This is a genomic window from Nocardia alni (assembly GCF_019038435.1).
Taxonomy (GTDB): domain Bacteria; phylum Actinomycetota; class Actinomycetes; order Mycobacteriales; family Mycobacteriaceae; genus Nocardia; species Nocardia alni.
Window position 1 is genome coordinate 1 of sequence record NZ_JAGPOX010000019.1, and the last position, 86,700, is coordinate 86,700.

General features: G+C 66.9%; 78 protein-coding genes, 1 tRNA gene and 2 pseudogenes. 45 read left to right on the top strand and 36 right to left on the bottom strand.

Annotated features, from left to right (window positions below):
* The 4 genes and pseudogenes from JZ791_RS10090 to JZ791_RS10105 form a co-directional block, all read left to right on the top strand.
* A pseudogene (locus JZ791_RS10090) lies at positions 1–415 on the top strand (DNA polymerase III subunit gamma/tau); the annotation flags it as partial.
* A 256-nt stretch (positions 416–671) separates the two neighbouring features.
* Entirely contained in the window at positions 672–1,883 is a 1,212-nt protein-coding gene (locus tag JZ791_RS10095) for an acetyl-CoA C-acetyltransferase (protein WP_216893959.1), read from the top strand.
* Positions 1,884–1,919: 36 nt separating this feature from the next.
* Positions 1,920–4,070, top strand: coding sequence for a 3-hydroxyacyl-CoA dehydrogenase NAD-binding domain-containing protein (locus JZ791_RS10100; RefSeq protein WP_216893960.1), 2,151 nt, complete (start codon positions 1,920–1,922; stop codon positions 4,068–4,070).
* Positions 4,071–4,269: 199 nt separating this feature from the next.
* A complete protein-coding gene (locus JZ791_RS10105) occupies positions 4,270–7,872 on the top strand; it encodes a serine/threonine-protein kinase (RefSeq protein WP_216893961.1) in 3,603 nt (1,200 codons plus the stop codon).
* Between the two features lie 23 nt (positions 7,873–7,895).
* Here JZ791_RS10105 and JZ791_RS10110 read toward each other — a convergent pair whose 3' ends face one another.
* The 3 genes from JZ791_RS10110 to JZ791_RS10120 form a co-directional block, all read right to left on the bottom strand.
* Positions 7,896–9,212 carry a class I SAM-dependent methyltransferase gene (locus tag JZ791_RS10110; RefSeq protein ID WP_216893962.1) on the bottom strand — a complete coding sequence of 439 codons (1,317 nt, stop codon included), beginning with the start codon at positions 9,210–9,212 and terminating at the stop codon, positions 7,896–7,898.
* Positions 9,209–10,648 (bottom strand): FAD-binding oxidoreductase, encoded by a 1,440-nt coding sequence (locus tag JZ791_RS10115; protein WP_308162877.1) that lies wholly within the window; start codon positions 10,646–10,648, stop codon positions 9,209–9,211. Before JZ791_RS10115 ends, JZ791_RS10110 begins: the two co-directional genes overlap by 4 nt.
* A 366-nt stretch (positions 10,649–11,014) precedes the next feature.
* Positions 11,015–11,623 carry a hypothetical protein gene (locus JZ791_RS10120; protein WP_216893964.1) on the bottom strand — a complete coding sequence of 203 codons (609 nt, stop codon included), beginning with the start codon at positions 11,621–11,623 and terminating at the stop codon, positions 11,015–11,017.
* Between the two features lie 113 nt (positions 11,624–11,736).
* On the opposite strand from JZ791_RS10120, the gene JZ791_RS10125 reads away from it, so the two are divergent.
* Positions 11,737–12,171 carry an SRPBCC family protein gene (locus JZ791_RS10125; RefSeq protein WP_216893965.1) on the top strand — a complete coding sequence of 145 codons (435 nt, stop codon included), beginning with the start codon at positions 11,737–11,739 and terminating at the stop codon, positions 12,169–12,171.
* Positions 12,172–12,186: 15 nt separating this feature from the next.
* Here JZ791_RS10125 and JZ791_RS10130 read toward each other — a convergent pair whose 3' ends face one another.
* Complete coding sequence (locus tag JZ791_RS10130; protein ID WP_216893966.1) at positions 12,187–12,774, bottom strand: hypothetical protein; 588 nt, start codon at positions 12,772–12,774, stop codon at positions 12,187–12,189.
* A gap of 143 nt (positions 12,775–12,917) precedes the next feature.
* On the opposite strand from JZ791_RS10130, the gene JZ791_RS10135 reads away from it, so the two are divergent.
* The 3 genes from JZ791_RS10135 to JZ791_RS10145 all read left to right on the top strand — a co-directional run bounded on the left by JZ791_RS10135 (position 12,918) and on the right by JZ791_RS10145 (position 14,845).
* Complete coding sequence (locus JZ791_RS10135; protein ID WP_216893967.1) at positions 12,918–13,262, top strand: YbaB/EbfC family nucleoid-associated protein; 345 nt, start codon at positions 12,918–12,920, stop codon at positions 13,260–13,262.
* Positions 13,263–13,277: 15 nt separating this feature from the next.
* The gene (gene recR / locus JZ791_RS10140; RefSeq protein ID WP_216893968.1) at positions 13,278–13,886 is read left to right on the top strand and encodes a recombination mediator RecR; all 609 of its coding nucleotides are present in this window, start codon (positions 13,278–13,280) and stop codon (positions 13,884–13,886) included.
* 317 nt (positions 13,887–14,203) lie between these two features.
* Positions 14,204–14,845 carry a hypothetical protein gene (locus tag JZ791_RS10145; protein WP_216893969.1) on the top strand — a complete coding sequence of 214 codons (642 nt, stop codon included), beginning with the start codon at positions 14,204–14,206 and terminating at the stop codon, positions 14,843–14,845.
* Positions 14,846–14,895: 50 nt separating this feature from the next.
* Here the strand turns inward: JZ791_RS10145 and JZ791_RS10150 are convergent, their stop codons facing one another.
* Positions 14,896–16,029 (bottom strand): DUF5685 family protein, encoded by a 1,134-nt coding sequence (locus JZ791_RS10150; RefSeq protein WP_216893970.1) that lies wholly within the window; start codon positions 16,027–16,029, stop codon positions 14,896–14,898.
* Positions 16,030–16,175: 146 nt separating this feature from the next.
* Between JZ791_RS10150 and JZ791_RS10155 the strand changes: the two genes are divergently transcribed.
* From JZ791_RS10155 to JZ791_RS10165, 3 genes and pseudogenes are all read left to right on the top strand, one after another.
* A complete protein-coding gene (locus tag JZ791_RS10155; protein ID WP_438804497.1) occupies positions 16,176–17,291 on the top strand; it encodes a PLP-dependent cysteine synthase family protein in 1,116 nt (371 codons plus the stop codon).
* Between the two features lie 177 nt (positions 17,292–17,468).
* Positions 17,469–19,259 (top strand): 2-isopropylmalate synthase, encoded by a 1,791-nt coding sequence (gene leuA / locus JZ791_RS10160; protein ID WP_216893971.1) that lies wholly within the window; start codon positions 17,469–17,471, stop codon positions 19,257–19,259.
* Between the two features lie 658 nt (positions 19,260–19,917).
* Positions 19,918–21,351, top strand: a pseudogene (locus JZ791_RS10165) (MinD/ParA family ATP-binding protein); the annotation flags it as partial.
* Positions 21,352–21,568: 217 nt separating this feature from the next.
* Here JZ791_RS10165 and JZ791_RS10170 read toward each other — a convergent pair.
* A complete protein-coding gene (locus JZ791_RS10170) occupies positions 21,569–22,462 on the bottom strand; it encodes a LysR family transcriptional regulator (protein WP_216894029.1) in 894 nt (297 codons plus the stop codon).
* 171 nt (positions 22,463–22,633) lie between these two features.
* On the opposite strand from JZ791_RS10170, the gene JZ791_RS10175 reads away from it, so the two are divergent.
* From JZ791_RS10175 to JZ791_RS10205, 7 genes are all read left to right on the top strand, one after another.
* Positions 22,634–23,575, top strand: coding sequence for an EamA family transporter (locus JZ791_RS10175; RefSeq protein WP_216893973.1), 942 nt, complete (start codon positions 22,634–22,636; stop codon positions 23,573–23,575).
* Between the two features lie 149 nt (positions 23,576–23,724).
* Entirely contained in the window at positions 23,725–25,479 is a 1,755-nt protein-coding gene (locus JZ791_RS10180) for a hydroxysqualene dehydroxylase (protein ID WP_216893974.1), read from the top strand.
* 117 nt (positions 25,480–25,596) lie between these two features.
* A complete protein-coding gene (locus JZ791_RS44900) occupies positions 25,597–25,893 on the top strand; it encodes a PNPOx family protein (RefSeq protein ID WP_254205486.1) in 297 nt (98 codons plus the stop codon).
* Entirely contained in the window at positions 25,823–27,043 is a 1,221-nt protein-coding gene (locus tag JZ791_RS10190; protein WP_216894030.1) for a Mur ligase family protein, read from the top strand. Before JZ791_RS44900 ends, JZ791_RS10190 begins: the two co-directional genes overlap by 71 nt.
* Positions 27,040–27,750, top strand: coding sequence for a type 1 glutamine amidotransferase (locus JZ791_RS10195; protein ID WP_216893975.1), 711 nt, complete (start codon positions 27,040–27,042; stop codon positions 27,748–27,750). Before JZ791_RS10190 ends, JZ791_RS10195 begins: the two co-directional genes overlap by 4 nt.
* A 107-nt stretch (positions 27,751–27,857) precedes the next feature.
* Positions 27,858–29,477: a GMC oxidoreductase gene (locus JZ791_RS10200; protein WP_308162872.1), complete on the top strand. Its 1,620-nt coding sequence runs from the start codon at positions 27,858–27,860 to the stop codon at positions 29,475–29,477.
* 58 nt (positions 29,478–29,535) lie between these two features.
* Positions 29,536–30,324: an ion transporter gene (locus JZ791_RS10205; protein WP_216893976.1), complete on the top strand. Its 789-nt coding sequence runs from the start codon at positions 29,536–29,538 to the stop codon at positions 30,322–30,324.
* Positions 30,325–30,343: 19 nt separating this feature from the next.
* Here JZ791_RS10205 and JZ791_RS10210 read toward each other — a convergent pair whose 3' ends face one another.
* The 3 genes from JZ791_RS10210 to JZ791_RS10220 all read right to left on the bottom strand — a co-directional run bounded on the left by JZ791_RS10210 (position 30,344) and on the right by JZ791_RS10220 (position 32,487).
* On the bottom strand, positions 30,344–31,561 hold the full coding sequence (locus JZ791_RS10210) for a low temperature requirement protein A (RefSeq protein WP_216893977.1): 1,218 nt from the start codon (positions 31,559–31,561) through the stop codon (positions 30,344–30,346).
* Positions 31,562–31,632: 71 nt separating this feature from the next.
* A complete protein-coding gene (locus JZ791_RS10215; RefSeq protein WP_216893978.1) occupies positions 31,633–32,091 on the bottom strand; it encodes an SRPBCC family protein in 459 nt (152 codons plus the stop codon).
* 204 nt (positions 32,092–32,295) lie between these two features.
* Positions 32,296–32,487 (bottom strand): DUF1918 domain-containing protein, encoded by a 192-nt coding sequence (locus JZ791_RS10220; protein WP_308162873.1) that lies wholly within the window; start codon positions 32,485–32,487, stop codon positions 32,296–32,298.
* Positions 32,488–32,682: 195 nt separating this feature from the next.
* Between JZ791_RS10220 and JZ791_RS10225 the strand changes: the two genes are divergently transcribed.
* The 3 genes from JZ791_RS10225 to JZ791_RS10235 all read left to right on the top strand — a co-directional run bounded on the left by JZ791_RS10225 (position 32,683) and on the right by JZ791_RS10235 (position 35,891).
* Positions 32,683–33,948: an aspartate kinase gene (locus tag JZ791_RS10225; RefSeq protein WP_216893980.1), complete on the top strand. Its 1,266-nt coding sequence runs from the start codon at positions 32,683–32,685 to the stop codon at positions 33,946–33,948.
* 2 nt (positions 33,949–33,950) lie between these two features.
* Positions 33,951–34,985: an aspartate-semialdehyde dehydrogenase gene (locus tag JZ791_RS10230; protein ID WP_216893981.1), complete on the top strand. Its 1,035-nt coding sequence runs from the start codon at positions 33,951–33,953 to the stop codon at positions 34,983–34,985.
* A 75-nt stretch (positions 34,986–35,060) separates the two neighbouring features.
* Positions 35,061–35,891, top strand: coding sequence for a carboxymuconolactone decarboxylase family protein (locus JZ791_RS10235; RefSeq protein WP_308162874.1), 831 nt, complete (start codon positions 35,061–35,063; stop codon positions 35,889–35,891).
* 18 nt (positions 35,892–35,909) lie between these two features.
* On the opposite strand, the gene JZ791_RS10240 is transcribed toward JZ791_RS10235, so the two are convergent.
* Positions 35,910–36,494 (bottom strand): TetR/AcrR family transcriptional regulator, encoded by a 585-nt coding sequence (locus JZ791_RS10240; RefSeq protein ID WP_216893982.1) that lies wholly within the window; start codon positions 36,492–36,494, stop codon positions 35,910–35,912.
* 90 nt (positions 36,495–36,584) lie between these two features.
* Here JZ791_RS10240 and JZ791_RS10245 point away from each other — a divergent pair, with 90 nt between their 5' ends.
* Positions 36,585–36,995, top strand: coding sequence for a nuclear transport factor 2 family protein (locus JZ791_RS10245; RefSeq protein ID WP_216893983.1), 411 nt, complete (start codon positions 36,585–36,587; stop codon positions 36,993–36,995).
* Between the two features lie 6 nt (positions 36,996–37,001).
* Here JZ791_RS10245 and JZ791_RS10250 read toward each other — a convergent pair whose 3' ends face one another.
* Complete coding sequence (locus tag JZ791_RS10250; protein WP_216893984.1) at positions 37,002–38,336, bottom strand: serine hydrolase domain-containing protein; 1,335 nt, start codon at positions 38,334–38,336, stop codon at positions 37,002–37,004.
* A gap of 428 nt (positions 38,337–38,764) precedes the next feature.
* Between JZ791_RS10250 and JZ791_RS10255 the strand changes: the two genes are divergently transcribed.
* From JZ791_RS10255 to JZ791_RS10270, 4 genes are all read left to right on the top strand, one after another.
* Positions 38,765–40,093, top strand: coding sequence for an ATP-binding protein (locus tag JZ791_RS10255; RefSeq protein WP_216893985.1), 1,329 nt, complete (start codon positions 38,765–38,767; stop codon positions 40,091–40,093).
* Positions 40,094–40,112: 19 nt separating this feature from the next.
* Positions 40,113–41,165, top strand: a complete 1,053-nt coding sequence (locus JZ791_RS10260) for a tetratricopeptide repeat protein (protein WP_216893986.1) — start codon at positions 40,113–40,115, stop codon at positions 41,163–41,165.
* 192 nt (positions 41,166–41,357) lie between these two features.
* Positions 41,358–41,801, top strand: a complete 444-nt coding sequence (locus JZ791_RS10265; protein WP_216893987.1) for a Fur family transcriptional regulator — start codon at positions 41,358–41,360, stop codon at positions 41,799–41,801.
* Positions 41,798–43,279, top strand: coding sequence for a catalase (locus JZ791_RS10270; protein WP_216893988.1), 1,482 nt, complete (start codon positions 41,798–41,800; stop codon positions 43,277–43,279). Before JZ791_RS10265 ends, JZ791_RS10270 begins: the two co-directional genes overlap by 4 nt.
* A gap of 61 nt (positions 43,280–43,340) precedes the next feature.
* Here JZ791_RS10270 and JZ791_RS10275 read toward each other — a convergent pair whose 3' ends face one another.
* The 3 genes from JZ791_RS10275 to JZ791_RS10285 all read right to left on the bottom strand — a co-directional run bounded on the left by JZ791_RS10275 (position 43,341) and on the right by JZ791_RS10285 (position 45,570).
* Positions 43,341–43,826: a MarR family winged helix-turn-helix transcriptional regulator gene (locus JZ791_RS10275; RefSeq protein WP_216893989.1), complete on the bottom strand. Its 486-nt coding sequence runs from the start codon at positions 43,824–43,826 to the stop codon at positions 43,341–43,343.
* 55 nt (positions 43,827–43,881) lie between these two features.
* Positions 43,882–44,721 (bottom strand): alpha/beta fold hydrolase, encoded by an 840-nt coding sequence (locus tag JZ791_RS10280; RefSeq protein WP_216893990.1) that lies wholly within the window; start codon positions 44,719–44,721, stop codon positions 43,882–43,884.
* Between the two features lie 63 nt (positions 44,722–44,784).
* A complete protein-coding gene (locus JZ791_RS10285; RefSeq protein WP_216893991.1) occupies positions 44,785–45,570 on the bottom strand; it encodes an alpha/beta fold hydrolase in 786 nt (261 codons plus the stop codon).
* An 85-nt stretch (positions 45,571–45,655) separates the two neighbouring features.
* Here JZ791_RS10285 and JZ791_RS10290 point away from each other — a divergent pair, with 85 nt between their 5' ends.
* Positions 45,656–46,543 carry a LysR family transcriptional regulator gene (locus JZ791_RS10290; RefSeq protein ID WP_216893992.1) on the top strand — a complete coding sequence of 296 codons (888 nt, stop codon included), beginning with the start codon at positions 45,656–45,658 and terminating at the stop codon, positions 46,541–46,543.
* Positions 46,544–46,888: 345 nt separating this feature from the next.
* Here the strand turns inward: JZ791_RS10290 and JZ791_RS10295 are convergent, their stop codons facing one another.
* The 4 genes from JZ791_RS10295 to JZ791_RS10310 all read right to left on the bottom strand — a co-directional run bounded on the left by JZ791_RS10295 (position 46,889) and on the right by JZ791_RS10310 (position 51,771).
* Entirely contained in the window at positions 46,889–47,542 is a 654-nt protein-coding gene (locus JZ791_RS10295) for a LutC/YkgG family protein (RefSeq protein ID WP_216893993.1), read from the bottom strand.
* A 297-nt stretch (positions 47,543–47,839) separates the two neighbouring features.
* Positions 47,840–49,012, bottom strand: coding sequence for a transcription termination factor Rho, short form (locus tag JZ791_RS10300; RefSeq protein ID WP_216893994.1), 1,173 nt, complete (start codon positions 49,010–49,012; stop codon positions 47,840–47,842).
* A gap of 417 nt (positions 49,013–49,429) precedes the next feature.
* Positions 49,430–51,271 (bottom strand): chloride channel protein, encoded by a 1,842-nt coding sequence (locus JZ791_RS10305; protein WP_216893995.1) that lies wholly within the window; start codon positions 51,269–51,271, stop codon positions 49,430–49,432.
* Between the two features lie 35 nt (positions 51,272–51,306).
* The gene (locus tag JZ791_RS10310; protein ID WP_308162875.1) at positions 51,307–51,771 is read right to left on the bottom strand and encodes a MarR family winged helix-turn-helix transcriptional regulator; all 465 of its coding nucleotides are present in this window, start codon (positions 51,769–51,771) and stop codon (positions 51,307–51,309) included.
* Positions 51,772–52,027: 256 nt separating this feature from the next.
* Between JZ791_RS10310 and JZ791_RS10315 the strand changes: the two genes are divergently transcribed.
* The 5 genes from JZ791_RS10315 to JZ791_RS10335 all read left to right on the top strand — a co-directional run bounded on the left by JZ791_RS10315 (position 52,028) and on the right by JZ791_RS10335 (position 54,542).
* On the top strand, positions 52,028–52,375 hold the full coding sequence (locus tag JZ791_RS10315) for a WXG100 family type VII secretion target (RefSeq protein WP_216893997.1): 348 nt from the start codon (positions 52,028–52,030) through the stop codon (positions 52,373–52,375).
* Complete coding sequence (locus JZ791_RS10320; RefSeq protein ID WP_216893998.1) at positions 52,372–52,668, top strand: WXG100 family type VII secretion target; 297 nt, start codon at positions 52,372–52,374, stop codon at positions 52,666–52,668. The genes JZ791_RS10315 and JZ791_RS10320 overlap by 4 nt, the downstream gene beginning before the upstream one ends.
* Positions 52,653–53,114, top strand: coding sequence for a hypothetical protein (locus JZ791_RS10325; protein WP_216893999.1), 462 nt, complete (start codon positions 52,653–52,655; stop codon positions 53,112–53,114). The genes JZ791_RS10320 and JZ791_RS10325 overlap by 16 nt, the downstream gene beginning before the upstream one ends.
* Before the next feature lie 84 nt (positions 53,115–53,198).
* Positions 53,199–53,957, top strand: a complete 759-nt coding sequence (locus JZ791_RS10330; RefSeq protein ID WP_216894000.1) for a hypothetical protein — start codon at positions 53,199–53,201, stop codon at positions 53,955–53,957.
* A 27-nt stretch (positions 53,958–53,984) separates the two neighbouring features.
* Positions 53,985–54,542: a hypothetical protein gene (locus JZ791_RS10335; protein WP_216894001.1), complete on the top strand. Its 558-nt coding sequence runs from the start codon at positions 53,985–53,987 to the stop codon at positions 54,540–54,542.
* Between the two features lie 63 nt (positions 54,543–54,605).
* Here the strand turns inward: JZ791_RS10335 and JZ791_RS10340 are convergent, their stop codons facing one another.
* The gene (locus JZ791_RS10340; RefSeq protein WP_216894002.1) at positions 54,606–56,234 is read right to left on the bottom strand and encodes a GMC family oxidoreductase; all 1,629 of its coding nucleotides are present in this window, start codon (positions 56,232–56,234) and stop codon (positions 54,606–54,608) included.
* A 255-nt stretch (positions 56,235–56,489) separates the two neighbouring features.
* On the opposite strand from JZ791_RS10340, the gene JZ791_RS10345 reads away from it, so the two are divergent.
* The gene (locus tag JZ791_RS10345; protein WP_216894003.1) at positions 56,490–57,728 is read left to right on the top strand and encodes a cytochrome P450; all 1,239 of its coding nucleotides are present in this window, start codon (positions 56,490–56,492) and stop codon (positions 57,726–57,728) included.
* Between the two features lie 97 nt (positions 57,729–57,825).
* Complete coding sequence (locus JZ791_RS10350; protein WP_216894004.1) at positions 57,826–58,341, top strand: glutathione peroxidase; 516 nt, start codon at positions 57,826–57,828, stop codon at positions 58,339–58,341.
* Between the two features lie 4 nt (positions 58,342–58,345).
* Here JZ791_RS10350 and cyp51 read toward each other — a convergent pair whose 3' ends face one another.
* A complete protein-coding gene (gene cyp51, locus JZ791_RS10355) occupies positions 58,346–59,698 on the bottom strand; it encodes a lanosterol 14-alpha demethylase (protein ID WP_216894033.1) in 1,353 nt (450 codons plus the stop codon).
* 196 nt (positions 59,699–59,894) lie between these two features.
* On the opposite strand from cyp51, the gene JZ791_RS10360 reads away from it, so the two are divergent.
* Both JZ791_RS10360 and JZ791_RS10365 read left to right on the top strand, forming a co-directional pair.
* Positions 59,895–60,404, top strand: a complete 510-nt coding sequence (locus tag JZ791_RS10360) for a DUF6194 family protein (protein WP_216894005.1) — start codon at positions 59,895–59,897, stop codon at positions 60,402–60,404.
* 92 nt (positions 60,405–60,496) lie between these two features.
* Positions 60,497–61,366, top strand: a complete 870-nt coding sequence (locus tag JZ791_RS10365) for an alpha/beta fold hydrolase (protein WP_216894006.1) — start codon at positions 60,497–60,499, stop codon at positions 61,364–61,366.
* A gap of 9 nt (positions 61,367–61,375) precedes the next feature.
* Here JZ791_RS10365 and JZ791_RS10370 read toward each other — a convergent pair whose 3' ends face one another.
* Positions 61,376–61,948: a TetR/AcrR family transcriptional regulator gene (locus tag JZ791_RS10370; protein WP_216894007.1), complete on the bottom strand. Its 573-nt coding sequence runs from the start codon at positions 61,946–61,948 to the stop codon at positions 61,376–61,378.
* A gap of 127 nt (positions 61,949–62,075) precedes the next feature.
* Between JZ791_RS10370 and JZ791_RS10375 the strand changes: the two genes are divergently transcribed.
* On the top strand, positions 62,076–62,741 hold the full coding sequence (locus tag JZ791_RS10375; RefSeq protein WP_216894008.1) for a class I SAM-dependent methyltransferase: 666 nt from the start codon (positions 62,076–62,078) through the stop codon (positions 62,739–62,741).
* Positions 62,742–62,974: 233 nt separating this feature from the next.
* Positions 62,975–63,547, top strand: coding sequence for a DUF8020 domain-containing protein (locus JZ791_RS10380; protein WP_216894009.1), 573 nt, complete (start codon positions 62,975–62,977; stop codon positions 63,545–63,547).
* 92 nt (positions 63,548–63,639) lie between these two features.
* On the opposite strand, the gene JZ791_RS10385 is transcribed toward JZ791_RS10380, so the two are convergent.
* The 6 genes from JZ791_RS10385 to JZ791_RS10410 all read right to left on the bottom strand — a co-directional run bounded on the left by JZ791_RS10385 (position 63,640) and on the right by JZ791_RS10410 (position 69,520).
* On the bottom strand, positions 63,640–64,713 hold the full coding sequence (locus tag JZ791_RS10385; protein ID WP_216894010.1) for a glucosidase family protein: 1,074 nt from the start codon (positions 64,711–64,713) through the stop codon (positions 63,640–63,642).
* Entirely contained in the window at positions 64,700–65,431 is a 732-nt protein-coding gene (locus tag JZ791_RS10390; RefSeq protein ID WP_216894011.1) for a class I SAM-dependent methyltransferase, read from the bottom strand. Before JZ791_RS10390 ends, JZ791_RS10385 begins: the two co-directional genes overlap by 14 nt.
* Before the next feature lie 33 nt (positions 65,432–65,464).
* Positions 65,465–66,688 carry a glycosyltransferase family 4 protein gene (locus JZ791_RS10395; protein WP_216894012.1) on the bottom strand — a complete coding sequence of 408 codons (1,224 nt, stop codon included), beginning with the start codon at positions 66,686–66,688 and terminating at the stop codon, positions 65,465–65,467.
* Positions 66,689–66,738: 50 nt separating this feature from the next.
* Positions 66,739–67,590: an LLM class F420-dependent oxidoreductase gene (locus tag JZ791_RS10400; protein ID WP_216894013.1), complete on the bottom strand. Its 852-nt coding sequence runs from the start codon at positions 67,588–67,590 to the stop codon at positions 66,739–66,741.
* Positions 67,591–67,605: 15 nt separating this feature from the next.
* Positions 67,606–69,093 carry an FAD-dependent oxidoreductase gene (locus tag JZ791_RS10405; protein ID WP_216894014.1) on the bottom strand — a complete coding sequence of 496 codons (1,488 nt, stop codon included), beginning with the start codon at positions 69,091–69,093 and terminating at the stop codon, positions 67,606–67,608.
* Positions 69,094–69,169: 76 nt separating this feature from the next.
* Complete coding sequence (locus tag JZ791_RS10410) at positions 69,170–69,520, bottom strand: carboxymuconolactone decarboxylase family protein (protein ID WP_216894034.1); 351 nt, start codon at positions 69,518–69,520, stop codon at positions 69,170–69,172.
* 458 nt (positions 69,521–69,978) lie between these two features.
* Here JZ791_RS10410 and JZ791_RS10415 point away from each other — a divergent pair, with 458 nt between their 5' ends.
* The 5 genes from JZ791_RS10415 to JZ791_RS10435 all read left to right on the top strand — a co-directional run bounded on the left by JZ791_RS10415 (position 69,979) and on the right by JZ791_RS10435 (position 73,799).
* Positions 69,979–71,184, top strand: coding sequence for a cytochrome P450 (locus JZ791_RS10415; protein ID WP_216894015.1), 1,206 nt, complete (start codon positions 69,979–69,981; stop codon positions 71,182–71,184).
* A gap of 24 nt (positions 71,185–71,208) precedes the next feature.
* The gene (locus JZ791_RS10420) at positions 71,209–72,015 is read left to right on the top strand and encodes an SDR family oxidoreductase (RefSeq protein WP_216894016.1); all 807 of its coding nucleotides are present in this window, start codon (positions 71,209–71,211) and stop codon (positions 72,013–72,015) included.
* Complete coding sequence (locus tag JZ791_RS10425) at positions 72,015–72,209, top strand: ferredoxin (RefSeq protein ID WP_216894017.1); 195 nt, start codon at positions 72,015–72,017, stop codon at positions 72,207–72,209. The genes JZ791_RS10420 and JZ791_RS10425 overlap by 1 nt, the downstream gene beginning before the upstream one ends.
* Positions 72,210–72,350: 141 nt before the next feature.
* The gene (locus tag JZ791_RS10430; protein WP_216894018.1) at positions 72,351–73,031 is read left to right on the top strand and encodes an acetoacetate decarboxylase family protein; all 681 of its coding nucleotides are present in this window, start codon (positions 72,351–72,353) and stop codon (positions 73,029–73,031) included.
* Complete coding sequence (locus JZ791_RS10435) at positions 73,032–73,799, top strand: SDR family NAD(P)-dependent oxidoreductase (RefSeq protein ID WP_216894019.1); 768 nt, start codon at positions 73,032–73,034, stop codon at positions 73,797–73,799.
* Between the two features lie 54 nt (positions 73,800–73,853).
* On the opposite strand, the gene JZ791_RS10440 is transcribed toward JZ791_RS10435, so the two are convergent.
* On the bottom strand, positions 73,854–74,675 hold the full coding sequence (locus JZ791_RS10440; protein ID WP_216894020.1) for a crotonase/enoyl-CoA hydratase family protein: 822 nt from the start codon (positions 74,673–74,675) through the stop codon (positions 73,854–73,856).
* 133 nt (positions 74,676–74,808) lie between these two features.
* Here JZ791_RS10440 and JZ791_RS10445 point away from each other — a divergent pair, with 133 nt between their 5' ends.
* A complete protein-coding gene (locus JZ791_RS10445) occupies positions 74,809–76,404 on the top strand; it encodes a succinic semialdehyde dehydrogenase (RefSeq protein ID WP_216894021.1) in 1,596 nt (531 codons plus the stop codon).
* Between the two features lie 124 nt (positions 76,405–76,528).
* On the top strand, positions 76,529–77,446 hold the full coding sequence (locus JZ791_RS10450; protein WP_254205487.1) for an SAM-dependent methyltransferase: 918 nt from the start codon (positions 76,529–76,531) through the stop codon (positions 77,444–77,446).
* A gap of 45 nt (positions 77,447–77,491) precedes the next feature.
* Here JZ791_RS10450 and JZ791_RS10455 read toward each other — a convergent pair whose 3' ends face one another.
* The 8 genes from JZ791_RS10455 to JZ791_RS10490 all read right to left on the bottom strand — a co-directional run.
* Positions 77,492–78,403: an alpha/beta hydrolase gene (locus tag JZ791_RS10455; RefSeq protein WP_216894022.1), complete on the bottom strand. Its 912-nt coding sequence runs from the start codon at positions 78,401–78,403 to the stop codon at positions 77,492–77,494.
* A gap of 128 nt (positions 78,404–78,531) precedes the next feature.
* Positions 78,532–79,824 (bottom strand): cytochrome P450 family protein, encoded by a 1,293-nt coding sequence (locus JZ791_RS10460; protein WP_254205488.1) that lies wholly within the window; start codon positions 79,822–79,824, stop codon positions 78,532–78,534.
* Between the two features lie 482 nt (positions 79,825–80,306).
* Positions 80,307–81,581 carry a cation:proton antiporter gene (locus tag JZ791_RS10465; protein WP_216894023.1) on the bottom strand — a complete coding sequence of 425 codons (1,275 nt, stop codon included), beginning with the start codon at positions 81,579–81,581 and terminating at the stop codon, positions 80,307–80,309.
* A 73-nt stretch (positions 81,582–81,654) separates the two neighbouring features.
* Complete coding sequence (locus JZ791_RS10470; RefSeq protein WP_216894024.1) at positions 81,655–82,311, bottom strand: hypothetical protein; 657 nt, start codon at positions 82,309–82,311, stop codon at positions 81,655–81,657.
* Between the two features lie 51 nt (positions 82,312–82,362).
* Complete coding sequence (locus JZ791_RS10475; protein ID WP_216894025.1) at positions 82,363–83,859, bottom strand: NAD(P)/FAD-dependent oxidoreductase; 1,497 nt, start codon at positions 83,857–83,859, stop codon at positions 82,363–82,365.
* 587 nt (positions 83,860–84,446) lie between these two features.
* The gene (locus JZ791_RS10480) at positions 84,447–85,541 is read right to left on the bottom strand and encodes a hypothetical protein (protein ID WP_216894026.1); all 1,095 of its coding nucleotides are present in this window, start codon (positions 85,539–85,541) and stop codon (positions 84,447–84,449) included.
* Between the two features lie 439 nt (positions 85,542–85,980).
* Positions 85,981–86,054: transfer RNA gene (locus JZ791_RS10485), tRNA-Pro, on the bottom strand.
* Positions 86,055–86,110: 56 nt separating this feature from the next.
* The coding region (locus tag JZ791_RS10490; RefSeq protein WP_216894027.1) for a DUF8017 domain-containing protein at positions 86,111–86,700 on the bottom strand (590 nt) is incomplete at its 5' end.

The window sequence follows — 86,700 nt, forward strand, 5'->3', positions numbered from 1 at the left end:
CCCGCAGGATGCGTCGAATCGCGCCGCCGCGCCGCGCCAGGCCGAGCCGCCGAAATTCACCCGGCCCAGCCGGGCCAGGGACGCGGAGGCCGGCTCCGGCGGGCAGTCGGCACAGGGCGATAGGGGTGGTGACTCCGGGTCCGGCCCGCGCGCGGTGAATCGCACCACACCGCCCGAGGACGATATCCCGCTGCCGGATGGTCCCGACCTGCCCGACGATCCCGGCCCCGCGGACCGATCCGACTACTCGTCAGTAGGTTATGACGGTGTCCCACCTGCGCCTACGCCGGAGGAAGAGCGGGAGATGCTCGCCGAATCGGCCATCCCGGTCCCGCCGGAAGACCGCCGCGACCCTGATGAGGTGGCCTTGGAGCTGCTGAGTTCGGAGCTGGGCGCCACCAGGCTGCAGGCTTGACAGATCCGGGTCCGACGACCTTAAGTTAACCGGAGTTCGCATACCGCTGTACTATGAGTAGGTGGCCGTGAGCATCGGTGCGACGAGATTCTGTGGTCTGCCCGGATTTCCGGCTGCCCGGAATATCGGCAGCGCCCCTGCGTACCGGTATTTGTACAGCGTTATAACGACGTGTCACCGGGCTCGACGCTTTTGCGCAACTCACGGCATCGCCGAGCGGCGCCGGACGATGCACCCCTAGGAAGGAAACTCCGTTATGACCACAGAGGCCTACATTTTCGAGGCCATCCGCACTCCGCGCGGCCGCAACAAGAAGGGCTCGCTGCACTCGGTCAAGCCGATCGATCTCACGACCGGTCTGGTGAAGGAGTTGCGCAACCGCTTCCCGAACCTCGATGAGGATCGCATCTCGGACATCATCCTGGGCGTCGTGTCGCCGATCGGTGATCAGGGCGCCGACATCGCCCGCACTACCGTGCTGACCGCCGGCCTGCCCGACACCGTCGGTGGCATCCAGATCAACCGCTTCTGCGCCTCGGGCCTCGAGGCCGTCAACCTGGCCGCACAGAAGGTCCGCTCCGGCTTCGACGACATCGTGATCGCCGGCGGCGTCGAGTCGATGTCCCGCGTGCCGATGGGTTCGGACGGCGGCGCGCTGTTCACCGACCCCGTCACCGCGTACGACAACTACATCGCCCCGCAGGGCATCGGCGCCGACCTGATCGCCACCATCGAGGGCTTCTCCCGCGAGGACGTGGACCGCTACGCGGTGCGCTCGCAGGAGCGCGCGGCCGCGGCCTGGACCGGCGGCTACTTCGCCAAGTCCGTTGTGCCGGTGACGGATATCAACGGCCTGACCATCCTGGACCGGGACGAGCACATGCGTCCGGGCACCACCGTCGAGGATCTGGCCAAGCTGAACCCGTCGTTCGCCGCGGTCGGTGAGATGGGCGGCTTCGACGCGGTGGCCCTGCAGCGGTACCACTACGTCGAGAAGATCAACCACGTGCACCACGGCGGCAACAGCTCGGGCATCGTGGACGGCGCCGCTGTGGTGCTGATCGGTTCCGAGGAGGCCGGTAAGGCTTCCGGTTTGACCCCGCGTGCGCGTGTCGTCGCGACGGCTACTTCGGGCGCCGACCCGACGATCATGCTGACCGGTCCGACCCCGGCCGCCAAGAAGGTCCTGGCCAAGGCGGGCCTGTCCGTCAACGACATCGACCTGTACGAGCTCAACGAGGCCTTCGCCTCGGTCGTGCTGAAGTTCCAGAAGGATCTGCAGATCCCGGACGAGAAGCTGAACGTCAACGGTGGCGCCATCGCCATGGGCCACCCGCTGGGCGCCACCGGCGCGATGATCACCGGCACCATGGTCGACGAGCTGGAGCGCCGTAACGCCCGCTACGCCCTGGTAACCCTGTGCATCGGCGGCGGCATGGGCGTCGCGACCATCATCGAGCGCGTCTAACCGACACCAGACTTCCTTCAGGAGACCAAAAAAACTATGACCGACAACATGATTGCCTGGGAGAAGGACGCCGACGGCATCGTCGTGCTGACCATGGACGACCCCAACCAGGGCGCCAACACGATGAATCAGCTGTACAAGGACTCGATGCAGGCGACCGTCGATCGCCTCGAGGCCGAGAAGGACGACATCTCCGGCGTCGTGATCACCTCCGCGAAGAAGACCTTCTTCGCCGGCGGCGATCTGAAGAACATGATGCAGACCACCCCGGACGACGCTGCCTCGATCATGGCCGAGGTCACCGAGATCAAGGCGGCCCTGCGCCGGCTCGAGCAGCTGGGCAAGCCGGTCGTCGCGGCCATCAACGGCGCGGCGCTGGGCGGCGGCCTCGAGATCACCCTGGCCACCCATCACCGCATCGCCGCCGATGTGAAGGGCCTCAAGGTCGGCTTTCCCGAGGTGAAGCTGGGCCTGCTCCCGGCCGGTGGCGGCGTGACCCGCACCGTGCGGATGTTCGGCCTGCAGACCGCGCTGCTGCAGATGCTCCTGCAGGGCAACGAGTACGACGCCCAGAAGGCCAAGGGCATCGGCCTGGTGGACGAGATCGTCGGCACGGTCGAGGAACTGGTCCCCGCCGCGAAGGCGTGGATCAAGGCCAACCCGGACAAGGCTGTGCAGCCCTGGGATGTCAAGGGCTACAAGATGCCCGGCGGCACCCCGGCCAGCCCCGGCCTGGCCGCCAACCTCCCGGCCTTCCCGGCCAACCTGCGCAAGCAGCTCAAGGGCGCGAACATGCCCGCGCCGAAGAACATCCTGGCCGCCGCGGTCGAGGGCGCCCAGGTCGACTTCGACAACGCCTCGCTGATCGAGTCGCGCTACTTCGTCAACCTGCTCACCGGCACGGTCGCGAAGAACATGATCCAGGCTTTCTTCTTCGACCTGCAGACCATCAACAACGGTGGTTCGCGTCCGAAGGACGTGCCGCGCAAGGAGATCAAGAAGGTCGGTGTGCTCGGCGCCGGCATGATGGGCGCGGGCATCGCCTACGTCTCGGCCAAGGCCGGGTACGAGGTCGTGCTGAAGGACGTCTCACAGGAGGCGGCCGACCGCGGCAAGAACTACTCCGAGAAGCTCGAGGCCAAGGCCCTCTCGCGCGGTAAGACCACCGAGGAGAAGTCCAAGGAGCTGCTGGGCCGAATCCACCCGACCTCCAAGGCCGAGGATCTGGCGGGCGTGGACTTCATCGTCGAGGCCGTTTTCGAGAACACCGAGCTCAAGCACAAGGTGTTCCAGGAGATCCAGGACGTCGTCGCCCCCGACGCGCTGCTGGGTTCCAACACCTCCACGCTGCCGATCACCGAGCTCGCGACCGGCGTGAAGCGCTCCGAGGACTTCATCGGCATCCACTTCTTCTCCCCGGTCGACAAGATGCCGCTGGTGGAGATCATCCGGGGCGAGAAGACCTCCGACGAGGCGCTGGCCCGCGCGTTCGACTACACCCTGGCGATCCGCAAGACCCCGATCGTGGTCAACGACAGCCGCGGCTTCTTCACCTCGCGCGTGATCGGCACGTTCGTCAACGAGGCGATCGCGATGCTGCTCGAGGGTATCGAGCCGCAGACCATCGAGCAGGCGGGCCTGCAGGCGGGCTACCCGGCCGCGCCGCTGCAGCTGTCGGACGAGCTGAATCTGAAGCTCATGCAGAAGATCGCCAAGGAGACCCTGGAGGCCGCGCAGTCCGGTGACACCACCCTGGGTGGCGGCGCCCGGCATCCGGCGCAGGACGTGGTCGACTACATGGTCGAGCAGGGTCGCCCGGGCCGTCTGGAGAAGGCGGGCTTCTACGAGTACGACGAGGACGGCAAGCGCCTGGGCCTGTGGAACGGCCTGCGTGAGCACTTCAAGACCAGCACCGAGGACCAGGCTCCCTTCCAGGATCTGATCGACAGGATGCTGTTCGCCGAGGCCATCGAGACGCAGAAGTGTTTCGACGAGGGCGTGCTGACCTCGACGGCGGATGCCAACATCGGCTCGATCTTCGGCATCGGCTTCCCGGCCTGGACCGGTGGCGTGCACCAGTTCATCGTCGGCTACCCGGGTGGACAGCAGGCGTTCGTGGCTCGCGCGGACGATCTGGCCGCCAAGTACGGCGCCCGCTTCGAGGTCCCGGCCTCGCTGCGCAAGTAGGGATATCCAGGGATATCTACCGGAACGGTCCGGATCGCGATTCGTCGCGGTCCGGACCGTTGTCGTTCGCGGTGAACAAGTCGTGGACCGCGACCGAACACGGACTGGTCGGTCCTCAGGGGCGTGGCCGGAAATGCGGACGGTTGGCGGGTACGCGAGTTACGTTTGATGCGAGCGGAGATATATCGAGGGTGGTGCGATGGACTCACGTAGGGGTAAGGCCCGCGGCACCGACACTCCCTCCGAATCGGACACCCAGAGCTATGTTCCGGTCACCGTCGGCCGGGAGGACATCGCCCGGGATCTCGAGGCGATGGGGTTGTTCGATGCCGAGGAGATCGGGCGCGGTGGTTTCGGGGTGGTCTATCGCTGTGCCCAGCGCGCCCTGGGGCGGACCGTCGCGGTGAAGGTGCTGTCCTCGGAGATCGACGAGGAGAGCCGCGAACGCTTCCTGCGCGAGGAACACGCGATGGGCCGGCTGTCCGGCCATCCCAATATCGTGGACATCCTGCAGGTGGATGTCACCGGCAGCGGTCTGCCCTACATCGTCATGTCCTATGCCGCCCATGGTTCGCTGGAGCGTCTCGTACGCGAGCGCGGGCCGCTGAGCTGGTTCGATACGCTGCGTGTCGGGGTCAAGCTGGCCGGGGCGATCGAGAGCGCGCACCGCGTCGAGATCTTGCACCGCGATGTGAAACCGGCCAATGTGCTGCTGAGCAGGTACGGGGAGCCGCAGCTGACCGATTTCGGCATCGCGAGGATTCCGGGCGGGTTCCGCACCTCCGCCAATATGATCACCGGATCCCCCGCCTTCACCGCCCCGGAGGTGCTCGAGGGGAGCGAGGCCACCGTGCGCTCGGATGTCTACGGCCTCGGCGCGACACTGTTCGCGTTGCTCACCGGCCATGCGGCCTATGAGAGGCAGTCCGGGGAGAAGGTCGTGGCGCAGTTCCTGCGGATCACCACCCAGCCGCTGCCGAATCTGCGTGAGCAGGACATTCCCGCGGACGTGGCCGCCGCCATCGAACACGCGATGGCGCCGGATCCGGATGCGCGCCCGGGCTCGGCCCGGGAGCTGGGCGAGCTGTTGCGCACCGCGCAGCACGAGCACGGCCAGTCACCCGACGAGATGGCGCTGCTGGACCCGGGGCCGGGCCGGGACGAGCACGACGGACCGGGAGCGCGGGACGATTCGCCGGTCAGTGGTCCGCGCAGCGCGCTGACCCTGCGGCCGAGTTCCACCACCGCGTTACCGCCCACGGCAACAACGAAATTCCGCCCGCACACCCCCGCGTCCGAACCGGTGCCGCGGCCGCGGCTGCTGGAGATCCTGCGGGCCGCGGGCCGTCGACGGCTGGCGCTCATTCATGGGCCGGCCGGATTCGGCAAGAGCACCCTGGCCGCGCAGTGGCAGGCCGAGCTGGCCGAGCGGGGATACGCGGTGGCCTGGATCGGCATCGATCACGACGACGACAACGAGGTCTGGCTGCTCGCCCATCTGGTGCGGGCTATCCGCCGGGTCCTGCCGGATATCGGGACCGGGCTGGAACAGGTCCTCGAGGAGCGCTCGACCGAGGCGGTGCCCTACGCGATCTCGACCCTGATCGACGAGATCCACGCCAGCGGCCGGACGGTGGTGATGGTGCTCGAGGACTGGTACCGGATCACCGATCCGAGTGCGCAGCGCGCCATGGATGCGTTGCTGGACAACGGATGTCATCATCTACGCTTCGTGATCACCACCCGCGAGCCGGCCGGGCTGCCGCTGAGCCGGCTGCGGGTGGCCGACGAACTGGTCGAGATCGGCGCGCGGGAACTGCGCCTGACACCGGCGGAGATGCGGCAGATCCTGGTGGAGCGCAACGGATTCGAGCTCACCGACGCACAGCTGGAGCGGCTGTACACCGCCACCGAGGGCTGGCCCGCCGCTGTGCAGCTGATGAGTCTGTCGCTGCGCGCGCGGACCGGGGGCGGCGCGAACGACGATGCGCCGCAGGATGAGTCGATCTCCGCGGTGGATCCCGAGGAGCTGATCGGGCGCCTGTCCGGCGGATACGAGGCGATCGGTGAATATTTGGCCGAGAACGTGCTGGACACTCTCGAACCACGAATGCTGCGATTTCTCATGTCGATCTCGGCGACCGGGCCCGTCTGCGCGTCGCTGGCCGGTGCGCTCAGCGACGAACCCGATGCCGGACAGCTGCTCGAGACCGCGCGCCGGCGCGAGCTGTTCCTGCGCCCGATCGCGCACGATTCCGGGTGGTTCCGGGTGCAGCCGCTGTTCGCCGACCAACTGCGAACCCGGCTCGAACGCGAAAGGCCCGGTGCGTCGAAAGCGTTGCACCTCGAGGCGGCTCGCTGGTACGCCGAACATCAGCAGCTGCGCAAATCGGTCGAGCACGCCGTGGCGGCCACGGATCTGAAGATGGCGCTGGATCTGCTCGAGAACGGCGGCATGGATCTGATCGACACCTCGAAGCTGGCCACGCTGCTGGGTACGGTGTCGAAACTGCCGGTGCAGCAGGTGGCTACGCGCTCGAAGCTCCTGCTGGCGCTGGCCCGGGCCAATATCAACCTGCAGCAGTCCAGCGCCGCGCGCACCGCGCTGAGCCGGGTGAGCAGCCTGCTGGCTCGCAACTCGTCGGCCGACGCCGACACGGTGAGTCAGCGCGCCGAGGCCGCGGTGCTGGCCGCCGCCGAGCTGGTCGCGCGTGACCGCACCGACGGTGTGGCCGAGCGGGTTTCGGAGCCGCTGGCGGTGCCCGACGAGCTGCCGCCGTGGACGGTGTCCACGGCGGCCAACCTGGTGTCCTATGTGCGACTGTGCGAGTTCGACTTCGACGGCGCCCGGGCCATGCAGGACTGGGCGCGGCCGTATCACGACCGGTCCAAGGATCCGCTGGGCCGGGTGCTGGGATTGCTGAACCAGGGCGCCGCGGCCTATGAGCAGCTCGATATCGCCGAGTCCACGCTGTGCTACGAGCGGGCCTGGCAGATCGCGCGGGATCGTTCGGGGCCACGCTCGCACGCGGTGCGGGCGGCCGCCGCGCTGCTCGGCGAGGTGCACTACCGGCGTGGAGATCTGGATGTCGCCGAACGGTTCCTCGAACAGAGCCATCAGCTGGTGGCCCGGGTGGGGCCGGTGGACTTCATGATCACCACGTTCGTGGTCGGCGCGCGGGTGAAGGCCGCGCGCGGCGACCTGGATGCCGCCGCGGCGCTGCTGGCCGAGGGCGGGCGTATCGCGGCCGACCGCAGGCTGGCTCGGCTGGCCGCCCATATCCGCGCCGAACAGCTCCGGCTCACCCCGAGCTCCGACCCGATCGGCCTCGTAGGGGATTCGGGACCACGCTCGATGCGGCACGTCACCGGGACCGCGGCCCTGACCGCGGAGGCCGAGGAGGTCGCCGCGATACGCGGGCTGCTGGCCCGGCATTACACCAGCCGAGGCTACGACCCGCTGTACGGCGCCGAGGCCGCGCCGCTGGGCCTGCACGACTCGGCGGTCAAGCGCGCCCGTGTCCTCCACGGCCGCATGGTCGAGCAGCGCCGTCCCCGTGCGCAATTGGACACCGCGCTGCTACTGGCCGAATGTCTGTGCGCGGCGGGCTGGACCGGAGAGTCCGTCGCCACGCTCGCGCCCGCGATCGTTCGCTGCGCCGAATTGGGCTGGCGCAGACCGCTGGTGGACGCCGGTCCGGGTGTGCAGTCGCTGCTGCACACCATGCGCACCGACATGCTCTTGGGGACAGAGCATTCCGAGATGACCGACGAGACCCAGCGGTTCCTGGACGCGCTGTAACATGCGCTTCGCTCCGCGGTGAACTATGCCTTCCACCACGGGCGCAGCGGCACGTCCCAGGTCTCGTTCGGGCCCAGCTTCATGCCGAGCACCTGGTGCAGCTGAACCACGTTGCGCTGGAAGCCCAGACGGCTGCCGGCCATGTACAGGCCCCACACCTTGGCGGTGCCCTCGCCGGCCTCGGCGACGCAGGCGTCCCAGTTCTCGACCAGGTTCTTGCACCATTCGGCGAGAGTCAGCGCGTAGTGCGGGCGCAGATTCTCCTCGTGCAGCACCTCGAGGCCGGTGTTCTGGACTTCGGAGATGATGCGGCCCGAGCCGATCAGCTCGCCGTCCGGGAAGACGTAGCGGTCGATGAAATCGCCCGCCTTGGTGGTGCGGGTGTTGTCCGGCCGGGTGATGCAGTGGTTGAGGAACAGGCCGCCGTCGCGCAGCTTGCCCTTGATGAAGCCGAAGTACGACGGGTAGTTCTGCACCCCGATGTGCTCGGTGAGGCCGATCGAGGAGACGGCGTCGAAGTTCGATTCGCGCACGTCGCGGTAGTCGGAGTGGCGGACCTCGGCCAGATCGGCCAGACCCTCCTCCACGACCTTCTTCTGTCCCCATTCCGCCTGCTCGGCGGACAGGGTCGCGCCGATCACCTGCACCCCGCGCTTGGCCGCGTAGCGGACCATGCCGCCCCAGCCACAGCCGATGTCGAGCAGCCGGTCGCCCGCCTTCAGGTTCAGCTTCTCGAAGACCAGGCGGTACTTGTTCTCCTGGGCCTGCTCGAGCGTCTGGCCCTCGTCCTCGTAGCAGGCGCACGTGTAGGTCATGGACGGGCCGAGCACGTACTCGTAGAACTTGTTGGAGACGTCGTAGTGGTGGTGGATCGCCTCGGCGTCGCGGGTCTTGGAATGCCGCAGCCCCTCCAGGGCGATGCGCCGCCAGCGCGGCAGCGTCTCCTGCGGCGGCGGCGCGATCGGCTTGAGCGCATCCCAGCCCAGAGAGCGGGCGATGGTCACCAGCGCCAGCGCCGACGGGCGCCGGAACCGCATCTCGCCCATCGCCGCGAGGATCTCGTACGGGTCGCCGGGATGGATGCCATCGGCCTTCATGTCGCCGGAGATGTAGGCGCGGGCCATGCCGAGGTCGCCGGGCGCGGTGGCGATGTAGTTGATGCCGCGCGGATTGAGGATCTCGAGCGAGTACTTCGAGTCGGCGGGGCCGGTACTGCTGCCGTCGTGCGCGGACAGGCTGATCGGCACCGGACCATCGAGCAGGGTCTCGAAGATCTCGGCGATGGTGAGCTTGGTCCCCAGCTCCGCGAATACGTCGGAACGGTCTCTGAACGTGGTCATTTGCGTTGCACCGCCTTCGAATACAGGTCCAGCAGACGATGATCGGGGTCGTACCGGTTCTTCAGTTCGGTATAGCCGTCTCCGCCGTAGAGCTGGGCGAATTCATCTTTGTCGTAATAGGAATCCGAATACAGCGACTTGTGGCCGTCCAGCTCGGAGACTTTGTGCTCGATGGCCCGATTGGCCGCGCCCTCGGGCTGGCCGGGCCTGGTCGGCACTGCCGACCAGAAGCCGATATTGACGTAGGTGCGGCCGGGTTCGAGCGGGTACAGCGGCCACGGCCGGGAGTCGGCCGCGGAGGTCGGGTCGTCGCGCAAACGCAGGGGGCACAGCCAGATCGGTTCGATCGGGATCTCATCGAGGAACCACTGGACGAATTCGGCGGTGCGTTCGATCGGCACCTCGATATCCTGCACCACTCGTTCCTGCGGCGGATTGCCTTTGCGCGCCTCGAGTCTGTCGGCGATGTCGTATTTGTGGTCCAGGGCGATCAGCTTCCAGTAGAAGCTGGAGCGGCGATACTGCTTGGGCCACAGGCGGCGGACGGCCGGGTTCTGGGTGCCGAATGCCCGCGAGCACCAGAACCAGTCGGTGTCCCAGCGCCAGATGTAGTCGTGGATGGTCAGCCGGTCGCGCTTGGGCTCCGCCGAATCGTGCTGGATGGAGCGGTAGAAGACGTCCATCCCCGTGTAGTCGCTGACCGGGCCCGGTTCGTCGGTCTGGCGGCCGAGGATGAGATAGCTTTCCGCGGCCGTGAATACCACGCCGTCCAGATAATCGACCTTCTCGCCCGCATAGGACCGGTCGGCGATGATCTGCGCCATTGTGACCTGCAGTTGGCGCAGATCGTGAAACCGCACGTGGCGCAGGGCCACGTAGGGCTGCACGGTCTCCAGTTCGATCTTCAGCCGGGTCGAATAGCCGAGCGTGCCGTAGGAGTTGGGGAAACCCCGGAACAAATCGGAGTGTTCGCCATCTCTTGTGGCGGTGATGATCTCTCCGGCGCCGGTCAGCACGTCGATCTCCAGGACCGATTCGTGCGGCAGGCCGCTGCGGAACGAGGTCGACTCGATGCCCAGTCCGGTGACCGCGCCACCCAGGGTGATCGTCTTGAGCTGCGGCACCACCAGTGGGACCAGACCGTAGGGCAACGTCGCGGCCACCAGGTCCTCATAGGTGGTCATGCCGGCGACATCGGCCGTCCGGGCCTGGGGATCGACCGTGATGACCCGGGTCAGGCCGGAGACGTCGAGCCCGGGCGCGGGGTTCTTGGCCCTGGCCCGGAACAGGTTCGAGGTCTTCTTGGCCAGCCGGACATTCGCAGCACGAGGGATCGCGCGATAGCTGGCCAGTAGACGATCCACTCCGGCCCGATGCGCGGCAAACCCAGACTCGTGCTCGGCCGGTGCACGTCCGGCCTTCCCCAACAGACTCACTGCCACACCGGAGACGCTATCGCGCGGGTGTAGAGGGGGCCACCGCGAGGGTACCCGGACAGCCCAATTTTCACAGAGCTGTTGCATAGCGTTGATGTTGCCGGGCGGGATTTCGCGCGCCTTGGAAAGCCCTGGTCGCCAGGGGTGGTTCCGGGTGGAATCGTCCGATTGTCCGCTTGCGTCGCCGCCCGCCGCCCGGGCGCCGATGATCGGTTCGAGTGGATTGGGACAGTAGTCATGCTCGCGAGGGGAATGCCGAGTTCAGGGCAGTATTCGGGGCCTGCGTTCCGTATCGTTTCGATCGCGACCGGCGGTGATTCGGTCACCGCCGACCCTCCAGCAAACAGGTGGTTCGTCACGAGGGATTCAGTACTGCTGCCGGCCGGGAGGAGGACTCTGCGATGGGTATCCGGACTGTTGCTGTGGATAACCGCCCTGCTGTGGATACGCCTGCTGCTGTGGAAAACCCTGGCCGTACGGCGCTTGTGGATAACTCGGTGAGCCGCCGTGGGGTTGTTGTGGATAACCCTGAGCAGGGGCGTAGGGCTGCGGCGCGTAGACCGCCTGGGGTGTGTACCCCGCCGGAATGGCGTGCGGATTCGGTCCGGATGGGTACTGCCCGGGCGCACCGCCCGAGCCCATCGCCGGGATGCGCAGGCCGGGTGCGCCGGCCGGACGACGGCGCAGCTCATTGCGAAGCAGGAATCCCGCGCCGATGGTGATCAGCGGTCCCAGGACGACCAGGACCCAGCCGGTGCGGGTGTTGTCGGACTTCTGCTGATCGACGGTCCGGACCGTCTGATGGCCATACTTGTCGGTCTCGACGCACTGGTCGCTCGACTGCATCTGCTGGCCGCCGCAGTCGACCGTGCCGTGTGCGTTCAGTTCGGTGACACCGCCGAAAACCATGCCGATGCCGAGGACAATGCCGATTGTCCAGTAGATGATGTTCTTGACGCGGCGCGCAGTGCGCATGACTCCCCCGGGGGTCAGATTGATAATGCTGTTGATCCGGCCCCGCCGGATCGCGGCGTAGCATAGCGCGGCGGAAGTCGTCGTGCACTTGCAGACTCAACAAGGAGTTCATCGTGGGACAGGTCAGCGCATCCAGTTCGATCGTCGTTCCGGCCGATCCGCAGCGCACGCTCGAGGCGATCGCGGACTACGAGACGGTGCGCCCGCGCATCCTCACTTCCCACTACCGCGACTACAAGGTGGTCGAGGGTGGCAGGGGGGCGGGCACGGTCGCCGATTGGACCCTGCAGGCCACCGAGAAGCGTTCGCGCAACGTGCATGCCACGGTCTCGGTCTCGGATTCGATGGTGACCGAACGCGATTCCAATTCGACGATGGTGACGACCTGGACGGTGACCCCGTCCGGTTCCGGCTCCCTGGTCACCGTCCGCACCAGCTGGAAGGGTGCGGGCGGTGTTCCCGGATTCTTCGAGGGCATCTTCGCGCCGCTGGGCCTGAAGAAGATTCAGGCCCAGGTGCTCGAGAACCTCAAGGGTGCGCTCAACTAGTCTCCGCGGGCCGGCTCAGTGCTCGACGAGCACGAAGTTCAGCAGTTGAGGGGTCTGGAAGAACCCGCGCCACCAGGAGTATCCGAGCCACACCCCGGGAGAGACCTCGCGGATCTCGTCGAGGATCTGCGGGGTGATGGACGGGGCGTAGTCGATCAGCCATGCCGGGTGGCCGTCCATGCGTCCGGGGCCCACATACACATTGGCGGGCCAGCCGGGGATGCTCTGCGGGGTAATCCGATTCGTCAGCGTGCCGCCCTTCGGGCCGGTGTAGAAGGTCTTGCCCACCCAGAAGGCCGGCGCGATCGCCTGTATGAACGGTGGTCGCGCTACCCAGCCGTCGGTCAGGCCGCTCGGCACGTTGCCGGGTCTGGCGCCGTTGTAGATCTGATCCTGCTGCGCATCCGTGCAGTGATGCCGTATCGAATCCACCGTCGCGAGGGGATTGTTCGAGTAAAGTACGCAGCCGCCGCCGTAGTTCGTGTCGGCGTGTGCAGCCCCTGCGCCGACCGTGGTCGGCGCCACGGTCAGCAGGGCCATCAGCGCTGCGGGTACGCCGAAGCGCACGAGGGATGTACGGACTAACCAACCGTTTGCAGGCATGTTGTCTCCATCAGGTATCTGGTCCCGTAACGATCGTAAAGGCCCATGGCGCCGCCGCTGGGTGATGGAGACCGAACCGGTGGGTGGTGGAGACCGAACCGTGACTACCCTGGGAGACGACACTCCCGCAGAGAGGACATTCGTTGCAGCCCGGTGGACAGTTCGATATGCAGGCGCTGCTCGCCCAGGCGCAGCAGATGCAAGAGGCCGTGATGGCCGCGCAGGAGGAAATCGCCGAGGCCGAGGTTCCGGGTGAGGCCGGCGGCGGCCTGGTCAAAGTCACGATCAAGGCGACGGGTGAGGTGGTCTCGCTGCTGATCGATCCGAAGGTCGTGGACCCCGAGGACGTGGAAACCTTGCAGGACTTGGTCGTCGGCGCGATCAACGCGGCCATGGCCAATGCGCAGGAGTTGGCTGCGGAGAAACTGGGCCCGCTGGCCGGCGGCATGGGTGGGATGGGCGGCGGTATGCCCGGCCTGCCCTTCTGATCGGGGCCGGCACACGTGTACGAGGGTCCGGTTCAGGATCTGATCGACGAACTGGGCAAGCTGCCCGGGGTCGGTCCGAAGAGTGCGCAGCGCATAGCCTTTCATCTGCTGTCGGTGGAGCCGCCGGAGATCGACCGCCTGCAGGCGGCCCTGCAGAAGGTGCGCGACGGCGTGCGCTTCTGCGCGGTCTGCGGCACCGTCTCCGACGGCGAGTTGTGCCGCATCTGCTCCGATCCGCGCCGCGATCGGACGATGATCTGTGTTGTCGAGGAACCCAAGGATGTGCAGGCCATCGAGCGCACCCGGGAGTTCCGCGGCCGCTACCACGTACTGGGCGGGGCCCTGGATCCGTTGTCCGGCGTCGGTCCCGATCAGCTGCGGATTCGGGAGCTGTTGGCGCGGATCGGAAATCAGGTGGACGGCGTCGACGTCACCGAGGTGATCATCGCGACCGACCCCAATACCGAGGGTGAGGCGACCGCCACCTACCTCGTGCGCATGATGCGCGATTTCCCGGGGCTGTCCGTGACCCGCCTGGCCTCGGGCCTGCCGATGGGCGGTGATCTCGAGTTCGCCGACGAGCTGACCCTGGGGCGCGCGCTGTCCGGGCGCCGCGCGTTGTAAGAAACTCTGGGGCGACACGCTGGAGAAACTCCGGGCGGGCGGTCGGAGTGGTACACCGGATGGGGACGTTCTCCAACGGGAGGTCTTATGGGAGCGGGTCTTGGCGCAGGAGCACGCTGCTCGTCCTGCGATGCGGCACTGGATCATTGCCACGGGACGGTGATCGTGCATCTCGACCGGTCGGAGGAATGTACGGAGATGGACTGCTATGACAGCGACCATTCCCGGCATGCCTTCGTCGTCGACTGTTTCGTCATCGCCGGTGGGTGCGGGTGTGCGGTAAAGGAGACCTGCAGGGGTCCGCGTAGCCTGGCCGGGTGAGTTACGACCACATACTGCTGCCGTCCGGCGTCGCGGCGACACCCGCCGCGGTCGAGACATATCTGAGTGGTCAGCACGGCGCACCGGAGGCCGAGGCGGTGGCCGCGATAGCGGCCGAGGTGAACCGGCGTAATCAGGCCCTGCCCGAGGCCGACAGTTTTCTGTCCATCGAGGTCGGCGGGGCGGATACCGGTGCCGTGCTGCATGTCGCGAGCCCTTACGACGCGATCGGGCACGTGCGCTCGCTGCTGTTCGAACTCGCCACGCCGCGCGACTACGCGGTCTTCGATCCGCAGCTGAGCTGGCTGATCGATCCGGCCGGACGCGTCGAAGTCCTGGTGACCCATGGTGGCGCGGGTGAATTTCCCTATCTGACACGCGATCTGGTCGATCAGTGGATTCCCGGGCTGGCCGAGCCGGGTCCGTACCTGATCGTCGAGCGCGAACCCGAGACCTACATCCAGACCTACCGCAACGACCTGGACGACTACACCCTCGAATACCGCGACGGCGCGGCCGATCGGCATTTCGGCGCCCGGGTGGCCGACTCGCAGCAGGTCGCCGACCTCATCTGGGACTGGGCCGTCGGTGAGCGTGCCCGTCTCGGCGCCCTGGACTGGACGCAGGTCGAGCTGTAATCCGTTGGGCCGGTGATGGTTCCGGAATTCCTGATCTAGCGAGGCGCGATCTAGCAGTCGCAGCAGGCGTCACCGCAACATTCGCAGCCCTCGCAGGCGCAGCAGCAATCTTCCCCGCACCGGCAGCATTCGCAGCAGGCGATGCCCTCGCAGAACGGCAGGCAGAACCCGCCGCTGCGGCGGGGCGGGCGGCCGTAGTCGTATCCGGGCGGCGGATAGCCGTAACCCTGTGGGGGATAGTTGTATCCGGGCGGCGGACCGTATCCACGGCGACGCCCGAACCGGTTGGTGATCCGCTGATCGGTCCGGCAGCTCTCATGTCCGGTCTCGTGTCCGGAATGCTTGAATACGCGCTGCACCGAGCGGCCCAATTCCTTGGTCAGCAGCCGGTGCACCAGGCGCCCGTCGGTGAATTCGACCTCGGCCAAAGCCAATTCGATGCCGAGGAGCGCGTCGGTGCACAGCCGGTGTGTCTCGTCGGCCGCAGTCGCGGTGGTGACCAACGGATTCCATTTACCCTGCGCCACATCTTCGTGCAGATCCTCGGCCGCGTCGACCAGATGCGCGATACGCCCGAACAATCGGCCGACCTCGGTGAGGGCGGCCTGGTTACCGGGCCGCCCGGACAGGAGCGCGGTGTGCCCGAACGCCGCGGCGGTGGCAGCCTCGGTCGGCTCGGTGAGATCGAGCAGCGCCGTACCCGGCCCGGCCGCGTTCTCGACGGCGAGCTGGCGGTCCACCGCGTCCAGCAGCACCGCGGTGTCGAAGCCCAGGCCGGCACCGGTTTCGGTGCCCTGGCGGGCCCAGCGCTGGGCGATCCGCCGCGCGGCGGGCCGGACTCCGGCCGTGCCCGCGAGGCCGTCGCCGTCCTCGACGTGGTCGCGCATCTTGGCCGCGGCCAGGACCAGCGAGACCGTGGCGGCCAGGCGCACGCTGTCGCCGGTGGCGACGTCCGCGGTGCGCATACCCCGCAGCGCGCACGGTCCGGCCGCGCGCCGCGTCGCGCTCGGCGACTGCGCGTCGACCAGCGCGGAGATGATCAGGCCGTCGTAATTGGTGGCTATGCGCGCCGCATGGCCGTGGTCGTCGCGCAGGGCCAGGCACAGCCCGCACAGCTGTGCGATCCACGCGGAACTCAACTCTGCGCCCAGCCGATGCTTACACGGGCGAATGATGCCGAACACGAATTCGACGGTAATGGAGATCAGCTCGCGACGCGCGGTGTAGGACCTGTGAATCCGTTAAGTACCACGACCGGCGTGTTCCGGTTCGCTGTGTATCGTCGCAGCAGGTCAGCAACCGGCTTGTTATCGATCTTCGGAGGTGCCCCATGACAGCGTCCACAGACCTGGGGATGGTCGATATCAACCGATACGACCCGGACCATAGGAGGTGGCTGGCCGAGGCGATCGCCAAGGTGCGCGCGGATTCGCGCCGCTCCTCGGATACCCACCTGCTGCGGGTGCCGCTGGCGGCCCTGCCGGGGGTGGATCTGTATCTGAAGGACGAGTCCACGCACCCGACCGGCTCGCTCAAGCATCGCCTGGCCCGCTCGCTGTTCCTGCACGCGCTGTGCAGCGGCTGGATCCGCCCGGACTGTCCGGTGATCGAGGCGTCCAGCGGATCGACCGCCGTATCCGAGGCGTATTTCGCGCGGCTGATCGGTGTGCCGTTCATCGCCGTGATGGCCCGCAGCACCAGTCGGGAGAAGGTGCGGCTGATCGAATTCCACGGCGGCCGATGCCATTTCGTCGACAATGCGACCGAGGTGTACGAGGTCGCCGCACGGCTGGCGCGTGAGGGTGGTGGCCACTACATGGATCAGTTCACCTTCGCCGAGCGAGCCACCGACTGGCGCGGCAACAACAACATCGCCGAATCCATCTTCGATCAGATGTCGCAGGAGCGTTTCCCGGATCCGGCGTGGGTGGTGGCGACCGCGGGCACCGGCGGCACCTCGGCGACCATCGCCAGGTATATCCGCTACACCGGCCGCTCGACCGGCCTGTGCGTGGCCGATCCGGATAATTCGGCCTTCTTCCCGGGCTGGCGGGACGGCGATACCGGCACGACCACCGAGGTGTGTTCGCGCATCGAGGGTATCGGCCGCCAGCGGGTCGAGCCCAGCTTCGTCGCCTCGGCGATCGACCGGATGATCCACGTGCCCGATGCCGCCGCGATCGCCGCGGTGCACGTGCTGGACGAGGTGATCGGCCGCAAGGCGGGCGCGTCCACCGGGACCGGGCTGTGGGCGGCGTTCCACATCATGTCCGAGATGGCGCGCGCGGGCCGCGAGGGCAGCGTCGTCGGGCTGATCTGCGATCCCGGCGACCGATATATCGACAAGTACTACTCCGCCGAGTGGCTGCGCGCCGAGGGCATCGATGTCGAACCGTATCGTGAGCGGCTGCGGGAGTTTCTGACCTCCGGGCAACTGCCCGTCTGATCACCTGCCTTCCGCCGCCGGACGGCCGAGCTGTAGACTCGCCAACATCATGCAGCGGGCACTCCTCCTCGGCCGCCGCGACGGGGTCTGATACGGACCGGCTCCCGTCGCGGGGTTCAGCTGTGCCGGTCGACCCATTACTTGGGACACACAAACCCACATCCTGGGAGAATTAGCATGTCACCCGCTGACGTATTCGTATCGCGCACGATTACCGCCCCGTCCAAGCCTGCTCCGGCCGATCAGCCCGCGTGGAACCATCAGAGGAACTCCTCGATGCCCACATTCCGGTATCGGCCGTTCGCCGAGGAGGTCGAGCCCATTTCGGTGCCCGACCGCACCTGGCCGGACAAGATCATCGACCGGGCTCCGGGCTGGTGCGCGGTGGATCTGCGCGATGGCAACCAGGCCCTGATCGACCCGATGAGCCCGGCCCGCAAGCGCCGGATGTTCGACCTGCTGGTGCGGATGGGTTACAAGGAGATCGAGGTCGGTTTCCCCTCGGCCAGCCAGACCGATTTCGATTTCGTGCGCGAGATCATCGAGGACGGCGCGATTCCGGACGATGTGAGTATCCAGGTGCTCACACAGTGTCGTCCCGAGTTGATCGAGCGGACCTATGAGGCGTGCGTGGGCGCGGCGAACGTGATCGTGCACTTCTACAACTCGACCTCGGTGCTGCAGCGCCGGGTGGTCTTCCGCGCGGACCGCGCGGCGGTGAAGAAGATCGCGACCGACGCCGCTGTGCTGTGCAAACAGATCGAGCAGCGCTACCCGGACACCAACTGGCGCTACGAGTACAGCCCGGAGTCCTACACCGGCACCGAGCTGGAATACGCCAAGGACGTCTGCGACGCGGTCAGCGAGATCATCGCCCCGACCACGGACGTGCCGATGATCATCAACCTGCCCGCGACCGTCGAGATGGCCACCCCGAACGTGTACGCCGACTCGATCGAGTGGATGAGCCGCAACCTGGCCCGCCGCGAGTCGATCGTGCTGTCGCTGCATCCGCACAACGACCGCGGCACCGGTGTCGCGGCCGCGGAGCTGGGCTACATGGCCGGCGCGGATCGCATCGAGGGCTGCCTGTTCGGCAACGGCGAGCGCACCGGCAACGTCTGCCTGGTGACCCTGGGGATGAACCTGTTCTCCCGCGGTGTGGATCCGCAGATCGACTTCTCCAACATCGATGAGATCCGCCGCACTGTGGAGTACTGCAACCAGCTGCCCGTGCACGAGCGCCACCCGTACGGCGGCGACCTGGTATACACCGCGTTCTCCGGCAGCCACCAGGACGCGATCAACAAGGGCCTGGACCAGATGAAGGTCGATGCCGACGCCGCCGACTCCGATGTCGACGACCTGACCTGGGCGGTGCCGTATCTGCCGATCGACCCGAAGGATGTGGGCCGTACCTACGAGGCCGTGATCCGGGTCAACTCGCAGTCCGGCAAGGGCGGCGTGGCGTACATCATGAAGGCCGATCACGGTCTGGCCCTGCCGCGGCGGTTGCAGATCGAATTCTCCCAGGCCATCCAGAAAATCACCGACGGCGAGGGCGGCGAGGTCAGTCCCAAGGACATGTGGGACGTGTTCGCCGAGGAGTACCTGAACCCGATCCAGCCGCTGGAGCGCATGCGCCAGAAGGTGAGCGCCTCGGAGGTCGACGGCGGGGTGGACCACATCGAGGCCGTGGTCAAGCTGGACGGCGTCGAGCAGGAGATCTCCGGAGAGGGCAACGGTCCGCTCGCGGCATTCGTCGACGCGGTCGCGACCATCGGCTACGACGTGCGGGTGCTGGACTACTCCGAGCACGCCATGTCCTCGGGTGATGACGCGCAGGCCGCCGCCTACGTCGAATGCGCCATCGGCGACAAGGTCAGCTGGGGCGTCGGTATCGCCACCTCCATCACGACCGCATCCCTGCGCGCGGTCGTCTCGGCAGTCAACCGGGCGCAACGCTGAGTCGACCCACCCCGCCGGCTCCGTAATCTCCGTCGGTTCAGGTCACTCGATTCCGGGTATGCAGATTGCGGCCGCGCCGAATACGGCGCGGCCGCAACGCTATTGCGACGACCGTCGGCACCGTGCGGACCGGGCGATAACGCGGTGATGCAACTTGTGGATAACTCCTAGTAGCACCGCCCGCCCGGGCTCTCTGTGCCCACCACGCGCATTCGCGCAGCGTGCTAGCGTTGAACAGCATCAGCGCCGAGCTCACTGCTCGAATCACTCCCGAGCAGATGGGGGATACGTGACTAACGACAACTCGACCTCACCACCGTGGCTGGCCGGCCCCGGCGGAACGGATACGACAAGCGAGCACGACGAATCGACCGCGGCACCGACGCACGACAACGCACAGGCGGATGAGCCCGCCGCGGAGACCAATCCCGAATCCAACGGCCACGATTCGGCAGTCGAGCACGAGCAGGCATCCGGGATCTTCCCGCCGGTGCCCGATTCGATCGAACAGGGTTCCTTCCCGCCCGGACCCCCGTTCGCCCCGGACAACCAGTTCGGTCCCGAGGGGCAGCAGTTCCTGCCGCCGGAGCAGTTCGGGCAGGAGCAGTTCGGACAAGAGCAGTTCGGGCAGGAACACAACGGGCCGTTCGCGCCGCCGATGGGCGGCTTCCCGCCGCCTTACCCCCCGCAGGGGCCCGGCGCGTTCGCACCCAATCCCGGTTTCGCACCGCCCGGCGGTTTTTCGATGCCGGAACACGGCGGCTCGTTCCCGCCGCCGCCCGGCTTCGCCGAGATGCCACCTCAGCAAAATTTCGGTGAACCACCCCTGAATTATGGTGAGGCCCGGCAGGAGACGCCCTACGGCGAGATCCGTCAGGAGATCGGCAGCGACGGCATGGTCCGGCGCGTGTTCCCCGACGAGCCGCAGGGGGGCCCCGTCCAATCGGCTCCCGAGACACAGCAGTTCGGCCAGGAGCCGACCAGCTGGGCCCCGCCGCCTCCGCCCATGCCTCCGCAACCGTCCTACCAGCCGCCGCAGCCTCCCGGGCCGGGCTGGCACAACGCCCCGCCCAATGCGCCGATGCCCCACCCGGACGGACCGCCGCGGCAACCACCGCCGCAGCAACCGCCGCCACCGCCCCAGGGCGGATTCCAGCCGCAGCACGGCACGCAACCGGGCCTGAACGATCTGAACCTGCTCAAGCGGGCCAAGCGTTCCCCGCGCAGCGGCTGGCGGCGCGCGGTGCACAAGATATCCGGCGGCTCCATCAACCCGGGCGAGTCCGCGGCCGATGTGGTGCTCCGCGAGCTCACCGAGCGGGTGAACCAGCCCGTCCGCGGCGACTACCGGATCGCGATCCTGTCGCTCAAGGGCGGCGTCGGCAAGACCACCACCACGGTCGGTCTGGGTTCGACGTTCGCGTCGGTGCGCGGTGACCGCGTGATCGCGATCGACGCCAACCCGGACCTGGGCACCCTGGCGCACCGGGTACCGCGCCAGACCCGGTCGACGGTGCGCAACCTGCTGGAAGATCAGCACATCAGCCGCTACTCGGACGTGCGGGCGCATACCTCGCAGGCCCCGAGCCGGTTGGAAGTGCTTGCCAGCGAACAGGATCCGGCGGTGTCGGAGGCGTTCAGCGAGGCCGACTACCGGCGGGCCATCAGCATCCTGCAGCAGTTCTACAACATCATCCTCACCGACTGCGGCACCGGTCTGATGCACTCGGCGATGTCCGGTGTGCTGGACATGGCCAGCTCGCTCATCCTGGTGACCTCCCCGGCGATCGACGGCGCACGCAGCGCCTCGGCCACGCTGGACTGGCTCGAGCACCACGGATACAACAAGCTGGTCGAGCGAACGGTGGTGGTGGTCAACGCTTCTCGGCGCGGCGCCTCCACAGTCGACCTGGATCAGCTGCGCAAGCTGTTCCTGGACCGCACCCGCGCGGTGCAGGTGGTGCCGTTCGACGATCACCTCGCCGAGGGCGCGGAGATCGACCTGGAACTGGTGAGCAAGCCCACCAGCACCGCCCTGCTGGAACTGGCCGCGATGGTCGCCGACGACTTCGGCTACAACATCCCCGAACCCCCGTTCCCGAGCCCGCAGACCCAGTACCCCGGTCCTCCGCAGGGGTTTCCGGGCCAGCAGTACGGGCACGGTCCGCAGGGGCCGAATCCCGGCTGGGGCGACCAGTATTCGGGTCCACCAGACCGCTACGGTCAGTAAACATAAGGCCCGCACAGCGTTACGAGACGGCTTGTGAACCATTTTGGTTCACAAGCCGTTTCGCATTCGCAGGGGCGATTCACGCGGTGACGGTGCGGGCCGCGGTGTGGAATGCGGTCAGCACCGTCGCTATCGCGGGGCGCTGCTCGGCGTGCGGCCGGGTGGCCAGGTCGTACCGGCGGGCGGCGCGGACGCCGGACAGGCGCAATATCGCCAGGTCCGGGTGGCGTACGGCGTAGCGCGGCATGAGGGCGACGCCGTAGCCGGCCGCGACGAGTACCTCGATGAGGCTGAAATCGTTGAGCCGCTGCGTGATTCGCGGTTGTACGCCAGTGACGGTGGCGATCGAGCGCAGTACGTCGTCGACGGGGAAGCCGCCGCGCACGCTGAGCCAGGACTCCTGGGCCAGTTCCTCGGGGGCGACCGTATCCCGTCCGGCCAGCCGATGCCCCGGGGGGACGACGACGTCGATCGGCTCGCGCATCACCTGCCGCACTGTCACGCGGGGCCCGGACAGCGGGTCCGCGCGTTCGTCGCGGTGGGTCAGTACGACGTCGTAGTCGGCCAGCAGCCGCGGCACCGCGGTCGGCGGCACATCCTCGTCGCTGGCGATCAGTTCGACCCCGCTGTCGGTCAGCGCCCGCAGGACGTGCGGAAGCAGTAGCGCGCCGCCGGAGGGGAACATCGCCACGCGCACCTGCCCGCGCGGTGAGGCGCGATACATCGCCATCTCGGTGGTCGCGCGATCCATCGCGGCCAGTACCTCGTCGGCCCGGATGACCAGCGCCTGCCCGGCATCGGTCAGTCGCACCCGCCGCCCGTCGGGTTCCAGCAGCGCCACCCCGGCCTCCCGGGCGAGCACCTTCAGTTGCTGCGATACGGCCGAGGGCGTCATCGACAGCGCGTGCGCGACTGCCGACACCGTCCCGCGATCGGCGAACGCACGCAGGATCCGCAATCGTTCGACGGACAGGAAACCCGCACTGCCGCCGAGGGATTCGCCGCCCTGACCGCGGCCGGGCGAATCATCGAGGCCGTCCGTTCCCGGGCCTTCGCCGTCGTCTCGCATTAGTAAGTTCTACTACAATATTAATGCAGATATATTCGATTGTCCTTACCGATTACTGATCTCATCATTGGCGATGTGAGTAATCGTGATCGCCTGTTCGGACTGACCGTCGTCCTGCTCTGGGGGCTGAATTTCCTCGCGTTGCACATCGGGGTCGAGCATTTCCCGCCGCTGTTCTTCGCCGGTCTGCGCTTCGCGGTGCTCGCCGTTCCGGTGGTTGTGCTGGTACCGCGCCCGCGAGTGCCGCTGCGCTGGCTGCTGCTCTACGGGTTCGGCTTCGGGGTGGCGCAGTTCGCATTCCTGTTCATCGCGATGCGCGAGGGGATGCCGACCGGGCTGGCCTCACTGGTGCTGCAATCCTCGGCGCCGTTCACGGTCCTGCTGGGTGCCGTGTTTCTGCGCGAAAGGCTCGGGGCGACAAAGGTTCTCGGCCTGGCGGCGGCGGTGCTGGGCATGATGCTCATCGGCTGGGACAGGGCGCAGCACGCCGCGCTGCTGCCGGTCCTGCTGACCCTGGCCGGGGGCCTGGGCTGGGCGTTCGGCAATGTCGGGTCGCGGCTGGCCGCGGCGCGGCCCGAGGGGGAGAAGGTCGATCCGCTGCACCTGACCCTGTGGATGGCGGTGGTGCCGCCGCTGCCGCTGTTCGCGCTGTCGCTGGCGGTCGAGGGGCCGAGTGCGGGTGCACACGCACTCGTCGCGTCGTTCTCGCGCTCCGGCTGGCCCGCGCTGGCGGCCCTGTCCTACACCGCCGTGCTGGCGACGGTCGTGGGTTCGGGCCTGTGGACCTACCTGATGAGTCGCTATCCGGCGAGTGCGGTCGCGCCCCTGTCGCTGTTGGTGCCGGTCGTCGGCATCGCCGCCTCCTGGGGCTTTCTCGGCGAACGGCCGACCGTGTTGTCGCTGGTGGGCGGGGTGATCGTGATCGTGGGCGCCTTCGCTGCGACGTCCGGGGGGCGGCGGCGGGTGACCGCGCCGACACCGGAACGCAGTTCGCTGGCGGCCGAACTGACTGTGTGAACGCGGCGACCCGCCGGTATCGGCGAACCGAGGAAATGTTCAGCTATTCCCGGACAAATGCAACCGTGAGTTACGGATTTCTACCCCCGAGAGACTAGAGGTTGGGATCGACCGCTTACAGTATTGCGCGGCGTGGAGGTCCCGAGCAGATGGCAGAACGATACGGGGCGGTGTCGCGGAGAACAGTCCTTCGCGGTGCGGCCGTCGCGGGTGCATTGGCAGCAGGTCCGTTGAGTTCGGCAACCCCGGCGACGGCCGCGTCGCCCGGTCGCCGGGTCGCGGTATTCGGCGGCGGCGTTGCCGGTCTGACGGCGGCGCACGAGCTGGCCGAGCGAGGTTTCCAGGTCACCGTCTACGAGCGCCGGGCACTGGGTGGCAAAGCCCGCAGCATCGCGGTTCCCGGCACGGCCCGTGACGGCCGCCCGGATCTGCCCGGCGAGCACGGATTCCGCTTCTTTCCCGGCTTCTATCACCACATTCCGGACACGATGCGGCGGATTCCCTTCCCCGGCAACGACAATGGCGTGTGGGACAACCTGGTCGCCGCGGCCGAGACGCGGTTCTCCCGGGTCGGCAGTCCGGACACCATCGCGCCGATGGGCCGCGGCACACTCTGGACCAGTGCGAGCGATTTCCGGCAGACCGTGGCCTCGGCCGTCGCCACCTCGACGCGGATGCCGATGAGCGACGCCGCCTACTTCGCCGAGCGGCTGCTGGTGTTCTGCACCAGTAGTGACGCCCGCCGGATCGGGGAGTGGGAGAACGTGTCGTGGCGCGATTTCGTCGGCGCCCGCGCGCACTCCGCGGAGTTCAGGATCCTGTTGTCGCGCACCCTGACCACCCTGCTGGTCGCCGCCAAGGACGACCGCGCCAGCACGCGCACCATCGGCACGATGGGTGAACAGTTCCTGGCCAATCCGCTGCAGACCGATGACGACGGTCCGCTGGATCGGCTACTCGACGGCCCGACCTCACGGATGTGGATAGATCCCTGGGCGCGGCACCTCAGCGCGCTCGGCGTGCGATTCGTGACCGCGGAGCTGCGCGGCCTGACGGTGCGTGACCGCCGGATCTCCGCGGCGCGGGTGAGCGCGTCCGGCCGCGAAACTCCGGTGGACGCCGACTATTTCGTGCTGGCCGTGCCGGTGGAGGTGGCGCGCCGGATGTGGACGCCCGAAATCCTGGCGGTCCAACCGGAATTGGCCGCGATGAACCGGCTGGATGTGGACTGGATGACCGGCATCCAGTTCTATCTGCGCCGCCCGACCGCCATAGCGCGCGGGCACACCGCCTACATCGATTCGCCGTGGTCGCTGACCTCGATCGCGCAGAACCAATTCTGGCCGCACACACCGCTGCCGGGCTTCGGCGACGGCTCGGTCCGGGACTGCCTGTCGGTGGACGTGTCGGACTGGGAGCAGCCCGGGATCCTGTTCGGCAAGCCCGCCAAGGAGTGCACGCACGAACAGATCGCGCGTGAGGTCTGGGCGCAGATTCAGGCCCACCTGAAGGGCAAGGTCGACTTACACGACGCCGACCTGCATTCGTGGTTCCTGGACCCCGGCGTGAGCTGGGATGCCGGGCAGGGCCACAACGTGAACGTCGATCCACTGCTGATCAATACCGTGGGGGCCTGGTCCGCGCGGCCGCAGGCGCACGGTGCGCTGGAGAATCTGTTCCTCGCGGGTGATTACGTGCGCACCATGATCGATCTGGCCACCATGGAGGGTGCGTGCGAGTCCGCGCGCACGGCGGTCAACGCCCTGTTGGACACGGCGGGTTCGAATGCGCCGCGCTGCAGGCTCTTCCCGCTGTTCCGGGCGCCGCAATTCGAGCCGATGCGGCAGGCGGACGCCGCCCGGTACGCGGCGGGTCGGTCGAACGTGTTCGACACGCCCGTATAGGGCGCTACACGCCACACGCTGCGGTGGATCGGGTCATGAGCCAACTCCACTACGGCCGAGCTTCGTGAACTCCTCGGGGAGCCCACACACCGTGTCGCGACGAAGGAACGCTTCGCGTTGCATCCGCGCGATCGGCAATGGATCGCGACCTCGCCGTTCGTGGTGCCGGCCACCTCCGACGCGGACGGCAACCGCGACGCCTCGCCGAAGGGGGATCCCGCGGGATTCGTCCAGGTGCTCGACGACCGCACGCTCACCGTCCCGTGGGTGAGCAACGTCCCAGCCGCCCTCGACGGCGGCGTCGCGCGTCGCGGAATAGGATTCCCGCGTGGCAGACATCTCGATGCGCGGACGGCTCGCGCTGCGGGCGGCGGCGGGCGCGGCATGGGCCTCGCAGCGGGCCGGGCGCGGTAAGGGCTCGATGATCGGCGGGCTGATCGCAGTGCGAATCGATCCGACGATCATGACGCAGCTGGGCCGTGGACGGCGCACGGTGCTGGTGACCGGCACCAACGGCAAGTCCACCACCACGCGGATGACAGCGGCCGCCCTGGGCGCGCTGGGGCCGGTGGCCACCCAGGCCGACGGTGCGAATATGGACGCCGGGATCGTGGCCGCGCTCAACGCGCATCGCACCGCGCCGCTGGCCGCGATCGAGGTCGACGAGCTGCATCTGCCGCATGTGGCCGACGCGCTCGATCCGGACGCGGTGGTGCTGCTGAATCTGAGCCGTGACCAGCTCGACCGGGTCGGTGAGATCAACATGATCGAGCGCAAGCTGCGCGCGGGCATGGCCGGGCACCCCGAGGCCGTACTGATCGCCAACTGCGACGACGTGCTGATCACCTCCATCGCCTACGACCATCCGAATGTGGTGTGGGTGGCCGCGGGCAGTGGCTGGGCGGTGGACGCCAGCAGCTGCCCGCGCAGCGGTGAGCCGATAGTCTGGGAGGGCGAGCACTGGCGTAGTACCGGTGCGGATTTCGAGCGGCCCGAGCCCGACTGGTGGGTCGACGAGGAGCATCTGCACGGCCCCGACGGGGTGAAAATACCACTGCACCTTGCCCTTCCGGGGCGGGCCAACCGCGGCAACGCCGCGCAGACCGTGGCCGCGGCGGTTGCGCTCGGCGTGCGGCCCGAGACGGCGGCCGAGGCGACCGCGACCGTCCGCGAGATCGCCGGTCGCTACCGCAGCGTGCGGGTCGGCGAGCACACCGCGCGGCTGCTGCTGGCCAAGAACCCCGCCGGATGGCAGGAGGCGTTGTCGATGATCGACCCTGCCGCAACCGGTTTGGTGATCGCGGTGAACGGCCAGGTGCCCGACGGCGAGGATCTGTCCTGGCTGTGGGATGTGCGCTTCGAGCATTTCGAGGGTACCCAGGTCGTAGCCTCCGGTGAGCGGGCCACCGACCTCGCGGTGCGCCTCACCTACGCCGGGGTCGACCATACGACGGTGGCGGATCCGTTGCGCGCCATAGCATCCTGTCCACCCGGACAGGTGGAGGTACTGGCCAACTACACCGCGTTCCGCGATCTGAACCGTGCGCTGGAGGCCCGGCCATGACTGAGTCGACCGTTCGGATCGGGCTGGTACTGCCGGATGTCATGGGCACCTACGGCGACGGCGGCAACGCCGTCGTGCTGCGCCAGCGGCTGCGGATGCGTGGCCACGCCGCCGAGATCGTCGAAATCACCTTGAACGACCCGGTTCCCGACTCGCTGGACGTCTATCTCCTGGGCGGAGCCGAGGATTCGGCGCAGCGCCTGGCCACCCGGCATCTGCAACGGTATCCGGGTATGCAGCGCGCGGCCGCGGGCGGCGTTCCGGTGCTGGCGATCTGCGCGGCCATCCAGGTGCTGGGCCACTGGTACGAGACCTCGGGCGGCGAACGGGTCGAGGGCGTCGCGATGTTCGACGTCACCACCTCGCCGCAGGCCGAGCGGGCCATCGGAGAGGTGGCGACAACCCCCCTGCTCGAAGGCCTGTCCGCCCCCCTGACCGGATTCGAGAACCATCGCGGCGGCACGAGCCTGGGCCCCGATGCCACGGGCCTGGCCCGCGTCACCCGCGGTGTCGGCAACGGCGTCGGCGACGGCCTCGAGGGCGTCGTCCAGGGTTCGGTAATCGGCACCTACATGCATGGCCCCGCCCTGGCTCGTAACCCCGAACTGGCCGACCACCTGCTGAAACAGGCCCTCGGTGTCAACGAGCTGCCCCCCTTGGACCTGCCCGAGGTCGACCGACTGCGTCGCGAACGCCTGCGCGCCTAGGCATTTACGCCGGCAGCACCCACGAGTGGAAATCCCGATTCGGTTGAGTTGACCGCCCCAACCCGGTAATCTCGCGCGCGGCCATGCGCGATGAGGGAGGTGGCCGGGTGCACAGACGCGCCTTGATGAAGGTTGCTGGGGCAGCGGTGTTGCTGGGTGCGGCGACGAGTGTGACCGGTGGCGGCCGCGCTTCCGCGGATCCGGTGTGGGACGACCTGTTCCGGCACTGGGTTCCGGAAATCTTTGCGCCCCTTCCCGATCCGGCGGAGCACTCCGAGGCGATAGTCATCGGGTCCGGGTTCGGAGCCGCGGTGACGGCGTTGCGGCTGGCGCAGGCGGGTGTGGCGACCACCGTGCTGGAGCGCGGATCGCGCTGGCCCAACGATCCGTGGCGGGAGATCTTCACCGGTGATGACATGCCCGACGGGCGCGGGTTCTGGCATCGCACCGAATTCACCGGTGTGACCAAGGTGCCCATGCGATTCGCCGATTTCGGCGGGGTGCTGGACGTGACGCCGCTCGACGGAATCGATGTCTGGCACGGCGCCGCGGTGGGTGGCGGCTCGGTGGTGTTCACCGGGTGCATGCTCGAGCCGCCGCGCCGGTTTTTCGAGCAGATATTCGGCGGCACAGTCGATTACGATGAAATGGACCGGGTCTACTACCCTCGGGTGCGGCAGATGCTGCGGCTGAGCACGATGCCCGCCGATATCTACAATTCGACGCCGTTCACTCATTCACGGGCCTGGGACGATCAGGCTCGCAAGGCCGGCTACACCCCGCAGCCCAGTGACTCCATCTTCAACTGGAACGTCGTTCGCGCTGAATTGTCCGGAGCTACCAGGCCTTCGGCCACCGCCGCGCGAAGCGACCTGGGCAATTCCAACGGCGCGAAATTCGATCTCAATCAGAATTACCTGAAATACGCTCAGAGTTCCGGCAAGTCGGCGATCTTCCCGGGCCATCGGGTCGATGCGATCGCCCAGGATTCCGGCGGCCGTTACGCGGTGACGGTGACCAAACTCGATCCGAACGGCGCGGTCCTGCGCAAGCGCACTCTCACTTGTGATCGGCTGTTCCTGGGCGCGGGTTCGGTCGGCACCTCCCAGCTGCTGGTGCGTGCCCAGGGCACCGGAGCGCTGCCACACCTCAACGAGCACGTCGGCGACGGCTGGGGCACCAATGGCGATGTGGTGCTCGCGCGCGGTGAGAGCTCGCTGCGCGGGCTGGGGCAGGGTGTGCCGAGTGCGAGCCGCATCTTCGACGAGTCCGGTATGCCGCTGACGCTGGAAAGCTGGTACATCCCAGGCATGCCCATGGAGACCGGTGCGCTGGCCTCGCTCGGCCTGGCCTTCGATACGACCCGCGCCCGCTTCGGCTACGACGCGCGGCACGACACGGTCGGCCTGCGCTGGCCCCGGCGGGCACAGGACCGGATCACGGACGCCTGTCGTGCCGTCCAGCACCGCATCGCCGAGCGAAGCGGCGCCATGGTCGAATACAACGCCCTGGGCTACGACGCCAACGCGCTGTTCACCGCGCATCCGCTCGGCGGCGCGGTGCTGGGCCTGGCCACCGACACCTACGGCCGCGTGATCGGGCATCCGGGGCTGTATGTGATGGACGGTGCTGCGGTTCCGGGCAGCACCGGCACGGTGAATCCGTCGCTGACGATCGCCGCGCTGGCGGAACGCAATATCGAGGCCATCATTCGCGCAGGTCACTGACGCCGTCATGGTTGCGGGTTACTCTCGGCTGGATCATTCATCGCAGAAGGGATCCACTGTGTCGCAGCACCGCACCGTGTCGGCGCCGGAGTATCCGCGCAAACCGCCGGTCCTGTGGACCGATTTCCTCATGCTGGCGGTGGCCGTGGTGTCCGCGGCGCTGATCTGCTGGGTGGTGATGCTGCGGGTGCCGCGCGAGGCGGTCGACTGGGTCGCGATCGCCGACTACGTGACCTGTGGAATCTTCGCGCTGGAATTCCTGTGGCGCTGGCGGCGGGCGGACTGGTCGTGGAATTTCCCCTTCGTCTACTGGTACGAGGTCTTGTGCCTGGTCCCGGTGACCGCCCCGTACTTCCACGAATCCCACGTCCTGCGCGTGGTCGTGCTGCTGGCCCGGCTGCTGCGCGTGGCCGACCGCGCGTTCGGTGACCGGGTCACCGTGGCGGTGGTCAACCGGTCGATGGGCACGATCGTGGACGTGATCAAGCGGCCGGTCACGATGGCGGTGCTGGAGGAGGTCTCGGAGGTGCTGCGGGTGGGTGAGTACACCCGCAATATCGCCTCGGCGCTGGAGGAGAACCGCGAGGAACTCGATGCGATGATCCTGGAGGTGATCCAGAGCGATCCGCAGATCGGCCGGGTTCGCTACCTGCCCTTCCACGAGGACATCATCCGCGGCATCGCGAATACCGCCTTCCGCGTCATCTTCCAGGTGCTGGCCGATCCGCGCATCGATGAGCTGGTGGGGGATGTGTTGCGGGAGAACGTGCATCAGATGCGGCGCGCGGTGCGCGAGGGTGAGCGGGCGCCGGAGACCGTGGACAACAAGGTGATCCCGACGGCCTGAGCTCGCCCACCCCGCCGGCTTACCGCCCCTCGCGAGCCTCCGCGTGCCGCACAGCCTCTCGCGGCTGCGCGTATCGCAGTGTCTCCCAGGCGATCAGGATTCCCAGCGCCGCGCACAGTATGCCCAGGGCGACGATCGCGGGCACCACCGCGGCGAGCGGGATCAGCGCGAGCAGCACCACCGCCGCGGCGATTCGGGGCCACAGCGCCACTTTCGTGGCGTAGTGCCGGAATCCGACGAGTGCGATCAGGTACAGCACCACCCCGCCGTACAGCGCGTACAGCGGAATCCCGTGCAGCTCATCGCGAAGCGTGTGACCGGCTGCGCCGCCGACAAGTTCGAGCACCTTCTTCAATCCCAGCGACAGCGCGATGATCCCGACGACCATCGGGAAATGCCAATAGGTGTAGCAGTTTCGCGCGATCTGGATCTGCCGCGCACCGCTCGCCTCGGCCATCTGCCGCTCCACCACCGCCGCGCCGACATCGAAGTACGCCCACCACAGCAGCCCGGCGACGGCGAGCCCGAGCAGCGAGCCCACCGCGATCGGCCACGAGATCGGCAGGCCCGCCACGCCGACGCCGATGGAGACGACCGATTCGCCCAGCGCCACGATGATGATCAGGCCGTGCCGCTCGGCGAAGTGGCCGGCCGAATTGATCCGCCAGTCGTTGCCCGAGAACAGCGTCCACACCATGTCGCCCGCGACGGCCGCGATCCACAGCCAGATCTGCACGGCGCCGTGCTCGGCCGCGGCGATGATCAGCAGCACGGTGCCGATCGTGATCGATCCCAACGCCCACCGGGTCACCTGGCCGCGCAACTGCCGGTCCTGCGCGCTGGCACACCAGAACACCCACAGGTGGATCAGCCGGATCGCCAGGTAACCCACAGCGAACACCAGCGGGCCGTACCAGCCCCCGGGCAGATCGTGGAATGCCTCCGGGATTGCCAGCGCGACGATCAGCGCCGCGCCCATGGCCACGAACAGTGCCACCCGGGCGATGCCCTCGTCGGCCTTGATCAAGTTGCCCAGCCAGGCATAGGCGATCCACACCCACCACAGCACCGCCAGCACCAGGAAGGCGCGCAGCATGTTCACCGCGGTGGTCTCGTGTGCGGCCAGGTCGGTGACCTGGGTGAAGGCGAACACCAGCACCAGGTCGAAGAACAGTTCCAGCTGCGTCACCGAGGCATGTTCGGTGAGTGCCTGTATCCGAGATCGCTTGCCGGTCATGCGGATATCGTCGCAGGTGTTCGGCTATTCCGGCAGTATTGCGTCGGGTCTGCAATTTCTGCGGCGGCTGCTCACTCGGCGCTGTAGTTTTCCCCGTACTGGAACTTCTCGATGAACTCGATCAGGTTTTGCACCGCTTCTTCATTTGCCCTGGCGATGCCGCGTTTATAGAGGATTCCGGGAATCGGAATCGGCGTTGATATTTCCGAGTGGTACCACACCTCGGTGCCCTCGGTGGACTGTTCGATCTCGAACCAGCCCTGACCTCCGCTACCCGCGCCGCTTTCCACGACGCGCCACGCGATTCGATCCGCGGTGCAGTCGTATTCGAGGACCTGGCGGTCGGAGTGTCCCACAGGGCTGACCGTCGCGTAGACGCGTTTGGGGCGCCCATATTCGTCGCAGGTCGCCAAGCGAACGTCCCTGTGCCAGGGGGACCAATCCGGAATTCGCTCGACCGCGAGCAGTGCCTCCATCACTTGTTCGGGGCCGATGTCGATGATGAATCGGTGGTCGGTCTTCGTACGCATAGCCTTTTGCCCTCCACCCCCCGACTTCTGGCAAGATTGTCCCCAGGGGTCCCACTCGGAGTCAACCGTTCGGTCGGTTCCGCGTGGAACACAGACCGTCCAGTCTGCAAATGTGGCGCGAACTCGAAACAGATTCGGGCTCCGATGGATTCGATCGCGGGCGGTTGGCTGTGCGGGCGAATGGGTCGTGGCGCCGCATCGGCCTCAGCGGGGGCGCACGACGCAGTCGGGACCGGGGAACAGCAGGGTCTCATGGCCGTCGTCGAATCGTACGATGTATGGTGGCATGCCATCTGCGCCGCGAACTTCCATGATTTCACCGGTTCGCTCCGGGATGCCGACCGCGCGGCTGTGGACCAATATTCGATCGCCGATCTGTGCCCGCATGGTCCGCATTATCCGTTTGCAGTGATTAATGTCACAAGTTACTCACGGTTCTTCAAGCTGCCCGGTAGGGGTGTTTTGCGCGAGGCGTCCCCCGATCTTCGGCGCGGACAGCTCGCCCGGTAGAGGTAGCCCGAGGACGACTGGACTCGGGTAGGTACTCTTGGGTGCTGGTAACAGCAGCTAGTCGATTGTGGAGGATCCCTCGTGGCTCTCGTCGTTCAGAAGTACGGAGGATCCTCGGTGGCTACCGCCGAGCGTATCCGGCGCGTGGCTGAGCGGATCGTCGAGACGAAGAAGCAGGGTCACGACGTCGTCGTCGTGTGCTCGGCAATGGGCGATACGACCGATGAACTCCTGGATCTGGCCCAGCAGGTGGCGCCCGCCGCCCCGCCGCGTGAGATGGACATGCTCCTGACCTCCGGTGAGCGCATCTCGAACGCGCTCGTGGCCATGGCGATCCATTCGCTGGGCGCGGAGGCGCGCTCGTTCACCGGCTCGCAGGCCGGTGTCATCACCACCGGCGCGCACGGCAAGGCCAAGATCATCGATGTGACTCCGGGGCGGCTGACCGACGCTCTCGCCGAGGGGCAGATCGTGCTGGTCGCCGGTTTCCAGGGCGTCGCGCAGGACAGCAAGGACGTGACCACGCTGGGGCGCGGTGGGTCCGACACCACCGCCGTGGCCCTGGCCGCCGCGCTCGAGGCCGACGTGTGCGAGATCTATACCGACGTGGACGGCGTGTTCACCGCCGACCCGCGGATCGTCTCGGATGCGCAGAAGCTCGAGCAGGTCTCCTACGAGGAGATGCTGGAGATGGCCGCGACCGGTTCCAAAGTGCTCATGCTGCGCTGCGTGGAATACGCGCGCCGCTACAACGTGCCCGTACATGTGCGCTCGTCCTACACCGACAAGCCGGGCACCTACGTTTACGGATCGATGGAGGACATCCCCTTGGAGAAAGCAATCCTCACCGGCGTCGCGCACGACCGCAGCGAGGCCAAGGTGACGGTCGTCGCGCTACCGGACGAGCCGGGCTATGCCGCCAAGGTGTTCCGCGCCATCGCCGACGCCGAGATCAACATCGATATGGTGCTGCAGAACATCTCCAAGGTGGAGACCGGCAAGACCGACATCACCTTCACCCTGCCCAAGACCGACGGCGCCCGCGCGGTGGAGATGCTCACCAAGCGGCAGGGCGAGATCGGCTTCTCGCAGGTGCTCTACGACGATCACATCGGCAAGGTGTCGCTCGTCGGCGCGGGGATGAAGAGCCACCCCGGCGTCACCGCCACCTTCTGTGAGGCGCTGGCCGACGCGGGCATCAACATCGACCTGATCTCCACCTCGGAGATCCGCATCTCGGTGCTGGTCCGCGACAACGAGCTGGATGAGGCCGTGAAGATCCTGCACCGGGCGTTCGACCTGGGCGGCGACGAGGTCGCGGTCGTGCACGCCGGATCGGGGCGATAACCGTGGGCGTACGGGTAGGCGTCGTCGGCGCGACCGGGCAGGTCGGCGCGGTGATGCGGAAACTCCTGGAAGAGCGCGACTTTCCCGCCGACGAGGTGCGTTTCTTCGCCTCGTCCCGCTCGGCCGGTAAGACGCTGCCGTGGCGCGGCGGCGAGATCGTGGTGGAGGACGCCGAGACGGCCGATCCCGCAGGTCTGGACATCGCGCTGTTCTCTGCCGGTGCGACCATGTCGCGGGTGCAGGCGCCGCGGTTCGCCGCCGCCGGGGTCACCGTCATCGACAACTCCTCGGCCTGGCGCAAGGACCCCGAGGTGCCGCTGGTGGTCAGCGAGGTCAACCCGGAGCAGACCCGCAATCTGGTCAAGGGCATCATCGCCAACCCCAACTGCACCACGATGGCCGCGATGCCGGTGCTCAAGCCGCTGCACGACGCGGCGGGCCTGCAGCGCCTGATCGTGTCGAGCTACCAGGCGGTGTCCGGTAGCGGGCTGGCCGGCGTGGAGGAACTGGCCACCCAGGCCCGTGCGGTGATCGGCGACGCGGAGAAGCTGACCCACGACGGTTCGGCCGTGCCGTTCCCCGCACCGAACAAGTACGTCGCGCCGATCGCGTTCAACGTGCTGCCCTTGGCCGGCGCCCTGGTCGACGACGGCTCCGGCGAGACCGACGAGGACCAGAAGCTGCGCAACGAGAGCCGCAAGATCCTGGGCCTGCCCGACCTGCTGGTAAGCGGCACCTGCGTGCGTGTCCCGGTCTTCACCGGCCACTCGTTGTCGATCAACGCCGAATTCACCCAGCCGCTTTCGGTCGAACAGGCCCGCAAGATCCTCGGCGATGCCCCCGGCGTGAAACTGGTCGACGTGCCGACCCCCCTCCAGGCCGCCGGCGCCGACGATTCCCTGGTCGGCCGCATCCGCCAGGACCCGGGCGTCCCCGGCGGCCGCGGCCTGGCCCTGTTCGTCTCCGGCGACAACCTCCGCAAGGGCGCGGCCCTCAACACGATCCAGATCGCCGAGGTCCTGCTCGCCGACCGCTGAGCAGCCATCCGCTGATGACACGGCCGTCCGCTCGCACAGAGTGGGCGGCCGTATCGGTTCCGAAAGGATCATTCAGTGACCGATACCGATTCCTCCTCGACCAGCCGGTTCGATCGGGGCTTTGCCATGCTCGCGCAGATCGGCGGGAGCGACCCCAGACGGGTGCTGGACAGCATGGCCGATATCGCGCCGGATCTGGCTCGATTGACGATCGAGTTCGGGTATGCCGACATCTACGGGCGGCCGGGGCTCACGTTGCGGCAGCGGCAGATCGCCAACGTCGCCTCGCTGACCGCGCTCGGTTATGCGGCGCCGCAGCTGCGTTTCCACATCGATGGGGCGCTCGAGGTCGGGGTGTCGCCGGCTGAAATCGTCGAGGTGATCATGCATATGAGCGTGTATGCCGGATTTCCGGCCGCGCTGAACGGGCTCGCGGTGGCCAAGGCCGCGTTCGCGGACCGGCCCGAGGCGGGAAACCCCGTGGGGGAGAGTGCTGTTCGCCCGAACGAGTCCGCGCAGGAGCGGTATGAGCGTGGATCCGGCCTGATCGAGCGCATTTTCGGCGAGCGGGGGACGCGGTCGATCGCGTCGCTGGACGGCATCGCCCCCGACCTCGGTCGCTACATCGCCGAATTCGCCTACGGCGATGTCTGGTCCCGCCCGGGCCTCGATCTGCAGACCCGCGAGTTTGCCACAGTCGCCGCGTTGACCACACTGGGCACCGCGGCAGCCGAACTCCGGATCCATCTGCACGGATTCCTCCAGGTCGGCGGTACTCGCCAGGAGGCCGTCGAGGTGATCATCCAGATGGCGGGGTACGCCGGATTTCCCGCCGCCTTGAACGGGATGGCAGCTGCCCGTGATGTTTTCAGCGAACGCGATGCCGCGGAGCGGTCCGATAGCTGAGTATCGTCCGAAATCGGCTCAGCGCGTGCGTAATCCGTCGAAGACCACCGCGAAGGTGCGGCGGCGTTGTTCGGCGTCGGCGCCGGTGGTGTGGGCAGCCACGAAGGCGCCCTTGAGGATTCGCATGAGATCGGCGATGTCGATGTCGGAGCGCACGGCGCCCGATGATTGGGCCCGGCGCAGCAGGACGTCGATCGCCGATCTCAATTCCAACGTGGGCCCCGAGGATTCGAGGCCCTCGCGGCCGCCGACAGCCTCGGCCAGATCGCGTTTGACCCCGCCCTCGACGACCATGTGGTCGAGGTAGTCGAAGAATGCCCGGCCGGGATCCACGGCCGAACTCAGGGAGCGGGCGTGCTCGAGCATTCGCTCGACGCGGTCCAGCATCGCGGCGTGGAACAGCGCCTCCTTGGTGGGGAAATGGCGATAGACGGTGCCGGGGCCGACCCCGGCGCGCCGGGCGATCTCGTCCAGGGGCACCGAAATGCCCTCGGCGGCGAAGGCCTCCTGGGCCGCGGCCAGAACGCGCTCACGATTGCGGCGCGCGTCGGCGCGGAGCGCGCGGCCGGGGGTGGGCGACGTCTTCGCCTGAGTCTCGGTCACAGCGTGAGTCTACCGGCGACCCATTGACAAACGGGGCGTGCGTTCCGGATTATAAGCGGGGTAATCGTTCCGTTTATTGAAAGGGTAGATATGACCGAGAGTTCGGCACAATCATCGCGCGCGGTCGTCGAGCAGTTGTTCACCCAGTTGGGCACACCCGACGCCACCGCGTTCGCCGACTACATGGCTCAGGACGCGGTATTCGAGATTCCGTTCGGCATACCCGGCGCCCCCCAGCGCATCGAGGGGCGCGAGGCGATCCGCGAACATCTCGCCGAGCGCTGGTCGAGGATCTCCGGCATCCGGATACACGGGGTCTATCCCGAGGTGCACGCCACCGACGATCCGGAGTTGTTCTTCGTGGAGAACGAGGTCGACATGACCCGGCCGGACGGCGTCCGCTCGCGCAGTCGTACCTCGGTCAACACGGTCCGCGTCCGCGACGGCAAGGTCACGCTGTTCCGCGACTACATGAATACCGGGCGCCAGGCCCGGGACTGAGCCCGATCATCGGATGCCGGGGGTGCGCGGGTCGGTCCCCAGACAGGCCAGGATCACGCAGCCCGGCGGCGTATCCGCGAACGGCGCCTTCAGCGGAATGTTCAGGCAGGACAGCACCGTGCAGTTCGGATAGGCGTCGGGTCCGACGCCGAACAGGGCCAGGGTGATGTTCGGATCGATGTAGCTCTTCGGGTCCAGTTGCAGTGGCGGCTCCACCCACGGCCCCGGGTCCGGAATCGGGGGCCGCTCGAACGCCGCGTACAACCGGCGGAAGAATTCGTGCGACAGTTCGGCCATGTTCTGCAGCACCCCGGCCGCGCCCTCGGTGGTGCGATCGCCGAACACGCCCGTCCACACCACCGTCAGCCCCAGATCGGGGACGATGAACACATCCTGCAGGCCGACTCCCGACATCTGATAGCTGTCCTTGGGCAGGAACGCCGGCAGCTCCGCGCATCCGGCGCCCACCCAGAACAGATACCCGTAGCAGCGGTTGGTGGCCGAGGGTTGTGTCGCCCTGCGCAGGTACGCCTGCGAGACGATCTGCCGGTTGCCCCAGCGGCCGTCGTTGCTCATCAGCAGGCCGAGTTTGGCCAGATCGTCGGGCGGGATCAGCAGGTGCGCATAGCCGTAGGTGTGACCGGACCGGTCGCTGGCCCAGTAGTAGTCGCCGCGTTCGATGCCCAGTGGGTCGAACAGCTCGCGCTGCGCGAAACGCTGCAGCGGCTCGTGGATCGCCAGTTCGATGACGTAGGACAGCAGGTCGACGTTGCGCTGGCTGTAGGAGAACGCGGTGCCGGGCGGATTGTCGAAGGGGACGGCCAGCGCCTGCACCGCGCTGTTCGGATCCAGCGGGATGACACCGGTGAGGCCCTCGTTCACCGCGCCGATGTGCAGGCCGGAGGTCTCGGTGAGCAGATCGGTGACGGTGATCGAACGATGGCGCGCATCACCCAGGCCCGCCGGCAGGTAGTGGCCCACGGGCGCGGTGAGATCGAGTTCGCCTCGGTCCGAGGCGATTCCGGCCAGCAGCGATACCACGCTCTTGGTGACGCTCCAGACGTTCCACGGGATCGTGCCGGTGACGTTGTTCCGCGGGCCCGTGCCGACCAGGCAGTTGTTCCGGAATACCTGGACGTTCACCCGGTTGCGGTCGGCGGCGAAGGTGAGGGCGGCCTGGAGGTGTGCCGGATCGAATCCGGCCTGTTCGGGGGTGACCCGCGGAAACGTTCGTCCGGAGGTGACCGAGCATCGAGCCGGCTCGCCGGTCGCCGCATGGGCGAACGCGGGCGTCACACCGAGCATCGCCAGAATGAGGATCGCCCCCATGATGCGGCACATGGGGTGTAGGTTATCGCGTGCTCCCCGGACAGAATCGAATACGAAACGCGCGCAATCACAATCGATATCGAATGCGTACCCGCTGGTCCGAAACGGATAACGCCGCCGGACCGAGGTCCGGCGGCATTCCACCTGCAGCACTACTGCACAGGGTCGCACGGCCACGCCTGGCGTGCGGCCCCTGGGTGTCGATGCCCAACATGCGCCTCTCGGCGAGTGGTCGCTCGTAGCGACAAAAGTTGCGGCCCGGGGCTGTCCCGGCATCGACAACTGACTCAACCCACCGTCGCGGAGTTCTATTCCCCCGGGACCGATGTGAGCTGGGCCATAGTGAAGTTACGGCGAGTCAGTTGTGAAAGTGAGATATAACGCCTGGTCGAGCGCCCATGTCACGGGCTAGCATTCGAAGAAGCCGCGAAGGGGGCCCGATGACCGATCCGGTACTGACCGAAATGCTGACCATGCTCGAGGCCAACCCGGACCTGCTGCCGGTGCGCGTGCGGGTGATCGAATTGCTGGTCGACCACGCCCGTCACCCCGAGGCTCTCACTCATTGCGCGACCGCTCTGGCGCAGGACCCCGGCAATGTCGTGGTGCTGGGGCTGTTGCAACGCTGTACGGCTGCACTGGCGGCCCAGCCGCCGGATCCGGTTGCCGCAGCGCCCGATTCATCCCTTTCCGCCGCTGACGATCCGGCCGATACCGCCTCCGGCGAGATCTCCGACGACGCGGCGGCGGACGACGCTGTGCCGGACGCGCCCGCCCACTTCGACTGGGCCGCCGCCGAACGCGAGGTCGGCGACATCATCGCGCCCGCATTTGTCGGCGACGCCGAGGCCAAGGATGGCGAATCGGCCGTCTACGCCGAGGGCGATGTGGGCAGGATCGAGCGCCCGAGCGTGGCCCTGGCCGACGTGGGCGGCATGGAGAACGTCAAGCGGCAGCTCGAGCTCTCACTGCTGGGGCCGCTACGAAATCCCGACCTGGCCAAGGCGTTCGGCACCAGCGCGCGGGGCGGACTGCTGCTGTACGGCCCGCCCGGCTGCGGGAAGACGTTCATCGCCGCCGCCGTCGCGGGCGAGCTCGGCGCCAACTTCTATCCGATCGAGATCGCCGACATCCTGGACATCTACACCGGTTCCAGCGAGCGCAATCTGCATCAGGTGTTCGAGGTCGCCCGCCGCAACGCCCCGTGCGTGCTGTTCATCGACGAGGTCGATGCGCTGGGGCACAAGCGAAGTCAGATGAGCGGATCGGCGACCATGCGCACGGTGGTGAATCAGCTGCTCACCGAGATGGACTCGGCCACCGCCGACAATTCGGGGGTCTACCTGCTCGGTGCGACCAACCACCCGTGGGATATCGACGTCGCGCTGCGCCGCCCCGGCCGCTTCGACCGGATGATCCTGGTGACGCTGCCGGATCGCGAGGCGCGCAAGGCGATTCTGCGCCATCACCTGAAGGGCCGCCCGGTGACAGGGATCGATCTGGCCGCGATCGCCAAGCGCACCGACGGCTTCTCCGGCGCCGACCTCGCGCATGTGTGCACCTCGGCCACCCAGCTGGCGATGGCCGAGTCGATCCGTTCGGGTGTCGTGCGCCCGGTCGGCATGCGCGATATCGAGTCCGCGCTCGCGCAGGTGCGGCCCAGCGCGGCGGCCTGGTTCGAATCCGCCCGCAACGTCGTGGAATTCGCGAACAACGACGGCACCTACGATGAACTGGCCAAATATATGCGCGAGAAGAAGTTCCGGTAGGAGCGCTGCGGGACGCGTGATGGCCGATATCGAGCGGGCGAAGGTCCTGATCGAGCTGCGCCGCTTGGACGAGGCCCGGGCGCAGTTGGCCGCGGTGCTGGCCGTCCAGCCCGACAATGCCGAGGCCACAACGTATCTCGCTCAGGCGGCCTACCTGGATCGGAACTTCGCCGAGGCCGCCGTGCAGAGCGCGGCGGCCCTGCGTATCCAGCCGCGCAACCAGTTCGCGATGCGGATCCACGCGCTGGCGCTGCTGAATCTGGGCCCGGACGCGCGCAGGCAGGCGCAGGAGGTCGCGCGCCGAGCGGTCGCCCTCGCGCCCGAGTTCGCCGAGAATCACCGGATTTTGGCGATCGTGCTGCGGGAACGCAACAACCTGCCCGAGGCGCTGGCCGTCATCGATCGGGCCGTGCAACTCGATCCCGACGAGGCCGACATTCATCTGGTGCGCGGCTCGATCCTGCGCCGGCTGGGCCGGTGCGGCGACCGGCTGCGGCCCGGTCCGGCCGCCGAGGCATATCGCACCGCGCTGCGCCTGGAACCCGAAAACGCCCATGCCGTGCACGATCTCGCGGTCGTCGATCTCAACGGCCGCCGTCTGCGCTCGGCCCTGCGGGGCATCCTGACCGCGGCGACGATGGATCCGCGTCTGGTTCCGCTGGTGCGCACCAATACCGCGACGGTGCTGCGCCTGGCGATGCGACGGGTGCACTGGGCCCTGGTGATCATCGCGTGGCTGACCGTGGTGATCGGATTCCAGCAGGCCGGCGACGATCCCGCGCGCGACTCGTCGTATCTGAACACCCCGGGACGGATCGCCGGCGCGATCGGGCTGGGCGGGCTCGCCGTGCTGTCGGCGTGGTGGGTGCGTGTCGTGCCGCGGCGGCGTTTGCGTTTCGTACTCGCCGCGTCGTGGTCGAATCCGGCTACCGCTCTACGGATGGTCGTACTGGCGGTGGGGCTGCTGCTGTGCCTGGTGGGGGTCGCGGCGGGTATCCGGGCGTCGGTGGAACTCGCGCTGCCGCTGCTGTTGGTTTCCGGCGTGATTCTGCGTCTGCGGCGCGTCTCCTGATCGACCGCGTCGCTCCGACGGACTAGGGCGTTCCGTGGCGGTCGTCCGCATCGCCGCGAATTCGTAGGAAGCTCCAGTTGTCCAGATGTGGGACGACCCACTGAAATAGCCGGGACGGGCTCGCGTGCGATCTCCTCTCTCTGGATTAAATCTATATCTTGACTAATTCCAGAAAAGAGGCAGACTGGGTTCATGCACACCGACCACTTCGACCCGCGCAGACAGTTGCGCGCCGCGGGCCTGCGGGTTACGGCCCCGCGGGTGGCGGTGCTGGATGTGGTTGTCGCGCAACCGCATTCGGATGCCGATCGGGTGACGGCCGCGGTTCGCGAGCGGCTGGGTTCGGTCTCGACGCAGGCCGTCTACGACGTTCTGCGGGCGTGCGTGGGCGCCGGTCTGCTGCGGCGGATCGAGCCCGCCGGATCCGCCGCGCGGTACGAGACCCGGACTGGTGATAACCACCACCACCTGGTGTGCAGGAGTTGCGGCACGGTCGTGGACGTGGACTGTGTCGTGGGCAGCGCACCCTGCCTCGAACCGTCGGATGCGCACGGTTTCGCGATCGACGAGGCCGAGGTCGTGTTCTGGGGCCTGTGCCCCGATTGTTCCCCATCAGCCCGAGGAGGCGTCGAATGACCGAGCAGGCCAAGCAATCTGCCAACACCAAGCCGACAACCACCAACACCGGCGTGCCGGTGGTCAGTGACGACGAGTCGCTGACCGCGGGCGCGCAGGGCCCGATCGTGCTGCACGACCACTACCTGATCGAGAAGCTCGCCCAGTTCAACCGGGAACGGGTGCCGGAGCGGATCGTGCACGCCAAGGGCGCCGGCGCGTACGGCGAGCTGGTGGTGACCAACGACGTCAGCCGGTTCACCAAGGCGGATCTGTTCCAGCCGGGCAGGCGCACCGAATCGCTGGCGCGCTTCTCCACCGTCGCCGGTGAGCAGGGCAGCCCGGACACCTGGCGCGATCCGCGCGGTTTCGCGGTGAAGTTCTACACCCGTGAGGGCAACTACGACCTCGTCGGCAACGACACCCCGGTCTTCTTCATCAAGGACCCGATCAAATTCCCCGACTTCATCCGCTCACAGAAGCGCCTGCCCGGCAGTGGCCTGCGGGACCACAACATGCAGTGGGACTTCTGGACCCTGCGCCCGGAGACCGCGCACCAGGTGACCTGGCTGATGGGCGACCGCGGCGTCCCGGCCACCTACCGCCACATGAACGGCTACGGCTCGCACACCTACCAGTGGGTCAACGCCGAGGGGGAGCGTTTCTGGGTCAAGTACCACTTCAAGACCGATCAGGGCGTGCAGAACCTGACCCAGGCCGACGCCGATCGCCTGGCCGGTACCGATCCGGACTTCCATCGCCAGGACCTGTACGAGGCCATCGAGCGCGGCGAGTTCCCGAGCTGGACCCTGCATGTGCAGGTGATGCCGGAGAACGAGGCCGAGTCCTACCGATTCAATCCGTTCGACTTGACCAAGGTGTGGTCGCACAAGGATTACCCGCTGATCGAGGTGGGTCGCTGGACGCTGAACCGCAACCCGCAGAACTACTTCGTGGATATCGAGCAGGCCGCGTTCGAGCCGTCGAATCTCGTTCCGGGCATCGGCTATTCGCCCGACAAGATGCTGCTGGGCCGCGTATTCGCCTACGCCGACGCGCATCGCTACCGGATCGGCACGAATTACGCTCAGCTGCCCTCGAACCGGCCCCGCGCCGCGGAGGTGAACACCTACTCCAAGGAGGGGGCGATGCGATATGAGTTCAACGCTCCCGATGTGCCGGTGTACGCGCCGAACTCGTTCGGCGGCCCGCACGCCGATCCCGCCCGCGCCGGTGATGAGGGCATCTGGGAGTTCGGCCGGCAGGCCGTGCGCGCCGGATACGTCCAGCACCGCGAGGACGGCGACTTCACCCAGGCCGGAACCCTGGTTCGCGAGGTCTACAACGACCAGGAGCGAGACCGGTTGGTGAGCAACGTCGTCGGCCACGTTCTGGGCGGTGTGCGGGAGCCGGTCCTGAGCCGGGTCTTCGACTACTGGAAGAGCGTCGACCCGGAGATCGGCAAGCGGATCGAGGAGGGCGTGCGCAGCGCCGGCTGATCGATCGTCACGAAGTCCCGCACCGGAATCCGGTGCGGGACTTCGTATTGTATCGACGGGGTCAGGTGACGGATCGGAGGCCGGGCTGGACTCCGGGAATCAGGCCCTGGTCGGTGGCGATTCGGGTCAGCAGCGCGGTGAGCAGCGCGCGTTCGTCCTGGGTGAGCGCCCGGCACAGGTCGTCCTCGTTGTCGCGGGCGGCGACGCTCAACTTGCTCAGGAGTTTTCGGCCCGCGGGGGTGAGGTGCAGGGCGTGCAGGCGGCGGTCGTGCGGGTTGCGACGACGTTCGATCAGGCCGCGGTCCTCCAGTGTGTCGGCGAAGGGGACGAAGCGGCTCGGTGGCATGCCCAACTCGTCGGCTAGTTCGCGCTGGCTGCGACCTGGCTGCGCGACCAGCAGTCGTAGTAAGCCGGCCTGGGGCGGGGTGAGATCCAGGGTGGCGATGCCATCCGCGAAATGCGCTGCCGCATGGGCTCCTACCTGCGCCAGCAGGAAGCCGACGCCGCCCGATGGGCGGTTGGCGCCCGGCTCTTGCCTCGTGTCCATACGGGCATGGTAGAGATAAAAAATCGTGCTTATATATAATTATTATATACTGTAATCATTGTATGTCCGGGGTTTTCCGCGGCTCAGCGGATTGGGCGCCCAGGAAGCCGATGATCTTGGCGTGGAAGTCTTCCGGGGCCTCGGCGGGTGCGCCGTGGCCCGCGTCGATCTCCGCGTAGCGCGCGTCGGGGATGGCCGCCACCAACTGCTGTTGCTGTTCGGCGGGGATGATCCGATCGTGCGCGCTGGCCAGGACCAAGGTCGGCGCGGTGATTCGATCGAGCAGGCCGGACAGGTCCACGGTGCGATCGACCTCGGTCTGCCGGTCCGTGCCGGGCGCGATCATCTCGACGAACTGCTTGACCACGGCCGCGTGTTCCTCGGCGCTGATCCGGGACCAGTAGCCCGGGCCGAATGCGGCCAGCGTGAGATGCTGTGCCAGCAGGGTGGTTCCGTGCTCGGCGTCGGCGCGGAAAAGGCCGATCCAGTACCGGAATTCGGCGTCCATCCGGGTGTCGGTGCGTACCCATCCGGCATGCAGCAGCAGCGAGCGCACCCGCTGGGGATCGGTCGCGGCCAGATGTGCGGCGATTGCCGAGCCGAGGGAATGGCCGACCAGATGGAAGCGGTCGAGCCCGGCGTGATCGGCCGCCGCCCGCACCTCGGCGGCGAGATCGCCCAGGGTGAGCGGTCCACCGTGGTCGACGGTATCGCCCGAACCGGAATAGTCCAGGGCGAGAACGGTATAGCGGTCGGCGATCTCGGCGGTCAGCGGCGCCCACTGCGCGCGGCCGGCCGAGGTCCCGTGCACCAGAACGACTCCCGGGCCGGTGCCGGTGATTTCGTAGGCCACGGTGGCGTTTCCGCCGCTGAGTTGAACGGTCGTAGTAGGCATGTGATGTCCTGTTCCAGCGATATTGTGCCGTTGTAATGGTTTCTGGCGGTGACGTATTCCGGTTCAGGCCGCTGTGGCGGCCGTGAACGCCCTCGCGGCGGCGCGTACCGCCGCATTGAACCGGGCCGGTCGTTCCTGATGCGGCATATGTCCCGCGCCCTCGATAACGGTGACGCCTGCGCCGGGCGTCAGTGCGGCGCATACCCGCGCCACCTCGACCGGGATTTCCGCGTCCAGTTCGCCGTGGACGTAGTGGATCGGAGTGCGCAGCCCCGGCAGGCGCGGTCGCGGGTCGTATTCGGCGAATGTGTGGAAGTGCTCGTCGATGAACACCCCCGAGTCCAAGATCTGCCGGATGGTCCAGTCGGCGAGTCCGGGAGTGGTACGGGGTGCGAACCAGTTCGGTATCCACTGGCTCACGAAATTCACGCGGTCATACCGCATATCGTCGATGATCTGCCGCAGCGGCATACCCTGCGCGGGCCAGTACGCGGGACCGTCCGCCGCGATCACCCCGCCGACCAGTTCGGGATGGGCCAGGGCCAGTTCGGTGGCGAAACTCGCACCGATCGAATTGCCGACCACGACCGGCCGCACGAGCGCCAATTCCCGGATGAGTTCGGCCAGGTCGGCGACGACGCCGGCGAGGGTGTTACCGGCCATCGGCCGGTCCGAGCGCCCGCAACCCCGCCAGTCCAGGGTGATCACCCGGAACTCGTTCACGAATTCGGCCTGCTGCGCACCCCAGACCCGTCCGCTGGTTCCCCAGCCGTGCAGGAACAGCAGCGGCTGTCCGGTGCCGTGATCCTCGTAGTAGAGCTGAACGTCATTGATCGTGATGTAAGGCATGCGATAAGGAAACCGCGATCGGCGGCGGCGAAAAATAGGCGGAACGAGCTGGCACTGATCACCGAAACTGATTAATCTCGCGGCGGTGGAGTTGCGTCAGTTGCAGTACTTCCTCGTCGTCGCCGAGGAGTTGCACTTCGGCCGGGCCGCCGAGCGACTGCATATCGTGCAGTCCGCGGTCAGCCAGCAGGTGCACCGGCTCGAGCGGGAACTGGGCGTCGCGCTGTTCGAGCGCACCACGCGCACGGTGCGGCTGACCGAGGCCGGTCAGCGGCTGCGCCCGCACGCCGAACGGGTGCTGGGCGCGGTGGCCGACGCCCGTGAGGCCATCGACGAGCTGCGCACCGAGCGCACCGGGACGATCCGCCTCGGCACCAGTACGGGCCTGGGTACACGGCTGGACGCGATACTGCTGGAATACGCGCGCCTGGCCCCCGACGCGTATCTGGAACTCGTCCATGTGGATGCCCAGGAGCGGACCAAGCGCGTGCGGTCGGGTGAGCTGGACGCCGCCGTGGTACGCGGTGATCTCGAGGCGCCGGATCTGGAACTGCTGCCGCTGTGGTCGGACGTGCTGGTCGCGGTCGTCCCCGCCCGGCACGACCTGGCCGTGCTGCGTGAGATCGACCTGGCTCGCCTGGCCGATCTGCCGCTGCGCTTGGTCGGCCGCGCGCGCAATCCGGGGCTGCACGACCTGATCGTCGGCTGCTGCCGCGATGCCGGATTCGAGCCGCTGCTCGGACCGGAACTCTCCTCGGACCAGGACAACACCCTGGCGGCGATCGGCTTCGGCAGGCCGAGTTGGACGGTGTATTACGCGTCGATGGCGCAGCGGCTGTCGGTCCCGGGCGTGGTGTTCCGGCCGCTGCGCGATCCCGAACCGGTGATGCCGAGTTACCTTGTGGTGCGGCCGGATCCGCCGCGCGCCGAGCTGCGGGCGCTGATCACGGCCTGTCATGCGGCCGATGAGTGAGAGTTGGCGCGGGTTTACTTGAGCAGACCCCACCAGTACACGAGGCACGCGAGCACGAAGACCACCGCGGTTTCCATACCTCCATCATTACTCGAGCGCTCGGGACACGCCCAGGACCAAGATCACAAGGCGGCAACGGAACGCCCGCCGGGCCTGTCACCCCTCGTGGACAGGCCCGGCGGGCATGAAGTGGGTGGAACGGGCCATCGGCGCGGCACCTGACACACGACCCAGCCGTGCGTGGGTGGCGGGGGGCCGTGCGTGGCAGCGCCGAGCCGATGATCCCGTTCCGAGGAATACGATGCCGTCGCGTGCTTGGTACAGGCTTAAAGGGACCTTGTGGGTTTACGGAGAATCGAACTCGTCCACGATCAGCACGATCAGCTGGCGTTGGCGATGGCGGCCCTGGCCGGGGGCGCCCTTGGCGTCGGCCGGCGCGGTCGGACCGCCGCACCAGGTGATGGGGCGGCGCGAATCGAGTTTGTCGAGCACCTCGGGTAGCGAGGAGTCGATCTGCGGCGTGCGCACCACGCAGATATGGCAGGTGGGCACCAGGGTCTCGCTGCGGCCCTGGCCTGGTCCGCCGTCCAGCACGACGGCTCCGGCGTCGGCGACCGCTCCGGCACAGGTGGTTACCACGGCGTCCGCGTCGTCCAGCTCCTCGGGCGTGAGCTGCTGGTGGTCCCGCATGACGGTGTTACCCGCGTCCTCGGCCCACGGGTCGAGCCATTCGTCCGGCAAACCGTTGGGCGTCACAACGGATTTCGCGCGATAGGTGCGCAGCGCGCCACGGACGGCCGCGGGAATCTCCGCCTCGGTGATCCGCTCGACCCGCGCGCCGTGGTGTTCGAGGCGCTCGATGAACAGTTCCACGATCGTGGGGTCGGCGAGGGACAGCTCGGGCGGGGTACGCCTGTTGCTGAGCGTGATGGTCCGGTCGTCGTCGGGCAGCGATTTGAGTCCGTCGCGCACCCGGCGCAGGAAGTCCTCCCTGGTCATCAGCGGCGCCCGTCCTGGGTCCGCCGATCGGTCCGGGAGGCTCCGGATGGCACGTTGCTGAAGTTGGTGAGTGCCGTGCGCATGCGGCCCCCTTTCTGACCGGCGGCGCAGCGGTCCCAGGGGCGCCGCGAACGCGGCGGACGGGGGACGAGCTGTGCGGGTGGTGCTGGGCGCCGCCGCACGGGCGGACGCGCTGATCTTGCGCACCAGGCTACCTGGACGGGGGACCGTTTTCGTTCGAGGGACGCGCTCTGCACTCGATTCGCGCAATTTGATGGAAATCCGCAGGTTCCATGGTCAGTTCGCGGCGGTGCGGATCTGGGTGAGGAATTCGGCGTTCGTGCCGGTCTGACGCAGTCCGGTCAGCAGCAGCTCGATCGCCTGCTGCGGTTCGCGCCCCGCCAGGGTGCGGCGCAGCGAGCGAGTGGCGGCCAGCTCCTCCGGTGTGAGCAGCAGTTCGTCCTTGCGGGTGCTGGAGCGGTTGATGTCCACCGCGGGATAGGTGCGCCGGTCGGCGATGCCGCGGTCCAGTTTGAGCTCGGCGTTGCCGGTGCCTTTGTACTCCTCGAAGATGACGGCGTCGGCGGCCGAACCGGTCTCGACCAGTGCGGTGGCGATGATGGTGAGCGAGCCGCCGTTCTCGATATTGCGCGCGGCGCCGAGGAATTTCTTGGGCGGCGCCAGGGCTCCGGCGTCCACGCCGCCGGTCAGGATGCGGCCGGTGCCGGCCGAGGCCAGGTTGTAGGCGCGGGCCAGGCGGGTCAGCGAATCCAGCAGCACCACCACATCGCGGCCCATCTCGACCAGGCGCTTGGCGTGTTCGATGGCCAACTCGGCCACGGCGATGTGGTCGCGCGCGGGCAGGTCGAAGGTGGCGGCGGCGATATCGGCGGGCACCGAGCGCGAGAGGTCGGTGACCTCCTCGGGTCGCTCACCCACGAGCACCAGCATCAGCTGGCATTCCGGGTGGTTCTTCGCGACTCCGTGCGCAATAGATTGCAGCACAGAGGTTTTGCCCGCCTTCGGTGGCGCGACGATCAATGCGCGCTGCCCCTTGCCGATCGGGGTCACCAGATCGGTTACCCGCGTGATCATTTCGTGGGGCTCTGTCTCCAGACGCAGGCGGTCCTGGGGATAGATGGGCGTCAGGTCGGCGAAATGCGGTCTGGCCTTGGCCTGTTCGGGCGCCAAGCCGTTCACGCGCTCGATGCGGATCAGCGGGGCGAACGGCGCGTTGTCACGCTTGGGGCCGACGATCCCGCAGATGGCGTCACCGCGTCGCAACCCGTGATCGCGGACCAGGCGCAACGATACGTGTGCGTCGTGCGGTCCGGGCAGGTAGCCGTCGGTGCGCAGGCTGGCGTGGTTGCCGGAGATGTCGAGGATGCCGGTGATCTCGTGTGTGGCGTCCGCGGTCTTGGCGACGACGTCCGGTGCGCCGTCGGGTTTGTGAATGATGTTGTCTTGCATGGTATTAACTCCTGAAGATGGATGGGTACGGCGAATGGCCGATCGTGCAGCGTGAGCTGCGGATGAATCCCCCTGCGGTACTTCGAATTCGACTTCGCTGGAGAGCGGAGCAATGGGGAGAACTTGGGCCGTCTTACGGGTTGTGGGAGGAAGAACTCACCTGCATCCACAAGCTGGAGACATGCCAAGAGTAACGCTGCCTGACACAACGCGCAATCACCCCCTACTATTCCCGCCGTCCCGGTAGCGCGGTCCAGGCATGCTCGTGACCGGTACTTACGCTGGATACCGGCCATGATTACGCCAGGCCGGCGAGTGCGCTCGAAGGCCGGGAAGAGCGCTCGAGCCGACGCGAATGCGAAAAGGCCCGGACTCGCGTACGGCGAATCCGGGCCTTGCGTCGATGTGAGCGGGTCGCTAATCCGATTGCGGCAGTGATGAATTCACCGGCACGACTTCCGGCACTCCTTCCGGCGTGGCCGCGGCATGCCGGAACGTCGGCGGTCGCCGGCGGGGGGAGGAACGCTGGTCCCGGAGCGTCAGAATCCGCTCGCGGTGATGCTCCTCGTGCAGGTCGCGGCGGCGCGCGTGCAGCAGCTGTTCGAAGGCGATCAGGCCGAGCAGCCGGGTCGGCCTGCTGCGGTCCACCACCGGTGCGTAGGTCACATTCGCCGTCGCCAGCTTGTTGGCGACCTCACGCAGCGTGTCGTCCGGGTGGATGACCGCGCGGGCCGGGACGGCGGCCGCGCCGACCGTGCGGTCGGTGCACGTCGCGAGGCGATTGCGGGTGGTCACGCCGACCAACTGCTCACTGTCGTCCACCACGGGGTAGAGCGTGGCGAAACGGGTGTGCGGCACGGCCGTATCGATCGGATCGTCCGCGCCGAGCACCACCGGATCGGTATGCATCACCTCGTACGCGAAGAACGCCTCCAGCGGGTCCGTGGTGTATTCGCGGGTCAGGTGCAATCTGCGGCGGGCGATCTTCTCGGTAAGCACCGAACGCTTGAGCAGCAGCACCGAGACCGCGTACGCCGAGACCGAGGCCACCACCAGCGGCAGCAGATCGCTCCAGGCGTGCGTCAGCTCGCAGGTGAACACGATCCCGGTCAGCGGCGAGCGCATCACCCCGCCGACCACCGCGGCCAGCCCGCACATCGCCCAGAATCCGGCCGTGACGTGCGGTAGCAGCCCGCCCTCGGCCGCACCGAGGGCCGCGCCGATCATGAATACCGGTGCGAGCACGCCGCCGGAGGTGCCCGATCCGAGGGACAGCGCCCAGATCAGCGTCTTCACCACCAGAATCCCGATGATCAGCGACATCGTGCCCCGCCCGGTGAGCAACTGGTCGATGACGTCGTAGCCGACGCCGAGCGCGCGCGGCTCGACCAGCCCGCCCAGGCCGATGATCAGTCCGCCGATGGCGGGCCACCACATCCAGTGCACGGGCAGCCGCTTGAACGCGTCCTCGGACAGGTAGACCAGCGATGTGGCGACGATGGCCAGCAGGCCGCCGGTGATGCCGGGGATCAGTGCCAGGCCGTCGGCGAGCGGGCCGGGCGTGGAGGCCGGATTGGGCAGGCCGAAGACCGGTCCGTTGCCCAGCAGCACCCATCGGCACAGCGTCGCGATCACCACGGCGGTACTGACGGGTACGAAGCTGCGCGGCCGCCATTCGAACAGCAGCAGTTCCACCGCCAGCAGGATCGAGGCCATGGGCGCGTTGAACGTGGCCGCCATGCCGCCGGCCGCACCGGCCACCAGCAGGGCCTTGCGTTCGTCGGCGGACAGCTTCAGCAGCTGGGCCAGGATCGAGCCGACCGCGCCGCCGGTCATGATGATCGGCCCTTCGGCGCCGAACGGCCCGCCGGATCCGATGCTGATCGCGGCGGAAACGGGCTTGAGCAGCGCCACCCGCGGGGCGATCCGGCTGCCGCCGGTGAGTATCGCCTCGATCGCCTCGGGCATGCCGTGCCCGCGGATCTTCTCCGATCCGTAGCGGGCCATGAAACCGATGATCAGCCCGCCGATGACCGGGGCGGACAGGACCAGCCACCACGGATGATGGTGAGCGCCGGGCGCCACCATCGCGGTGTTCACACGTTGGTAGAACACGAGATTCGTGATCAGGCCGATGAGTTTCAGCAGGCACCAGGCGGCCAGCGCCGACGCGACGCCGACCGGGACCGCGAGGGCTGCGATCAGGAGCATGCGTGGTTTGACCTGGAAATCACCCAGATGCGCGGCATGCGAACGCATCGCGCGGCGAGATGCCCGGCGTCGAATATTCACTTTCATAGCGCACCAATCAGACTTACCGAGGTCTCGGCGGCTGCCCGCACGAGATCCTGAGCGGCCACGGTGACCGCCCGCTTCTTCTCTTCCGGCAGTTGATCGAGGATGGTGCGGAATGCGGCGTGGCGGCGTTCGAGTACCCGATCGACGATCGCCCGGCCCGCCTCGGTCACCTCGACGGTGACCACGCTCCGGTTGCTCGCGTCCGCCCCGCGGGACAGATAGCCACGAGCCTCGAGCTTGTCCGCCAGCCGGGTCACCGACGAGGCGTTGACCCCCATCGCCGCGGCCAGCTTCGAACTGGGCACCTGCCCCAGCGTCCGCAGAACCAGCAACAACCGCATTTGCGGAAACGTCACTCCCGGCGGCGCCGCCTGCGTGCTGTTCCAGGCGATCCCGACCAATGTCCGAGTCAGAACCTCCAGAGCAGCAACATCCGAACGCGCTCCCTCATCAACTTGCACTCATCAAGATTTGCTAACAGCAAAGCCTTAGCGCAATAAGGTTTGCGCGATTGTGCCTGTGATCACACCCGATCGGTACGTCCTACCGACCGGCCCGTAGGTGTGACGCGAACAACATCGAACCGCCGACTCCCAGCAACACCGCCCACCCGTGCCGCCTCGATCATGTAGCCCCGGGACGTAGCCGCGGCACAGGTCGAGGAGTACTCGGCGGAGGCTAAAATAAACTCACCGGGAAGTAGGGAGGGGTCTTTCGGTGGGTAATTTTGAAATCGAACCTGACGAGATGCACAGTGCCGCGGATACGATGAGCCGGATCTCGGAAGATTTCGACAACGATCTCGCTCGTTTACGCAAGACGGTTCGTTCGGTCGTCGGGAGCAGTTGGCTGGGCAGAGCCGCTGAATCGCATGACTCCGCGTGGGATGAGTTCTTCGACAGCACAAGCGATGTCGTCGCTGGACTGGCGAAGGATGCGACCGCACTGCATCGAGCGGCAGCGGAGTACGCGGCTCGCGACCAAACCACCGGCCAGGCATTGGGACGAGTCGGTGCCGGTCTGCCGGATGCCAGTCCGCGACCCAGCAGCCTGAATCTGCCGTGACAGCAGGGCATCGGGTCAACCTCGCGGACTTGGAACGGCTCATCGAGGAGGCGGCGAAGACTCTGGCGGCGGTCGACAGCAGGATCGCCGAAGTCTCCCGCAGCGTCGACATACTGCACGTGAATTGGGACGGTGCTGCCGCCGAGAAGCACCGAGTCGCTCACGATCAGTGGATAAACGGAGCCCGGGGAGCCCATGAGGCTCTTGATGCGTTGCACAAGGCGGTCGCCGATGCGCACGCCAACTACTCGGGCACCGTCGAGGTGAATGTCGGGATGTGGCCACAACTGTGAGCCCTAGCAACGACATTCATGTCAACCCGACCGATATGCATACCGCAGCGGCGGGGCTCGCCGCTGCGACCAACATCCTGTCGGCCGCCTACACCAAGGTCGCCAAAGCCATGGGCGACGTCGGCGGTATGGCTGGCTCCGACCCTGCGGCACGCGACTGGGGCAACGACTTCGACACCGGCCTGACCGGCACCTTCGATGCCCACTTCAGCTCGATCGCCGCCCTGGCGAACTGTGCCGAACTCGTCGACGCCACCGCCGCCAACCACCGCAACGCCGACGGCGCCTCGATCATCGGCAACAAACCGCCGCCCGAGGCCCTCGGCATCAAAAAAGACAACCTCGTCCCCGCCGCGCCTGGACCCCCACCCAAATCCGCCGGGCAGCCCGACAATTCCGAACCCTCATGGTGGCGCTGGATCAAGGACAAGGTCGGTGACATTTAGCCCAACGGTCATCAAGACGAACTCCACAATGCCGCCGCCGCACTACGTGCCGCCGCGAGTGGTTGCCACGAGACAGCCAACGCGATGACCGCGCCCATCGGTACGGTCAAGAACCAAGTCTCACCGGAAATCGACTCTGCGGTTCATACCCTCACAACTCTGCAGAACTCACTCAACGAGCTCGGGAATGCCTATTCCGACCTGGCCTCCGCCTGTGACGATCACGCCCACCACATCGATGAAGCCCACTCCGAAATGGAGGAAGCAGGAGCGGAACTGCTCGGATGGACCGTGGTCGACTTCTTTACGGATGGCGCGGCCAGTGCGGCGGCAGGGCGCGTCGCGGCACGGATTCTCGAGATCTACGAGAAGTTCAAGAAGTTACTGGAGGTTGCCCGCATTGCTATTCGTGGTACCGCGACGACGGTAACTCGACTGAAGACAGCCCTGAAACCGATCGCTGAGGCGCTGTCCAAGATAAAGTCCTTCGGTCAGAAGGGGGCAAAGGAGGCCGAGGCAGAAGCTGAGGCAGCCTCTGCCGAAATCACACAGAAGGCCGAGCAGATCGGCAACGAAGTCAAAAACCTGCCGAAAGGGTCGGGGAAGCCGGATGTACTTGCTGGTAAGCTTACCGACCTCCATCTCACACATGAGCAAGCCGTGGATGCTGCTGTCTCCGCGTCCGAGACCGCATTCGGTGAGGTTGGTGGCACCGCCCCTGCAGTCGGAGGCGGAACGGTCATCCTACCGAAAATCGCGACCCAGAATATAGTCTTGATCGTCCGCGAAGATGGATCCGTAATCGCGGCGAGAGGTGATGTAACCAGCTTCATCGCGAGGTAAGTCTGATGAGTTCTGTAAAGGGGAAAGGTGTCACACGTAGCCAACGTAAACCAGGATTTCGATATCTACATATTGATGACCATGAGATGCGATGACTCCGTCAAGCAGTCCGTGCTCGACTCGATCAGCGTAGGCTGGGTCGCTGCAAAGGCGACGAAAGACCGCGTCAGTGCACTGTTGCCGGTGAACCCGGCCCAGTTCGCGAACCTTCAGACATTCCTCGGCCTCGATCCGCTGACCGCCGATCCGGAAACGTTCACCTACCTGCCCGAGCTGTGGCCGTCATTCGACATCGTCGTCACCTCCAAGCAGGGTTATCTGGATGCCGTTAGATTCACTCGAAAGGATGGCCTCCAGGCGCCGAGGATTTCGGAACCCGAAGAGTTGACGGCCTGGAGTGTGACCATTGCCGAGTTGGCGGAAATATTTGGGCCGCTGGAGGATGGTGACCATTGGCCACCGTACGAGGAGTTCCTTTTCAGTACCGCTTCGGGAGACCGATATGGGGCGGGTTTCAGTTGGGGCCTTCTTCAGGATGTGGAGAAGTTGGCCTCGCCTGGCGGCTTTGGTTCCTTGAATCTATGACACATGGGCAGCTGCGAGAACCCGGGTTCGCCGAAAGGCGAGCCCGGGTTCTCGAACGGTTGGTTACTGTTCGCCGGTGATGAACTGGGCTGCCATTTCGCCGATCATGTAGCAGGGGGCGTTGGTGTTGCCGCCGGTGATGCTGGGCATGATCGAGGCGTCGGCTACGCGGAGGCCTTCGATGCCGTTGACCTTGAGGGTGGGGTCGACGACCGAGCGTTCGTCGGTGCCCATGCGGCAGGTGCCGACCGGGTGGTAGACCGAGTGGACGCGGTTGGGGAGTTCGGCGCGCAGGGCGGTCTCGTCCCGCAGGGCCGGGCCGGGGGCGAATTCCTCGGTGATGTCTCCGGAGATGGTCTTGTTGGCCATGACCTCGCGGATCATGCGGATGCCCTCGATGAGGAAATCGGCGTCGGCGGGGTCGGACAGGTAGCCGGGGTCGATCAGGGGGGAGGCCATCGGGTCGTTGGAGGCCAGGCGCACCTCGCCGCGGCTCTTGGGGTAGATCAGCGTCGGGAAGATGGTCAGCGCGGGGCGCGTGTCCACCAGGTGTAGCTTGTCCTCGTCCTGGTTGGGGACCGGATAGCTCCAGGGCAGGGCGTGGATCTGCATATCCGGCACGCCGTCGGTGTTGAACTTGGTCTTGACGAATCCGGCCACCTCGAAGACCGTGCGGCCCATCCAGGAACTGCCCTTCTTGAGGGTCTCCCGCAGGATGCCGCCCGCGAAGTACGGCGGGGTGCCCCGGTGGATGGCCTTCTTCGAGACGAAGGTCATCGGCACGAACAGGTGGTCGTGCAGGTTCTGGCCCACCGGCAGATCGGCCTTGACGTCGATGCCCAGATCCCGCAGGTGGCCGGCCGGGCCGATGCCCGAGAGCATGAGGATCTGCGCCGAGGCCATCACGCCGCCGGAGACCACGACCTCCTTGGCGGCGCGAAGGATCCGCCGCGCACCGCTCTTGTCGATGACCTCGACCCCGGTCGCGCGGCCGTTCTCGATGACGACCCGGGCCACGTGCACATGGGTCAGCACGGTGAGGTTCGGATTCGGCCGCTCGGTGATGTAGCCGCGAGACGAGCTGTAGCGCAATCCGTTTCGCACGCTCTGCTGGAAGATGCTGATGCCCTCCTGCGATTCGCCGTTGTAGTCGGCGATGCGCGGGGCGTCGAGGGTCTCGGAGGCGGCCTGCATGAACAGCTGGGAGATCGGCGTCAGATCCTGCTGCCGCGTCACCTGGATGGGCCCGCCCGCGCCGCGGTAGTCGCTGGCGCCGTCCTCCCAGTTCTCCAGGCGCTTGTAGGCCGCCAGCACGTTGTCGTACTCCCAGCCCTTACAGCCCTCGGCCGCCCAGGAGTCGAAGTTGGCGCGGTTGCCGCGCACGAACAGCATGCCGTTGACCGAGCTGGAGCCGCCCAGCACCTTGCCGCGGGTCATCGGAACCTTGCGGTCGTTGGCGTACTTCTGCGGAATCGAGTACTGGCTCCAGGTCACCCGGTGCTTGAGCTGGGGCACGGTATGCACCATCGTGATCATGCCCGGGCTGGTCACCAGCCGAGTGTTGTCCTTGCGTCCGGCCTCCAGCAGAATCACGCTGGCACCGTGCTCGGCCAGGCGGCCCGCGACCACGGCACCGGCGCTGCCCGCGCCAACGACGATGTAATCGGCCTCGGTGGTTGGAGAGTCGGTCATGCTCGGGTACCTCATCCTCGAAGTAGTCGGCGGCAGGGTAGGCGCGTGCCTGTCCTCACTGTAGAACAAGTTCTAATTTTGGTGAAGATGCGCATCCGCTGTTCGGTTTCCCCTGGCCCGGCGCATCCTCGGCGATCATGGTCCAGGCTTCCTGGCTAAACGCCTGTAACGAAGCCTTCCGAGGTGCTTCAATCAGCGTAGAACTCGTTTCATTTTCACACCGGCTCGCAGTGCCGCGGGCCGTGAGGAGGAACCGTGGCAGAGCCAGCACAGCCACTGATACCCGCCGGATTCGATTTCACCGATCCGTTCCTGTGGGAGACCCGGACCCCGGTCGAGGAGTTCGCCGAGTTGCGCCGGACCTCGCCGGTCTGGTGGAACGCACAGCAGCCGGAGTACGCGGCCCCGTTCAACGACGGCGGCTACTGGGTGGTGAGCCGCCACGAGGACATCCGGGAGATCTCCCGTAACACCGAGCTCTACTCGTCCAACCGCAACGGCTCCATCATCCGGATAGCCGGCGACAGCGACCCGGAACAGCTGAAGGTGAGCCGCGATTCACTGCTGGTGAGCATGGATCCCCCCAAGCACACCAAGATTCGGCGGATCATATCCAAGGGATTCACTCCGCGCGCCATCGAGAACCTGCGCAACTCGCTCACCGAGCGGGCGCAGCGAATCGTGCACGAGGCCAAGCGATCCGGCGGTGGGGACTTCGTGCAGCAGGTGGCGTGCGAACTGCCGCTGCAGGCCATCTCCGAACTTCTCGGTGTGCCGCAGGAGGATCGGTTCAAGCTGTTCAACTGGTCCAACGAGATGCTCAGCTACGACGATCCGGAATACGGTGACCCGCTGACCGCCACCACCGAAATCCTCGGATACGCATGGAATATGGCCGAGCAGCGGCGCACGCGTCCGGTCGGCGACATCGTCAGCCGGCTCGTCACCGCCGATGTCGACGGTGAGGCGCTGGGTTCGGACGAGTTCGGGTTCTTCGTGATCCTGCTGACCGTCGCGGGAAACGAGACCACCCGCAACGCGATCACCCACGGCATGAAGGCGATGGTCGACCATCCCGAGCAGTGGGAGCTGTTCCGGGAGCAGCGCCCGCGCACTGCGCCCGACGAGATCGTGCGCTGGGCGACGCCGGTGACCGCGTTCCAGCGCACCGCGACCCAGGACCACGAGCTCGGCGGGCAGGCGATCGCGGAGGGGCAGCGGCTCGGCCTGTTCTACAGCTCGGCCAATTTCGACGAGGCGGAATTCGACAGCCCGTTCACCTTCGACATCCTGCGCGACCCCAATCCGCATCTGGGGTTCGGCGGGACCGGCGTGCACTACTGCGTCGGGGCGAATCTGGCTCGGCTGGAGATCGAGCTGATCTTCAACGCGATCGCCGACGCCATGCCGGATGTGCGCCAGGTCGCCGATCCGGTGCGGCTGCGTTCGGGGTGGATCAACGGGATCAAGCACTGGCAGGTCGCCTATTCCTGAACATATATCGCCGACCGTCACGAGCGGGCAGCAAAGGTCGTTTACCAGGTATTATGGTTCGAAGCCTGGCGGTGCTGCGTGCGCCGGTCCGGCACGGATGATCAATTCGGAGGTACCATCTCCTCTTGTGAGCATTCGAGACATTCCTGTCCGCACCCTCGCCGACCAACCCACTACCCTGGCCGAGCTGACCGGTGACAAAGCGCTGCTGGTGGTCAACGTGGCCTCCAAGTGCGGCCTGACCCCGCAGTACTCGAGCCTGGTTGAGTTGCAGCAGACGTACGGTCCGCGCGGTTTCAGCGTGGTCGGCGTGCCCTGTAACCAGTTCATGGGCCAGGAGCCCGGCACCGCCGAGGAGATCGCAGAGTTCTGCTCGTCCACCTACGGCGTGGATTTCCCGCTGCTGGAGAAGGTCGACGTCAACGGCGATGAGCGCAGCGCGCTGTACCAGGAGCTGACGCAGACCACCGACGCCGAGGGCGAGGCGGGCGATATCCAGTGGAACTTCGAGAAGTTCCTGGTAAGCCGCACGGGCGAGGTCGTCGGGCGGTTCCGTCCGCGCACCGAGCCCAAGGACCCCGCCGTCATCTCCGCGATCGAAGCCGCGCTCTAACACCTCAGCGACGTCGGCGGCGGTAGCGTACCGCGCAGGGCTGCTCGAGCTGGACCACCATCTTGGAGTGGTCGTTGCGATAGCTGTCCGAGGGCTGGGCCATCTCGAACTCCCAGTCCCGCAACAGGATCGAGAAGATCGCCTGGAGCTGCATGGTCGCGAACGCCGCCCCGACGCAGCGGTGCCGGCCCGCGCCGAACGGGATCCAGGTCCAGCGGTTGAGTAGATCCTGCTGGTTCGGGTCGATGTACCGGTCCGGATCGAAGTGGTCCGGGTCCGGGAAGTCCTCCGGGATGCGGTTGGAGACGGCGGGCGTGGCGGCCACGAGATCGCCGGGGGCGATGCGGTTTCCGCACACCTCGAATTCGTCGCGGGCCACCCGCATGAGGATGATCAGCGGCGGATGCAGTCGCAGCGTCTCCTTCAGGGTCGCCTCCAGCTGCGGAATCTGGCGCAGCGCATGGAAACTCACGTCCTGGCCGTCGGAGTAGAGCTCGTCCAGCTCGGTGACCACCCGGTTCAGGCGTTCGGGATGGCGCAGCAGTTCGATCACCGTCCAGGCCGCGGTGCCCGAGGTGGTGTGGTGTCCGGCGAACATCATCGAGATGAAGATGCCGGTGATCTCGCTGGCCGAGAAGCGTAGCCCGCCTTCTTCGTCGCGGATCGAGACCAGCACGTCGAGCATGTCGCGATCCTGTTTGCCCTCGGGCGGATTCGCGATACGGCCGTTCATGATCTCCTGGACCAGCTCGACCAGCTGGGCGCGCGCGGCGTCGCGGCGGCGGAAGCTCTCGATGGGCGCGTAGGGGTCGACGTAGCACAGTGCGTCGGTGCCCTGTTCGAGCTCGTGATAGAGATGCGCGAAGCGGCCGTCGAGTTCGTCGCGGAACTTCTTGCCGATCAAGCAGGAGGAGGACGTGTAGATGGTCAGCTCGGCGAAGAACTCCAGCAGGTCGATCTCGCCCTCGTCGCCCCAGCGCGACAGGATCGAATGCACCTCGCGGGCAATGGTTTCCGCGTGGCCGCGCATATGTTCGCCGCGCAGCGCCTGGTTGTGCAGCATCTCCTTGCGCCGCTCGGGGCTGGCGTCGAACACCACGCCCTCGCCGAAGATCGGCTTCATGAACGGATAGGCCGCACTCTGGTCGAGGTCCGAATCGGCTGAGCGGAAGAAGAATTCGTTCGCCTCCGCGCCGGTCAACAGGATCACGTCCTTATCGGCCAGCCGGAACGAGCCGACATCCCCGCATTCCTCGCGCACGCGCCGCATCAGGGCGATCGGATCGGTGCGGAACTCTTCGAGATGGCCGTGCTCGTGCTCGCCCCCGGACACCTGCTGCGGCTTGACCACCGTCATCGCAAAACCCTTCAGCCGTATCGTGTCCACCAATGTGGACACCTGTCTGGACGGTACTACGGATAAGCTGGGCGGACAAGCCCACGCGCCGTCGGTCCACGCTGACATGATCCCGACCGCATTGAGACTTATCGAGGAATATTCCGGGTAATCCATTGAAACCCTCACAGGGATATTCAATGACAGACTAGAAGGTATGACTGTGGATGAAATCATCGAATTCGTAGCGGGCCTCGGCGATGTGCTAACCATGCGGCCGGGTCCGGAGGACGGCTCACCGAAGATCAGCTGGGGCGACGTGTTCTTCTACTACTCCGCGGACGGTCACACCCCGAGCGGGGTGCAGCCCTTCGCCACGATCGTGACCAAGGATTACCCCGACGACGACGCCTCACACCTGGACCGCCCGGGCGCCTTCCGGGTGAACATGTCGGCGGGGTTGGTCGAATTCACCCGCTGGACCGGCCGCACCCCGAGTGAAATCTCCAGCGAGGACGTCGATTACGCACACGACGACACCGTGCTACCCCATCCGGTCTACGGCACCGCGGGCTGGCTCTCGGTCACGAACCCCGGCCCGGACACCCAGGCGGCCGTCTACGATCTGCTGAGCCTCGCCCACGCCCGCGCCCGGACCCGTTACGAACGCAACGAGGCTCGTGCGCAGAATGTTTCGCAGGTGTCGGAGTCGAATAGCCGGGCCTAGCCCGCTCACACGCGTCCGAGCGGTGCGGTAGGCATACGGACTCGCCGAGCGGATACCGATGAGTTCCGGACGCCGTATGCGTCACTACTGGTATGACGACGCATACGCTCGAAACCCCCGGTGCCCGAATCGTCTATGACCTTCATGGCCCGCTGCCCACGGCGGATGGCCGTCCCCCGCTGTTCATGATCGGCCAGCCCATGTGCGCGGACGGATTCACCGCGCTGGCCGGGTACTTTCCGGATCGCACCGTGATCACGTACGACCCGCGCGGCCTCGGCCGCAGCGCGCGTACCGATGGCCGGACCGACAATGTGCCCGAGGTGCAGGCGGCCGATATCCACGCGGTGATCGGCGCGCTGGGCGCGGGCCCGGTAGAGATGTTCGCCAGCAGCGGTGGTGCGGTCACCGCGCTGGCCCTGGTGACGGCACATCCGGACGATGTGCGCACCCTGGTGGCCCACGAACCCCCACTGGCCACCGCGCTGCCCGACGCGGCGGCGGCAGCTCGCGCGCTGTCCGGGATTCAGGCGGCCTACCAGGCCAAGGGCGTGGGCGCCGGAATGGCGAACTTCCTCGCCATGACCATGTGGCAGGGAGAATTCACCGACGCCTACTTCGACCGACCGCCGGCCGATCCGGCCATGTTCGGCATGCCGACCGAGGACGACGGCTCCCGTGACGACCCCCTGTTGTCGGACAACTCGGCCGCCGTCACCGCTTACCGCGCCGACATTCCCGCCCTGACCGCCGCCTCGACTCGCATCGTGCTGGGCGTTGCCGAGGAATCCGGCAATACTTTCACCGCCCGCACCACGAAATCATTGGCCGCCCAGATGAATCGTTCCGCGGTGGTATTCCCCAGTCATCACGGCGGTTTCACCGGCGCGGACAGCCCTTATCCGGGGCAGCCAGAACCTTTCGCCGGTCTCCTTCGTGAAGTGCTCGAGAGTAGGTCCTGAGCGCGAGGATCACAGCTCCGGGTTGGCCAGCACCTGAAGCGCGGACTTTTCCAAGCGGTCGGCGATTTCGGTATAGGAGGCGTAGCCGACTCCGGCGCGGACGAGGGCTCCGGCGTAGAGCAATTCCAAAGTTTCGACGATGTCGAGATCCACGTTGGGAGCCAGGGCGTCCATGAGGCGTTTGCGGATTTCGATGCCGATGCGGGTGCGCAGATGGGATACATCGGGATCGGTACCCAGCAGGGCGCTGGTCACCGCACCCGCCAGGGCGGGCTCGTCGGCGACGAGCGTGGCGATCTGGCGCAGGACCGCGACCACGCGGGAGTTGGCGTCCGAGGCATCGGCCAGTGGCGGTTGCGTGGCGGCCAACCGGCGCCAGAACACCTCCGCGACCAGGTGTTCCTTGGAGGAGAAGTAGGTGTACGCGGTGGCCGTACCCACCCCCGCGGTGGATGCCACCATGCGGACGGTCAGGCCGGCGAACCCCTCCCGGGAGAGCACCTCGAGCGCGGCGCGGGTGAGCCGGTCGACGGTGTCGGCCTGCTTTTCGGTGAGGCGGCGGCGGGTGGCCTCCCTGCTCACCTCTGGAGGCTCTGTGGAAAGGGGATCGGACACGTGTCTGGATGCTACTATGGTGACGCTTCCGGGGCAAATCGCACCGCCGTGGCAATCCGCGAGCGGATATGCCGATGAGAAAGGTTCCGCGCTGATGACTCGTGCCGATTCGGTGATTTCCACGGATACGACGCGATTGTTCGAAATAGCCGAGCAAACTACCGGTTTCATGCCCGCGGAGGAAGGGCGCGCGCTGTACGAGGCCGTGCGTCGATACGCGGGCGACGGGGTGGTCGCCGAAATCGGCACCTACTGCGGGAAATCGTCGATCTATCTCGGCGCGGCCGCGCGCGAGACCGGCGCGGTCGTCTACACCATCGACCATCATCGCGGCTCCGAGGAGCATCAGCCGGGCTGGGAGTATCACGACAGCTCCCTGGTCGACCCCGAGACCGGTCGGTTCGACACCGTGACCGAGTTCCGCCGCGCGATCGTGCGAGCGGGCCTGTGCGACACCGTGATCGGTGTGATCGGCGCCTCGGACATCGTCGCGCGCACGTGGTGCACGCCGATCCGGTTGCTGTTCATCGACGGCGGCCATACCGAGCAGGCCGCGCAGCGCGATTACGACAACTGGGCGCACTGGGTCGCCGCCGGTGGCGCGCTGGCGATCCACGACGTTTTTCCCGATCCACGCGACGGTGGCCGCGCCCCGTACAACATCTACCGAAAGGCGTTGGACGGCGGGAAGTTCCGTGAGGTATCGGTGACCGGGTCGTTGCGCGTCCTGGAGCGCTCGGCCGGCTGCGGCGGTCGCTGAGACCACCGGGAATGTAGGTGCGGACGCGTGGACGACGGGCGGCATGAGCGCAGTCGCCTGCGACTTCACGCGATCGTCCGAGAGGTTGCGTGCCAACTGAACGCCTGATAGCTTCCTCTGTGTTCAGATAACAATGCTGACATTTGATTCACGGGGGAACCAAAATATCTGGGAGCCATAGTGTTTCCGAGGGGGAATACCGGGGATTGAAAAGTCGGGGAGGAATCATTCAAATGCGCGTTACTTCTGTTCGTACCATCGGCCGTGCCCTGCTCGTCGCAGCGCTCCCGATGGCGGTCACCGTGGCCGTCACCAGCGCGGGATCCGCGACTGCCGCACCGGTCCAAACGCCTGCGGCACAGACGATTACGGCCTCCGGCGTCGATCACGGAGTCCGATACAGCACAGCGATCGCCGGTGACGGCGTCGTCACCGACGTCTCCGCCGGGCACTTCGCATTGAGCCCGGACAACAAGTCGGTCGCATTGACGAGCCCGACGGGTGCACACATCGTGACTGTGGCATTGAACATTCCGGTACAGGGCGGCAGCGTGGCTTTGACTCCGCGAATCGACCAGTCCGGCAAGAGCCTCACCCTCACGCCGGTCGCCGGCGGCTCATCGTGGCCGCGGCTTCAGGCGATGCTGCAGAAGGGTGCGACGCAGGCCGCCATCGGTGGACTGATCGGATTCCTGCTGCCGCCAGGGGATTTCGTCGGCGCGGCCATCGGTGCTGCGATCGGCGAATACATCGCGAACGGACCTGTTGTTCTCAACACCGCCATCGCGGTCCTGCAGGGCCACTGATCGTCCGACGCCACCGACGCCCCTCGCCGAGCTCGATACCGGCGAGGGGCACCGAGTGGGCGCGTGTGAGCAAGCAGGACGCATCCAGCCGCTCAGGCCGGTTGCGACACGCAGTCGCAGGCCAGCCCGCCCGTGATGTCCATGGGGAGCGCGAGGTCGCGGAAGATCCCGTTGGCCGGGGTCGTCCGCGACAGGGCGTCGGCGGCCAGGATCATCGCGCCCCCGGTCCACGTGGTCCGCTCCTCCGGCCAGCGCTTGCCATCGGCGAAAACCAGTCCGGTCCAATAGGATCCGTCCGTCTCGCGCAGGTGCTGCATGGCGCCCAGCAGCCGGTGTGCCCGGTCGCGGTCGCCCAGGGCGTCCAATGCCATGACCAGCTCGCAGGTTTCCGCGCCGGTCACCCACGGATTGTCGTCGACGCAGCGGATGCCCAGATCACCGACGACGAAATCATCCCAGCGCGAGTCGATCCGGACCATCGCGTCCGGCCCCTCGTACGCCCCGCACAGCACCGGGTAGTACCAGTCCATCGAGTAGCGGTCCTTCACGGAGAACGCCTCCGGATGATGCCGGACGGCATGCCCCAGGCGCAGCGCGGCGGCCTCCCAATCGGGCTGGGCGATGCCCAGGGACCGAGCCAGGGCCAGCGCGCAGCGGATACTGTGGAACATACTGGAACAGCCGGTCAGCAGGGCCTCGTCGAGGATGCCGTCGCCGTCCCGCAGCCAGAAGATCTCGCCGTTGTGGCCCCGCTGCATGGATATGACGTAGGAGATCGCGGCGCGCACGGTGGGCCACATCCGGGCGCCGAAACTTCGGTCGCCGGTACAGCACACGTAATGCCAGACGCCGGTGGCGATATAGCCGCAGAAGTTGGTGTCGGTCTCGTGCTCCTCGACGACGCCGCCGCGAAACTGCCTGGGCCACGAGCCGTCCGGCCGCTGAGTCCGCGCCGACCAGGCATAGGCCGCGCGTGCCTCGCGCAGCATCCCGGTGACCGTGAGCGCCATCGCGTTCTCGATGTGATCCCACGGATCGGTGTGCCCGCCGGCGAACCAGGGCAGCGCTCCGTCCGATTCTTGTTGAGCTGCAATCGATTCGGCTGTCTGCAGGCACTGGGCGACGGTCAGGACGCCGGAGATCTCGGGTAGCCTATGCTTTCGCACGCCGCACCGCGGGTTTGGTGAAATACAGGGCGACGCTCTTGCCGATCAGCGGGTCCAGCGCGGCCTCCGCGGACCGGGTGAGCCGGGGGGCCTGCATCATGTCCCACACCAGGATTCGGTGATAGGAGCTCACCGCCCAGTGCTTCTCATCCGACACCCCGACGAGGCATTTGATCCACCAGTAGGGCGCATGCAGGGCATGGGCGTGCGCGCTGTGGATGAATCGCATGCCGTGGCGAGAAATCTTGCCGCGCAACGCGTCCGCGCGATAGATGCGGACGTGACCGCCCTCGTTGGCGTGGTATTCGTCCGAGAGCAGCCAGCAGATGCGCTCGGGAAGCCAGCGGGGGACCGTCACCACCAGCGCGCCGCCGGGCGCGGTGACCCGTACCAGTTCGGCGATCGCGCGGTCGTCCGCGGGGATGTGCTCCAGGATTTCCGAGGCGATGACGACGTCGAATTCCCCGTCCTGGTACGGCAAGGCCAGCGCATCGCCCTGCACGGTCTCGGCATTCGCGTGCGCGGGGGCCTCACCGGCCTCGGCCATCGCCCCGAACATGACCTTGACCTGAGCCAGGTCGTCGGCACTCTGATCGAAGGCGACGATATCCGCGCCCCGGCGGTAGGCCTCGAAACTGTGCCGCCCCAGGCCCGCTCCCACATCGATGACCCGGGTGCCGGGGCCGACGCCCAGGCGGTCGAAGTCGACGGTCAACATTCGGCGCTCTGCTCCTATCTCGGAATTCCGGCTTCAGCCCAACGGCTTTCGGGCGATGGCCCGCTCATAGACCGAAACGGTCTGCGCGGCAACGGCCTCCCAGCTGAATACCGCCAGCGCCCTGGCTCGCCCGGCGGCGCCGAGTTCGTCGAGGCGATGCCGGGAATCCAGCAGACCCCCGATGGACCTGGTCAATTCGCCGACGTTGCCCGGCTCGACCAGTTCGGCGCAGCCGCCGACCACCTCGGGCAGCGCACCGGCGCGACTGGCGACCAGCGGGGTGCCGCTGGCCATGGCCTCCACGGCCGGCAGCGAAAAGCCCTCGTACATCGAGGGGATGCAGGCGATCTCGGCCGAACTCAGCAGTTCGGCCAGGGCGGTGTCGGACAGCCCGCTGCTCACCGTCACGATATCGGCGATGCCGAGTTCGGCGATCAACTTCTGCGTGGGGCCGTCGGTGTCCAGCTTGGCGACCAGTTGCAACTCCACATCGTGCGACAGACGAAGCCGCGATACCGCGTGCAGCAGGTGGCTGATGCCCTTGAGTGGTTTGTCCGCGCTGGCGACCGCGACGATGCGCCCGGGCGCCCGCGCCGAGCGCGGCCGGAACAGCTCGGTGTCGACACCCAGCGGTACCACTCGCAGTTGGTTCGAGGAGACGCCGAAGTCGTCCGCGATATCGGCGGCCGAGGACGAGGAGACGGTGACCAGATCCGGAATCTGCCGGGCCACCCGCTGCTGCATGCCCAAAAAGCCGTACCAGCGGTGCACGAGCGGTTTTCGCCACAGGCGCGCGGCTGCCAGATCCACCGATCGGTCCCGCGTGATCGGGTGGTGGATGGTCGCCACGACCGGCAGGCGCCGGGCGATGTCCAGTAGCCCGTAGCCCAGGCACTGATTGTCGTGTACCACATCGAAATCCGCTGTCCGCGTGCTCAACAGCCGCGCGGCGCGCAGGCTGAAGGTGCGCGGCTCGGGAAATCCGGCGGTCCACATGGTGCCCAGCTCCAGCAGATCGATCCGGTCGCGGATCTCACCGGGGCGCGGCGTGCGGAACGGATCGGAGTCGCGGTACAGATCGAGGCTGGGCACCTCGGTCAGCCGCACACGAGGATCGAGCAGTTCCGGGTAGGGCTGTCCCGAAAAGACTTCCACCTCATGGCCCAGTTCGGCCAGGCCCGCGCTCAGATACCTGACATATACTCCCTGGCCCCCACAATGTGTCTTGCTGCGGTAGGACAGCAGGGCGATGCGCACGCTGGTACCTCACTCTCGAGTGGTCGAACAATAAGGAATCAGAAGGTGACTCAGGATCGGATATCGAGTTTGGCGGACAACCGGTCCAGATACGCCAGTACGTCCGGTTCCGGCTTGTCCGGCAGCCCGAACAGTACATCGGTGACCCCGGCCGCCGCCCAGTCGGCCAGTGCCTGCGGATCGGGCTTGCCCGCCAGCGCGACCACGCGCGGTACGCCGTCGCGGCCCTCCTCCTGCCATACCTTGCGCAGCAGTTGCATGCGCTCGAGCAGCAGATGCGTCTCGTACGGGGTGGTGATCCAGCCGTCCGCCGACTTGGCGATCCAGCGGAAACCCTGTTCGGTGCCCGCGGTGCCGATCAGCACCGGCACATGGGACTGCGTCGGCTTCGGAAAGGCCCAGCTGGGGCCGAATTTCACGAATTCGCCGTCGTAGGAGGCCTCGTCCTGGGTCCACAGTGCCCGCATCGCCTCGAGATATTCGCGCAGCGCGGTGCGCCGCCGCTTGCCGGGGATGCCGTGATCGGCGAGTTCATCGGTGTTCCAGCCGAATCCGGCGCCGAGGGACACCCGGCCACCGGACAGGTGATCGAGCGAGGCGATGGTCTTGGCCAGGGTGATCGGGTCGTGTTCGGTGGGCAGCGCGACCGCCGTGGACAATTCGATGCGCTCGGTCACCGCGGCGGCCATGCTCAGCGCGACCCACGGATCGAGGGTGCGCATGTAGCGGTCGTCGGGCAGACTGGCATCGCCTGTCAGTGGGTGCGCCGCTTCGCGTTTCACCGGAATATGAGTGTGTTCGGGCACGAAGAACGACGCGAAGCCGCGCTCCTCCGCGGCCTTCGCCGCCGCGGCCGGGGCGATGCCGCGGTCACTGGTGAACAGTACGATGCCGAAACGCATGCGTGAGTATTCCTTTCAGTCCTGGATAGCGGCGGCGGCCTGACCGGCGCGCCGACCGTAGAAGCTGCCGTCGCCCAGGGACGTACCGCTGGCGTACCCACCGGCGCAGACGCCGGAGGTGCACCGGCCGGCGGCGAACAGGCCCGCGATCGGCTCCCCGGACACGTGCAGGACGCGCGAGTCGAGGTCGGTCTTCAGTCCGCCCGTGGTGAATCCGCCGGTGTGCTCGCGCAGGTCGAATCCGGCCAGTGGGGCGCCCAGCGGCTTGGTCCATTCGGCCCGGCGGCCCAGCAACGGATCCGTACCTTCTGCGGCGAACCGGTTGTAGACCTCGACCGTGGCCTGCAACGCGCCCTCGGGCAGGCCCATCTCCGATTCCAGCTCGGCCACGGTCTCGCCCGTCCACTTGGGCGGCTCCAGCCGGAAGAATTTGGTCGCGCTCTCGGTGGCGTGGGCGGCCTCGAGCGCCTGCTCGTCGATGATCAGATAGGCCTGGTTGTCCTGCGTGTTGAGGGTGGCTTGCCCGACCCGCCCGCAGTAGGTGTCCTCGTTGATGAACCGCTGGCCGCGCGCGTTGACGATGACGCCGCGCGCCACCATCTGCGGGTCGGCGAAGAACGCCACCTCGGCGGCGTCCATGTGCGCGACCTGCGCACCCAGGGACTGTCCGAGCAGGATGCCGATGCCGTCGTGCTGTTCGATGGAGGCGGCCGGCCGATTGAGCAGCCGCGGCACGTACGCCTCGATCATTTCCTGGTTGTAGGCGAAGCTGCCGGTGGCCAGCACCACGCCGCGGCGGGCGCGCACCGTCACCTGCTTGCCGTAGCGCTTGGCGACCACGCCGACGACGCGACCCGCGTCGTCCGAGTCGTCCACCACCAGGCTCTGGATGCGGATGTCGTATTCGGCCCGCACGCCCAGGCCCTCGGCCGTCTCGGCCAGCGGCTTCATCAGCATGTAGCCGCCGCCCTTCTCGCCGGTCCGCTTGTTCTGCATCTGCGGCAGATGTCCGCGCGGTGCGGGCGTGGCGATGCCGGAGAAGGGTGCGGCGTTCTCGCCGCCGGAGTACATCAGGCCCTCGTCGTGCGCCGGTTCCCAGCCCGGCTCACCCCAGAATTCCTCCTTGAACGGAACTCCCTGGGCCACAAGCCAGTTGAAATGCTCGACGCTGCCCTGGCAGTAGTCGTGCACCTTGGCCTTGTCCACGCCGGGGCCCAGCGCGGTGACCATGAACTTCTCCATGTTCTCCGGAGAGTCCTCGAAACCCAGCGCCTTCTGCAGCGGGGTGCCGCCACCGAGGTAGATGAAACCGCCCGACATGGACGCCGCGCCACCCCAGCCGCCGGTGCGCTCGAGCACCAGCACCTCGGCCCCGGCGCGCGCGGCCTCGATGGCGGCGCAGACCCCGGCGATGCCGTATCCGGCGATCACCACGTCGGCCTCGAAATCCCACTGGTCGATCGTGCTCGCGCGCTGCGGTCGTACTGTCGTGGTTTCGGACATCGCCTCTTGTTCCTCCTCGGGTAAGACCGGTCGGCCTCATCCTGCTCCGTACGCGCTCGCGGGCGGCGTCATCACTTCACTGTGTGAGACCGTTCTTTGCCCGGGCCTGCTTGTTTCGTTGTCCCACGACCTTGCCGACCACGCCGTCGAGCGTGGTCCCCGCGGGCCAGCCCGCGTAGTGGCACAGGAACAGCGCGATCTCGTGCAACTGTGCGGCGTCCAGTTCCTCGTTGCCCAGTGCCGCGCCGATCTGGATCTCGGCGATATCGAACTGGCCCTGTGCGGTGAGCGCGCCGAGCAGCAGCAGCCGCCGGTCGCGCAGGCTCAGCCCCGGACGGGTCCAGATATCGCCGAACAGGTGATCGACGGTGACCGCGAAATGCTCGCCGGGTCCGTCGGCGATCTGCCAGCCGTAGACCTCGGACATCTTCGCTATCCCGCGGGCGCGTCGATCCGAGGCGGTCTCTTCGGTACTCACCGCTGCTCCTTTGCGCTATCGCCGCTGTGCTCATGACCGGAAGATCTGTCCGCCGTCGACGCGGTGGAAGGCAGCGGGCCTGTCTGGACACGTGTACGGACTATATGGTCGAAAGTGTGGCAAGCGCAAGAACCTGTTGCAGTTTCTGTCTCGTCCCGACGCCTCTGGGCTGCTGCGTCGCCCTGGCGTGCGAGTGGTGGGAAGTTCGGCGCGGGCGCTGGCCGAAGACGCACCGAGGGTGACCAGGGAGCAGGGAAAATAATGCGGATCACGCGAAAGATCGACAGGCGTTGTCTGTGGTCCAGTGCTAATGGTACGGTCCAGACACATGTCCAGCTGCGTGTCTTCCCTGGTGTCGATGCGCGGCAGTACAAGGCTGAACACGTTCCGAGTAGAAGGTGAAGTCGATGACAGCCGCTTTCCTGGAACCGCTCACCTTCGACCCGTACGATTACGGCTTTCATGAAGATCCGTACCCGGTTTACCACCGGCTGCGCGCCGAGGCTCCGCTGTACCACAACCCGGAGCTGGGTTTCTGGGCGCTGTCGCGGCATGTGGACGTCACCGCCGGATTCCGCGACGCCGCACGGCTGTCCAGCGCCAACGGCGTCTCCCTGGATCCGATCGCCTGGGGTCCGCACGCGCACAGGATGATGTCCTTCCTGGCGCTGGACGATCCGCGTCATCTGCGGCTGCGGCAGCTCGTCTACAAGGGATTCACCCCGCGTCGTGTCACCGAAATGACCGGCCGCATCAGGGAATTGACGCTGCGACACCTGCGGCCGGCGCTGGCGCGGGGTGACTTCGACTGGATCGAGGACTTCGCCGGAAAACTGCCGATGGATGTCATCTCCGACCTGATCGGGGTGCCCGAGCCGGAGCGCGCCCGGCTGCGCAGGCTGGCGGATCTGATGGTGCACCGCGAGGACGGAGTGCTCGATGTGCCCGAGGGGGCGATCCACGCTTCGCTCGAGTTGGCGGGTTACTTCAACGAGCTGATCGCCCAGCGTCGTGGCGTCCGCACCGAGGATCTCACCTCGGCGCTGGTGGATGCCGAGATCGATGGCGACCGGCTGACCGACGAGGAGATCCTCGCGTTCATGGTCCTGATGGTGGTGGCCGGGAACGAGACGACCACCAAGCTGCTCGGCAACGCATTGTATTGGGCCGCAGCCAATCCAGCGCAGTACGCGAAAGTATCCGCGCATACCGGTCTGGTGCCGGACTGGGTGGAGGAGACGCTGCGCTACGACACCTCGAGCCAGATCCTGGCGCGCACCGCCGCCGTCGACCTCGAGTACTACGGCGCCACCGTGCCCGCCGGCGCCAAGGTGCTGCTGCTGGTGGGCTCGGCGAACCGGGACGAGGCCGCCTTCGCCGAACCCGGCGTCTACGACATCGAGCGCCAGGACAAGGGCGGGCTGGTCAGTTTCGGCCGGGGCGTGCACTTCTGCCTGGGCGCGCATCTGGCCCGCCTGGAGGCCACGATCGCCTTGCACGAGTTCGCCGATCGGGTCCGTGATTACCGGGTGGACGTCGCGGGCATCGAGCGCGTGCACTCCACCAACGTCAGGGGATTCGCGAAACTCCCTGTGACGGTTCAGGTTCGATGACCACCGAAGTGAGTAGGACAGCTGATGCCGAGATTCGAGCCCCATCCCACGCGGCGACCGGCGCTGATCGCCGGGGCCTCCTCCGGAATCGGCGCGGCCACCGCCGTCGCGCTCGCCGAACTGGGCCATCCCGTCGCCTTGGGCGCGCGGCGTGTGGACGTGTGTGAACAACTCGCCGAGAAGATCCGGGCCGACGGCGGCGAGGCCGTCGCGCTGCGCCTGGACGTCTCCGAGGGATCCTCGGTGGACGAGTTCGTCACCGCCGCCGAAAAGGCCCTCGGCCCGGCGGAAATCGTGCTGTCGGGCGCCGGCGACATCGAGTTCGGCCTGGCCCACGAGATGGATTCGGAGGACTTTCTGACGCAGGTGCACATCCATCTGGTGGGTGCGCAGCGGCTGGTCCATCGTGTGGTGCCCGACATGATCTCCCGGCGGCGCGGCGATTTCGTGCTCATCGGCTCGGATTGCGCCGATACCCCGCGTCCCCGGATGGGCGCGTACAACGCCGCCAAGACCGGCCTGGAGGCGATGGGCCGGCAGATGCGCATGGAGCTCGAGGGCACCGGGGTGCGCGCGTCGGTGGTCCGTCCGGGGCCGACCCAGACCGGTATGGGTATGACCGCGAGCCCGGAGGTCGTGGGGCCGCTGCTGGACGACTGGTCGCGGTGGGGTTTCGCGCGGCACCCGTACTTCCTGCGCGCCTCCGATATCGCCGCCGCCGTGGTCGCCGTGGTGAGCGCACCGCGCGGCGCGCATCTGGTGCTGGTCGAGGTACAGCCGGAAGCTCCGCTACGCGAGGTGAAAGCCGAGGCCGGACAGGAGAACTCGTGATGCGCATCGTGGTGGACGCCGATCTGTGCCAGGGCCATGCGGTCTGCCAGGACGAGGCCCCGAACCTGTTCGCGGTGCCCAAGAAAGGAACCGTGCAACTGCTGGCGGCCGATCCGGCAGACGAGCTCGAGGCCGCCCGCGCGGCCGTGCGGTACTGCCCGACCCAGGCCCTGTCCATCGTCGAGGACCAGTAGCCCGCGATCAGGAGAGGCGGCCCCACTCCGTCGACCTCATGCCCGATCGGGTGGCGGTCGTGCAGGGCGAGCGCCGGGACGCACGTCGGCCGATCCGGCCCCGACAAAATGAGAACGTGTTCTACTTAAGGGATGGTGAGCGTGCATTCCGTGCTCGGTGAAAAAGTCACGATGCCGGTCGAGATCCGCGATGCCGACGCGGCCTCGGCCATGTTCCTCGCCGACGCGGGCGCGGCGCGAAAGATCCTGTCGGGCATGGCCTTGGAGCCGGTCGTCGTCGCGGGCCGGGCGATCTGCTCGCTGGCCTTCGTCCGGTATATCGACGGGGATCTGGGCCCGTATCACGAGTTCGCGTTCGCGCTGCTGGTCCGGCGTCCCGGGGATCGGTCCAGTACGGGTGTGTACATCCCGTGGCTGCCGGTGAATCAGAGCTTCACCTGCGCGGCCGGTCGCGAGATCTGGGGCTTTCCGAAGGAGATCGCCGATATCCGGATCACCCGGTGCGGTCCCGGCAAACGCTGTGAGGTGCGCCTGGATGGACGGCTGGTGGTGGCCGTGCAGACGCACGGGGGTATTCCGACACCGTCCCGATTCGGCGGCGCGTCGATCGCGGCGTACACCCGGCTCGACGGAAAGCTGCACAGCACTGCGTGGGTCATGAATCCCTCCGACGTGCGAATGCGCCTGGGCGGCGCCAGCGTCGAACTCGGCGACCATCCCGCTGCCGAGCAGATGCGTTCACTGGGTCTGCCCCGGCGCTCGCTGTTCACCAGTCAGATCGGCGCGCTGCGCATGACATTCGAGGATGCTCGGGAGATCTAGATGAATAGAACGGCACTGGTTACCGGTGCGGCCAGCGGTATGGGGCGGATGGCCGCGCAGCGCCTGGCCGCTGCCGGATGCCGCGTCGCCGCGGTCGATGTCGACGAGGCGGGCCTGACCGAAACCGCCCGGCGCTCACCGAATATGAGTACCTACGCCTGTGATGTGTCCGATCCGGCGGAGGTGACGGCGGTGGTGGAGAAGGTGCGCGCCGACCTCGGCCCGATCGAGCATCTGGTGCACGCCGCGGCGCTGTGCCGGGTGGGATCCGCGCTGACCCACGATGTCTCGGAGATGCGCCGGGTCATGGAGGTCAACTACCTGGGCACTATCAACCTGTGCCAGAACGTGATTCCGGCGATGAAAGCGGCGGGATCGGGCACCGTGGTGCTGTTCGCCTCGGTGGCGGGCTGGCTGCCCTCGCCGGGGCTGGGCGCGTACTCCGCCTCGAAATTCGCCGTCGTCGGCTATACCGATGTGCTGTCCCAGGAGCTCGACGGGACCGGTGTGCGGCTGCTGTCGATCTGCCCGCCGCATGTGGAAACTCCACTGCTGGAAGGTATCCGGGAATCCGATCCCGCCGTGGTCGCCGGGCAGAGCGGGATGTCGCCGGAGAAGGTTCTGGACGCCATGGAGAAGGCCTTGGCGAAGCCCGCGAATCCGGTATTCATCTTCCCGGGTCAGGCGCTGCCGCTCGTCCTGGCCCGGCGCTTCGTGCCCGGACTGCTGCGCAAGCAGATCGCCCGAATGGTCAAGCCCACGTTGTGAATTCGTGCTCGGCGGGTGGGATGTGCACCCGCCGAGCCGCCGGGACGACCGAACTCAGCGCCCCTTGAACTCCGGCTTGCGCTTCTGCGCGAAGGCCTTCGGGCCCTCCTTGGCATCCTCGCTCGCGAATACCGACAGGCCCACCTTCGCGTCCAGCTTGAAGGCCTCGTCCTCGTGCATGCCCTCGGTGTCGCGGATGGTCTTCAGGATCGCCTGCACGGCCAGCGGCCCGTTGGCGTTGATCATCTCGGCCAGCTCCAGGGCCTTGTCCAGGGCGGTGCCATCCGGCACGACGTGCCCGATCAGTCCGATCTCCTTGGCCTCGGCGGCGGTGATGTGGCGGCCGGTCAGCAGGATCTCGGCGGCGACGGTGTAGGGGATCTGCCGGGGTAGGCGCACCGCCGAGCCGCCCATCGGGTACAGGCTCCACCGCGCCTCGGACACGCCGAACTTCGCGCTCTGGCCGGCGACGCGGATGTCGGTGCCCTGCAGGATCTCGGTGCCGCCCGCGATGGCCGCGCCCTCGACGGCGGCGATCAGCGGCTTGCTCAGCCGATATCCCTTGAGCAGACCGGGAATTCGGGACGGGTCGAATGTGCCGCCCGCGCTCATGCTCTTGCTCGGATCGTTGCGGCTCATCGCCTTGAGGTCGGCGCCGGCGCAGAACGCGCCGCCCGCCCCGGTCAGGATGCAGCAGTGAATCTCCGGATCGCTGTCGACCCGTTCCCAGGCCCGCACCATGATCTCCAGCATCTCGCCGGTCAGCGCGTTGCGCGAGGCCGGACGATTCATCGTGATGATCAGTGTCCCGCCGCGCTGCTCGACCAGCGCGTGGGGTTCGGTGCTGCTACCGGTTTCAGTCGCTGCTGTCGTCATCGCAGACCCTCTTCTCCTCGTTGGTGTCCACGAAGTTATCCGATACCTCGGACACCATTGCCCTAAACAATAACGTGTTCTAGTTTAGAACATGGTGACTGCCGTCACGAGGCGGCGAACAGGGAGGATCCGAATGGAGACAACCACGCGCGGCACGACGAACCTGCCGCCGCGGATCACGAAGGCGCTGATCGAGCGGCTGACCTCGATGGTCGTCGCGGGTGTCGCTGGTGACAAGCGTGAGCCCTACGAGATGATCGAGGTCTATACCGGCGGTGTCGTGGGTCAGCTGCCCCAGTCCTCGCCCGAGGATGTGGTCAAGGCGGTCGCCGACGCCCGCGCCGCGCAGCGCGAATGGGCCGGCTGGTCGGTGGACAAGCGCCTGGCGGTCTTCGAGCGCTGGCACGAGCTGATCCTGTCCGAGATCGAGACCATCGCCGACCTGATCCAGATCGGCTGCGGCAAGACCCGGCGGATGGCGATCGAGGAGTCCTGCGATCCGCCGATGGTGGTCAGCCATTACCTCAAGACGGCCAAGCGGGCGCTGAAGCCGACGCGTCGCGGCGGCTATATGCCGGTCATCTCCACCTCCACCGCGCAGCACCGGCCCAAGGGCGTGGTCGCGGTCATCGCGCCGTGGAACTTCCCGTTCGCGATCGCGATGTCCGATTCGACCCCGGCGCTGATCGCGGGCAACGGCGTGGTGCTCAAACCGGACAACAAGACCGCCCTGTGCACCCTGTTCGGGGTCGAGTTGCTCTATCAGGCGGGCCTGCCGCGCGGGCTGATGCAGGTGGTCTGCGGCGGCGGTCCCGATGTCGGGCCGACGCTGATCGAGAACTCCGACTTCGTGATGTTCACCGGATCCACCGCCACCGGGCGCACCATCGGCGAGCTGGCCGGGCGCAATCTGATCGGGTGCAGCCTCGAGCTGGGCGGCAAGAATCCGCTGCTGGTGCTCGACGACGCGAATCTCGACGATGTGATTCCGGGCGCGATCTTCGCCACGTTCTGCAACAGCGGCCAGGCGTGCATGCATATCGAGCGGATCTATGTGCACGACCGGGTCTACGACGAATTCGTGCGCCGATTCGTCGCCGCCACCGAGGAATTGAGCGCCAAGACGGGTGCGGCGTACGACAGCGATCCGGAATTCGGGTCGCTGGTGTCGCCCGAGCACCTCGACCGTGTGGCCGCGCACGTCGAGGACGCACGCGCGAAGGGCGCGACCGTGCTGACCGGCGGGAAGGCCCGTCCGGACATCGGTCCCGCGTTCTACGAGCCGACCGTGCTGACCGGGGTGACCTCGGAGATGACCCACGCCACCATGGAGACCTTCGGTCCGGTGGTCACGGTGTACCGATTCAGCGACGAGGAGGATGTGATCCGCCGGGCGAACGACACCAGTTACGGCCTCAACGCCAGCATCTGGAGCCGAAACCTGGCTCGCGCCACCAAGATCGCCGATCGGCTCGAGGCGGGCAACATCAACGTCAACGATGGGCTCGTGGTCACCTACTCCTCGAAGGTCACACCGTCCGGCGGGCTGAAGGAGTCCGGCGTCGGCACCCGGCACGGCGATGCGGGCCTGCTCAAGTACACCGACAGCGTCAATTTCGGTGTGCAGAAGCGACAGGTGATGGCCGCGCGGGCGGGTATGCCGTTCGCCAAGCAGCTGCAGACGACATTGATCACGCTGCGCACGATGCGGCGGTTCCGGATTCGCTGAACGATCGTTTTCGGGCCCCGGTTCCCATGGGAGCCGGGGCTTTTCCGTGCCGGAATCACCGCACGGTCGATCAGCAACCGGCCGGTATGTAATGCTCCTTTTGTGGAACACGCTATTGTGACGATTGCGTGGTACCGGCGCAAAAGCCCGTGCGTATGAGGGACACTCGGCACTGATCGAAGCGAATCATCGACGCCAGGAGCCCACGCTGTTTCAGCCCTCCGCCGCCTATCCCAGCGCTGTACCGGTCGGGGTCGACAACGCCCGCGCCAGCATCGCGCGAGTCTACGACGCCGCACTCGACGGCAAGGACAACTTCGAGATCGATCGGGCGGTGCTGGACCAGGTCCGCGCGGTCGCGCCCGGCGTTGCCGAACTAGCTTGGGCGAACCGGGATTTCCTGATCAGAGTGTGCCGATTTCTGGCCGGTCATGCCGGGATCGACCAATACCTGGACCTGGGTTCCGGGCTGCCGGCGACCGAGAACACCCACCAGATCGTGCAGCGGATCGTGCGTGAGGCGCGGGTGGTCTACGTGGACAACGATCCGATGGTGCTCGCCCACGCGCGGGCGGTGCTGGCGGAAAACGAACACACGTGCATCGTGTCCGACGATATTTTCCAGCCGTCCCAGATTCTGAAGAATTCAGTGGTGCGGGACGAGTTGGATTTCGACCGCCCGCTGGCCCTTATTCAGAATGGCACCCTGCAACACTATCTCGGCGCGGATATCGCCGACATGATGCAGACCTATATCGATGCGCTTCCGTCGGGTTCCTACGTCGCGATATGTCATTTCTTCAATCCCGAGACCCCCGGACTCGCCCAGTTGGCCGTGAGAATGGAGGAGAAATTCATCCACAGCGCCCTGGGCAGCGGCCGCTTCCGCACGCGGACGGAGATCGAGGCCCTGTTCGGGGACCTCGAGATGGTCGAGCCCGGTGTGGCCGTCGCCGATGAATGGTGGCCCAACGGGCCGTTCGTGACGCCGCTGTCCGACGTCCGCCGGTGTATCGCCGCCGGAGTGGGCCGTAAACGATAGTTCGGATCGTTCCGGAGCGGCGACAGCTCGTCGCCCCGGTAGATCTCAATCGTCCCCTACCGCCCGGGCGACGTGTCCGGCGATGAATTCATAGGTCTTCGCGGTGGCCTCGGGGGACTCACCGAGAATGTCGTACCCGTGCTTCACGCCGGGAACGTCACGGTATTCGACCAGCGAGCCCGCCGAATCGAGTGAGCGGGCGTAGGCGGCGCCCTCGTCGTGCAGGAAATCCCGCTCGGCGGTGACGACGAGCGCCGGCGCGATGCCCTCGATGCCGTCGGCGTTGCCGGCCCATGCCGGCGAGGCGAGCGGGTGGCGCTTGGCCGTCTGATCCCGGGCGTAGACGCTGTCGAAGATCGCGGACATCCACAGCGGCGGAATCGGCGAGCCGGGATACGGGTACGACTTGTCCTTGGGCAGCGTCACCAGATCCAGCACCGGGTAGTGCAGCACCTGCAGGGCGATCTTCGGCCCCTTCCGGTCCAGGGCGATCCGCGCCACGGCGGCGCCGAGGTTACCTCCGGCACTCTGCCCGCCGATGCACAGCCGACCGCCGTCCCAGTCGCGTTCGGCCGCCGCGGCCCACGTCACGACGTCGTAGACCTGTTCGACAGGAACGGGAAACCGATGCCGGGGCGCGGTCCCGTAGTCGACATTGACGACCACGACTCCCGCGTGCTCCACCAGATACCGGCACCACTGATCATCCTGCTCGGGAAACCGGAAAACGAACCCGCCGCCGTGCACATTCACATACACCGGCTGCCGAGTCCCCGCCGTCCCCGGCTTGCGATAGATCGCGCACCCGACCTCCCCGTGCCGGGTAGGCACCCGCATTTTCGTGATATCCGCTGGGAGACCGGAGAATTCACGCTTCGGCAGCCGAGCCAGAGTGCTGACCGCCGACATCACACCGGCGATCGTGTCCGCGACGACGGGGACAGACAACACAGACATGAGCCACACCCTACCGGTGAGGCGCAATACGGGCAGGCCGGCCACATGATCGGCTCACATCCCGTATTGCGCCCTCCGCCAGCCATTTTGCGAAGATTCCCGAATTCGACGAGTAATGGCCCCGGCCTTCAGATCGACATCATCATCACTTCCTTCGACAGCGGCGCGAACGCCACCGGCATCGAGACCAGGGCGCGGTGGAAGGGGCCCGGCCGCCACTTCAATTGGTCGGGCCGGATCGCCAGCTGCATTTCGCCCACGCGGTCGAACAGTTGGTCGATGGCGCTCTGGACGGTCTGGTAGGCCACGTCTTTGGCGGGGCAGGCGTGCGGGCCGGCGCTCCAGGCCAGATGGGAGCGGTTGCCGATGCTGGTGGTGCCTGCGCCGCGGATGTGGGGGTCGTTGTTACATGCGGCGAGGCTGATCAGTACGGGCTGGTCGGCGGGTAGCCAGACGCCGTCGATCTGGATGGGTTGGCGCGGATAGGTGGTGCAGAAGTTCGCCATCGGCGGGTTGTTGAACAAGACCTCTTCCAGCGCGTCGGTGGTCGACAGGTTGCGGCCACTGTCGGGCTGGAATCGCGGGTCGGTGAAGATGAGCAGCAGCGCATTGGCCAGAAAGGTGCGCTGGGCCTCGAATCCCGCGCCGTAGAAGCTCATCAGCTGCGCGAACACCTCGATGTCGTCGAGGCCGTTGGGATGATGAGCCAGGTGCGAGGTGACGTCGTCGCCGGGCTGCTCGCGCTTGAGCGCGATCAGTTCCATCAGCGCCTGCCTGACCATCACCATGCCCTGCTTGGCCTTGACTCGGTCGGAGTCGAAGCGATCGGCCATGCCGAGTGCGACCCGCTCGCCGATGTCGCCGGGGCAACCGCACATCTGATTGAGCACGTCGAGTATCAGCGGGAACGCGTACTGCATCACCAACTCGGCGCTGCCGTTCTCACAGAACGACGCGATCAACGGGACAGCGGCCTTCTCGACCATGGCCCGTATGGCGGCCTGGTGGATATTGTCGATCGCCACCACCGAGGGAGCGCGGTAGCGCAGATGGGTGGCGCCGGTGTTGTAGCGGGCCGCTGGATACCATTCCATCATCGGCCGGACCGGTGAATCGGCGGGGATGTCCTTTTCCCAGGTGCGCGGATCGGACGGGAAATGGTCCGGGTCGTTGAGGATGCGGACCGCGGTTTGGTAGCCGATGCACAGGTAGGCGGGAACGCCCGGAGCCAGTTCGACGGGAACCAGCGTGGGGTGAGCCCGGCGCATCTGGTCGTAGGTCCTGCCCGGATCGGTGACGAAATCGGGCGTATACATGGGGAACCGGTCCGGATCGACCTCCAGCGATGCACCGTGCTGGACGGGGCAGGTTCCGTTGGCCGTGATGTGGGACTCGGGGACAGGTGACTGTGGTGTGGTCAAAGACGTGACTCCGGACTGAGGAACAGGAATATGACGAAAACTGCTGCGAGCACGGCCGGCTGGCGCGCTCACGTGGGTAGCACGAGGACGGCCGTGTGCCGGATCGTCACGGAGGACGATCGACGGCATGTGCGGAACCGTTGTGCGGTACTCGGCGCTTCGCCCACGCAAGCAACATAGCAGCGACGACGCCCACAGGCTCGCGAACACAGGAGTGGCGCTCGCGCCCCTACGGCTGGTCATCGCCATGCGGAGGCCTTCGCCGCAGGGTGCAATTCGCGCCGATGCGATTGCGCCACAGCATATTCCGTTTCAAGTCCGCGGCGCCCGGCGCGACTCGCGCGGCGGCAGAACGGTTTGTGCGCACTTGTTGAGGTGTGTGGACGATCTACCCTGATACTATATGTAAAACGCTGTTGTACAACATGTTACGTCCGGTTGGTTACGCTCGGCGATGAGTGTGATGTCCTGAATGCCGGAAGTCATCCGTGGTTGTCGAGCCGCGCGTCCGGTTCGGCGTCGGCCGGCACGGTGGCATCGTGCGCGCGGTGCGGTGGTGTATCAGTGCGGGCGGTCGTCTCGCTGGGCCCGTGGGCCATGCCGAGTATGCGGAGTATCGGCGCGGTGGATGCCGTCGTCACCAGGGCCATGACCACCAGCAGCGAATACAGTCGGGCTCCGATCAGTCCGGTGGTCAGGCCAACGGACAGGATGACCAGCTCGGTCAGCCCCCGCGTGTTGAGTAGCACTGCCACCGCGGCTGCTGGTCGCGGCCGCATCCCGGTAAGGCGACCGGCGAGATAGACGCTGCCGATTTTACCGAGTACCGCGACGGCGACGATGGCCACGAGCTCACCGATCGCGGTCGAGTCCATCCCGCTGAGATCGACGGCCAGGCCCGCGACGACGAAGAACCCAGGGAGCAGGACCGCGCTGAGGACGCGGACGCCGGATTCCACGGCTGGGCGTCGTTCGCGGGGGAAGATGACGCCGAAGGCGAACGCGCCGAAGATCAGGTGCAGTCCGATCCATTCGGTGATCGCGGCGACAGCCAGCGCGCCGCCGACGCCGACCACGATCATCGTCTGGGCGTTGCCGATCTGGGAGATCCGCCCCAGCATCGGCCGCAGCACCCACCACATCAGCCCGACCAGGGGGATCAGGAGGATGAGCCGCCACGGGGCGCCGCCCGGATGGGCCAGTGCCAGGACCACGGCCAGTACCACCCACGCGAGGATGTCGACCAGCGCGGCGCACGCCAGGCTGAGCTGGCCGATCTCGGTGTTCACCAGGTTGCGGTCGTGCAGGATTCTGGCCAGCACCGGGAAGGCGGTCACGGCCAGCGCGCAGCCGACGAACAGGGCGAAGTGCAGCCGGTTGCCGGTCTGATACCGGGTCAGGACGGTGATCGCGACGCAGCTGCCCAGGGCGAAGGGCACCAGGTAGGCCGCCGACGCGACCGCGGGAATCGAGCGGCGAGCACCGGTGAAGATGCTGCGATCGAGTTCCAGGCCCGCGACGAACATGAATACCGCCACGCCGATGTCGGCCAGCAGATTCAGGGAGGGGCGGGCGTCGGCCGGGAACAGCACCGAGGACAGGTGGTGTCCGATGATGGTGGGACCGGCCAGGATTCCGGCCGCGATCTCGCCGATCACCGGTGGCTGGCCGATCTTCTCGGCCAGCCATCCCAGGGTGTGGGCCGCCGCCATGATCAGGACCAGGTCGAGCAGGACCGTCACGGTGGGAACACTCACTCGTGTGTCTCCTCGGGGCGTATTTCGGATGCCATCGCCGGGGCGCTCCACGGATCGCTCCGGCTAGGGCCTGTCACCGGGGGCCAGGCGGGTGCGATGGTGGAGGTCGGTTCGGGCTCCGGAGGGTCGGTTCGTCGCGCAGCTCCGGTTCCGGCGGCACCGCCATGGTGTGCTGGGCCGGGACGACGTCGGGATTGAACGCCTCACGGATCCAGCACACGGGGCGGTCGCCCAGGGACATGACGTACGCCCTGGCGGCGCAGGCGCGTCCGTCCGGCCACGTCCTGGCGCCTGCCCACATGATCCGGCGGCGCTGGCTCAGGCCGCGGGTGATCAGTCCGTGGCCGATCGGGGTACGCGGGTCGGCCAGGCCACTGGCCTGAGCCGGTTGCGCCACGGCCGCCACGTAGTTGATCGATACGGTCCGGTCGGGAGTGACCAGGCACGAGCGCCGGATCAGGGCGCGGTCCGCCGCGTTCAGTGCCAGAACTCCGGCGATGAATTCGGGCAGCGCGCGGGCGGCGACCTCGTCCTGATGCACCACTCGCACGCTCAGAGCGTCGGCGAGGAGGTGTTCGAGAGCCAAGGTCGTCAGGCCCTCGCTGGCCAGCAGGGCCCGGGTTGTGGGGTCGTGGAATCGTTGTATCTGGGTAGCGGTTGTCGTCCGGAAGACCGGCTCGCTGGGCGATGGTTCGCCCAGCGAGCCGGGGCCGGAGCAGGCGGCCGTCACGGCCGACCGCTTCTATCGGTGCGCACCGGGAGTCCTCCTGGTGACTCGCCGCTACAGGGCGGCCGCGGCGCCGTCGTGGGGCGGCAGGACCGGCCGGGTCACGGCGTCCCGTTCGGCGTCGGTGCGGGGGCGAGTGGTCAGGCCGAATACAGGCTCGGTGGTGATCCGGATCTCGCCCATGTCGGTATCGGACAGCGGATCCCGCCAGTGGTCCCAGACCGGTGACATGTCCAGTCCGCCCATATATTTGACGTTCACCCCTTCGGTGTCCGGGGCGGTGTGCAGGCGCTCGGCCTCGGCGACGATGACGTCGGTTCCGGTCCGGTCCTGCTCACCCGTCGTTTCACCGACATCGGTCAGTCCGGCCATGATGCGGGTGAACGATTGCTCCGGCGAATCGCCGTCGTGCACGTCGGTGAGCCGGTGGGCGTGCGCGAAGTACTCGTCGGACCCGATGTAGTGCTCGTACATTCGCGACACCAGCGACAGGAACCGGGTGTAGCCGCGCCGGTAGGTGTACTCGTAGTAGGCCAGCGCGTCGGTTTCGCTCATCTCTCCGCGCAGCATGGTCGTGATCGCCGCCGCGGAGACCAGCCCGGAGTAGGTGGCCAGGTGCACACCGGTCGACAGCAACGGGTCCAGGAAGCAGGCCGCGTCGCCGACCAGGGCGTAGCCGGGACCGCAGAACCGGTCGGCGACATACGAATAGTCCTGTTCGGCCTGCACATCGGAGATCCGCTCGGCGCCCTCGAGCATGTCCAGCATCCGCTTGCTCGCCTGGATGCTGTCCAGGTAGAAGGACTGCCGTGAGTCGTGGCCGCGCAGTTTCTCCGCGGCCAGCCGGGTGGGCACCACGTAGCCGACGCTGTTGCGCCCGTCGCTCAACGGAATGTTCCAGAACCAGCCGCCCTCTTCGGTGGAGACGACGTTGATCGCGCCCTCGGGGCTGTCGGGGTGCAGGCTCGCGCCCTTCCAATACGACCAGACCGCGACGTTGCGGAAGGCCGGATGTTGACGGCGCATGCCGAAGTGCTTGGCCAGCAGCCCATCTCGACCCGTCGCGTCGACGAGGAAGTCGAATTCGATCGTCCGGACGGTGTCGTCGCCGGCCGCGACCCATTCCGCCGCGATCGGTCGCTCACCGTCGAAGACGATGTCGGTGACCTTCGCCCGCTCGATGACCTTCGCGCCCTGGTCGCTGGCGTTGCGCAGCAGCAGGTCGTCGAAGACGGCCCGGTCGACCTGCCACGACCACGCCTCGGCGTCGACCAGCTTGGACCAGTCCAGCAGCCACGTGTCGTTCTGCCACTGGAAATAACCACCACGCTTGATCTGGAAGCCGTGTGCGGCGACCTTCTCGTATGCGCCTGATACCTGCAGCGTGGACAGGCACGAGGCCAGCAGAGATTCTCCGATGTGATACCGCGGGAACGTATCTCGCTCCAGGACTGTGACTTCCACTCCGGATCGTGCGAGCAGTGCGGCGGCGGTCGAACCCGACGGACCTCCGCCGACCACCAGAACGTGTGGATTTTCCCTGGTCCCCATAGCAACTCCCTGGAAAGTTCGAACAGATCGTGCACCGCATCGTGCATGGTCACGCGTCAGACGACAGAACCCCCAAACTTCCATAGCTGTAATTTAACTAGCTGGCGGCACACGACATTTAGGTTAGCAGCCGATCTTGAATCATCAAGTAGAACAGCGGAAATCGTTGCAATCGCAATCGGGCTTACAATAACTGAATATTAGCTGATGAGAGATGGAGTTACCGCGACAATGGCACGCGGGCAAGGCATTACGAAAATTGGTCCCGTATTGCGTTGCAGTGGTGCCGATTTCGGCGGATCGCCTGGAGAGGGAGCCGTCGAAAAAAGACGGAAGAGCCGTGGTCAGACTTGGTTCGGCATGCATCACCCCGCTTCCCGACCTGTCCCTAGTATGACGTATGTCCGGTTTGTATGGCGAGTAGTCCGGCATTCGCCCAGATACGCGGTCATTCGGGCCGTTCGGGCCGGTGTGCGCAGAGCTCTTGCGGCGGAACGTGATTGCTGCCCGTACACGAGAACGGGACGTGGCGAGAATCGGTCAGAGGGTCCTGACATGGTTCGCCACGCCCCGCGGCACGGACAGAGCTATTCGGCGGTCAGCCTCGCCATGGTGGCCGCGGCCCGTTGCGCATCGGCAACATCGCAGCGGCCCAGACCGCATGCGGTCGCGACGCCGTAGGCGGTGCGGCCGGCCGCTTCCTCGAACATGCTCAGCGCATGAGCGCTGTCATCGTCGGATTTCGGCGACACCACACCGGCGATGATGTTCCACCCCGGGTCGAGTCGACGCAGAGGCGCGTAAAACCCGGGGTCCTGCGGAGCCGGCTCGGCGCCGAACGCACACGGAATATGCACGGCGGGAAGGGGCGTGTCGTGATCGCGCAGGCGCCGCGCCGTGTGGTTCAGCAGGGTTACCGCGGGTGCCAGCGAGCGCGGGCTGAGCAGCGATTTGTGCTGGTAATCGCCATAGCAGAGGTGTACGACACTCTGCGCCCCGATCTCGTGGATCCGGGTGAGCAGATCGGCCAGTTGGCGAGCCAGCAGCGGCGCTGCCGCCCACTTCGCACCCAGCTGATCGGCCTTGACCATGCCCAGCAACGCGAACGGCGATTCCACCTGCCAGACCACCCGGTCGCCGTAGCGTTCGTTCACCGCGGCGATTTCCTCGAGCACGGCCGCGGTGACCACCGGCAGCGCCCGCAGGGCGGCCGCGATCAGATTCGATCGCCGCAGCGCCTGGCCTAGCGGGAATCCGGCCGACACCGCAGCGCCGGCGAATACGAACATCGTCAGATCCAGCGGATTGGGCTGGCTCAGCTGCAGTTTCGTCTGTGCCAACTCAGGTCGCTCGGCGCGCACTCTATCGAAGGCCGCGACCACGGACCCGATGCGCTCGAGCCTGTCCATCGACACGTGCCGCGGCTCCAGCTTCGCGCCAGGACGTAGACCATAGTTGGGAAAGTCGCTGTAGTCCGCGAACTTGCCCGGACGGACGATCTCGAGCACATCCTCATGCTTACTGCGCTCCCGCAGATAGTCCAGGATCCAGTCCGGATCCAGGTCGCAGGGCAACCCGGTCAGCCGACCACCATTACTGTCTGCGAACCACCGCAGCACCGCCTCGTCCCCCGTCATCAACTCCTCCGGAACACTACCCACGAAATGCGCATATCTGGTCATCGATACTCCTCGGTCGTTCCGTTGCCCGTTAACATTCTCAACCGAATCGTTTGTATGTGAAAGCATTCCGCGAACGAGGAGGTAGACACCCATGACGCCCGGCCCACCGGAACCCGACCGTGATCGCACCCTCGAGCGGACACCACCGCGGACACCGAGAGGCGAGACCGGACGATCACCGGTCTCGTCGGCAGAGCATGAATCGCGTTCTGACAGCGCCGCCACCATGCCGCGCTCCCATGGCCGGAACGTAGGCCGCGGCTCCCTGCGGTCGCCCTCGGCGCCGCAGCTCGGCGGCGCCGAACCGGCGTGCGCGCTCGGCGGCGGTCCGGATGCCAACGGGACGAGGACCACGAGAAACCGGATCGGCCGACCCGGACACGAATAAGGCCCCTGACCAGATACTGATCAGGGGCCCTGCCGTGTCTCCACACACGAGTCGGGGTGACAGGATTTGAACCTGCGACCTCTTCGTCCCGAACGAAGCGCGCTACCAAGCTGCGCCACACCCCGTGATGCGAACCTGAAGTAGCTTACAACAGGGGTGGCTCGGGAGTTAAATCCGCAGGTCATTTGTCCGGGAGGGGGCGGATGCTGGCCAGGATGTGCTGGGCGGTGGTTCGGTCGATCGCGCCGTTCACGCCGGTGTCGGCGGCGATCGTCATCACGAAGCTGCCGTTCTCGCCGGGGAAGGCGAAGGTGTAGACGGCGAACGTCTTGGCGCATGTGGGATAGGGCGGCGTAAAGGTGCCATATGTCTCGGCGAATGAGCCGTGCAGCTGGCCGTCCAGGGACGTCAGCGGTTCGGCCTTGCCCGGTGTGGCGCCGGTGGAGGTGGACCAGCCGATCTTGGCCAGCCGGGCGCCGATATCGGTGGCCGCGGAGGCCGGATCCGATGCGGCGGACATCGTCAGGAACGCGTTGGTGCGCACGTAGTTCGGGCAGTAGCCCTTACCGTCCTGGACCAGCCCGGCGATCTCCATCGTATTGGGCGCCTTGCCCCAGGTCTCGGCGCTCCTCGGGTCGATCTGCCACCCCTTGGGCACATCGAAGGCCGCACCCCGCGACGGAACCTGCACCACCTGATAACCGGGGATCAGCGGCGCGATACCGGCGACGGGGGCGGGGGCGAGCGGGGTCGCCGCGCTCGTCCCGGGGG

Bases quoted from the DNA above. Each gene is read 5' to 3' on its own strand.
- JZ791_RS10095 (WP_216893959.1), top strand. From the start codon at position 672: ATGACCACAGAGGCCTACATTTTCGAGGCCATCCGCACTCCGCGCGGC.
- JZ791_RS10100 (WP_216893960.1), top strand. From the start codon at position 1,920: ATGACCGACAACATGATTGCCTGGGAGAAGGACGCCGACGGCATCGTC.
- JZ791_RS10105 (WP_216893961.1), top strand. From the start codon at position 4,270: ATGGACTCACGTAGGGGTAAGGCCCGCGGCACCGACACTCCCTCCGAA.
- JZ791_RS10110 (WP_216893962.1), bottom strand. From the start codon at position 9,212: ATGACCACGTTCAGAGACCGTTCCGACGTATTCGCGGAGCTGGGGACC.
- JZ791_RS10120 (WP_216893964.1), bottom strand. From the start codon at position 11,623: ATGCGCACTGCGCGCCGCGTCAAGAACATCATCTACTGGACAATCGGC.
- JZ791_RS10130 (WP_216893966.1), bottom strand. From the start codon at position 12,774: ATGCCTGCAAACGGTTGGTTAGTCCGTACATCCCTCGTGCGCTTCGGC.
- JZ791_RS10155 (WP_438804497.1), top strand. From the start codon at position 16,176: ATGACAGCGTCCACAGACCTGGGGATGGTCGATATCAACCGATACGAC.
- leuA (WP_216893971.1), top strand. From the start codon at position 17,469: ATGTCACCCGCTGACGTATTCGTATCGCGCACGATTACCGCCCCGTCC.
- JZ791_RS10180 (WP_216893974.1), top strand. From the start codon at position 23,725: ATGGCAGAACGATACGGGGCGGTGTCGCGGAGAACAGTCCTTCGCGGT.
- JZ791_RS10190 (WP_216894030.1), top strand. From the start codon at position 25,823: ATGCGCGGACGGCTCGCGCTGCGGGCGGCGGCGGGCGCGGCATGGGCC.
- JZ791_RS10195 (WP_216893975.1), top strand. From the start codon at position 27,040: ATGACTGAGTCGACCGTTCGGATCGGGCTGGTACTGCCGGATGTCATG.
- JZ791_RS10210 (WP_216893977.1), bottom strand. From the start codon at position 31,561: ATGACCGGCAAGCGATCTCGGATACAGGCACTCACCGAACATGCCTCG.
- JZ791_RS10215 (WP_216893978.1), bottom strand. From the start codon at position 32,091: ATGCGTACGAAGACCGACCACCGATTCATCATCGACATCGGCCCCGAA.
- JZ791_RS10220 (WP_308162873.1), bottom strand. From the start codon at position 32,487: ATGCGGACCATGCGGGCACAGATCGGCGATCGAATATTGGTCCACAGC.
- JZ791_RS10245 (WP_216893983.1), top strand. From the start codon at position 36,585: ATGACCGAGAGTTCGGCACAATCATCGCGCGCGGTCGTCGAGCAGTTG.
- JZ791_RS10250 (WP_216893984.1), bottom strand. From the start codon at position 38,336: ATGTGCCGCATCATGGGGGCGATCCTCATTCTGGCGATGCTCGGTGTG.
- JZ791_RS10255 (WP_216893985.1), top strand. From the start codon at position 38,765: ATGACCGATCCGGTACTGACCGAAATGCTGACCATGCTCGAGGCCAAC.
- JZ791_RS10260 (WP_216893986.1), top strand. From the start codon at position 40,113: ATGGCCGATATCGAGCGGGCGAAGGTCCTGATCGAGCTGCGCCGCTTG.
- JZ791_RS10265 (WP_216893987.1), top strand. From the start codon at position 41,358: ATGCACACCGACCACTTCGACCCGCGCAGACAGTTGCGCGCCGCGGGC.
- JZ791_RS10270 (WP_216893988.1), top strand. From the start codon at position 41,798: ATGACCGAGCAGGCCAAGCAATCTGCCAACACCAAGCCGACAACCACC.
- JZ791_RS10275 (WP_216893989.1), bottom strand. From the start codon at position 43,826: ATGGACACGAGGCAAGAGCCGGGCGCCAACCGCCCATCGGGCGGCGTC.
- JZ791_RS10280 (WP_216893990.1), bottom strand. From the start codon at position 44,721: ATGCCTACTACGACCGTTCAACTCAGCGGCGGAAACGCCACCGTGGCC.
- JZ791_RS10285 (WP_216893991.1), bottom strand. From the start codon at position 45,570: ATGCCTTACATCACGATCAATGACGTTCAGCTCTACTACGAGGATCAC.
- JZ791_RS10295 (WP_216893993.1), bottom strand. From the start codon at position 47,542: ATGACCAGGGAGGACTTCCTGCGCCGGGTGCGCGACGGACTCAAATCG.
- JZ791_RS10300 (WP_216893994.1), bottom strand. From the start codon at position 49,012: ATGCAAGACAACATCATTCACAAACCCGACGGCGCACCGGACGTCGTC.
- JZ791_RS10305 (WP_216893995.1), bottom strand. From the start codon at position 51,271: ATGCGTTCGCATGCCGCGCATCTGGGTGATTTCCAGGTCAAACCACGC.
- JZ791_RS10330 (WP_216894000.1), top strand. From the start codon at position 53,199: ATGACCGCGCCCATCGGTACGGTCAAGAACCAAGTCTCACCGGAAATC.
- JZ791_RS10340 (WP_216894002.1), bottom strand. From the start codon at position 56,234: ATGACCGACTCTCCAACCACCGAGGCCGATTACATCGTCGTTGGCGCG.
- JZ791_RS10350 (WP_216894004.1), top strand. From the start codon at position 57,826: ATGATCAATTCGGAGGTACCATCTCCTCTTGTGAGCATTCGAGACATT.
- cyp51 (WP_216894033.1), bottom strand. From the start codon at position 59,698: ATGACGGTGGTCAAGCCGCAGCAGGTGTCCGGGGGCGAGCACGAGCAC.
- JZ791_RS10360 (WP_216894005.1), top strand. From the start codon at position 59,895: ATGACTGTGGATGAAATCATCGAATTCGTAGCGGGCCTCGGCGATGTG.
- JZ791_RS10365 (WP_216894006.1), top strand. From the start codon at position 60,497: ATGACGACGCATACGCTCGAAACCCCCGGTGCCCGAATCGTCTATGAC.
- JZ791_RS10375 (WP_216894008.1), top strand. From the start codon at position 62,076: ATGACTCGTGCCGATTCGGTGATTTCCACGGATACGACGCGATTGTTC.
- JZ791_RS10380 (WP_216894009.1), top strand. From the start codon at position 62,975: ATGCGCGTTACTTCTGTTCGTACCATCGGCCGTGCCCTGCTCGTCGCA.
- JZ791_RS10390 (WP_216894011.1), bottom strand. From the start codon at position 65,431: ATGTTGACCGTCGACTTCGACCGCCTGGGCGTCGGCCCCGGCACCCGG.
- JZ791_RS10400 (WP_216894013.1), bottom strand. From the start codon at position 67,590: ATGCGTTTCGGCATCGTACTGTTCACCAGTGACCGCGGCATCGCCCCG.
- JZ791_RS10405 (WP_216894014.1), bottom strand. From the start codon at position 69,093: ATGTCCGAAACCACGACAGTACGACCGCAGCGCGCGAGCACGATCGAC.
- JZ791_RS10410 (WP_216894034.1), bottom strand. From the start codon at position 69,520: ATGTCCGAGGTCTACGGCTGGCAGATCGCCGACGGACCCGGCGAGCAT.
- JZ791_RS10415 (WP_216894015.1), top strand. From the start codon at position 69,979: ATGACAGCCGCTTTCCTGGAACCGCTCACCTTCGACCCGTACGATTAC.
- JZ791_RS10420 (WP_216894016.1), top strand. From the start codon at position 71,209: ATGCCGAGATTCGAGCCCCATCCCACGCGGCGACCGGCGCTGATCGCC.
- JZ791_RS10425 (WP_216894017.1), top strand. From the start codon at position 72,015: ATGCGCATCGTGGTGGACGCCGATCTGTGCCAGGGCCATGCGGTCTGC.
- JZ791_RS10435 (WP_216894019.1), top strand. From the start codon at position 73,032: ATGAATAGAACGGCACTGGTTACCGGTGCGGCCAGCGGTATGGGGCGG.
- JZ791_RS10440 (WP_216894020.1), bottom strand. From the start codon at position 74,675: ATGACGACAGCAGCGACTGAAACCGGTAGCAGCACCGAACCCCACGCG.
- JZ791_RS10445 (WP_216894021.1), top strand. From the start codon at position 74,809: ATGGAGACAACCACGCGCGGCACGACGAACCTGCCGCCGCGGATCACG.
- JZ791_RS10455 (WP_216894022.1), bottom strand. From the start codon at position 78,403: ATGTCTGTGTTGTCTGTCCCCGTCGTCGCGGACACGATCGCCGGTGTG.
- JZ791_RS10475 (WP_216894025.1), bottom strand. From the start codon at position 83,859: ATGGGGACCAGGGAAAATCCACACGTTCTGGTGGTCGGCGGAGGTCCG.
- JZ791_RS10480 (WP_216894026.1), bottom strand. From the start codon at position 85,541: ATGACCAGATATGCGCATTTCGTGGGTAGTGTTCCGGAGGAGTTGATG.